Origin of the sequence: Methylobacillus draconifructus (assembly GCF_045984355.1) — a bacterium.
GTDB classification, from domain to species: Bacteria; Pseudomonadota; Gammaproteobacteria; order Burkholderiales; family Methylophilaceae; genus Methylobacillus; species Methylobacillus flagellatus_A.
In genome coordinates this window covers 281,939-396,627 of record NZ_JBJQII010000003.1, presented here as the reverse complement: position 1 = coordinate 396,627, position 114,689 = coordinate 281,939, and the positions used below count along the sequence as shown (strand labels likewise).

The following is a 114,689-nucleotide window of genomic DNA, read 5'->3' as shown; positions in this document are numbered from 1 at the left end:
GCGTGGCTTACGGCGCACGTACAGGGCGCCAATGCCTTTGGGGCCGTAGGTCTTGTGGGCGGAGAAGCTCATCAGGTCCACAGGCAGCTTTTGCAGGTCGATATGCACTTTCCCGGTCGCCTGCGCGGCATCCACGTGGAAAATCACGCCTTGCTCGCGGCAGATATTGCCGATCGCTTCGATATCCTGGATCACGCCGATTTCGTTGTTGACCAGCATGACCGACGCCAGCACGGTGTCCGGGCGCAAGGCCGCCTTGAATTTTTCCAGGTCGACCAGGCCGTTGGGCTCTGGGATCAGATAAGTCGCTTCATAGCCAAGTCGCTCAAGCTCACGCACCGTATCGATCACTGCCTTGTGCTCGGTTTGCACCGTGATGATATGTTTGCCCTTCGAGGGGCTGTAGAAATTGGCCGCGCCCTTGATCGCCAGGTTGTTGGATTCGGTCGCGCCCGAAGTCCAGACGATTTCGCGCGGGTCGGCGTTCACCAGCTTGGCTACTTCCTCGCGTGCGTTTTCCACGGCCTTTTCCGCTGTCCAGCCGAAGGCATGGCTGCGCGAGGCCGGATTGCCGAAGTGCTCGGTAAGGTAAGGGATCATCTTTTCCGCCACCCGTGGATCGATCGGGGTGGTGGCTGAATAATCCAGATAAATTGGCGTGCGTACTGTCATTTTCCGGTTTCCTAAACTGCGATAGCAGTTAACTTTCTCAATCTTGCGAGTTCGCGTTCCAGCGCTTGCAGGAAGGCGTTGACCTCATCTATGTCGTTATTCGTGCCCAGACTGACCCTGATCGCGCCACGGGCGGTATCCGGCTGGACGCCCATGGCCAGCAGGACATGGCTGGGCTCGGTATTGTCGCTGGAACAGGCCGAACCGCTCGCAACCGCAAACCCTTGCTTGTCCAATGCCATCACCAGGGTTTCGCCTTCAATGCCGTTAAAGGCAAAAAAGCTGGTATTGGGTAAACGCTCGGCTCCTGCGCCGAAAATAATCGCATCCAGCTTGCGGATGCCTTGCTCCAAATGCTCGCGCAGGAAGGCCAATTCGCTGCGGCGTTGCCGCGCTTCCACGGATGCCAGCTCGCAGGCGGCGCCAAAGCCCACGATCGCGGCGATGTTTTCGCTGCCGCTTCTCAAGCCTCTTTCCTGTCCGCCGCCGTAGAGTAGCGGCTGGATATCAATCCGCTTGTCCAGGATCAATGCGCCGGCGCCTTGCGGGCCATTGATCTTGTGTGACGACAGGCTCATGGCATGCACATTGAGGCTGCCGAAGTCCACGTCCATCTTGCCCAGTGCCTGCACTGCATCGGTATGCATGTAAGCCTTGTGCGCACGTGCAAGCTCGCCCAGGCCGGCAACATCCTGGACCACGCCAGTCTCGTTATTCGCCAGCATGACCGAGACCATGTCGGTCTTATTTTTCAATATGGATTCCAGCGAGGTTTTTTCAACCTGCCCATGCTGGTTGCTGGCAATCCGGTCAAGCTCCCAGCCTTGCCACCTCAGCGCTTCGGCCGGCCGGGATACCGCTGGGTGCTCCAGGCTGCTGACGGCAATCCTGCCTTTGCCCAAGGCATTGGCTACGCCCGTGATGGCAAGGTTGTCGGCCTCGGTGCCGCCGCTGGTGAAGATCACTTGTGAAGGGTGCGCGCCAACGGCATCCGCTACCTGTTCGCGTGCCTGGTCGATGGCATTGCGCGCCGAGCGGCCGTAGATGTGGCGGCTGGTGGCATTGCCTTGCTGTTCAGACAAATATGGCAACATGGCCTGCAACACCGAGGGGTGGAGGGCTGTGGTGCCATTGTTGTCAAAATAGACCGGGCGCATGTTGCAATCCTTGGCCTAGGCCGCGACCTGTACCTGCGAGCGCGAGGTTTCGCGGCGCACCGTGAAGCGGATTTCCTTGCCTTCACGCTGCGAAGCCACCAAGTCGGCAAGCGCAACGCCAGAGAGGTATTCCAGTATCTTGGCGTTCAAGCTGGACCAAAGGTCGTGCGTCATGCACGGCTTGCCTTCGTGGCAGTTTTCCTTGCCGCCGCACTGGGTGGCGTCGATCAGCTCATCCACGGCGGTGATGATGTCAGATACGGAAATGTCATGGTGGTTTTTGGCCAAGCGGTAACCGCCGCCTGGGCCGCGCACGCTCTTTACCAGGCCGTTGCGGCGGAGGCGGCTGAAAAGCTGTTCTAGGTAGGAAAGGGAAATGCCTTGGCGCTCGCTGATGCCAGCAAGAGTGACCGGCTTTTCCTCTTCGTTGAGGGCCAGATCCAGCATCGCAGTCACTGCAAAACGGCCTTTTGTGGTTAATCGCATGTTCAGTTCCTAAAGTTGTTCGGATGGCGCGCCATTACTGGGTTGGCGCGGCTTTTTCACGACGGATTTCTAGACTGGAATTCTAGAATACCTGAACACTTTAGTCAACTATTTTGTTGATGTAGTTCACATCGAAAGCGTGCCCGACTTCGGCATCCGTTTCGATGTCTGCACCGAGTTTTGCCAACTGCTGCTTGACCTCCTGCAGTTGATTGTCCTGGTAGGCGATATGTTCGATGAGGGCATGAATGGCCTTGTTCAATGGGTCGTTCATGTTTTCGCTGACGGCATAGGCGGCAAAGCCGATCTTTTCCGCCATGTTGTCCTGCTGGCGTGGCTGCTCCTGGTCGACGATGCGCGCGGGAATGCCGACCGCGGTGGCATTGTCCGGAATGTCCTTGACGACAACGGCATTGGAGCCGATCTTGGCTTTGGCGCCGATCGTGATCGGGCCGAGTACTTTCGCCCCCGCGCCGATCACGACGCCGTTCAGCAGCGTGGGATGGCGCTTGCCTTTGTTCCATGAGGTGCCGCCCAGGGTGACGCCGTGGTATAGGGTACAGTCGTCCCCGATCACGGCAGTCTCGCCGATGACCACCCCCATGCCGTGGTCGATGAAGACACGCCGGCCGATGACGGCGCCGGGATGGATTTCAATGCCGGTGAACCAGCGTGCGATATACGAGCTGAGCCTGGCCAGCCAGTAAAGGCGCAGCCGCCAGAGCCGGTGCGAGACCCGGTGTATGAGCAGGGCATGTACGCCCGGATAGGTGGTGAGGATTTCCCAGCGCGTGCGTGCAGCAGGGTCCCGCTCGAATACGACGCTGATATCTTCTTTGATTTTGCTGAACATCCTACTATTTTACTCTGAAATTGGATGCAAGCGTGATGTCTCAAGGGGATGGCGATCTTGGCGGATGGGGCGTCTGCGTGGCGCTGAGTATGCCCCGCAGGATGTTGACTTCCTCCTTTTCCAGCCCTGCGCGGCCATACATGCGGCGCAATCGCTGCATCAGGCGCTTGGGCTGGGCAGGGTTCAGAAAGCCGATCTCGACGAGCACCTGCTCCAGATGCGCGTAGAAACGCTCGACCTCGTCGCTGGTGGCCAATGGGGCGGATTCGGTGCTGGCTGGCTGCGGGTTGTCCAAGGCCGCCATGCGCAGTTCATAGCTGATGACCTGCACGGCAGCCGCAAGGTTGAGCGAGGAGTATTCCGGGTTGGCGGGAATCATGGCTAGTAATTGGCAATGGTCGAGTTCCGCATTGGAGAGCCCGCTCATTTCCGTGCCGAACACAATGGCGACAGGGGCGCCGTGGGCTGCGTCAATCGCGCGTTGCACGCCAGCATGCGCTGAGACCAGTGCATGTGAAAGTTCGCGTCTGCGTGCGCTCATGCCGATGGCAAGCGTCGTGCCGTGTAATGCCTCCGCCAAGGTTGCGCATACCTGGGCGCTATCGAGGACGTCCGTCGCGCCCGATGCCATGGCGGTCGCCTCGGCATGAGGGAACGATTTCGGATTGACCAGCACGAGCCGTGACAATCCCATGGTCTTCATGGCACGCGCAGCGGCCCCTATGTTGCCGGGGTGGCTTGTCTGGCAGAGCACGATACGGATTTGTTGCAGCAGGTTGGGTTTGGAGGTCATAGCAATAAAGCTTAAAATATCATTTTAACAGTTTAGGCCTTGTGCTCAAAAAAGCACATTTGCCACTTGTTCTTTAAAACCAGCCCGGCCTGCCGGGACATCGATAACGGAAAGAATCTATGCATTTGTTGAACAATGCGGTCAAGGCCGCCCGCCGTGCAGGCGATATTATCAATCGTGGCTCCCTGGATGTCGGGGCCCTGACGGTGCGCAGCAAGGATTACAACGATTTCGTCAGTGAAATCGACCATGCTGCCGAGGCGGCCATTATTGATGTGCTGAAGAACGCCTATCCTGACCATGGGTTTTTTGGCGAGGAAAGCGGCAAGCAGGACGAGGATGCGGAAAACGTCTGGATCATTGATCCGTTGGACGGCACGACCAATTTCCTGCATGGTTTCCAGCAATATTCCGTTTCGATCGCCTTGAGGCAAAAGGGTCAGATCACGCGTGCGGTCATCTACGATCCCAGCCGGAACGATCTGTTCACGGCCATTCGCGGCGGCGGCGCTTTCCTGAACAACAAGCGTATCCGCGTCACCAACCGTCCCAAGTTGCAGGATTCCCTGATCGGCACGGGTTTCCCGTTCCGCGATTTCACCCATTTCGAGACTTACCTCGGCATGTTCAAGGATATGGTGAAGAAAACCGCCGGCTTGCGCCGCCCCGGCTCTGCCGCGCTTGACCTGGCTTATGTCGCGGCCGGATGGTTCGACGGCTTCTGGGAAATCGGCCTCTCTACCTGGGATATTGCGGCTGGCGCTTTGCTGGTACACGAAGCAGGCGGCTTGGTCGGGGATTTCGAGGGGAACGAGGGTTTCCTGGAAAGCGGCAATATCGTGGCCGCCAACCCCAAGGTGTTCGCACAGATGCTGCAGGTCCTGGCGCCGCATTTGACCGAAGAGTTGAAGACCAAGAAAAAGTAATGTCCAGGGCAGCGGATGTTGCCCATTTCAAATCTACATATCCATAAAAGAAAAAAGCCAGCGTGAGTTTTCACGCTGGCATTACACTATGGAGAAGTTGCAAAGAACATGGAGTGAACTCTTAACTTCTGGGAGTCATTCTAGAGAGTGAGCAGGCCGGTGGCTGTAGGAATGTGTCACTTGGGCAGGGGGAAATGTTCATTCAAATTTCGTGCTGAATGGATAGGTGTCGGGACTTTTTCCCGTTTCTGTTTTCGGAGAACTGATTTAAATTGCGCAATCACCCGCAACCTCCTGCTCAATCAAGTTCGCCGATGAACCTAAAATTACGTCTCAACCTGATCATTACCCTGCTGTTGGCATCGGTGTTGTTGCTTGCTGCAATCATGATGGTCCATAACGCGCGGGATGACGTGCGTGCGGAAGTGCAATCCACCGCTACGCTGGCCATGCACCTGCTGGATGCGGAAATACTGCATTACACCTCCGACTTCGCCTGGCTGCGCGAGACTGATGGCCAAAACTCCAATTCCATGTTCCGGTTGCACAGCCTTGGAAACGTCCGGCACCTGCGCATCGAGTTTTTTGATGCGAACGGGCGCCTGCGGGACAGCAATATCGAAGGCGACAAGCAGGAGCCAACCTCCTGGCTGGTACGGACCATGGGATTCATTTCCCCGGCCATGCCTGAAATCCGCCGCAAGATTTTTGTCAGCGGCCGCATGATCGGCGAGTTGGTCGTCACCCCCGATCCCAGCTATGAAATCCAGGAAGTGTTGGGCGATATCATGGGGCTGCTGCTGCTGGTCGCGATCTTCTTTGTAGCCGTCAATGCGTTGGTGTATTGGGCGGTGGGACGCGCGATGCGGCCTGTCGACAGCGTGATGACGGCGTTGAATGAGCTGGAGCGTGGCAACCTCAAAGCTCGGCTGCCGGAGTTTGAGCTGCCGGAGCTGGCTGGCATCAGCCGGAAGTTCAATGCCATGGCCGAGACGCTTGAAACGAGCATTCACAACAATCATAAGCTCACACAGCAGATGATCCGCCTGCAGGAGGACGAACGCAAGAACCTGGCTCGCGACCTGCATGATGAAATCGGGCAATACCTCACGGCCGTGCATGTGGATGCTTCCGCTATCCTCAATGCCAAGAATATCGAAGGGGCCAAGGAAAGCGCCAAAGCCATCAGCGCAGTGGCGCGGCAGATGATGGATATCGTGCATGACATGCTGCAGAGGTTGCGTCCATCGGGCCTGGATGCGTTCGGGCTCAGCACTGCCGTGACAGACCTGGTGAATACCTGGAAGCAGCGTAACCAGCAGGTTGAAGTGCGTTTTGACATTCCCGAGCGTCTCGACGACGTCCAGGATGAGACGACGGCTATCGCGGTCTATCGCATCGTGCAGGAGTGCCTGACCAATGTGACCCGGCATGCCCATGCCAGCCAGGTGGATATACGGATCAGTATCGAGGGCGCTATGCTCAGGATTACGGTTGAGGATAACGGGCGAGGATTCAATACTGCCCAGTTGCCATCCGGTTTTGGGCTGGCGGGCATGCGGGAGCGCGTGGAAGGCCTGGGAGGGCGTTTCTCATTGGAAAGCGCTTTGGCTGCCGGCGCGCGCGTCGACGTCGAATTGCCATTACAAGAATCAGTAGGGGATAAACAATGAGTGTGAATATTCGCGTCATGTTGGTGGACGACCATGAGGTCGTCCGCTCCGGTCTGCGGCGCTTGCTTGAGCAAAATGACGGCGTGGAGGTCATTGCCGAGGCGGACAGCGGGGAGCAGGCGTACCAGTTCTATGGCGAGCATGTGCCCGACGTCGTCGTGATGGATATGTCCATGCCGGGTATGGGCGGGCTGGAGGCCTTGCGGCGCATCATTGCGCGTTATCCCCAGGCCCGTGTGATTATTTTCTCCATGCATGAGAATGCGGCGTTTGCATCACAGGCTTTAGGGGCGGGCGCCAGGGCTTATGTTGCCAAGTCCGGCGCGGCGGACGATCTGGTCCAGGCGGTGCGCGAAGTGGCACAGGGCAAGGGATACTTGAGCCCGGGCATTGCCCAGCAGATTGCGTTGCAAACGCTTTCAGGTAGTGACGATCCTACGCGCTTATTGTCCGCACGCGAGTTTGAAGTATTCCGCTTGCTGGCCGCGGGCAAGGGGATAGAGGAGATTTCCACTATCCTGAAGATCAGCCAGAAAACCGTAGCGAATTACCAGACGCTGCTGAAGCAGAAATTAGGCATCACCAGCCCAATCGAGCTGGTCCGGCTCGCTATCAAGCATGGCGTAATTGAAGGTTGAAGCATGATTCCCGGGTTTCTCGAAACACCTTCCCGAAAAGCGCAAGATTTTGTCATTGTCGGGAATAATTCCTGGTGTTTTTGGGGAATTAATGCGCTGGCTGATTCAACCGCTTGGGCATAGGATGCTACCTAACAGCTTGGATTTTTCAGCAAGACGTTTCCCCATCAAGCCTGTTGTTCAACTCCATACCACTAAGGATGTATCAAAACCAGGCTGACACCTGGTTTTTTTTTGCCTTGAATCAATTCAATCCCGCTGCTGGGTAATGCCGAAGCGTATCGCCATATGCACCAGTTGCCCCGTGGTTTGCACGTTGAGCTTCTGCCTTACCTGTGTCTGGATGTTGGCGGCGGTCTTATAGCCGATGTGCAATTGTTCCGCGATGCCGGTCAAGGAAACGCCTTCGGCAATCCGGCGGAACACTTCGAACTCCCGCGGGGAGAGTTTTTCCAATGGATTCTCGGTCGGCGTGAAGCGGTCCATGGCGAGGTGCTGTGCCAGTTCGTGGCCGATGTAGCGTCCGCCGCGCAACACTTGCTTCACCGCCTCCAGCAATACTTCCGGCGCGTCGGTCTTGACGACATAGCCCTTGGCGCCAGCCTGCATGGCGCGCGCTGCATAGATATTGTCGTTGTGCATGCTGAAGATGATGAGGCGGGCATTGCCATCGCGCGCAATGATGCGGTGCAGGGTTTCCAATCCGCCGATCCCGGGCATGTCCAAATCGAGAATCCCCAGGTCGGGGTGGTGTTCCTGCCAAAGCGTGCAAGCGCGCTCGCCGTTTTCCGCCTCGGCGGTCACCTGGTAGCCCGCGTTTTCCAATAAGGTGCGTAAACCGCTACGCACTACTGCGTGGTCGTCTGCCAACAGTATTTTCTGAGCCATGTTAATTAACTTTCCTGAATCGCCTTGGATGCTGTACTGAAGGGTAGCGTGGCCGAAATGACGACCCCTTTCTCCCTGCTGCGTACGTTAAACACGCCGCCTTCCGCTTCAACGCGCTCGCGCATGCCGGATAGGCCGAAACCGGCTCTGGGCAGGTGGGGGTTGAAGCCAACGCCGTCATCATGAACTTCTATCGTCAACGTGTCGGAAAGGATGCCGCGCGTGCGGATGAGCTTGATCGAGATATGGCTTGCATGCGCATGGCGCGCGATGTTGGTGAGCGATTCCTGCACGATGCGGTAGGCTACGATGCTGGTTTTTTCCGGCAGGCTCAGGCAACTCTTGTCCAGCGCCAATTGACACTCGATCGCTGGATGCTGCTTTTTCCACTCGCTGACCAATTGTTCAATCGCCTCCACAAGCCCATGGGCGTCCAATGCCGTAGGCCGCAGGCGGTGGATCAGTCCCCGCACCGCTTGTTGGATATGCTCGACATGCGAGTTGATGCGCGCGGCAAACTCTGCCAGCGGATGTTGCTTGTCCTTGGGCAGGCTGGCTAATTCCAGGCGGATTGCAGTGAGGTACTGTCCCATTTCGTCATGGACTTCACGCGCGATATTGCGGCGCTCTTCCTCTTGAACCTGCATGGCATGGCGTGCAAGCGCCTGGTTCTCCTTGAGCAGGACAGCCAGTTCACGCTCAGCCAAGTGTTGCTCCGTGATATCGGCAAAAAAACCGTAGATATTTTTTTCGGAGGTGTGCGGATTGTCCAGGGCGCGTGTCAGCCGGGCCGTCACGATCCATGGCGCATTATCGGGACGCGCAACCGTGAGTTCCGGAATATCGACCTTTTCTGCCGTTTGCAGCTTTTGGCAAAGCTCATCCCAATGCTTGCCAATTGCCTTCTTCAGGTTGAGCGTGGAGGCGCTGTTGCCAGACATGGTGCTGAATGCCTGGTTGCACAGCAAGATATTGCCTTTCATGTCAGCAATGAAATTGCCGCACAAGCCTTGATCGAACAGCGTTTTGAACATGCGCTGGCTTTCTTGCGATGCATGTTCGGCTTCTGCCCTGCGGTTGGCTTCAGAGATCATTTCGCGCATTCGGCGGCGTGAAAACCAGATGGCGACAAAAGCTGCGGCGAAAAGCACCAATGGAAACTCGTCCAGCTGCAGCGATTCATGAGCCAGCGCCCATGCAATGAATTTTTCCGAGAGGTCCAGCTTTGCCGAGAGCAGGAAGACGCTCATGATGACAATCAGGGAGATGACAAAATCACGGGCAGACTGAGAAATGCGTGTCCAGAATGTGATCATAGGAATGGAGTTTTGAGTGGTGCTCATTATCGCGACATTCTGATAGAGATCATTCATTCCATGGAAGTGATTTTTTCCTGAAATCGCTTGCTGGACGCGGGTTTGTGAGTTTTTCCCGTTTTTATGTGTGATTAATTTTTATTTACATTGAAATATTTTCAAAACATATTTGGGATTTATTCCCAATATAATTTGTGATTAATTCCCCTTCTTGGATTGAACCAATCCTTGGAAACTCTCACCTGTCGCTGGTTACAAATTTTTACAATTAAAGAAAACTGGTGATATTTATGGAGAAGTGCTGGAAAAACGATGCTATTCCAGCGTTCAAATAATACTGAGAGGGAATTCAAACGTGATTAAAAAACCAATGATGGGGATGGCAGCCTTGATCCTGACTATGCCAGCGTTCGCGGCAGAGCAGGCAGGTCAGCTGAATGCCGCTTCCGAGGCGAATGAGGAGAACATTGTTACAGACAAGGTCAAGGTGACCAGCATCTTGCCAGATCGCCTGGAGGCTGTGCCTGGCTCTTTCAATGTGGTGGATGAAAAGGAATTGAAGGCTCGGCAGCCATTCAGCGTGCGCGAAGCATTAAACCAAACACCTGGGATTAATATTGTTGGTGAGGATGCTTTTGCTCTTGCGCCTAATATTGGTATTCGGGGAATGAATCCACGACGCACCCAGCGTACTCTTTTGATGGAAGATGGCATGCCATTATTTATGGCGCCTTATGGCGATCCATCAGCTCATTACTCCACGCCATTGGATCGTGTAAACCGGATTGAGATTGTAAAAGGGTCTGGTCAAACATTGTATGGCCCACAAACTGTCGGCGGGATGATCAACTTTGTGACCAAGCCCGTGCCAAAAGAGTTTCAGGCCAGTGTGATGGCGATTATTGGCAACAACAACTTCAGCGGCGGCCATGTCAATATTGGTACAGGTGGTGACTGGGGCGGCATTATGTTGGATGCAGTCAACCGAAAAGGTGATGGTATCCGTAAAAATCATGACTTCGAGATTAACGAACTAACATTAAAAGGCCAGTTGAATCTTGATGATAGAAATACATTGATTGCTAAGTTGGGCTGGTATGAGGAGAAATCCAGTATTTCGGAAACCGGCTTGGGTGAGATGGAATGGAGAGAGGATAAATATCAGGCACCTACCGGTGATCAGGACCAATTCAATCAAACACGAAAAACTTTACAACTGAAGCACATATTTGAGATTAGCGAGAAAGCGAAGCTAAGTACACAGTTTTATTATGCAGAGACTTCACGGGCTTCTTTCCGTCAAATAAATAGTCCTGGTCGTTATGATTCTGACAGTCCTGGCAGTTCTACCGGCTACTCACGTCTCGATCGATGCCCAAGTGGAGCGATGCGGGATGACTTGAGTAATGCAGCTCAATGTGGTGGTCGCTGGCGTCCTCGTGATTATGAATACTATGGTATTGAGCCACGTTTGGACTTTAGCCATAACCTGTTTGGTATAGAAAGTGATGCGGTGATCGGGTTCCGCTGGCATCAAGAGGATATTAGACGTAACCAGTTCCGTGCTAACGGCCCCGAAGTGCAAAGCCAATCTTGGGCTGAAGCTTTGGGGGATCATCGTGAAGATGTGAGGATCGACGTCGAGGCGAAGTCTTATTACGCACAAAATACGTTCTATTTAGGGAATTGGGCTTTAACTCCAGGTATTCGAGTAGAAGATATTCGTATTAAAACCAATGTGGTGAGAGCTGAAGGGGTAACTCATGAAAATCCCGAATCTAGTTTGACTAATAATCAGACCAAAGTACTACCTGGTTTTGGGGTGGCATGGAATGGGATTGAGAATACAACGATTTTCGCTGGAGTGCATAAGGGATTTGCCCCACCGCGTCCTGACCGAGATATTGTAGCATCTGCCGCAAATACCGCCGTTGTTCACAAGACTAAGCCTGAAGAAAGTACCAATTGGGAGTTCGGTATCCGTTCTAATTACTTCCGCGGTGTTAGCTATGAAGCGACCTTGTTCCACACTAAGTTTGAAGAGATTGTAATCAATAGTGGGGCTGGCGCATTCATTAATGGTGGGGAGTCTCAGCACAGTGGTATTGAGTTGGGGGGGCGTATAGATTTTGGGCAGGTTTATAACACACCGCATAATTTTTATGTGACTGGTGCCTATACTAATTTATTCACGGCTAAATTTAAGAAAAATGGCCAAAGAGTTCAGGATGGTATTGTCAGTGGTGATAGGCTGCCATATGCACCACGCCATATTGCATCGGTTAACTTCGGATACTCTCACCCTGTAGGTCTGGATGCACGTATCGGAGTGGACTATGTAAGCCGCCAAGAAGTTGATACTTTTGCCAGGGTATTGGACCCAACTGATGCCGCATTGTCTGGTCTTGCTGGAGATATTCCATCTTATGCATTGGTAAATGCATCCGTGAGCTACCGTCCAATAGGCAGCAAGGCAACCTTCTTCGTCAGCGGGCATAACCTGGGTGACAAGGAGTATCTGGCAACCCGTGTCGATGGCATGCATGCCGGTCGTCAACGCCAAGTGTTCGGGGGTGTCCGTTACGATTTCTAATCCTTAACCGCATCCTTCCTCTGGCTTTTTGCTGGAGTAGTTGTACTTGCGCCCCGTTATCGGGGCGTTTTTTTTGCATGGTGAGCTTGATAGTGGCGGCGTTATAATCAAGGTTTGTAGTGATGTGCTGGCGTTGGCAGGCACGCTTGAACGGGCAATGAATTTGACTACCTCAGACAATACCTTGGAACAACATACGCCGATGATGCGCCAGTATCTCGGTATCAAGGCGCAATATCCCGATATGCTGGTGTTCTACCGCATGGGGGATTTCTACGAATTATTCCACGATGACGCGGAGAAGGCATCGCGCCTGCTCGGCATTACGCTCACCAAGCGCGGCAGTTCCAATGGAGAGCCTATCCGCATGGCGGGCGTGCCTTATCATGCGGCGGAGCAATACCTGGCAAAACTTGCCAAGCTAGGCGAGGCAGTCGCCATTTGTGAACAGGTAGGCGACCCTGCCAAGAGCAAGGGGCCGGTGGAACGCCAAGTCACGCGCATCCTGACACCGGGCACATTGACCGACGCTGCCTTGCTGGACGACACGCGCGACAATCTGTTGCTTGCCGTTTCCCGCGGTGAAGGCGTATTGGGGGTTGCCCGCATCAACCTGGCCTCGGGCCGTTTTGTCCTGAGCGAAATAGCGCCGGGGCTGCTGGCGCAGGAGCTAGAGCGCATCAGCCCGGCTGAAATTCTTTATCCCGATGATTTTTCCCATGTCGCGTTGGAGCAGGTGAAATGTTCCAAGAAGCGGCTGGCGCCTTGGCAGTTCGACCTGGATTCATCGGTCCAGACCCTGACCAAGCAGTTCAGCACCTACGACCTGGATGGCTTCGGCTGCGCCGATATGCAGGCGGCCATCATGGCGGCCGGCGCCTTGCTGGATTACGTCAAGCATACGCAGCGCACCAGCCTGCCGCATATCCAGGGGCTGACGGTAGAGCAGGGAGGCCAGTTCATCCAGCTGGATGCCGCGACGCGCCGCAATCTGGAAATCGACCAGACCTTGCGCGGGGAGCCGTCGCCGACATTGTATTCCTTGCTGAATACCACCGTGACGGCCATGGGCGCGCGCTTGCTGCGCAGCTGGCTGCATCATCCCCTGCAGCACCAGCCTGACATCCAGGCGCGCTTGCAGGCGGTGACGGGGTTGCAGACGCAATATGATGGCTTGCGTCCATTATTGCGCAATGTCGGGGATATCGAGCGCATGACGGCGCGCGTTGCCCTGAAAACGGCGCGTCCTCGCGATTTGTCCGGTTTGCGCGATAGTTTGCAACAACTGCCGTTGTTGCAGCGTGTATTGCGTCCTGAAAGTTCGTTGTTGCTGCAAGCCTTGCAGCAACAGTTGGATGTCCCGCAAGCCGCGTTGGCGATGTTGCTGGCGGCCGTCAAGGACGAGCCTGCCGCCGTATTGCGCGAAGGCGGCGTGATTGCCGATGGTTTTGATGCCGAGCTGGATGAGTTGCGCGGCATCCAGAGCAATTGCGGCGAGTTCCTGCTCAAGTTCGAAGCGCAGGAGCGCGAGCGCAGCGGCATCAGCAACCTCAAGGTGGAATACAACAGCGTACATGGCTTCTATATCGAAATCAGCCGTGCGCAATCCGAGAACGTGCCTGCCGAATACCGCCGTCGTCAGACGTTGAAGAATGTCGAGCGCTACATCACGCCTGAGTTGAAAACATTTGAAGACAAGGTGTTGTCCGCCAATGAGCGTGCCCTGGCGCGTGAAAAAGTGCTGTTCGATGCCTTGCTTGAAAACTTGCAGCCTGCGCTGACCGCGTTGCAACGCAATGCGGAAGCCGTGGCGCAATTGGATGTGTTGGCAACATTTGCCGAGCGTGCGGATGTGTTGAAATATGTCGCGCCCCAATTCAGCAATGAGGCCGGCCTGGATATCGTGGACGGCCGCCATCCGGTAGTGGAGCAGTTGGCGCAGCCGTTCATCGCCAATAGCGTTTCCTTGTCGCCTTACCGCCAGTTATTGTTGATTACCGGGCCCAACATGGGCGGTAAGTCGACTTACATGCGGCAAACCGCGTTGATCGTGCTGCTTGCGCATTGCGGCTGCTTCGTCCCGGCAAAATCGGCGAAGATAGGCCCGATAGACCGGATTTTCACCCGCATCGGCGCTTCGGACGACTTGGCCGGAGGCCGTTCCACCTTCATGGTGGAAATGACCGAGACCGCCAATATCCTGCACAATGCGACAGAGCAAAGCCTGGTGTTGCTGGATGAAATCGGGCGCGGCACTTCGACTTTTGATGGCTTGTCCCTGGCATGGGCAGTCGCTAGGCAGCTGTTGGAGAAGAACCGCAGCTATACCTTGTTTGCCACGCACTATTTCGAATTGACCAGGATCAGCGAAGAGTTCAAGCACGCAGCCAATGTGCACCTGGATGCGGTTGAACACGGCAACGGCATTGTGTTCCTGCATAACGTGGAGGAGGGGCCTGCAAGCCAGAGCTATGGCTTGCAGGTGGCGCAACTGGCGGGCATCCCGCGCTCGGTGGTGAATGCCGCGAAGCGGAAGCTGGTGCAGCTTGAACAAAGCCAGGTGATGCAGCAATCCTCTTCCGGGCAAGGAGATATGTTTGTCGCGGTGGATAGTGCGCCGGAACCCGCTATGCACCCGGCGGTTTCCGAGCTTGAAAGCATCGATCCCGATGGCTTGACGCCAAGGCAGGCGCTGGATGTTTTGTACAAATTGAAAAAATTAATATAAATATCAGCAATAATTCGACATAGTTTTGAAACAACTCCCTGCCACAATATGAACCGTAGTCCTTACCGGGACTGCGGTTTTGTCAATTTAGAGATCCCAAAAGGAAAATATGGTTGTCGAGTATTTCATCAAGATAGTGATTCCGGTGGTGTTTGCATCATTTGTTGCCATGATCGGTTGGTTTGCCGGTGAAAAGCAGGGTGCGATGGTTGCCGGTGGAGCTTCCCTTGCCCTGTCGATTGGCTGGACCAGTTACAGCTGGTCATTGTCCATGAGGCAGTCGCGTATCAATGCGCGGTTGGCCAGACGCAAGCAGGCGCGTGCCAAGAAGGCGGTACGCAGCGTGTCTTGCGCATGATGTAAGTCAAGCGGCTTTTCTTTAAGCCGCACTGGATATGAAAAAGGCAGCCTGATGGCTGCCTTTTCTATTGGGCGTACAGCCCAGGTTCAGCTCATCGACGCCAACTAAGCCTAGTGATGGTGCCCGCCTGCGCCATGCACGTGGCCGTGCTCTACTTCTTCCTTGCCTGCTTCGCGCACTGCGGTGACGGAAGCCTTGAACAGCACGCGTTCGCCAGCCCAGGGATGGTTGCCGTCGACGATGACCTTGCCGTCTTCAATATTGGTCACGGTATACAGCACCACGTCGCCGGTTTCGTCTTCGCCTTCAAATTGCATGCCGACCTTCAATTCTTCCGTAGGAAAAGCGGAAACAGGCTCTATTTGCACCAGCTCCTCATCATAGTCGCCGAACGCATCAGCGGGCTCCAGGGTCAGTTCGATGGAGTCGCCAACGGATTTGCCATGCAGTTCTTCTTCTACTCGCGGGAAAATATTGTCATATCCGCCGTGCAGGTAGCTGACGGGATCCTTGCTGGCCTCCAGAATATTCCCATCGCTATCGCGTAGTTCATAAGTGATGGTGACAACAGTGTTCATGGCGATCTGCATGAAAGATCCTTCTTTTAAAGTGATTTGATAAAGTTGAGTATTTCTGCGGCATGGCCTTTGGCCACCACCCCATATTGTGCCAAGCGTACCACTCCAGTCCGGTCGATGACAAATGTGGAGCGGACGATGCCCATTTTTTTGATGCCGTCCCTCTCCTTTTCCTGCCATACGCCATATTGGCTGCATACTTCGCCATCCTCATCGGACAGCAGTTGTACTGCCAGGCCATGCTTGTCGCGGAAGTTGGCGTGGCTTATGCAATCATCCCGGCTGATGCCGATCACGAAAGTGTCATGGCGCTTGAACTCTTCCTCCAAGTCGCTGAATTCAATGGCTTGCAATGTGCAACTGGGGGTGTTGTCCTTGGGATAGAAATAGAGCACCACATTGTGTCCGCGCAATGCGGAAAGGCTGATAGTCTCGATATCTGCATCTAGCAGGGAAAAGTCAGGGGCTGGCGTATTGGGCTGCAGCATGGCTTGCTTTGCAGTTGGGGATGACGGGAAAGATTCTAACCTAATTTCTTGGCAGCGTAAGCAATACGCTATCATGCGAACATGAAAAAAGAACAAATTTCACAAGAGATTCCGCTGATCTTGCTTGGCGGTTTGAGCGCAGAGCAATTCCTCGCCGAATACTGGCAGAAAAAACCTCTGTTGATCCGCCAGGCCATTCCTGGCTTCCATGGACTGCTGAGCCCGGATGAGTTGGCAGGATTGGCTTGCGAGGAGGATGTGCAGTCTCGCCTGATTTCATTCAAGGGCGGGCGCTGGAGCGTGGAGAGCGGACCGTTCGACGAAAAGCGCTTTGCCAAGCTGCCCGAGCGCGACTGGACCCTGCTGGTGCAAGGCGTCAACCATCATTTGCCGGAAGCGGCGGAATTGTTGCAGCAGTTCGCTTTCGTGCCTTACGCCAGGCTGGACGACCTCATGGTGAGCTTTGCGCCCGACCAGGGGGGCGTGGGGCCGCACTTCGATTCGTACGACGTGTTCCTGTTGCAGGGAGAAGGCGAGCGTTTATGGCGGATCAGTGAGCAGGAGGACTTGACCTTGGTGCAGGGCGCGCCGCTGCGTATCCTGCAAAATTTCAATACCGAGCAGGAATGGGTGTTAGAGCCAGGGGATATGCTGTATTTGCCGCCCCACGTCGCGCACTGGGGCATTGCAGCGGGCAATGCCATGACGTACTCCATCGGCTTCCGGGCGCCTTCGGCGCAGGAGCTCGCCAGTGAATTCCTCAATTACCTGCAGGACAAATTGCACGTGCCTGGGATGTATGCAGACCCGGAATTGCAGCTGCAGTCGCATCCGGCGGAGATTGGCACGCGGATGCTGGACAAGGTCAGCGCGATGCTGGAGCAGATCCGCTGGCAGCCCAATGATGTGTCCGATTTTCTCGGACGTTACCTTTCAGAGCCCAAGCCGCATATCGTGTTTGATGAAAATGAGGCGCTGGGATTGAAGCAGTTTGTGCAACAACTCCCAAAGCACGGCATTGCATTGTCTGGCAAGAGTCAGATGTTGTTCCATGGAAACCAGTTCTTCATGAATGGCGAGCAGCTGGCGGCAGCGGTGCAGCATCAGCCGGTTCTGACGGCATTGGCGGATGGTCGCCGGCTTGAGGCTGCTTACTTTGATTCCGCTATCCTGCAGGATGCTGCATTGATGCAGCAGCTATATGGCTGGTATCTGGCGGGTTATTTGCATTTCATGGAGTGATCGCGTAGCTTACGCAAAAGCAATATGCAAGGTGGAGTGATATCTCTCTACCGGAAGTGGCGTCACTGCCAGCCGTAAATTAGGAGTATGCATTGGCCAGGGATGAAATCATGCGTGCCTTGTTGATGACCATGTGTCTGGTTTGCTTTCCTGTCCAGGCGGCAGGGTTGGATTTTAAGATGATTACGCTGCAGCATCGTTTTCCGCAGGATATCCTGCCTGCGGTACAACAGCTAGTCGGCCCCGAAGGTTCGGTCACCGCGATAGACCATCACTTGGTCGTGCGCGCCACAGCCGACAAAATGGATGCGGTCGAGGCCTTGGTCGAAAGGTTGGATACCGTGCAACGCAATGTGCGGATCACGATCCGCCATGACGATTATGCCGCCCAGGATAATCGCTCAATGGGTGTTGACGGAAGCCTGCGGCACGGGGATGTCGAGATCGGCATCAATGATGATGCTTCCGGGCGCGATGGCTTGCGCTTCAACATGGATGACAGCCAGACCGCAAGCCGTCGCAGCGGGGAGCAGTTCCTGACGGTGCTGGATGGCGAGCGCGCTTTCATCCGGGTCGGGCAATCCGTGCCCTTTACTCAGCAGTGGGTATTGCTGACCGCGCAATATGCCAATGTACAGCAGACAACAGAATTCCATGACATCACGACTGGTTTTGCTGTCAGGCCCCGTTATATCGGCAATGAGGTCGAGGTGGAAATCACGCCGCGTATCGCGCGCCTCAATGCGATGGGTTTCATTGATTTCGAACAGTTGTCGACCACTGTCCGCGCCTCGCGGGGACAGTGGCTGGATATCGGCGGCGTCATGCAGGGGCGGGATGAGGTCAGCCGCGCCATTCTCTCGCAAAGCCAGTTTGCAGAAGGAAAAAACAGCCGCTTGCAAATCAAGGTTGATTGAGGGATTTGCCGCCTGTTTTTTTATTCGAAAAGTGGCAGAATATTGTGCTAAATAAGGCTGGTAGCCAAAAAACAGTGGTATTTTTTATCGGAAATGGTAGAATTTTTGGCACTCGGTTGGTTTAAAGGCTTACCGTAACTGGTTTTAAAATTTATTGTCTACACACATCTTTAAGGGATAAAAAATGACACGTTCCGCTCTGCTTGCCGCTCTGCTCGCACTTGCTTTGACTGCTTGTGGTCAAAAGGAAGAAGCACCTGCCGAAGCTCCTGCTGTTGAAGAAGCTGCTCCTGCTGTTGAAGAGGCGCCAGCCGAAGCTCCTGCAGAAGAAGCTGCTCCTGCTGTTGAAGAAGCTCCAGCTGAAGCTCCTGCAGAAGAAGCACCTGCTGAAGAAGCTAAGTAATTGACATGCTGGCTTCATGCCAGCTTCAATTATCTGGATCGAAAAGCCGGCAATGCCGGCTTTTTGTTTTTTTACTGCTCAGCTTTCCTTAAGTTCTTCTAAGATACTTGCTTCATTTGATTTGACGCCAGTCGAACCCTTCTTGCTGGCTGGCAATCCCGATCCAGTGTTCTTCACAGTTGAGAGTGCGGCTTAATGCATTATTGACCAAGGCTGGCTGGTTATTTTTTTCACTCAGGTGTGCAGCCACGATGTGCTGCAGCTTGCTGTTATCCAGTTTGCCCAGCAGGTTCGCTGCGCTTTCGTTGTCCAGGTGCCCCAGGCGTCCTCCCACGCGTTGTTTCAGGGAGCGCACGTAAGGGCCATTATGCAGCATGTCCAGGTCATGATTGCATTCGAGCACCAATGCGTCGCAGGCGTTGAGCGTGGCTTCGATATGCGGGGTCGATATGCCTGCATCGGTGAGCACGCCGAGCTTGTGTTTGCCGTCTTCAAAAGTGTATTGCACTGGCTCGCGTGCATCGTGCGGCACCGGGTAGGGCTGGACCTGCAAATCGCCGATGCCGAACGACTGGTGGCTGTCTATGATATGCAGGTCGAACCCGCGTTCCTTTGGCATAAGTCTCTGGCTCGTGACGTATGTGCCGTGGGTGAGCCACACCGGGATGCGATAGCGGTTGGCGAGCTTGAACACGCCGCTGGTGTGGTCGTCGTGCTCATGGGTGACGAGAATGCCGTCAATCTCATCGGGTTGCAGGCCCAGCTTGGCGATGCGTCGGATCGCATCGCGCAAGCCGAAGCCGCAATCCAGCAATAGGCGGGTGGCGCCTTGCTCGATGATCAGGCCGTTGCCTGCGCTGCCGCTGCCGAGTGAAGCGAATCGCATATCAGCAAGTGCTGGTCAAGGGCGGTTGCCGTTTTAATGCAAACAATTCGACAACCGTCCTGAATGGGTTATTTGAGTTGCTCGAACAGAAGGTTGATGATGCGGTTTGCCGTGCTGGTGCGTTCGCGCTGGCCGTCCTTGTCCGTGATGGTGATCAGGGAGTTGCTATCCCCCGAGCTTTCCACCCTGACTTGGTACTGGGTGTCGCCGGACTTGCGCTTTTTGTTGCCGTCCTTGTCGGTCTTGTCGTTGCCCCAGAATTTCAGGGTCTCGAGCAAGCCTTTCTTTTCCTTCGGCAGTTCGTCAATATCGTTGTCCGTGTAGCGGACATAGAAAATGCCGCTGGAGCGGTCGCGATCCTCGACGACGAAGCCAATGCGGTCCAGCGCCAGCCCTACGCGGCGCCATGCGCGGTCGAACGCGTCATTGGTGCTGAGGCTGAGCGTGCCGTCGCCTTCCTTGTTGATGTTGGCGCGTAATTCAGGAGAGGCATTGGCGATGATGGTGCGGGATTTCTTCTCCTCGACGCCCAGGCGTACCATGAGCCTGCGTAACAGTTCCGCATCGATGTCTTCCGCGATGGCGCGGGACTCTTCGGCGCCAGTGCGCTTGGTCTTGGTGGGAGCGTAGCCCATTTCCACCTCGCCGGCGATGGTGCGCACCTTGACCTTGCCGTCGTCGGGCACGTTGCTGACGGCGCGATGGCTCATGTAGATTTCAGTCGTGCCTTGCTCTGCGCCATGGTCGATGCGGGTGCGGAATTTCTGGCGGTTTTGCAGGCTGTTCAGCTTGTCCAGCCAGCCCTGGAATTTCTCCAGGTAGGTCTTGTCGCCAGTATCCAGCGAACTGGGGTCGACCCATTCCGTTTCCATGACGCCGGTTTGCGGGTTTTCCACCTGGACGGCAAACCCAAGGTCGGTCCAGAATTCACGGATGACGGGCCAGACTTTTTCCGGCGCGGCATTCACCACCAGCCAACGCTGCGCTCCCGCACGCTCCATGCGGACGCCGTCCGCATTCGGCAACACTTTATCCTGCTCGTTTTCTACCTGGCCGCTTTCATTCAACGATTGGCTGTAATCGGAGTAATTGGTCGCGGCGCCGGGAATGGCGTAAGCGTCGCTGGCCGAGATATTGGTGAGGTCGGGCGGAACTTCCAGGGGGCGTGAGCGGCCTGCCGCCTTATAGTCCGAGCTGGTATCAATGAACGGAATGGAGCAACCGCTGACGGTAAGCAATGTAGCCAGTAAAACAGGTTTGATTGTGAATCGATTCATGGTTTCTCTTGACTGAATAACGGTGGCATCAAATGGCAGCTTGCTTCATGGCGCTGCGCAATGTGTCATGGAATTGGGATGATAGTGGCACGAGCGGCAGGCGAATGCCACCCTGGATCAGGCCCATCTGCTGCAACACCCATTTCACCGGGATCGGGTTGGCCTCGACGAACAGTTTCTGATGCAATGCGAACAGCTTGGCGTTGGCGCTGCGGGCGGCCTTGGTGTCGCCTGCCAGGGCCGCCGCGCACATGTCGTGCATCAGCCTGGGGGCCGCATTCGCCGTCACCGAGATGACGCCGTGCCCGCCGAGTAACAACAGCGCCAGGCTGCTGGCGTCATCGCCGCTGTAGATCGCAAATCCTGCCGGTGCGCGCAGGATCAGGTCGGTGCCGCGCTCGATATTGCCCGTGGCGTCCTTGATGCCGACAATATTATTGATCGCGGCAAGGCGAAGCACGGTGTCGTTTTGCAGGTCGCAGCCTGTGCGGCCGGGGACGTTATACAAAATCTGCGGGATGTCCACTGCCGCGGCAATCGCCTGGAAGTGCTGATACAGGCCTTCCTGCGTTGGCTTGTTGTAATAGGGGGTGACCAGCAGGCATGCATCTGCGCCTAGCTCTTTCGCCTTGCGGGTGAGGGCGATGGCCTCGCTGGTGGAGTTCGCTCCTGTACCGGCAATGACCGGGATACGGCCAGCACTATGCTCGACCGTGGTCTTGATCAGCAGGGCGTGTTCATCAAAGTCGACAGTGGGGGATTCGCCTGTTGTGCCCACCACCACGATGCCATCGGATTTCTGCTCGATATGGTAATCGATGAGTGAGCGTAACGCCTGGATATCCAGGCTGCCATCGTCGAGCATGGGGGTGACGATGGCAACGAGACTGCCTTGCAGCATGGTTATACGACCTGATAATGATTAAACCTGCCCATTTTAACTGAAACTGGGAGGATAATAATATGATTTTATGCCCTTTCATGGCTGTAAATCATTGTGAGGAAAGTGATCCGGGGCGAGGCGGAAATGTTAAGGGAGCATTATTTTCTTATAATACCCGCCAATGTTTCCAGAAATGACGGATCGATGAAACCTGATGTAATGAACAAGCCGGCCATGGCTGCGGTGGCCGGCCTGTTTTCCATGTTGTCGCATGCCAATGACGCAGCGTTGAGCAGCGAGCAGCCTGCCATTCCCGAGCCCATGCTGTTTGATCTTGTGCGGCCCCTGGGTTCTCCCAAGGGTGAGCTGGAGGTGAACAATCTGGCGGAACACTCGCTACGTAATGGCGATATCCAGTGGGCGCCGGAAATTGAATATGCGTTTGCCGACGGTTACGCGCTCGAGATCGAGCTGCCGTTCGAGAATTCCTCGCTATCGACTTACAAGCTGGCGTTGCAGGGGACGCTGGATTCTCCCGCGAGCGAGCGGATGATTCATGGTTGGCAGGTGATTGCCAAGCGCAAGGCGCATGAGGACGTGTATTCTGCAGACGCTTTGTATTTGCATGGATACCGTATGAGTCCCAGGTGGAGCACGTTCAATATGCTGGGTGTGCGGCGCACCGAGCTGGGCAGCCGTGGCAGGAACGTGGTGCTTTCGAACAACAGCCTGTTTTACAGCTACTCCAGCCGGCTCGTGCTGGGGCTGGAAGTGAACAATGAGATCGACCACCGCATGAAATGGCGTTATCGCATCACTCCCCAGTTGCACTACAACTTCGACAAGCACCGTACTTTGCAGTTTGGTATCGGGCCTTCGCGGCTTAGCGACGACATGAAGACCGAGTGGCTGGCGTCATGGCGGCTGATTTATGCTTTTTGATGCTAATGACCGCCAGGTGGAAGCATATCCATCATGCTGGTCACGATGAGGTCGGTCCGGGCAAAGCGGTGATGGCCGCTGCCGGGCAGGATCAGCTTGGCCTTGCCGGAGAAATTGGCCACACTCTCCATGTAGGGAATCAATTCATCGCCTTGTTCGTGTAGTACGGTTACCCTGCCGGGCTTTCCGCTCAGGCGGTAAGCGGCATATTTTGCCAAATGGGCTTTGGTCAGCCAGCCTTGCTCCTGCGAGTAGAAATTTTCCACTTTGCCGACGTAGCGCTGCAAGCTCAACTCAGGGTGCATGCAAGGGTTGATCAACAGGCAGGGTTGGCGATAGCGGCATGCGAATTGGTAAGCCCAGAAACCGCCGAGCGATGAGCCCGTGAGCAAGACGCCTTGGGCCAGCAACGGCAGGATGGCCTGTTCGAGCTGAATGTAGGAAATATCAGGATCCCAGCTGTTGTACTCAGGAATGACGGCCTGGGGAAAGTGTTGCCGCAGCAGCGAGGATTTTTCACTTGCCGGGCTGGAGTTGAAGCCCGGCAAATAAAGAATGTTCAAGCGCATACTCTCCTGAATGGTGTCAGTCTTGCAATCCTAGCAGTGCAGGCAGGTCGGCGACAGAGTCTATCACCATGTCGGGCGCAACGGTTGCGGAGGCAAGGTACTCCTCGCGAAACTTGCCGGTGCGCACCAGCACTCCGCGAATGCCCGCTTTTTGTGCACCCCCGACATCCGAATCGACATCATCCCCGATCATCAACACTTCCGATGCCGGGAGCTTGAGGTCGGCGAGGGCGATCTGGAAAAACTCGGTAGCGGGCTTGCCGATAATCATGGCTTGCGTACCGGCGGCATATTCCAGCGCGGTGATGAAGCCGCCGATATCCATTTGCAGCCCAGCCTCGGTTTGCCAGAAGCGGTTCTTGTGGATCGCGATCAGCTTCGCGCCGTTCTTGAGGCAGTTGAACACCTCGTTCATGACGTCGTAAGTCCAGGCCTTGCCTATGTCGCCCACGACGATGTATTCCGCCGCGGTGTTGGATTGGCGAAAGTGCGAGAAGTCTTTCTTGACGTCGTCGGCCAACAGGAAGCGGCAAAGCGGGTTGCCGAGCTGTTCAAGATATTTCAATGCCGCTTCAGGCGCGCTGATGATTTCCTCCGGCGCGACATAGAACCCCATGCCGAGGATTTTCTGGTGCAAGGAATAGCGCGAAAGGGTGCTGGTGTTGGTGACAAAGCGGCAGCCAAGGCCCTTTGTACGCAGCAAGTCGACCGTCTCTATCGCGCCGGGAATCGGGCTGTTGCCTATATGTAGGACGCCATCCAGGTCGAACAGGACGGCGTTGACCGATGAAGTGTCCATATGCGTACCTCCTGGAATGTTCATTCATGGGCAAGCAAGGCTCGTGCCGGTACAAAAACAGCGGAGGCCGCCAAGCCTCCGTTATGCTGTAGCTAGCTGCCCGAAACAGCCATTAATTCTTCAAGTCTGCTTCCCAGGCGTTGCCATAGGTCTTGCCGTTGCGCGACAGGATCAGCATTTGGTACATGCTGGTCACCCACATGAACGTGGACGCAATGCTGTAGCCAATGCCGCCAATGATCGTGAGCCAGGCGAACCCAGGGTTCAGCTTGGTCAGCCACCATGACAATACGTCGAGGATCAGGAACGCGAACGGGAAGGCGATCGCCAGGATTTTCAGGATGCGCGGCACGTTCACGGCAAAGCTGAAGATGAACGCCATAAGAAAGAAAATGAAGCAAATGCCGAATAAGTGGATATGGGAAACCCGTGTCAGGCTCTGGATGGTGGCGCCTTCATTCACGGCGGACACTTGCTTCACGCCCTCATAGGTCCTGTAGTCGGGGATGCCGGGGATTACGCTGTGGCACATGACGCAGCGCTCCGCGAACACGCCTTTGAAGTGGTTTTCCCATTGATCCTCGGGCGCGCCGTTGCGTACCCACTTGATGATGTCGAGGCGCACCTCAGGGGGCGCATGCGGTTTCATCGAGCCGTTGAGTTTGCTTTCGAGCTTGCTGCCGCTCCGGTCGCCGTAATAGCTGTAGACGATATCATCCTTGGACAGGCCCAGCTTTCCATCCGCCATGCCGTGCGTGAGCATGATCTGCAGGCCGGCCATGCAAAGGCCGACGCCGATCACCAGAAGGTAGCCAATAAACAGGGTCTTGATCGAGGTGGGAAGGTTGGGGAGGTTGAGCCAAGGCAGGCTGGAGGGCGTTTCTTTCATGGCATTCTCGTCTAGCGTTAAAAATACAAGCAACGCAAGCATACCTCAAATTGAGATATAGCACCTAGTTTTAGTAGGGTTATTGCAAATGAAAAGCCTTACTGTCGAAGTAAGGCTTGCATCGGTGGAATAAGTCAGTGCGATGAGGCGTTTTCTCGCTCTTTGCGGGCGTTCAGTATGCAGAATCCAATCCAATAGCTGATGACGATAATGGTCAGGATGATGGTGCCGATCGATGCGATGCCCACCCACGAACCAAACAGTACTTTAAGCATGGCGATCTCCTTTTAGCGTTATCGCGGTGTAAAGATTAATAACCATAATATTTTTATGGGTATGCTACGCTTTTGCCGGAAAGAGTAAAGACCTTTATTTAAAAATGGTTAAATTTTATCCTGCTGCATCGGTGTTACCTTGTCTCGCTATCTGACATCAGCAATAATCTGACGGTTAAAAACATGAGCGGGCAAGCCATGGTTTGCCTGGGATAATAAGCGCAATTAAGAACAAGCCATCATGACAGACATCATTGAAAATCCGCCTGAAGCAGAAAACGACGGGCCGGAAAAGGTCGGGTTTGAAGAAATCAATCTGCAACCAGGAACCCGGCTGCAGTTACTGCGGCATCGAGGCCACACCCCCGTACAATATCTTTCCACCTTCATCGGCATGGAGCGCAATGAATACCTGCTGTTGCGTTTGCCCAAGGCGCAGGGCACTTTCCTGACTTTTTACGATGGTGAGAAAGTCACGGTGCGTGTTTTTTCCGGGATCATGATCAGCAGCTTTGACGCCAGCGTGATCCAGACGATTCAGCATCCCTTGAATTGCTTATGCATTTCCTTTCCTCATGCCATCCAGGTAAAGAAAATCCGCAGGGAAATGCGGATCAAGGCGGATATTGAAGGACAGCTGGGTTTGGAAGATCGTACAACCGTGCCGGTGAAGTTGACCAATATCAGCGCCACTGGATGCCAGGTGTTGGTTGATCGTGACATAGGCAAGATTGACGGCCAGCTGGTCTTGAATTTCAACCTGCCCCAATTGCATGAGGATGAGACGTCCGCCATTACTCTGCAAGCCAGGGTGCGCAACGTGGTGCCAGTAGCTCCGTCAGGCGGCGCAAGCTTTCTTGCCGGCCTTGAGTTTGTGGCACTGGAAAGCAACGTGCAATTGATCGTGCGCCATTACGTTTATGAATGCCTGGTCGATAGACGGCAAAACCTGGTCTAGGTACGCTCTGAACAAGGAAGCACAAGCCTGTTAAATCGCTATGGTAAGGAAAGCTGTTTTTTGCATACAATCGCGCTGGGATATAGCCCTAGGTTCTGCAGTCACTTTCAATGAAGTAACAACTTGCCAGGAGATCACGTGAAGAAAATTGCACTCGCGTTACTAGCATGCTGTACTCTGAATAACTCTGCCAATGCCGTGGACGGTATTGCGTTCACTGGCGGCTCCGGCCCTGATGCCAACATGGCCGCGGTTTCGCTGACGTGGGATTGGGACAAGCACTGGTTCACGGAAGGCGATTGGCATCTCGGAGGGTATTGGGAAGTGACCGGCACGGCCTGGAAAGGCGACGGACCTTCTCCCGAAAAAGAGCTGTATGCAATCGGCATAGCGCCGGTGTTCCGCTTGCAGCGCTCCGAACCTCCAGGGATATTCAATCCCTATGTCGAAGCCGGCGTAGGGGCCTATCAATTCTCGGGCCGCCGCGTGCATGGAAGCGTCAGCATGGGGACCCGTTTCGAATTCGGCAGCCATGTCGGCTTTGGGGTCACATTCGGCGACCAGCAGCAATATGACCTCGGCTACCGTTTTCAGCATTTCTCCAATGCGGGCATTACCAGTACCAATCCAGGCGTCAATTTCAATGAAATCCGCTTTGGCTATCATTTCTAATTTATTTTAATAGGCGGATTCATCTCGGGCGGCGGGTATAATTCTGTTATTCATTGATGGCACATAACGGAATGATCGAACTTGCAGATCGCATAGACGCCATATTGCCGCAGACGCAATGCACGCAATGCGGATATGCTGGCTGCCGCCCATATGCAGATGCACTCGCCCGGGGAGAGGCAGGCATCAATCAATGCCCTCCCGGCGGCGAGTCCGGGATCCACGCGCTGGCGCAGCTGCTCGGTCAGCCTTATGCGCCTTTAAGCCCGGTTCACGGCGTTGTTCGTCCCAAGATGCGGGCTGTCATCGACGAGGGGAGTTGCATAGGATGCACTTTGTGTATCAAGGCGTGTCCTGTAGATGCAATCCTGGGCACGCACAAGCAAATGCATACGGTGATTGCGGATGAATGTACCGGCTGCGAGTTGTGTGTGGCACCTTGTCCTGTAGAGTGTATCGATATGGAGCCTTTGGCAAACCAGGACTGGGATTACACCCTGCCGGCAAGCCCTGCGCGCCGGGTGGCCGATGCCGCCCGCAGGCGGCATCAGGCTCGCTTGCAGCGTCTTGACCGCAATTCTCCAAAACCATTAGCGGACGCCAGCTCTCGCGAGGCTGACGGCCAGGCTCCCAATACAATAGACGCCAAGAAAGCAGCCTTGGCCGCCGCCATGGCGCGTGTCCGTGCCCAGCGGAAAACAGATATCCCACAAAAAGCATGAACGCAGAAAAACGCCAGGAATTGTTCCGCCGGCTCAGCCTTGCCATTCCGGAACCGACGACCGAACTCGTGCATACGAGCACATTCGAACTGCTGATCGCGGTCATTCTCTCTGCCCAGGCCACCGACAAGGGCGTGAACATCGCGACGGCGAAGCTCTTCCCGGTAGCCAATACGCCCCAGGCAATCCTTGATCTTGGCATCGAGGGCCTGGAAAGCTACATCAAGACGATAGGCCTCTACCGCAGCAAGGCCAAGAACGTAATGGCCACCTGCCGCCTGTTGGTGGACCGATATAATGGCGAGGTTCCGGATACGCGCGAAGCATTGGAAAGCCTGCCGGGCGTGGGGCGCAAGACGGCCAACGTGATATTGAACACGGCATTCGGCCAACCCACCATTGCGGTGGATACGCATATTTTCCGCCTTGGCAACCGCATAGGCCTCGCGCCGGGCAAGACACCGCTCGAGGTGGAAAACAAGCTGATGAAGGTGGTGCCCAAGGAGTACTTGCACGATGCACACCACCTGCTGATCCTGCATGGACGCTACGTCTGCGTGGCGCGCAAGCCCAAGTGCGGCGAATGCGTGATTTACGATCTTTGCGAGTTCAAGGCCAAAACAACGCCGGCTTCTGCTGCGGTGGAGGCTGTTTGAAAGTTGGAACAGGACTGGCACAAGGGCGCCAGCCGCTGCCAGAGCTCGCTGCACAAGCCGTCAGGCAGGCCCTGGATCAAGCAGGGCTTGATATCGCCACTGGGGTGCTGCTGTTCCTGAGCGAGGATTTCGCACAAGACCCGCAACCGGCCTTACGTGCCGCCGCGACGGCGGCGAGCACCACCCAGGTCAGCGGTTGTTCCGCGCCCGGGATTTTTACCCAGGACGAGTGGGTGCTGGACGGTTCCGCTGCTGCAGCGCTGGTGCTGGGCGATGGCGCGGCTATCGCTATGGCGAGAGACCAGAAGGATGGCGTATTGTTGACGCTGACGGCGCCAAACGCATTCAACGCATCCTGGATGGAGTCGCCCGGAATACGCTTTGGCGGGGTGGCAGGGGATGCGACAGGCCAAGGGCAGTTCTCGCTATGGGGCAATGGCAAGGTCTTGACCGGGCATTGTGATCTGGCGCTGGAGGGAGCCGCGGGCGTGGTCGATGTGGCGCACCCCTTCAAGCCGGTTGGCGTGCCGCAGCGGATCGACCAGGCCAGCGGGCATGACTTGCTTGTATTATCCAATCAATCCGCCTCCCGCCAATCCGCATGGTCTAGCCTGGCCAATGCGCTAAGTGCGCAAGGTATTGAGCACCAAGCGGGCATACCCTGTCACCATATGATGCTGATGTTGGCCGAGAGCGAGGCAGCCTTATCCCGGGGAGATTGCCAATTAATTCCAATTGTGGGAGCCAACGCCGACACTCAATCCGTGACTCTGGCGAAGGAAGCCGTGCCGGGCGACTGGCTCGCCTGGGGGTTGTTGGACCGAGATGCCGCACAGCGGCATCTCGCCTCCAAAATTGCATCCATGGGCGCCAGGTTGCGCAATGAGCCCACTTTTGGTTTGATGTTCTCCTGCTTGGCGCGCGGCCCGCATTTTTATGACGGGGTGGATCATGATCTTGCCCTGTTGAAGCGCTATTATCCCGGCATGCCGGTGATCGGGTTTTACGGCAATGGCGAAATCGCCCCGGTCAATGGCCGCAATGCCTTGTGGCAGCACTCTGTCGTGCTGGGATTGTTTACTGCTGAAAGTTGAATGATGAATGTATCACCATTGTTGAATGCCGCTGCCACCAACCGCTATCCTCGCGTGCTTTCCATTGCGGGCTCGGATAGCAGCGGCGGCGCAGGCATACAGGCCGACCTCAAGACGTTTTCCGCACTGGGCTGCTACGGCATGACCGCCATTACGGCCCTGACCGCGCAGAATACCCAGGGCGTGCGCGCCATTCATAGCGTGCCGCCCCAAATGCTGCGCGACCAGATCGACGCCGTGGTGGAGGATATCGGCGTCGACGCGGTCAAGATCGGCATGCTGCATTCGCCTGAAGTGGTCATGACCGTGGCGGAAGCGCTGGATGCGCACGGTCTCAAGCAGGTCGTGCTGGACCCGGTCATGGTGGCGGCCAATGGTGCGAAGCTGATTTCGGACGAAGCCATCTCGGTGCTGGTCAACGAGCTTTTCCCCCGGGCGCTCGTCGTCACGCCCAACCTCGATGAGGCCGCATTGCTGTTGGGCCGACCGTTGACCGGGACCGACGAGCTGGAGCAGGCTGCGCAGGAACTGCTCGGGCAGCGCGCCCATGCCGTCCTGCTCAAGGGCGGCCACCTGCCCGGGCATGACGTCCTGGACATACTGGTGCAAGCCAATGCGGCAGGTCAGGTGACCGAACTGCACAAGCTGCATTCGCTGCGCATTTCCACCCACAACCTGCACGGCACGGGGTGCACCCTGTCATCGGCGGTTGCGGCATACCTCGCATTGGGCTTCAACTTGCCGGATGCGGTGCAGGCGGCCAGGATTTACGTGCGCTCTGCCTTGTATGCCGGCTCGAACGTCAGGACCGGCGCAGGAGTCGGGCCGCTGAACCATGGCTTTGCCCCGCAGGCCATGAAGGTGTGGGAAGCCTGATGGCCCTGTTCAGCCCCAGCCGCGACCAGGTGCGCCAGTTTTTCTTCGATGCCTGGGCCAAGTTTCAGCGGCAGCAAGTGTTGACCGACCTCGAGACCATGGCTGTCGGCATCGTGCAGGCCCATCCTGAATACCATCACGTGCTGGATGCGCCAGAGCGTTATTTGGATCAATCCTATTTTCCCGAAATGGGGGAAACCAACCCCTTCCTGCATATGAGCTTGCATCTTTCCGTACTCGAGCAGGTTTCCATAGACCAGCCGCCAGGCATCAATGCTGCCTACCACGCCTTATGGCGCAAGCATGGCGACGCGGTCGAGGCGCAGCATGTGCTGATGGACTGCCTGGCAGAGGCCATCTGGCAAGCCCAGCGCACTGGTGCCGGCCTGGATGCGCAGGCTTATGCCGCTTGTATCGAGGCCAAGGCGCGAGGGTAGCGCAATGAGCTGCGCCGGATATCCAGCGACAGCTCGGCCTCAGTGATGCTCATGCCCGTGATGGCTGTCCAGCAAACTATAGTAGTTGGACGGTTCCAGCACGGTAGGCACGGCTTCGTCGGCAAGGAAGGGATAGTCCTTGCTATAGTGCAGGCCGCGGCTTTCCTTGCGTTCCATCGCGCTCTTCACGATGAGTTCCGCAACCTGCAACAGATTGCGCAATTCGATCAGGTTGTTGCTGATGCGGAAATTGCTGTAGAACTCGTGCACTTCGTCGCGCAGCAAATGGATGCGGTGCAATGCGCGAGTCAGGCGCTTGTTGGTACGGACGATGCCGACATAATTCCACATGGTGCGCCGCAGTTCGCTCCAGTTGTGGGTGATGATGATCTCCTCATCGGCATCGGTAACGCGGCTTTCATCCCAATAGGGCAGGGCAACCACCGGCATCGGCGGCTGAGCAAGGATGTCATGGGCCACCGCTTGGCCGAACACCAGGCATTCCAACAGCGAATTGCTGGCGAGGCGGTTGGCGCCGTGCAGTCCGGTACAGGCCGTCTCTCCGATTGCATACAGCCTGGGAATGTCGGTGCGGCCGATATGGTCGGTCATGATGCCGCCGCAACTGTAATGCGCTGCGGGCACGACGGGAATGGGTTCGCGCGTGATGTCGATGCCCAGCTCGAAGCAGCGGCGGTAAATCGTGGGGAAGTGCGAGAGGATGAAGTCGGCCGGCTTGTGCGATATGTCGAGGTATACACAGTCCAGGCCGCGCTTTTTCATTTCAAAATCAATCGCACGGGCCACGATGTCGCGAGGCGCCAATTCGGCGCGCTCGTCATGCCAAGGCATGAAGCGCGCGCCGTCAGGCAGCTTGAGTATGCCGCCTTCGCCCCTCACGGCTTCCGTGATCAGGAACGACTTTGCCTCCGGGTGATAGAGGCAGGTGGGATGGAACTGGATGAATTCCATGTTGGCGATACGGCAGCCCGCGCGCCAGGCCATGGCGACGCCGTCGCCTGAGGCTACGTCGGGGTTGGTTGTGTAGAGATAGACCTTGCCCGTCCCGCCTGTGGCCAATACCGTGTGCTGCGCCCCGACGGTGAGCACTTTTCCCGTCGTATTGTCCAGCACGTAGGCGCCCAGGCAGGCGCTGCCTTCCATGTTCACCTTGCCCGCAGTGATGAGGTCCACCGCGATATGCTCTTCCAATACCGTGATATTCGGGTGCTGGCGCACTTTCTCGGCCAGGGTTTTCTGGACGGCGTGTCCCGTGGCGTCGGCAGCGTGAATGATCCGCCTATGGCTGTGCCCGCCTTCACGCGTAAGGTGGAAGCCGCTATTGTCGTCCTCGCGCGTGAAGGGAACTCCTTCTGCAATCAGCCATTCCACGGTTTCCCTGCCGTGCTCGGCCACCAGGCGGGTGACGGCGGCATCGCATAAACCCGCGCCGGCGATAAGGGTATCTTGAATATGTGCTTCCGTTGAGTCATCATCTGCTAGCACGGCGGCAATCCCGCCCTGCGCCCAGTTGCTGGAACCGTCATTGATGCCGCGCTTGCTGATCAGGCAGACTTTTTTATCCGCCCCTACCTTGAGCGCGAGCGTGAGGCCAGCCAAACCGCTGCCGATGATGAGGACGTCGTATTGCTGCATAAGAACCTAGAAATGGATGAACTTTAGCGAGTGTAGCGCTGTCTGTAGCACTAAGCTAGTCATGAAAATACAAAGGGAAGGTCATGATCAAGACAAATAATTTCGAGGAATTTTCGCGCATGGGCTTCGTCGATACGGGAGTGCGCGGGTATACTCCGTCTGTCAAGAAAACACAGACAGGGAGCATGGCTGCGATGGCAGTAACCCCGCCGGCGGGCAATCGGGAGTTGGACCAGCAGCTAGTTGAGCGCGCGCAAAGCGGCGACAAGCGCGCGTTTGGCTTGCTGGTGGACAAGTACCAGCGCAAGCTGGGGCGTTTGCTCTCGCGCTTGATCAGGGACCCTGCCGAGGTCGAGGACGTCGTCCAGGAATCCTTCATCAAGGCTTACCGGGCTCTACCCAGTTTTCGTGGCGATAGCGCGTTTTATACTTGGCTTTACCGCATTGGCATCAACACCGCGAAGAATTACCTTGTCGCAATGGGGCGCAGGCCCCAAGCCACAGGCGATATCGAAATCGAGGATGCTGAGAATTTCGACGATGGTGACGAATTGCGCACCATGGATACGCCTGAAACCGAATTGATGGGCAAGGAAATTGCCCAGACTGTGAACGATACGGTAGCCTCGTTGCCGGAAGAGTTGCGTACGGCGATCACCTTGCGCGAGATAGAAGGCTTGAGCTACGAAGAGATTGCCACGATGATGGATTGCCCGATAGGGACGGTACGTTCGCGAATTTTCCGTGCCCGTGAAACGATTGCCCAGAAGTTGCGTCCTTTGCTGGACACCCCCGAAAACAGGAGATGGTAATGAAAAGTCAAATTTCGGCGCTGATGGATGGCGATATAGCGCTTGAGGATGCAGAGTACCTGTATACGACTTTGAAGTCTGGAGGCGAATCCGCCCAGGCGTGGTCTGATTATCATTTGATTGGCGATACCATGCGCGGCAACCCTGTTTTCAAGCCCGACTTTACCGAACGGCTGTTAGCCAGCCTCGAGGACGAGCCTGTGCTGCTGGTGCCCGCCGTCAAGCGCAAGCAGGCCATGCTCAAGAGCAGCAAGCTCTGGTCTGTGGCTGCATCCGTCTCCGCCGTGGCGTTTGTCGGCTGGGTGGTATTGCAGCAGCAAGTGCAAAGCGGGCTCGAGGATGACGCGACACCGATGGAAATCGCACAAAGCCTGCCTTCCGACTACTGGTTGGCGCACCAATCCCAGGCTTCCAACAATTCCGCCTACTATATCCAGCCAGCCAATTACGCGGAGTAGTCGGTAGATGAAGCGTTTCCTGCTGGCGTGTTTGCTGGCAACTCCGTTTGTGGTTGTGCATGCCGAACCTGAAGACCCCTGGCTTGTCCTGCAAAAAGCTGCCCGCGCAGCGCATGACCTGAGCTATAAAGGGGTCTTCATCTATCAGTCGGGCGACAATATCAAATCGGTCCAGATCACCCATACCAACTCCGGCCAGGGCGAATATGCCCGCATGGTGGTGCTGGACGGTACGCCGCGCGAAATGCTCAGTCAGGGCGGGGACGTGGTTATTTTCAGCTCCAAGAATGAAAAAGTCATCATGGAAAAACGCCGGGCGCACAATCTGTTCCCGGCAGTCCTGCCTGACGACATGGAGCTCCTCAAGGCCAGCTACCAAGCCAGGATAGGCGGTACGGAACGCATTGCCGGCCGCGATGGCCGCGTTGTCTTCCTCGATCCACGCGATAGCTTGCGCTATGCCTACAAGTTCTGGGCGGACCGTGAGTATGGCTTGCTGCTCAAGTCCTTGATGCTGAACGATCAAAAGCAGATGCTCGAGCAGATGGCTTTCAGCCAGGTCAATATGATGGAAGACCAGGGCATGGACTGGTTCCACCCGAATGTCGATCACAACAAGCACTATATTCTCGAGGAAGCTCATGCCCAGCCGGCACAGGAAGCAGTGTCAAGCTGGACGGTAGGCGCTTTGCCCGCAGGCTACCGCAAGGTCGAGCAGGTCACCCGCCTCGTGCCGGGCAAGAGCGCTCCTGTCACGCAAGTCATTTTCACTGACGGACTGGCTTCCGTTTCCCTCTTCATTGAACCTTTGTCCAAAGGTATTCGTCCTAAAATCGGCCAGACATCGAAAGGGGCTACCCATTTCTATGCCAATGTCAGCAAGGGTTATCAGATACTGGTGGTAGGCGAGGTCCCCGCTGCGACGGTGGCACAGATAGGCAGCGCGGTCAGTTTCAAATAGCTGTTCGAGGTCTAAAGCGCGGTTTCGTTGTATCCGAATGCCCGCCTTGCAGCATATAAGCTATGCGGTCTGAGTATCGTGTGAATTCGTGAATGGTGTGTGAGTTTGCCGCCGGTTGCCTAGGCGGCGTGTGAGTGTGACGTGTTAACGAGGTGAATCAATGTTCAAGAAACTAATTGCCGTGTCAGCAATTTGTTTATCTGTTGGCCTGGCTGCGGCAACACCGGTATTAGCCAAGGAGTTGCCCGATTTTACGGAGTTGGCGGAAAAGCAAGGGGCTGCGGTTGTCAATATCAGCGTGACCCAGGTGATGCAGTCAGGTCCTGGCGGATCTCCTTTCCAGGGGTTGCCCGAGGACGAGGCGTTGAACGAGTTTTTCCGGCGTTTTGGCATCCCCGGCTTCCCTGGAGTGCCGCGCGGGCAGAGCGGCCCGCAGCAGCCTGAATACAAGTCCCAGTCCTTGGGGTCGGGTTTCATCATCAGCAACGACGGTTACATCCTGACTAACGCCCATGTGGTTCGCGAAGCTGACGAAGTAATCGTCAAGCTCAATGACAAGCGCGAGTTCAAGGCCAAGATCGTGGGAGCGGACCGCCGTACCGATGTGGCGTTGCTCAAGATCGAGGCGACCGGCCTGCCCAAGGTGACGATCGGCAATCCGGAGCAGTTGAAGGTAGGCGAATGGGTGGTGGCGATCGGGTCGCCATTCGGGCTTGAAAGTACTTTGACCGCCGGCGTGGTGAGCGCCAAGGGCCGCGCTTTGCCCCAGGAAAACTTTGTGCCTTTCATCCAGACCGATGTGGCGATCAATCCGGGCAATTCCGGCGGGCCGCTGTTCAACCTCAAGGGCGAGGTGGTCGGCGTCAATTCCCAGATTTACAGCCGTACCGGCGGTTACATGGGCTTGTCGTTTGCCATCCCGATTGACGTGGCGATCGATGTTTCCAACCAGCTCAAGGCTTCCGGCCGCGTGGCACGCGGCTGGCTTGGCATCGGCATCCAGGAAATCACCAAGGACCTGGCCGAGTCGTTCGGCATGAAGAATACCAATGGTGCGCTGGTGGCAGGCGTGGAGAAGGGCAGCCCTGCTGAAAAGGGCGGCCTGGAAGCGGGTGACGTCGTCGTCAAGTTCGACGGCAAGGCGGTCAATGTTTCCTCCGACCTGCCACGCATCGTCGGCGCCACCAAGCCGGGCAAGCAAGTGCCGGTGGAAGTACTGCGCAAGGGCGCCAGCAAGACGCTGAGCATTACCTTGGGCGAAATGCCGGCCGACAAGGACGAGGTCGTGCCCGCTTCGCAGCCCAATGCCAAGCCTGAGTCCAACCGCCTGGGCTTGACCTTGCGCGAGCTGACGCCGCAGCAGCGCCGCAACCTGAACGGCCGCAACGCTCTGGTAGTGGTGGATGCGCAGGGCGCTGCGGCGCAGGCAGGCATCCGCCGTGGCGACCTGGTGCTGGCATTGAACAACACCGAGGTGCAAAGCCTGGAGCAATTCACCAAGCAGGTGAACGCCGTGCAGGCGGGCAAGACGGTCGCGTTGCTGGTGCAGCGGGAAAACAATACCCTGTACGTGCCGGTCAAGATCGGCAAGTAAGGCATGCCAAGTAAATATGCTGAGAGCCGGTATTTGCTGTAAAATCCGACTCTAATTAGTGTGTTGTAAAAGGGCGCTTCGGCGCCCTTCTTTACTTGGCTTAATCTAGAATAACTACATGAAGAATATCCGCAATTTTTCTATCATCGCTCATATCGACCACGGCAAGTCCACGCTGGCGGACCGCATCATCCAGTTGTGCGGCGGACTCTCAGACCGTGAAATGGAGGCCCAGGTGCTGGACTCCATGGATATCGAACGCGAGCGCGGCATTACCATCAAGGCGCAAACTGCCGCGTTGGAGTACAAGGCGCTGGATGGGCAGGTCTACAACCTCAACCTGATCGATACGCCGGGCCACGTCGACTTTTCCTACGAAGTCAGCCGTTCCCTCGCTGCCTGCGAGGGCGCTTTGCTGGTGGTGGACGCTTCGCAAGGGGTGGAAGCGCAAAGCGTGGCGAACTGTTATACCGCGATCGACCAGGGCGTCGAAGTGGTGCCTGTCCTCAATAAGATCGACCTGCCTGCCGCCGACCCAGAACGCGTGATGCAGGAAATCGAGGACGTGATCGGCGTGGATGCTTCCGAGGCCGTGCGCTGTTCCGCCAAGACCGGCGCCGGCGTGCAGGACGTGCTGGAAAACATGATTGCCAAGATCCCGCCGCCTGTGGGCGATCCGGAAAAACCCTTGAAGGCCTTGATCATCGATTCATGGTTCGACAACTATGTCGGCGTGATCATGCTGGTGCGCGTGGTGGACGGGGTGCTCAAGCCCAAGGACAAGATTCGCATGATGGCGACCAAGACGACCTATCTTTGCGAGCAGGTCGGCGTATTCACGCCCAAGTCGCGTCAGCGCGCTTCGTTGTCCGCAGGCGAGGTGGGTTTCATCATCGCCGGCATCAAGGAGCTCACCAGCGCCAAGGTCGGCGATACCATCACTTTGGCCGACAAGCCCGCGAGCGAGGCCTTGCCCGGCTTCAAGGAAGTGCAGCCGCAGGTGTTCGCCGGGCTCTATCCGGTCGAATCCAACCAATTCGAAGCCTTGCGCGAGGCGCTGGAAAAGCTGCGCCTTAACGACGCTTCGCTGCAGTTCGAGCCGGAAAACTCCAGCGCATTGGGCTTTGGCTTCCGTTGCGGCTTCCTCGGCCTGCTGCACATGGAAATCGTGCAGGAGCGCCTGGAGCGCGAGTACGACATGGACCTCATCACGACGGCGCCGACGGTGGTGTATGAGTTATTGCTCAAGAGCGGCGAAGTGGTGCAGATCGAGAACCCTTCGCGCCTGCCCGAGCCATCTCGCATTGACGAGATCCGAGAGCCCATCATTACCATCAACCTGCTGATGCCGCAGGATTACGTCGGCCCGGTGATGACCTTGTGCAACAACAAGCGCGGCGTGCAGCGCAACATGCAGTATATGGGGCGCCAGGTGATGCTGAGCTATGAAATGCCGCTCAATGAAGTGGTGCTGGATTTCTTCGATCGGTTGAAGTCCGTATCTCGCGGCTACGCTTCCATGGATTATGAGTTCCTCGAGTTCCGCGCGGCCGACCTGGTCAAGCTCGACATCATGGTCAACGGCGAACGCGTCGATGCGTTGTCGTTGATTGTGCACCGTTCAAACAGCGTCTACAGAGGCCGCGAATTGGTATCCAAGATGCGCGAGCTGATTCCGCGCCAGATGTTCGATATCGCCGTACAAGCCTCCATTGGCGCCAACATCATCGCGCGCGAAACCGTGAAGGCCATGCGTAAGAACGTGCTGGCCAAGTGTTACGGCGGCGATATCACGCGTAAGAAGAAGCTCCTCGAAAAGCAGAAAGAGGGCAAGAAGCGCATGAAGCAGGTAGGTAACGTTGAAATTCCACAGGAAGCATTCCTGGCTATTTTGAGGGTTGAAGACAAATGATGTTTGCATTGTTCATGTTGGCGGTGCTGGTGATCACCGGGGTGATCTGGTTGCTGGATAGCCTGTTCTGGCGCAAGAAGCGAGCTGCGGATGCGGCAGACCCCGTGATCGTGGAGTACTCCAAGAGCTTCTTCCCCGTGATCCTGGCCGTGTTCCTGATCCGGTCTTTCATTGTCGAGCCGTTCAAGATTCCATCCGGCTCCATGATGCCGACGCTGCTGGCCGGCGATTTCATCCTGGTGAACAAGTTTTCCTACGGCTTGCGCGTGCCCATCCTCAACAAGACCTTCTTCGAGGTCGATCATCCGCAACGCGGGGACGTTTTCGTCTTCCACTACCCGCCTGATCCATCGATCGATTACATCAAGCGCGTCATCGGCGTGCCGGGCGACCGCATTGCCTACCGCAACAAGCGCCTGTACGTGAACGGCCAGGCAGTGCAGACCGATTATGTCGATGATTACAAATATGTCGGCTCCGGCCTCAACATGATCGCGACCAAGCGCTATCAGGAGCAGCTTGGCGAGGTCAGGCACGATATCCTCATCGAGGAAAACGGCATGGCGTTCGATGGCGAAGTGGAAGTGCCGGCAGGCCATTACTTCGCGATGGGCGACAACCGCGACAACAGCAAGGACAGCCGCGTCTGGGGCTTTGTGCCCGAGGACAACCTGGTCGGCAAGGCATTCTTCATCTGGTGGAATTTCGACGACTTTGGCAGAATTGGCACCAAGATCAAATAAATATCCAATCAACTCGAAGGGAGAGCCAGCATGAAAAGACAGCAGGGCATGACATTCCTGAGCCTGATGGTCGTTATTGCAGTGGGCGTGTTTTTTGCAGTGCTGGCGATGAAGCTCACGCCTGCCTACATCGAGTATTTTGCCGTCAAGAAAGCGATCAGCCGCATTGCCCATGATCCGGCGTTTTCCAGCATGAGCAAGGCCGACATGATTACCGCTTTCCAGAAGAGCGCGACCATAGACGATATCCGCAGCGTCGAAGCCCGGGACCTGACCTTCCTGCGCGATGAGAACGGTAAGACGGCGCTTTCGGTCGATTACCAGGTCGTGGTGCCCTTGTTTTCCAATATCAGTGTCTTGCTGGACTTCGAGACATCTACCGACAATGCCCGTTGATCGTCAATCTTGCCCTGGCCGTGTGGCTTGCATGGCTTTTTCAATGCTGCATGTATCTCGTGGCGGGCTGCCGTTTTGAGCCAGAACAGCCTGGTACGCCAGCTTGCGTACGAATTCAAGGATAAAAGCCTGCTGACGCTGGCGTTGACGCACCGCAGCTATTCCGGAAACAATAATGAGCGCCTGGAATTCCTTGGTGACGGCGTGCTGAATTTCCTGGTGGCGCATCAGTTGTTCCAGCGTTTCCCCAAACTGTCCGAGGGCGACCTCAGCCGTTTGCGCGCCCAGCTGGTCAAGGAGCAAACCCTGAGCGAGATTGCCACTGGCCTGGATGTCGGCGAATTCCTCCGCCTGGGCGAGGGCGAGCTCAAAAGCGGCGGCTGGCGCCGCCCCTCCGTGCTGGCCGACGCCATGGAAGCCATCATCGGCGCGGTTTTCCTGGACGGGGGCTACCCGGCTGCCGAGGCGCTGGTGAAGCGCTTGTTCCTGCCGCGCATGGAAAGCATAGATCCCAAGGCGATCGGCAAGGATGCCAAGTCCTTGCTGCAGGAATTCCTGCAAGGGCGCAAAATAGACCTGCCCGAATACAACGTCTTGGCAACCGAGGGCGAAGCGCATTGCCAGACATTCCGGGTGAGCTGCCATATCACCAAGTTCCAGATTACCACCGAGGGCAAAGGCTCCAGCCGACGTGCGGCTGAGCAGCAGGCCGCCCAGCTGGCTTACGAGCAATTGCTCGAAAAAGGAAAGAAATGACATCATCCAACGCTTTTCGTTGTGGCACCGTCGCCATCGTCGGCCGTCCCAACGTGGGCAAGTCCACATTGCTCAACCATATCCTCGGCCTCAAGCTGAGCATTACGTCACGCAAGGCGCAAACCACGCGGCACCGCCTGCTGGGCATACATACCACGGAAGATACGCAATTCCTGTTCGTGGATACGCCAGGTTTCCAGCAAAAGCATATCAATGCGCTCAACCGCAACCTGAACCGCACCGTCACCCAGGTGCTGAGCGAGGTGGATGTGGTGTTGTTTGTGATCGAGCCCATGCACCTGGGAGATGCGGACCGCAAGGTGCTGGAGCTGCTGCCGAAGAATCAGCCAGTATTCCTGGTCGTCAACAAGGCTGACCTGATGGGCGACAAGGGGAACCTGTTGCCGTTGATTCAGGATTTCGACCTGGAGTTTCCATTCACCGGCATTATTCCCGTAAGCGCCAAGAAAAATCTGTATCTGGATGAGCTGCTGGCTGCCGTACGTGAACACCTGCCTGAACAACCGGCGATTTATGGCGAGGATGAGCTGACGGACCGTAACGAGCGCTTCCTGGCGGCAGAAATGCTGCGTGAAAAGATATTCCGTTTGCTGGGAGACGAAGTGCCGTATTCCGTAGCGGTGGAGATCGAGAAGTTCGAGCAGGAAGGCAATTTGCGCCGTATCCATGCCGCCATCATTGTCGACAAGGATAGCCAGAAGCCGATGCTGATCGGCAGGGGCGGCGAAAAGCTCAAGCGCATTTCCACCGAGGCGCGCCAAGATATGGAAAAGCTGTTCGGCGGCAAGATCTGGCTCGAGACCTGGGTGAAGGTCAAGGGCGGCTGGGCGGACGACGAACGCGCCTTGAAATCCCTGGGCTACTGAGAGCCTGTTCACAATTTTTTCATAGGGTACGCATGGCTCCAAAACGTGTCTGGTCAAGGCCCAGTGTGCAGGTAATGCTGCAACGCGGCGGACGTGTTTTAGGGGCATGCCCTCCGGGTTGCTCCGGCAGCGCAGCCGCTGCTGCGTTGCAAATCCTCGCCGGGCAATGAGCCCGTCTGTGGTTTGCGCCTTGCTTCGACTACACTGCCGGAGCAACGTACCTCATGAAAAAATTGTGAGCAGGCTCTAAAAGCCGACCCTGGACCAGAAGAACAGGATATTGCCGTTGCCCCGGCCGCCCGGCACATAGCTGGTGTTTACCGAGTATTGCCTGTAGTTGAACGACGCAATCGGCAGTACGCCAGGGATGGGGATGTTCTTGTAGATATCGGCACGCGAAGTGAGGAATGCCGTGTAGCCGACGCCGGCATGCAGTCCCGACCGAGGTCCCATCATCCATTGGTGTCCATAGCCCAGCATAGGTTGCACATTGCTGTGCGAGTCCGAGAATGCCATCATGTAAACGCCCTCCCAATTGCCTGCGGCATTGTAGCGGCTGCGTCCGTATCCCAGGCCCCAGGTGAATTCACGGAACGAGTCGATCTTGTCGTTATCGTAGGCAAAGCGCAAGTGGTGGGTCCAAAGCGGGATGTAGAGGTCATGATCGCCGTTTTTCCAGGTATCCGAGATGCGCTCGCATGACTTGTCTATCCATGAGTAGTCCGTGTTGCACGCGGCCTCTGCCGCCAGTGGGACGAGCATGGTGCTGCTCATCGCGATGATGCCGTGCCTGATATTCATAAGCCTATACCTTAACCATCTGCTAAAGCTGACAGCAGAGCATGAGGAAAGGTTTCTCCACTGCGCTGATATGGGCGAGGAAACCTGAGATAAAATGCGTGCTGGTTCTTAATCTAACATAAAGTTTGCATGGCACTCAGTAACATCCACCGCCAAGACAATCAGCCTGTTTATGTGCTGCATACCTATCCGTTCAAGGAAACCAGCCTGGTGGTCGAGTTGTTCAGCCGCGAGTTCGGCCGGGTGGCGGCCGTCGCCAAGGGCGCGAGGCGTCCGCGTTCGGCCATGCGCGGCATGCTGCAGGCGTTCCAGCCATTGCAGGCGACCTGGTCGGGCAAGGCCGAGCTCAAGAACCTGCACAGCATGGAATGGGGGGCGGGCTTGCTCCTGTTGCGCGGCGAGGCATTGATGTGCGGCTTCTACCTCAACGAGTTGCTGTTGCGCTTGCTTCCTCGCGAGGATGGGCATGACGCCCTGTTCGACTATTACTGTCAGACCTTGCGTATCCTCACGCAAGACCAGGTGCCGCCCGCGACCACTTTGCGCCGCTTCGAGCTCAAGATGCTGCAGGAGCTGGGCTATGCCGTGCCGCTGGAGTACGATAACGCGGGCAATGCCATCGAGGCCGACTACGTGTATTCCTACGTGGCTGAGCAGGGAGCGGCCCGCACGAGCCAGCATGCGGCGCCGGCAAATGGCGTACAATTATCCGGCAGGACATTGCTCGCCATGGCGCAGGATGACTACAGCGATGCCTTGACCCAGCAGCAAAGCAAGCAGTTGATGCGTACCTTGCTGGCGCATTACCTGGGCGAGAAGCCCTTACATACCCGACAATTACTCATGGATTTGCAGGCATTATGAAACTAGGCGTCAATATCGATCATGTAGCCACCTTGCGCCAGGCGCGCGGCACCCAATATCCCAGCGTCGTGCAGGCCGCCTTGCGCGCCGAGGAGGCCGGGGCGGACAGCATCACCATCCACTTGCGGGAGGACAGGCGCCATATCCAGGATGCGGATGTGTTTGCCTTGCGTCCGTTGTTGCAGACCAAGATGAACCTGGAAATGGCCGTGACCGACGAAATGGTCGGCATCGCGCTCCAGGTCAAACCGCAGGACGTTTGCCTGGTGCCTGAGCGCCGCGAGGAGCGGACGACCGAGGGCGGCCTGGACGTGACCGGCAACCTGGGCACCATCAAGGCCGCCTGCAAGACGCTAGGGGATGCGGGTATCCGCGTTTCCTTGTTCATCGGCCCTGACCTAGAGCAGGTCGAGGCGGCCAGGGCCGCCGGCGCGCCCGTGATCGAGATTCATACCGGCGCATTCGCCGATGCCAAGACCAACACCGAGAAACATGCCGAACTGCAGCGCATCCGCATGGCGGTGGACCATGGGTTGGCGCTGGGCCTGACCGTCAATGCCGGGCACGGCCTCAATATCCACAACGTGCATGAGATCGTCGGCATCCCCGGCATCGAAGAGCTCAATATCGGCCATGCGATCGTGGCCCATGCCTTGTTCGTCGGCTGGGAATACGCGGTGCGCGAAATGAAGGCGCTGATCGTGCAGAAGGCGAACTAGGCGGTTCGGCCAACATCCAGCATGATTTACGGGATAGGTACCGATATTGTCGAGGTGGTGCGCATAGAGGAATCGCTCAGCCGCTTCGGCGACGCATTCGCCCAGCGCATCCTCAATGCCGCCGAATGGCAGGAATACGAGGCGAGCCGGGTCAAGGCCAGGTTCCTGGCCAAGCGCTTTGCCGCCAAGGAGGCATTTGCCAAGGCGCTGGGCACCGGCATACGCGGCGCTGCCAGTTTCGAGAATATCGGCATCGGGCATGATGACCTGGGCAAGCCGGAATTCCGGCTTGCCCCCTTGTTGCAGGCGTGGCTGGCGGAAAAGGGAGTGGGCGGCCTGCATCTATCCATCAGCGATGAAAAAGCGCTTGCCGCTGCCTTCGTGGTATTGGAAAAAGCCTGAACGATGCGTAGCCTGTGGTTTGCCTGCCTGCTATTTGCAGGCGCTGCGACGAGTGCAGAGCAATGGGAGCTGGCGGGGGAGAGCAGCGTCGGCAAGCACTATGTCGACCAGGCCAGCGTGGTGCGCAATACCGCGGAGCAGAAGTTTACCGTGCAGACCAAGGTGGAGCAGGCCGATGGCATCTGGGTGACCACCATGCAGGTGGATTGCAGGGCCAAGCGCTTCAGCTACCTCAAGGGGTTCCAACTCAAGGACGGCAAGCAGGTGGTCAGGTTCGACGCCCCGCGTGCGGAAGAGCCGATCAGCCCAGGCTCGCTGCCGGACCAGCTGGAGCAGCGGTATTGCGCCGCTCCCGTTGCGATGCCTTCGTCATCGGTACCCAGATGGGAAGTGGTCAGCAACAGCAATGCGGGCGAGGTGGCGCTGGACCGCGCTTCACTGCAAACACTGCCCGGCCAAGTATTCAGGGTCAATACCCGCGTTAAGCTGTTCAACAAGAATGAACAAACCCTGAGCGCGCTGCAATTCAATTGCGGCGAAGGCACCTTCAGGATATTGCAGGCGCAAAGGCTGCGCGACGGCAAGGCCGAGCCCCTGTTCGACAAGCCTCAACCCTTTGCGCCTGTGGACAAGTCGGCCACGGCGCAGCATCTTGCCAAGACGATTTGCAGCCCGGCAGCCAAGCCCGCGCGCAACCCGTTCCAGGAGGATGCCTGCAAGGCGACATTGAGCGACTTGCAAGCGCTGGAAGCGCGCGTGCAGGCCGATGTCGACGCCCATGCCCTGTATTGCGACACCATGCAGAAATACCTCGATCAACTCGCGCGCATTGCCGATGACGCGGAGAAAAACCATTGCGCCATCCATGGCCTGGACCAATACCAGCGCGAGATCCGTGCCGTCGGGTGCGAGGAGCCGCCAAGTGGGCGATAGCCGGGATATCGATTGGGAGCGTAGGTTCGGCGGCGTGCGCAGACTGTATGGCGAGGCCGCGCTGCAACGCTTCCGCCATGCGCATGTCGCCGTGATCGGCATGGGAGGCGTGGGCTCATGGGCGGTCGAAGCACTGGCGCGCAGCGCGGTAGGCAAGCTGACTTTGGTTGACCTAGACAATATTGCCGAATCCAACGTTAATCGCCAACTGCATGCTGTCGAGGGCAATTTCGGCCTCGCCAAGGTCGCCGCCATGGCGCAGCGCGTGCATGCGATCAACCCGCTGGCCGAGGTGCGCGAGATCGAGGATTTCATTACGCCGGACAACCTCGACGCGCTACTGGGTACGCGTTTCGATGCCGTGCTGGATGCGATCGACGATGCGCGGGCCAAGGTGGCGTTGGCCGCCTGGTGCCGCAAGCTCGGGATTCCATTGGTGATGGCAGGCGGGGCGGGGGGACGTGTCGACCCTACACGCATCCGGGTGGCGGACTTGGCAGAAGTGCACGGCGACAGGCTATTGGCAAAGGTACGCAACCAGTTGCGGCGCGATCACGGTTTTCCGAAAGGCCTGGATGGCAACAAGCCAGGCAGTAAAAAGAAATTACAGAAATTCGGCATTGCCTGTATTTATTCCGACGAACCCATACAGCAGCCGGATGCCAGTTGCAGCGCGGACGCACGCGGCATAACGGGTCTCAATTGCGCCGGGTATGGCTCCTCGGTCGCCGTCACCGCCCCGTGCGGCATGGCTGCGGCGGCGGAAGTGCTCAAGCTATTATTGGCGGGATAGCTTGGATTGTTATCGGGATATGGTGCGCTCGTATTCCGGAAAATAGCGCGAAATCACGGAGAGGTCGAAGCTGCGCAAAATGCTGGTGTTGGATTCGCGCTCCAGCAGAAACTCGAAAGAGCGCCGGATCAATTCCTCATTGTCAAAGCGTCCCAAGCTGAGTTTTGTCGCGTAGTCTGGCGCCACTGTCACCCGGTGCGTAGTCGCCGAGCTTGCCTCAACGGCTACTTCGAAAGCATGTTCATCCAGTTTGTTGACGGTGATCTTCGCCATCGCAATCCCCTTTGATGAGTAGGGCATAGTGTAGCGTGAAATATGGCTATCTACATAAAAAATCAGCCACCTGCTGCGTAAGCCAGGTGGCTGGTCCCCTTTAAGTATTTTGCCGAGTTAGAAGTCGTAGCGCAGGCTTGCTCCAACGGTGCGTGGTTGTCCGGCAGATCCAGCGTAGAAATTGCTGCCCGAGTTTACAAGCCCGAGAAAATAGTGCTTGTCAAAAAGGTTCTTGGCCCAGATCGAGAGATCCCACTGGTTCTTGCCGTGAGGAATGCGGAAGCCAGTACTTAGATTGAAAATGCCGTAGCTCGGAATCCTGGAATAAATCGAGTTGTTGACGTCGGCGTAGGTTTCCGAGCGCCAGCCATAGTTGGCAGCAGTGTAGTGCTCGACGGTATCGGTGATGTTCCAGCGATGCTGTATACCTGCATTGGCTGTCCAGCGCGGGGCGCCATTGACGCGATTGCCTGCGATGGTGCGATATCCGACACCGCCTTCTTCAAACGGGGTAGGGGCAGTGCCTTTATCAAAAGTGGCGTCGGTGTATGCAGCATTGAATGTAGCAGCCACATGCTTGTTTGGTTCAATCTTGATATCGAGTTCCAAGCCCTTGCTGGTTAAGTCTCCCACATTGGTAAGCAGGCCGACATAAGCTCCATTGTACTCGGTCGTCGTAATCGCCTGATAATCGGAGAGTTTGGTCAGGAACGCATTTAAATTGATATTCAAGCGATTATCTAACCAAGTCGTTTTAATTCCGACCTCGAGATTTCGTGCTTTTTCAGGATCAATATCCAGAGATTGATTGCCAAGGATTGCAGCAGGGGTTGCCACACTGTTGACATTGAATCCCCCTGATTTTTCACCAGTGGAATAAGTGACAAAACCTAAAATATCATCAGTGAATCGGTAACTGGCGGTCAGCAAGCCTGCAATGCTCTCGTCACGCCGGTTAAGCGTGCCTGTGTCATAAGCTCTAAATAATGGAGATAATCCGGCATAGATTGCAGGGTTAATCGTCTGCTGGTTAACGCGGCCTTCTTTCTTTTCTACGGTATAGCGCAGGCCGCCTGTTAAATCAAACGCCTGGCTGATATGCCAGGTAGTTTGTCCAAACAGGGCATAACTGTCAGTTTTTGCCGTTCCTTTGCCAGCCAGGCTGGCATTGGGAGGGTACGCGGCAGTTAAGGCCAGCGCGCTTGCGCCTGTTTCATAAGCATTGTTGCTATCGATATTCTGGTGGTAATAGTACGCACCAACCACGTAGTCATACACTTCTCCCAATGGCGAGGCCAAACGTACTTCCTGTGAGTACTGTTCTTCATTGACTTTGAAGCCGCCAGTGAGGCCAGGCAGGCGGGTAAAGTCCAGGTCGTTTTCCGGACTGAATTTCCAGTCACGCCAGGCAGTGATCGAGGTGAGCTTGTAGCCATTGATATCCCAGTTTGCCTCTGCCGAAAGCGCATCCTGGTTGACTTTTGACCGCTGTCTTGCATCGAAATCAACCTTGTAATCATAGGGGCTGCGCGCAATGTTGACCGCTCCCAGTGCGGCTGCGTTCTGGGCATAAGTAGTATTTCTCCATGGCCCGAAGCTATACGGGATCAATGTCCCGGTGCTGGAATCCTCTTCATTGTGCTCGGCAATGATGCGCAAATTGAAGGTTTCGCTGGGCTTGATCAATATCTGTCCGCGTACGCCCTGGCGGTTGATCTCGTTCAAGTCCTTGCCGTTGTAGGTGTTCTTGATCCAGCCGTCGTCGTGGGTATCGTAGGCGGAAACACGCACGGCCACGGTTTCGCTCAATGGCTGGTTGATCATGGCCTTGAGCTGGCGGTAGCCTCGCTCGCCGCCTGAGACTTCAATGGTCCGTTCTTCCTTGAACACGGGCTGTCTTGAGGTGATGTTGAGCACGCCCGCAGTGGTGTTCTTGCCGAACAATGTGCCTTGCGGGCCGCGAAGCAGGTCGATCTGCTCGATGTCCAGCAGGTCGAATACGGCCTGGCCCGGACGGCCGAGGTAGACGTTGTCGAGATAAATGCCGACGCTGCCCTCCAGGCCTTCGTTGGCAGTGTTGTTGCCGATGCCGCGCACCGCGACGCTGGACTGGCGCGCGTGGATGAATTGCGAGGTAAAGTTGGGCAGCAGTTGTTGCAGGTCTTGCACCTGGTATATCTTGGTGGCTTCCAGCTGCTCGCCCTTGATCACGGTGATCGGGGCGGGTACGTCCTGCTCTTTCTCCGTACGCCGGCGGGCGGTAACGGTAATGCTGCCCAATTGGTTCTCTGCTTGTGCTTCAGATTCTTTTCCAACGCTGACTGCCGGATCGTTTTCCTCGGCATAAGCCGGGTTGAACGCAGCATGTATTGCCAATGCAATACTGCTGATGACGAATGGCTTGCTCAACTTCATGGTGTCTTCCCCTAAATTAATATCGAATGGCGTGCGACGAGCGGCCCGGATGGATACATCGCTGCTTATGGTTGTTATGCATGTTTATCCAGCCTCCAGCCTGTAACTCCCGGCCTTGCCCAGGTCATGCGGGTAATGGCGCGATGCAAATGCCAGCAGGATGACCGCCAGGGTGCCGCTGATCACGGGCAGGATGAACAGGGCCTGCCCCAGCCCGTAATGATCGGACAACAGCCCGGCCAAGTACGGGCCGGGCACCGACCCGAGCAGGTGCAGGGTCATGACGGACGTGGTGCCCGACAGCGCGCGGCCAGACGGGTGAGCCAGCTCTTGGGTCATGCTCAATGGGCCGGATGCGCTGACGGCAGCCGAGAAACTGGCCAGGATGATGAGCAGGTACTGCGTCTGTGCGTCATGCGCAATACCGAAGGCGATGCCATAAAGCACGGCAGACAAGGCAAATGCGATGGTGGAGAAATATATCTTGGCATGACGGTGGCGACGCGTCAGTGTATCCATGATCCAGCCTCCCAGCGGAATGGCCACGACGCCGATCATCAACAGCCCGCTGGTCATGAGCGATGCCTGTTGCAGGGGGATGCCATGGATGCGGTTGAGATAAGTGGGCAGGAAAAAGACCACCGGCACCCACTGCAAGGTTGCCATAGCGCTGCTGAGATACGCGAGCAATAGCGACGGCGTGCGCACGATGCGAGACCAGTTATGGCGAATCACTTGCCAGTGCCCCGGCTTTTGCTGGTCTGCCGAAGATGTTTCAGGCTGGATATTGCGGTAATCGCGGCAGCGGTAGAGCGCAATGGCAACCAGTATGCCCGGAATCGCCATCAGCCCCAGGGCATGGCGCCAGCCGTAGTGCGCCGCAATGAAGCCTCCGAGGGCAATGCCCAGCGCCATGCCGATAGGCTGGCTGGCAGAAAATACGCCCAGCGCAAGCTGCAAGCGGCGGCGCGGAAATGCCGCGCTGATCCAGGCGTAGGAGGCCGGTGCGTAAGCCGCTTCGCCTGCGCCTACCAAGGCGCGGCTGGCAGCCAGTTGCCCGAAATTCTGCGCAAAGGCGCCGCTGGCAGAAGCCACGCCCCAGAATACGCCCATGAGGCTGGCGGTCTTGATCCGGCTCCAGCGGTCAAGCGCAATGGATACCGGGAAAGCGAACAACACCATGCCCAGGGTCAGCAGCGAACTGAGCAGGCCTGACTGCGCGTCGCTCAATCCCCATTCTGCCTTGATATAAGGGAGCAAGCCGGCAATGATCAGGCGGTCGGCAAAGTCGAAAACCATCAACAGGCAAAGTAGGGAGAACACCCACAGGGTGCCTTGCTTACCGAAGAGGTAGCGGTCGTCCTCAACGGTGGGGGGGGCGATGCCGGCTTGGGTTTCCAGCGGGGCGGTGGCGCGGCTCATTGATATTGGCTCCTGGGGCGTGGCAATTCGAGGTGTTCACGCAACGTGCTGCCCTCATATTCTGTACGGAACAATCCGCGACGCTGCAGTTCGGGGATCACCTGTTCCACGAACTCGGTAAGGCCGTGGGGGAAAGTGGCGGGAAGGATATTGAAGCCATCAGCGGCGCCCTGCGTGAACCAAAGCTCCAACTGATCGGCAATACTGTTTGCCGTGCCGGTAATGATGCGGTGGCCGCGTGCGCCGGCCACCTTCTGGTAAAGCTGGCGAATGGTCAGGTTTTCGCGGCGCGCCAGGTCCACCAGCAGCTGCTGGCGGCTTTGCCAGCCTTCCGTATTGGGGAATTCGGGAACCGGGCCATCAATCGAGTATTTGCTGAGGTCGATATTGCCGAGGAAGGCTGACAATAGTGCGATCCCTACGGCAGGGTCGATGAGCGACTGCAGCTGCTCATATTTTTCCAGCGCTTCTTCTTCTGTACGGCCAATGATGGGCATGACGCCCGGCATGATGCGCAGGCTGTCGGGCGAGCGCCCGTGTTGCGCCAGCCTATCCTTCAAGCCCTTGTAGAACGCCTGGGCTTCCTCCAGTGATTGCTGTGCGGTGAAGACGATCTCCGCGGTGGCGGCCGCGAGGTTCTGCCCATCCTCCGACGATCCGGCCTGGACAATGACAGGATAACCCTGCACAGGCCTGGCTGACTGCAGCGGGCCGGATACGGAGAAGTATGCGCCCTTGTGGTTGAGGAAATGCAGTTTGTCCGGGTCGAAGAAATTGCCCGATGCCTTGTCGAATAAATAAGGCTCGTCGTCCCAACTATCCCACAGGCCCTTCACCACATCGACATATTCCCGGGCGCGTTCATAGCGCTCGGTATGGGGAATCTGCGTGCTCAGGCTGAAATTGTTCGCCTCGAAATCGGTGCCGGACGTTACCAGGTTCCAACCCGCGCGGCCCTGGCTGATGTGGTCGAGCGAGGCAAACAGGCGGGCCAGGTGGTACGGTTGCAGGTAGCTGGTGGAGACGGTGCTGATCAGGCCGATTTTCTCTGTGCTGCCAGCGATTGCTGACAATACGGTCAGGGGCTCCCAGAAATAGGTGATCGCTCCCTTGGCAAGCAGGCGCTTGTCTATTTGCGGCAAGCCCAATGCGTCGGCAAAAAAGATGGCATCGAATTTCCCCCGTTCCGCAATCTTTGCCAGGTTCTTGAGGTGGGCGAGGCTGGTAGCGTCGGCCGGGTTGACGTCCGGGTGCCGCCAGGCGGCCAGGTGATGCCCTACGCTCTGTAGGAATGCGCCCAGCTTTATTTGTCTTTTTTGGGTTGCCATATTGTCCTTGTGTACTTCCAGGCTACTGCTGGCGCGAAATGCGTCGCGCCAGCAGTAGCCATAAAAAGGTTGCAATTAAGTGAACGGTAACGTTTACTTAATGGAAGCAATCTACCCGATCTTTTTTAGAATGAAAAATACTTATTTTAAATATTGATATTCTTTTTTAGAATAAATGCAGGCAGCAGGCAAAAAGCAGGGGGTGATGCAAGAATGGCATAATGCATGCCTTGCCAATTGCAAACTCATTTGAATGGAGCAGGATGAATAGCAAAACCATCGTTGGCAGACCTACCAAGGAAGTTTCAGAACAGCTTGCCCAGCATATCCTCGACGTGGCGGCCGAGTCTTTTCGGGAGAAAGGCCTGCAAGGCGCCAGCATCGAGGGCATTGCAAAGGCGGCGGGTGTCTCGAAGCTGACAATCTATCGCCAATTCTCCAACAAAAATACCCTGTTCATGGCGGTGATCAACAAGTATGTCGTGCAGTACATAGCCGCGTTGACTGCGGCCATCAATACCAGCAGGCCGCCCAGGCAGGCGCTGTTCGACATAGGCTGTGTCATGGCTGAGCAATGGTTTAACCGCGACAACATGAAGTTCAGCCGCATGGTGGTGGCGGAAGTCGACCGTGTGGAAGGATTGTCCAGCCTGGTGGACCAGGTGACGAACCAGGCGCGCATGCCGATAGAGCGCTATCTCGAGCAGCTCAGGCAGAAAGGGCTGGTGCGCTTTTCCGACGTCAGGGCGGTGACCATCCAGTTCGTGCAGCTATGCGTTCATGGCCATTATTACCTGCTGCGCGATGAGGCGACCTTGCCGGGGCCGGAGGCAAGGGTTGAGTTGGTCAGGTCTGCGGTCGATCTCTTCGTTCATGGTTATTTTCTGCCCGAAGTTGCCGTATAGTCGAAGCAGCCCAGTGCGGTCACCACCGCTCAAGTGGCGCAAGGCACTCAACCAGAAGAGCATTGCCAGTCACGCTAAGAGCCGCTAATAAATTCCAGCCAAGCGATTCTGACTAGGCGCTCTGCCGCAGACAACACAAGCGGCACGATAAGACAGAGCAATAACGTCAGCAGGAGTTTTGACAGCGGTTTTAAAAGTCATAGCGCAGGCTGGCGCCAATGGTGCGCGGCTGGCCGGCAGAGCCGACATAGAGGTTGCTGCCCGCATTGGTGACGCCGAGGAAATAGCGCTTGTCCAATAAATTCTTGGCCCACAGCGACAAATCCCAACGGTGCTTGCCGCTGGTTACCCGCAAGCCGGTGCTGAAGTTGAGGATGCCGTATCCGGCAATCTTTGAGTATTCGGAGTTGTTGACGTCGCCATAGTTTTCGGAGCGCCAGCTGTATTGCGCATTTGTGTAGTGCTCAAGGTTGTCGCCCGGGTTCCAGCGGAGGTGGGCGGCGGTGCTGAATGCCCAGCGTGATGCGCCGTTCACCCGGTTGCCCGCGATGCTGCGCGTGCCTTTGCCGTAACCGCTGTCGCTGGTGCCGCCAGGGCCGTTGAATTCCTCGGCCGGGGTGGGGGCGGTGCCGCGGTCAAAGCTGGCATCAGTGTAGGCGCCGCTCAAGCTCAGGCTGAGGTGCTGGTTGACCCGGGCGCGCAAATCCAGCTCGGCCCCCTTGCTGGTCAGGTCGCCTACATTGGTGAGCAGGCCGGTATAGGTGCCGTTGATGGATGTGCCGGTGATGGTCTGGTAATCCTTGACCTTGGTCAGGAATATGCTGGCATTGGCGACGAGACGCTGGTCTAGCCAGCTCGACTTGATGCCGAATTCGAGATTTTTGGCTTTTTCCGGGTCTATGTTCAAGGCATCCGTGCCCAGTACCGCGCCAGGCGAAGCCACACCGTTGGTGTTGAAGCCGCCGGATTTCTCGCTGGATGAGTAGGTGGCGTAGCCAAGCACGCGGTCATTCAGCCAATAGCTCGCTGTCAGCAGGCTGGAAAGGCTTTCATCCTTCTGGCGTTGCACGCCGGTATCGTAGTGATCGAGCAATGGAGAGAGGATCGGCGGCAGCGGGGTAATCTGGTTTTGCACCACCCTCGCTTCCTTTTTCTCCACCGTGGCGCGCAGGCCTGCGGTCAGGTCCAGCTTTTCCGTCAGGTGCCAGGTGCCTTGGCCGAAAAGCGCGTAGCTGTGGGTCTTGGCATAGCCGGACCCGGAAAACGCCGAATTGTCGGGGTATATCGTGGTCAGCGCGAAAGCGTCCGGCCCGGTGATGTACTGCTCGTGGTTGGAAATGTCCTGATAGTAGTAATAAGCGCCCGCCACATAGTCGAATACGTCGCTCAGGGGCGAGGCCAGGCGTATTTCCTGCGAGTATTGCTTGTGGCGGGCATCGACGCCGCCGTTGACCGCAAACAGGTTGGTGCGGTCGAGGTCGTTGTCCGGCTTGAATTGCCATTGTCGCCAGGCAGTGATCGAGGTGAGGGTGTAGCCGTTGAAATGCCAGTTGGCTTCCGCGGATAGGGCATCCTGGCTGGTGCGGGTGCGCTGTCTGCCGTCCAACGTGACCTTGTAGTCCTTGGGGTCGTAGGGGCGATTGGATGCGCCCTGGCCGTTGGCGTAGGTGATGGCGTCGGTGGCGTTGGAGCCAGGCGTGCCATCGGGAGTGCTATGGGAATAATCTGGACGAAAGATTGGTTGTAACGTGTTTGGATCAACACCGACGAAAGTGAAAGAGGTGGGATTGGGCGTCCACGGCCCACGGCTATAAGGCACCAGCGTGCCGGTGCTGGAATCTTCCTCGTTGTGCTCGGCAATCAGGCGCAGGTCGAACGACTCGCTGGGTTGCAGCAGCAATTGGCCGCGTGCGCCGGTGCGGTTGATCTCGTTGAGGTTCTTGCCGTCGTAGGTGTTCTTCACCCAGCCGTCGTCATGGGTTTTGTAGGCGGCAATGCGAAAGGCTGCGATCTCGTTGATCGGTTGGTTGAGCATGACCTTGTATTGCTCGAAGTCGCGCGACCCATAACTCGCTTCCGCCGAATATTCCGGCTTGAAAACAGGCTTGCGGGTGGTGATGTTGAGCACGCCGGCGGTGGTGTTCTTGCCGAACAATGTGCCTTGCGGGCCGCGCAGCAGTTCGGCCTGCTCGATATCCAGCAGGTCGAACACGGCCAGGCCGGGTCGGCCGAGAAATACGTTGTCGAGATAAATGCCGGCGCTGCCTTCCAGCCCCTCGTTGGCCGGGTTGTTGCCTATGCCGCGGATGGCGATGCTGGACTGGCGCGGATGCAGGAATTGCGCCGTGAGGCTGGGCATGAGCTGCGGCAAATCCTGCAATTGGTAGATCCTGCTGGCTTCCAGCTGTTCGCCCTTGACCACGGACACGGTCGCGGGGACGTCCTGCTCCTTCTCCAGACGCCGCCTGGCAGTCACCCTGGTGGCTTCGAGTTCCTGGATTTGCTCGGTTTCGGCTGAAGGCGGTTCATCATGGGCATGGCTGGGGCTGGACGTGGCGATGACGGCGAGCATGCTGCCGCCCATGATGCAGTACTTCAAGACTGGAACTCCCTTGTGAGGTTGGCAGGACCGCCATCTCGTTAATGACAACTGTATGACTTATTTTGATGATTTTTTACGTATTTTATATCTAAATGGCGGCATTTGATGCCAGGCGCTTGAAATTTGTTAAGCCGTCCTTATATATGGAGCATTGTCATTCAACTGCATAACGGGAGTTAGCAAGATGTCCACAGAGACACTACAAAAGGAAACACTGGGTTTCCAGGCCGAAGTCAAACAGCTGTTGCAATTGATGATCCATTCGCTCTACAGCAACAAGGAAATCGTATTGCGCGAGCTGATTTCCAACGCCAGCGACGCCGCGGACAAGCTGCGGTTCGAGGCGCTGGCGGATAACAGCCTGTACGGCAATGACAGCGACCTCAAGATCCGCGTCAGCTTTGACAGGGAGGCGCGTACCGTCACCATTTCCGACAACGGGATCGGCATGAGCCGCGAGGAAGTGATCCGCAATATCGGCACCATTGCCAAGTCCGGCACCAAGGAATTCTTCCAGTCCCTCACCGGCGACCAGGCCAAGGACGCCAACCTGATCGGCCAGTTCGGCGTCGGCTTCTATTCCGCGTTCATCATTGCGAGCAAAGTGACCCTGACCACCCGCCGTGCCGGCAGCAACGAGGCCGTGCGCTGGGAGTCGAGCGGCGAGGGCGACTACACGCTGGAGCCTGCCGACAAGGAAAGCCGCGGCACCGACATCGTCCTGCACCTGCGCGAGGGCGAAGACGAGTTCCTCAATGACTGGAAGCTCAAGTCCATCATCCGCAAGTATTCCGACCACATCACCCTGCCCATCGTCATGAAGAAGTCCGAGTGGAAGGACGGCGAGCAAGTGGCCACCGATGAGGACGAAACCGTGAACAAGGCTTCCGCCTTGTGGGCGCGCAGCAAAGGCGATATTTCCGAAGAGGAGTACCAGGAGTTCTACAAACATGTCTCGCACGATTTCGAGAATCCGTTGACCTGGAGCCACAACCGCGTGGAAGGCAAGCAGGAGTATATTTCCCTGCTCTACATTCCGTCCAAGGCGCCGTTCGACCTCTATGACCGCGAGCGCCAGCACGGCATCAAGCTCTACGTGAAGCGCGTGTTCATCATGGACGATGCCGAGCAGCTGATGCCGCAATACCTGCGCTTTGTGCGCGGCGTGATCGACAGCGCCGACCTGCCGCTCAACGTCTCGCGCGAAATCCTGCAGCATTCCAAGGACATCGATGCGATCAAGACCGGTTCCGTGAAACGCGTACTCGGCCTGCTGGAAGACCTGGCGGAGAACAAGCCGGAAGAATATGCCAAATTCTGGAACGAATTCGGCCGCGTGCTGAAAGAAGGCCCGGGCGAGGATTTCGCCAACAAGGAAAGGATCGCCGGCCTGCTGCGCTTTGCCAGCACCCATGCCGATACCGACGCGCAGGTGGTTTCCTTCAAGGACTACATCGGCCGCATGAAGGAGGGCCAGGAAGCTATCTACTACATTACCGCAGATAGTTTTGCCGCGGCCCAGCATAGCCCGCACCTGGAAATCTTCCGCAAGAAAGGCATTGAGGTGTTGCTGTTGTCCGACCGGGTGGACGAATGGCTGCTGGGCAGCCTCACCGAGTTCGACGGCAGGAAGCTGCAATCCGTGGCCAAGGGCGACCTGGACCTTGGCAAGCTGGAAGACGAAGCCGAGAAGGAGCAGCAGAAGAAGGTCGAGGACGAATACAAGTCCCTGGTCGAGCATATCCAGTCCACATTGGGCGACAGCGTGAAGGAGGTCCGCGTCACGCACCGCCTCACCGATTCCCCTGCCTGCCTGGTGGCGGGAGAGAACGACCTATCGGGCAATCTCGAGCGCCTGCTCAAGGCCGCAGGCCAGAAGACGCCGGGCAGCAAGCCTATCCTGGAGATCAACCCGGATCACGGCATCGTGCAGCGCCTGAAGGCGGTGACGGACGACGCCAAATTTGCAGACTGGGCTCATCTCCTGTTTGACCAGGCTTTGCTGGCGGAAGGCGGCCAACTGGAAGACCCGGCCGCCTTCGTGCGTCGCGTGAACGCCATGCTGGCCTGAGCGCGGCCACGTTGCTGCCTTGCCGCGCCTGGCTAAAGCGGCAGGCACTCGAAAAACCGCCATTGACGCTTGGTCAATGGCGGTTTTTTATTGTATAATCCGCGGCTTCGTGTAAAGCCACAGGCTTACGCGGAGTTTGTAGTGTGCAGGTATGCCATGCCTTGCAGGCATGGTGATAGCGTCGAGCTATCCATCCCGAACATGATTGCCGGGGTGCAGGAAGCTATTTGTCAGGTCAGCCTGATCAATCCAACTATTGAAGGAGTTTTGAAGAATGTCTAGATTCACCGGCCCACGCCTTAAAGTAATGCGCGCACTTGGTATTGATCTGCCTGGCTTGTCCCGCAAGACCATCGAGGCGCGCCCAACCCCTCCTGGCCAGCATGGCGCCAAGAATACACGCCGCAAGAAGTCCGATTTCGGCGTCAAGCTGCAAGAAAAGCAAAAGCTGCGCTTCAACTACGGCCTGTCCGAAAAGCAACTGCGCCGCCTGGTGGTAGATGCGCGTAAGGGCAAGTCCCCTACCGGCGAAACACTGCTGCAACTGCTGGAGCGCCGCCTCGACAACGTCGTGTTCCGCGCTGGCTTCGCACCGACGATTGCCGCTGCACGCCAATTGGTTTCCCACCGTCACGTATTGCTGAATGGCAAGTCCGTGAACATCCCGTCCATCCGCTTGCGCGTGGGTGACGAGATTTCCCTGAAGGCCAGCAGCACCAAGCTGCCTATCGTGGTGGAAACATTGGCCAACCCGCCTTTGATCCGTCCAGAGTGGATCACCTGGGCAGAGCAAGCACAGCAAGCCAAGGTTGCCCACTTGCCAGCAGCGGAAGATGTTCCGTTCCCTGTTGACGTTCAGCAAGTTGTTGAATACTACGCCAACCGTCTGTAATTTCTTGACGGAATCGAAAAGGCCGCTATCAGCGGCCTTTTTTGTTTTGTGCGGCAATTTGACGCAGTGCGTATGCATATTATATGCAAGAAATAATAAGAATCGTGCTTAATTAGCTGCTAGAATGCGTATTATTCTTGACTGCATATATGAGAATAGTTATCATTTTTCGCTCTTGTTGCAAGGGTAGCCTTGCATCATTGACTGCAACCCCAAACAACGAGCGGGATAACGATGAAGACAGCGAACAATTGTAGGCGTGTAGTGCTTGCTGGAGCTGAAGGATGCAGGGTGTTGTACTGTGAGGAATGTAATGTCATGGAAATTGAAGTCGGTGCGTTGAGTTTGCGCCTGGAAGACCACGCGTTCAACTCGCTTGCTGAAATGATTCAGGAAGCGGCGACCCGGCTGGCAATATATAGTGCCAACAAATCTCATAGTCAATTCACTGCCAGCATCAAAAATGTCCATTGAGTCTTCACTTGCACGCCTTTCAAAAGAGCAATATGTTGAGGGGCAATTGAGTCAAAAACCAACGCGCAATTTAGTTCCAAAACGGGTTTTCCGAGAACAAGACACACAGGATTTTTCTGCCAAGGCGCTGATCGCCACCGTGGCGATCCATGCCGCCGTGTTTGCCGCCCTGATCGCCGTTTCCACCAGGGAGCCCCACAAGGAAGAGGCCGCGCCGCCTATCATGGTGAGCCTGGTGAAAAGTCCGGAGCCTATTCCCGAGGTGGCGATCACCGAGCCGGAGCCCCAACCCCAGCCGAAACCGCCTGAGCCCAAGCCAAAACCGAAGCCCAAGCCGAAGGTGGTGGATAAACCTGTCCCAATCGAGGCTCCCCAGCCTGTCGAGCAGGTGGAGGAGGTCAAGGAGGAAGTGTCCGAACCGCAGCCCCAGGAAGTCAAGCAGGCGCCTTCGCAAGCGCCCGTCCAGGACAAGCCCGTGGTTGCCGAGAAGGTGGAGCCGGTCAAGCCGCCTGAGCCCAAGGACCAGCCTATCCCGGAAGTGGCGATCAGCGGGGTTTCATATTCGCATCAGGAAATTCCCGTTTATCCCGCCATGTCCAGAAGGCTGGGAGAGCAGGGCGTCGTGATGTTGCGGATACTGATCTCTGAAGCAGGGGTGCCCGAGACCATCCAGATCGAGACCAGCAGTGGTTCCGAGCGGCTGGACAAGGCCGCGCTGGAGGCGACCAAGAAGTCCAGGTTCAACCCGTACAAGCGTAACAACAAGCCGATGAAGGTGTCCGTGATTGCCCCGGTCCGGTTCTCCATCTCGGATTAAGCAAGTTCAACCAGGTTAGTCATACTTTAAAACATATAGGATTAATGCAATATGGAAAATGCATACGAATTTAGCAGCTTGGATTTCATTCTGGACGGCGGTCCGGTTTCCATTCTGGTTGCAGTCGTGCTTGTCTTCATGTCAGTGGCAAGCTGGTATCTCATGGTCGTCAAGTTCTATCAGGCACTGACCATCCGCAGTGCCAACCGCGAGTACAGCAATAACTTCTGGCAGGCGCCCTCGGTCGAGTCGGCACTGCGCCACAAGAGCGGCGAAACCATCGTTTCCCGCGTTGCAAACCAGGCCGTTGACGCTGCCGAGCATCATCAGGCACATGTCGCCAGCAATGTCGAAGAGGCTTGCAACAAGGACGAATTCATCGCCCGCGCCATGCGCCGTCAGATTTCCACTGAAAGCGAGCGCATGGATTACGGCCTGACCATGCTGGCATCGGTAGGAAGCGTGGCGCCTTTCGTCGGCCTGTTCGGTACGGTATGGGGTATTTACCATGCCTTGGCGAGCATCAGCCAAAGCGGCCAGGCGACACTGGACAAGGTGGCCGGGCCGGTGGGCGAAGCCTTGATCATGACCGCGCTCGGCCTGGCTGTGGCGATTCCTGCGGTATTGGCATACAACGCGCTGGTACGCCGCAACCGCCTCATCCTGGGCGAAGTGGAGGGGTTTGCCAATGATCTGCATATCCTGCTGACCACCGGCGCTCCATTGAACCCTAGCAGCAAGACTACCCCAGGCGCCGCCGCTGTCCGTACCGGCGCCACATTGAAAGAGGTGACGGCATGATGGCAGGCGGCGGAATCGGCGGCGGGGAGGGCAACAGCCGTCCCATGTCCGAGATCAACACCACGCCGCTCGTGGACGTGATGTTGGTGTTGCTGGTGATCTTCATCATCACCGCCCCCTTGCTGACGCATGCGGTGAAGATCGATCTGCCGCAAGCGACGAGCCAGCCTTCCCCGGAGAAGCCGGATATCATCGATGTCGCCATCGATAGCGCAGGCGCCATGTACTGGAACGACCAGACCCTCACGCTCGAAGAGCTGAACGTGAAGCTGCACGAGGTTGCCGACAAGGACCCGCAGCCGGAACTGCATATCCGCGCCGACAAGGAGACGCGTTACCAGGTGCTCGCCGAGGTCATGGCGTATGCGCAGAATGCAGGCGTGCAGAAGCTCGGGTTCGTGAGCGATCCTACGCCCAAATAACCTGCGGGACTGAAATGCAAAAAGCCGGGCATGCCCGGCTTTTTTGTTTTGCTTTGGCCATGTCGCTTCCCTGAGCCAGTAGGGAAGATGCGAAGATGTTTTCGCAATCGCTGTTCAACTTTTTCCCACTATTGTAGTCTTGTAAAAGAGTTCACCTGTTGTGGGCGTGATGGATTGTCCTGCGCGTAATCCTGCTCCTAGAGTGGCCTGATTTTTGCTGGTTGAAAATTAGTGCATCAAGTTCGCAAGAATTTCATGTTGGCCATTCAATATGAGCTTCTGAACTCAAGCCAACGGGTGGCATTTTGTAAACTCACACGGAAAGACGCCAATGACCGCTGAAAAAGAACCCAAAAAGCCCAAAGCCTCCACGCCTGTGATTACCACCGAGAAAACCCCGATTGCCCAGGCACTGCAGAACCACCTGATCTTTTCCGCATTCAAGACCAGCGAGGCTTCGACGCCGCGCGACTGGTATGTGGCGACCGGATACACCATACGCGACCATGTGGTTGAGCGCTGGGTCAAGACCGCTGAAGCATATAGCGAGCAAGATCCGAAACGGGTGTACTACTTCTCGCTGGAGTTCCTGCTTGGGCGCATGATGCAGAATGCCGCACTGAATCTGGGCATCGAGGGCGAGGTGCAGGAGGGTTTGAAAACATTGGGGCACAAGCTGGAGGACGTGGTCGAGCTGGAAAACGACGCCGCGCTGGGCAATGGCGGCCTGGGGCGTTTGGCGGCGTGTTTCCTCGATTCGATGGCCAGCATGGACATCCCGGGCACGGGTTATGGCATCCGTTACGAATACGGCATGTTCCGCCAGTCGATCAGCCAGGGCCAGCAGGTGGAAAACCCCGACAACTGGCTGCGTTACGGCAACCTCTGGGAGTTCCAGCGGCCGGAAAGCCAGTACCCGGTGAGGTTCTATGGCAAGGTGGTGGAGTTCCCGGCTGCCAAGGGTACGGAATACCATTGGGTGGATGCAGAAAGCGTGCTGGCCATTGCCTACGACATGCCGGTGCCCGGCTACGACACGGAAACCGTGAATACCTTGCGCTTGTGGTCTGCCAAGGCGGCGCGTGAGTTCGACCTTGCGCACTTCAATGAAGGCAATTACGAGAAAGCTGTCGAGGAGCGCAATGCCTACGAGAATATTTCGAAGGTGCTGTACCCCAACGATACTTCCGTGCTGGGCAAGGAGCTGCGCCTGAAGCAGCAGTATTTCTTCGTCTCCGCTTCGATCCAGGACATCCTGCGCCGCTTCCTGGCTAAGCATGACGACTGGAGCGTGTTGCCGGACAAGGTGGCGATCCAGCTCAATGACACCCATCCTGCGATTGCGGTGGCCGAGCTGATGTACCAATTGGTGGACGTGCACCACCTCGACTGGAACAAGGCCTGGAAAATCAGCGAAAAGGTATTTGCCTACACCAACCATACCTTGATGCCGGAGGCGCTAGAGACCTGGCCGGTGGAGATGTTCGGCAGGCTGCTGCCGCGGCACCTGGGCATCATCTACCGCATCAACCATGAGTTCCTGCAGATCGTGAACCACAAGTTCCCGGGCGAGACCGATCTGCTGACGCGCGTTTCCATTATTGACGAAGAGCACGGTCGCCGCGTGCGCATGGCGCACCTGGCCGTGGTCGGCAGCCACACCGTGAACGGAGTGGCGGCATTGCACAGCGAATTGCTGCGATCTACCTTGTTTGCCGATTTCAACCGCATCTTCCCGGGCCGCTTCATCAACGTCACCAACGGCATCACGCCCCGGCGCTGGCTCAACCAGTGCAATCCCGGCTTGACCAGCCTGCTGGAAAGCGTCATCGGCAAGGACTTCCACCATGATCTCGACAAGCTGCGCGCATTGGAGCCATTGGCTGACGATGCCGATTTCCGCAAGGCTTTCCTCGCGGTCAAGCATGCCAACAAGCAGCGGCTTGCCAAGCGGATTGAACAGGTGACAGGAGTCAAGCTGAACCCTGCCGCCTTGTTCGACGTGCAAATCAAGCGCATCCACGAATACAAGCGCCAGCTGCTGAATGTGTTGCACATCGTGACCCTGTATAACCGCATCCGCAGCGGGCAAGCCAAGGATGTGACGCCGCGCGCCGTGATTTTTGGCGGCAAGGCGGCGCCGGGCTACTGGCTGGCCAAGCTGATCATCCGCCTGATCAACGACGTAGCCTCCATCGTCAACGAGGATCCTGCCGTAGGAGACAAGCTCAAAGTGGTGTTCTACCCGAATTACGAGGTGTCGGCGGCGGAGCTTTTGTTCCCGGGCAGCGACCTTTCCGAGCAGATATCCACCGCCGGCACCGAGGCATCGGGCACCGGCAACATGAAGATGGCGCTGAACGGCGCTCTCACCATCGGCACGCTGGATGGTGCCAATGTGGAAATCCGCGAGGAAGTGGGGGAAGACAATATCTTCATTTTCGGCCTGACGACGGAACAGGTGGCCGAGGTGAAAGCCAACCATTACAACCCATGGGACTATTACCACGGCAACTCCGAGCTGAAGCAGGCGCTGGACATGATCACCAACGGTTTCTTCTCCGTGGACGAGCCCGATCGCTACCATGCGATCGGCGACGCCTTGTTGAACAACGGGGATCAATACCTGCTGCTGGCTGATTACGCGAGTTATATCGAGACCCAGGATGCCGTGGGCAAGCTCTACAAGGACAAGGATGAGTGGAACCGCCGCGCAATCCTTAATGTGGCGCGCATCGGCAAGTTCTCCAGCGACCGTACCATCGGCGAATACGTTGAGAAAATCTGGCGCGTCAAACCGGTGCAACATTAAACGGTAATACTGTACGCATGCTTCGCCGATGAGGTTAAAATGCGGTGAGAACCTCAATTCATCATCTAGGAGGAGCCATGCGCCATCTTGTGACTGCATTATCATTCGTTGTTTTTTCCAGCCATGCCGCTGCGCTGGACCTGGGCAGCATCAGCAATGCCGATGCCAGCCAGGGCCTCAAACAGGCGCTGGTGCAAGGCGCCGAGCGTGCGGTCAGCCAGCTAGGGCAGGCAGGGGGCTTCCTCAATAACCCGCAGGTCAAGATTCCCCTGCCTGAATCCATGCAGAAGGCCGAGAAGGCCATGCGCATGTTCGGCATGGGCAAGCAGGCGGACGAATTGGTGCTGAAGATGAACCAGGCGGCGGAAGCCGCGGTGCCTGAGGCCAAGACCTTGCTCGTGAATTCGGTCAAGCAGATGAGCGTGCAGGACGCCAAGGATATCCTGACCGGCGGGCAGGACTCCGCCACGCAATATTTCCGCAAGACCACCTCTGCGCCGATGGCGGAGAAATTCCTGCCCATCGTGAAAAAGGCGACGCAAAACGTCGACCTGGCGCAGCAATACAACAAGTTTGCCGAAATGGGCAGCAAATACGGGCTGGTCAACAAGGACCAGGCGAACATTGAACAATATGTGACCCAGAAGACATTGGACGGGGTCTATCTCATGATGGCCGAAGAGGAAAAAGCCATCCGCCAGGACCCGATGGGCCAAGCCAGCAGCTTGCTCAAGAAAGTGTTCGGCGCTGTCAAATAACCTGGTTTTTACCGTCGTGCGGGGCTTGAGGGAGAACTAAAGCCCAGAAAGTGTTCTAACCACATATTGCCGTGTGGGGAGGAACATGCAAGCAGGGACTGTCTATATCATCCATGGCTACCAGGCTTCGCCGGAAAGCCACTGGTTCCCATGGATCAAGAACGCATTGGAGCAGCAGGGGTTCAAGGTCACGGTGCCGGCGTTGCCTGCATCCGACCATCCTGACATCGAGCGATGGCTTGATTGCCTGCGCACCCATATTATCCAGCCGGACCAGCATACCTTTTTTATCGGGCACAGCCTGGGTTGCATCACCTTGCTGCGTTATCTAGAGCAGCAGGAGCGGCCCATAGGCGGCATGGCATTGGTCTCGGGATTTGCCGAGCCGTTGAGCTTCCTGCCGGCGCTGGACGCATTCACCGCCGCGCCGCTGGATGTGGCAAAGCTGATCAGGCTGGTTCCCAGGCGCATCGTGCTGGCTGCCCAGGATGACCATATCGTGCCTTATCCCTATTCGTTGCGCCTAGCGGAAAAGCTCGATGCGGCATGGGAGTTGTTTGAACGGGGAGGCCACTTCATGGCGCAAGACGGCTTCACCGAGTTTCCAGCGCTATATGACGCCATTGTCAGCATGCGTGAATAATAGCGACTAACAAATACTCCTGGCGTTGTTGCCCTGCCTTTGTCGTACTGTTTGTACTGCCTGCGGCAGAGCGCCTGGCCGGGAATGTTGCGCTGAGTTTTTTCAGCCGTACTAAGCCACACTGCAAGAAGGAGGGAGCAATGAAAAAAATCACCCAGCCTGTCGTTCCGGCGGTACGCGTCGCATCGTATGCATTGAGCAAGCCGTACTATGAGAAACTGGGGTTCCGCGAATTGTGGACGCACCAGTTCGAGCCCGGATTCCCCTTTTTTGCCGCCATTGCCCGTGGCGACATGCAGATATTCCTCACGGAGCATACCGGCGATTGCGCCTTCGGCGCGCTGGTGCATTTTTATGTGGACGACGTCGATGCGGTTCATGCGGAATTCGTAGCGCAAGGCTTGCACATCACTGAGCCGCCCGGCAATGACCTGGGCCCGACGGTGCGCAATATGCTCATGGTCGACCCGGATGGCAACCGGCTGAGCTTTGTCACCGTGACGGCACTGTAATAGATGCAGCACTGGGAGCTGCCTGGGGATTGCCATCCTGGCCGAGATGATTGCAATATCGGCGCTCAAGGCCAGTGAGGACTTTAGGCAATGGCTAACCTGCCTGCCATGGTCGGCATAACGTTGATCATAGCGGGCGTGGTGTTCATGCACTTGTTTTCCAGGATAGGGACATTGAGGATATTTGCAGCTTGATCGATAACGGAGGCATTACCCTAGTGAATGAAAGGAATGGATTGTGGCCGCACCATGGCTGACTGTATTGAAGGTGGTTCCCTGGATCGAGGTGATCCGCAAGGCGCCCGAGATTGCCGAGGGCGCCAGGAAGTTCTGGCAGGCCGTATCCGGCAAGCAGCATCAGCGCGAGCCCCAGGTGTATGACGTGCCTTATAGCGAACTGGGGAGCGATGACGACAAAGAGGCCCGCATCCAGTCGCTGGAAATGCGGATCGCCCAATTGCAAACGCAGATGGTGGAATCCTCGAAACTGCTCAAGACCCTGGCGGACCAGAATGAGCAGTTAGTCGCCAAGCTGGAGGACGGTCGCCGCCGCATTGCAAGACTATCGAGAGTCGTGGTGGTGCTGGTGATCGCCATGCTCGCGGTTGCAGCATGGATTTGGCACCTGCCGCTCTTCGTTGCTTAGCCGCTCCTTGCTGCCAGCCTTTGTGTTGGAATTACAAGGCCAGGCTTCAAGCCGCTTGCGCCGCCGTGATGCGGTTGCGGCCATGGTGCTTGGATTGGTAGAGCGCCGAGTCGGCTTGTTCCATGAGCTTGTGCAGCGAGCTGCCAAGCTGTTCGCTGGCCGTGACTGCGATGCCGATGCTCAAGGTCACGGCCAGGCCGTCATGCTTCAATTTGTCAGTCGCTTGGGCAAACGCCTTCTGCAGCCGTTCGGCGACATCCCTGGCTTCCTTTTCGCCGCTCGAGGGCAGGATGATGACGAACTCGTCGCCGCCATGGCGCGCAAACAGGTCGGAACTGCGCAATTGGTGATGCACGATATCCGCGAAGCTGCGTAGCAGTTTATCGCCGAATGCGTGCCCCAGCTGGTCATTGACCTGCTTGAAGTGGTCGATGTCCACCAATAGCAAAGCCGTGAACGGATGGTCGTCGGAATGGCGGCGCATGGTATTGTTTTCCACGGCGGCCCTGAGCCCTTCGCGATTGAGCGCGGCTGTGAGCGGGTCCCGCAACGCGCGGCCGATCCAGTTGCGGTTGATGCGCTCCATGATCATGAGCAGCATCGACATGTTCCATAGCGGGCCGATGCCCGCAGCGAGCAGGATCACCCACATATTGACGCCGCCAGGGGAAAATATCGAATCCCCGCCCAGATGGTGGGTCAGGCCAGCCAATATCCGCAAGCCGAAAATCAGGGCTGCCAGCGTGAATATCCCGGAAACCAGGTAGGCCGAGACGATATCCTCCTCGCGCGCGATGCGTTGCGTGATCTTGGCGACACGCAAGGCATAGTACCCGCAGGCGATCGAACTGAGCGCGGTCCTCTCGGCATAGTAGTTGTCCGCATCCTGCATCAGCAGGAACAACCCGGTCATTAAGCCCAGGAACAGCAAATGCGGCCGCCACGGCATATGACGGTAGTACAGGCGTTGCGCCGTGGCCATCAACAGGAAATAGCCGGCAATGGCGAGCATATTGGCCACTACGATACTGTAAAAATCGGGGACGATATCGCGGAAAGTCAGCAGCAGGATGCCGGAACCCGTGCACAGGTTGCTGATTCCCCAGTATTTCAGCCAGCGGTCGAAACGCCCTGTCATGGTGAGGATGGACAGCACTACACCGGTGGTCGTGGCGAATAAGCCGACTAGGAAATAAATGGTTTTGACATCGAGCTGCAGCATCTCTGCGGGCAATAAGCCTATTGGGAGCAGGTGATTATAGCGGCTTATCCCTGGAAAATCTTAGCGTTCGTCGCGATTGTGCTGTTCTGCTTAATGCAATAGCTGACAATATGGTTCTTTAGTTGGCTGAAAATGCCACAAGATTCACTCTGCAAACAAGGCGTCATCCAGCTGCTGTATCAGGAGCATCAGGCATGGGTTACGTGCTTGGATCAACAAATCGTGCAGATTTTGGCTCAGGAAAAACAGCTGGCTATGCGGTATACCTCCTACAAGCTGGCACCGGAATGGACATGGGGTTTGCAAGTCAATAACTTGTTTGATAAGCAATGCGCCAGTGCCGGGCGTCTTGGACTCAATGTTTTCTCTCCCAATTCGCGGCGCGATTGGTGCAAGCGGCTTCAACTACAACAGCGCGGATTGGCAAGGCGAGCACCAAGGGCGGGCTTGGGTCAGCTTGACGTATGAATTCGATCCCAGGAAATAAACATATGGCCATGCCGCAACTACTGAAAAAACCTTATGGTGCCCAAACGCTGGCTACAGCGTATTTTGGCGCACCAAAGCTGGTTGGTGATATCCTGCCTGGGATGTTTTTCCTGCTCCTGGTTTGGGAGTTGAGCATGTTGCTGCTAGTGTCAGCGGAAGGCTGATTTTCCTTAATCCTCAAAGCAGTAAGGCGAGGCATAATCTGGTAAAATCCCGCTTTTGCCATCACTTCGAATTTCTTCATGTCCAGCCCAATGATCAGTCTTCGTGGCAGTGCCGCTTTATCCCCGTTCCGTATCGAGAAAATCCTGGCTGCGCTCAAGGGCGCGGCGCCGCGCATCACGCACTTGTACGCCGAGTTCTGGCATTTCGCCTGGTCTGATCAGCCTTTGAGCGATACGCAGCAGGCGGTGCTGAAGCAGATTCTCACCTATGGGCCGCGCATGAGCGAGGAAGCGCCGGCAGGGGAGTTGTTCCTAGTGGTGCCGCGTCCAGGGACGATTTCGCCCTGGGCTTCGCGCGCTACGGACATTGCGCGCCATTGCGGCATCGAGGCCATCCAGCGCCTGGAGCGCGGCATTGCGTTTTACGCTGCCACGGCGGATGGCAGCCCGCTCACGGATGCGGAAAAGGCCGCATTGCGCCCCTTGATCCATGACCGCATGACAGAGGCGGTGTTCGCAGCCCTGGAAGACGCGCAAAAGCTGTATCACACCGCCGAGCCTGCACCCTTGTCCACGGTGGATATCCTCTCGGGCGGCAAGGCCGCGTTGGAGGCCGCCAATGCCGATATGGGCCTTGCCCTGTCGCCTGATGAAGTGGATTACCTGGTGGAGAATTTCCAGCGCATGGGTCGCAATCCGACGGATGTCGAGTTGATGATGTTCGCGCAGGCCAATTCCGAGCACTGTAGGCACAAGATTTTCAATGCGGATTGGGTGATCGACGGCGTCGCCCAGGCGCAGTCGCTGTTCGGCATGATCCGCAACACGCACAAGCTCAACCCCGGCAAGACCGTGGTGGCCTATGCCGACAACGCCTCCATCGTCGAGGGCGGCAAGACCAAGCGTTTCTACCCGCAGGCTGACGGTCAATACGGATTTGTGGAAGAGGACATGCATTTCCTCATGAAGGTAGAAACGCATAACCACCCGACCGCGATCTCGCCGTTCGCGGGTGCTGCGACCGGCGCGGGCGGCGAAATCCGCGACGAGGGCGCGACCGGTTCCGGTTCCAAGCCCAAGGCCGGCCTGACCGGCTTCTCGGTTTCCAACCTGCATATTCCCGGCTTCAAGCAGCCGTGGGAGCAGAACAACGGCAAGCCCGGCCGTATTGCCTCTGCTTTGCAGATCATGGTGGACGGCCCGCTGGGCGGCGCGGCGTACAATAACGAATTCGGCCGCCCGAACATCGCCGGTTATTTCCGCACGCTGGAAATTGAGGCGGCAGGTGAAATCCGCGGCTATCACAAGCCCATCATGCTCGCGGGCGGCGTGGGGAATATCTCGGCCAAGCATTCCAAGAAAAACCCGATTCCCCCGGGCGCGGCGCTGATCCAGCTCGGCGGCCCGGCGATGCTGATCGGGCTGGGCGGCGGCGCGGCATCGAGCATGGATACCGGCGCGAATACCGAGAACCTGGATTTCGACTCCGTGCAGCGCGGCAACCCCGAGCTGGAGCGCCGCGCGCAGGAAGTCATCGACCGCTGCTGGCAGTTGGGCGATAAGAACCCGATCCTGAGCATTCACGACGTGGGCGCGGGCGGTATTTCCAATGCCTTCCCTGAACTGGTGAACGACGCGGGCGTGGGCGCGAGGTTCCAGCTGCGAGACGTGCACAACGAAGAGCCCGGCATGTCGCCGCGCGAAATCTGGAGCAACGAGGCGCAGGAGCGCTACGTGATGGCGGTGCGCAAGGAAGATTTGCCGCTGTTCGCCGAAATCTGCGAGCGCGAGCGCTGCCCGTTCGCCGTGGTGGGCGAGGCGACCGAGGAAAAGCGCCTGACCGTGGCCGACCGCCATTTCGGCAACAACCCTGTGGACATGGATTTGTCCGTGCTGCTGGGCAAGCCGCCCAAGATGACGCGCGACGTCAAGCATGTGGCGCGTGAGCTGCCAGTTTTCGATCATTCGCGTGTTGACTTGAAGGAGGCAGCTCAGCGCGTGCTGCGCCTGCCTGGCGTGGCGGACAAGACTTTCCTCATCACCATCGGCGACCGTACCGTGACGGGGCTGATCGCACGCGACCAGATGGTCGGCCCGTGGCAAGTGCCGGTGGCGGATGTGGCGGTGACGCTGGCAGGTTATGAAACCTATAGCGGCGAGTCATTCGCCATCGGCGAGAAGGCACCGCTGGCGCTGATCGACGCTCCCGCTTCGGGACGCATGGCGATTGGCGAGGCGATCACCAATATCGCCGCCAGCCTGATCGACGATATTGCCGAACTCAAGCTCTCCGCCAACTGGATGGCCCCGGCTGGGCATCCAGGCGAGGATGCCGCCCTGTTCGACACCGTCAAGGCCGTCGGCATGGAACTGTGTCCGCAGCTGGGCATCAGCATCCCGGTCGGCAAGGATTCCATGTCCATGAAGACCGTGTGGGAAGAGCGCAATGAAAAGAAGGCGGTGACCGCGCCTATCTCGCTGGTGGTGACGGCATTCGCGCCTACGCCAGACGCGCGCAAGACCCTGACTCCGCAACTGCGCACCGACCTCGGCGACACCCGCCTGGTCCTGGTTGACCTCGGCGCGGGCAAGAACCGCCTGGGCGGCTCCGCCCTGGCGCAAGTGTACGGCAGCGTAGGCAATGCGGCGCCTGACCTCGAGGATGCGGATAGCCTCAAGCATTTGTTCAATGCGGTGCAGAAGCTTAACCGCGAAGGCCGTCTGCTGGCCTACCATGACCGTTCCGATGGCGGGTTGTTTGCCGCCGTGGTCGAAATGGCGTTTGCCGGACGTACCGGTCTGGAGCTCGACATTACCGGCTTGGGCCATGACGCTGTCGCTGCGCTTTATAACGAGGAGCTGGGCGCGGTATTGCAGGTGCATGCTGCCGATGCGGCCGTCATCGTCGCAGAGTTGGAACAGACCCTGGCAGGCAGGGTGCATGTGATCGGCGCGCCAGCCAGCCATGGCGATATCCTGATCCACCAGGCAGGCAAGCTGGTGTTTGCCGAGAGCCGCGTGGCATTGCACCGTGCTTGGTCTGAGACCACCTACCAGATGCAGAAGCTGCGCGACAACCCGCAATGCGCGCAGCAGGAATACGATCGCCTGCTGGATGAGCGGGATATCGGCCTGCATGCCAAGCTCAGCTTCGACCCCAGCGAGAATATTGCCGCGCCCTATATCGCGACGGGCGCACGTCCCAAGATGGCGATCCTGCGCGAGCAGGGCGTCAACGGGCAGGTGGAGATGGCGGCCGCATTCGACCGTGCAGGCTTCAATGCCTTCGACGTGCACATGAGCGACATCATCAGCGGGCGCGTCAGCCTCAAGGACTTTGCCGGTTTTGTCGCCTGCGGCGGCTTCTCTTACGGAGACGTGCTCGGTGCCGGCGAAGGCTGGGCCAAGTCCATCCTGTTCAACCCGCGTGCGCGCGACGAGTTTTCAGCGTTCTTCAACCGTACGGACTCGTTTGCGCTAGGCGTGTGCAACGGCTGCCAGATGATGAGCAACCTGCACAGCATCATTCCCGGCGCCGAACAGTGGCCGCATTTCGTGCGCAACCGTTCCGAGCAGTTCGAGGCGCGTGTCGCCATGGTGGAGGTGCTGGAGTCGCCGTCGCTGTTCTTCAGCGGCATGGCCGGCAGCCGCATGCCGATTGCCGTGGCGCATGGCGAGGGCTATGCCGAGTTCGCCGATGCAGCGGCGCAACAGCGTGTGCAGGCGGAGCAATTGGTGACGCTGCGCTATGTCGATAACAACGGCGTCCCGACCGAGGTGTATCCGTTCAACCCGAACGGCTCGCCCAAGGGGATTACCGGCCTGACTACCGCCGATGGCCGTTTCAGTATTATGATGCCTCATCCTGAGCGGGTTTTCCGCACCGTGCAGCACTCATGGCATCCCGATGGCTGGGGTGAGGATGGGCCGTGGATTCGTATGTTCCGCAATGCCAGGAGGTTCATCGGCTAGCGGTCAACAACGGGTACGAGATGTGCGTTAGGCTATGGGGTGCAGAAGCGATGTCTTCGCGCCTCGCAGCCTCAACAATAATAAGCACACTTAATTAAATGATGATTACTATGGAGAAGTCGCATGAAGAAGATGTTGAAAGTTATCCTGGCAACGTTGGTGCTTGGCTGGGCCGTGATGGCGCATGCCGAGGATCCTCAGGTGGAATATACCGACGCCATTGGCAAGGGGGACATGAAGGTTGTGAAGAAGTACTTCAACAACCCGTATAAGGTCGATGAATTGTTCTTTGCCTGGACCGCTCTTGAAATCGCAGCCAACAAGGGCCAGTTGAATGCAGTGAAGTTCTTCGTCGAGAACGGTGCCGATGTGAACTACAAGCACCCGATCACCAAGATGACAGCATTGCACCTGGCTGCCTATCAAGGCAACAAGGAGGTCGTCAAATACCTGATCGACCATGGTGCGGACGTCAATGCCAAGCTGCGCGGCAATGTCTCCATCATCCGCGCCCTGAAGGACGAGGGCCGTACTGACATGGTGGAGTTCCTGACCGCTGCCGGCGCCAAGAACGACGGCTGCCAGGAAGAAAAGTGCCATTGAGTTGACAATGATGCTGGTTGCAAACGCCATGTCAGGCATGGCCTTGCCTGCCGCATAATGGGTGCCGGACTTGTTCCGGCATTTTCATTTCTTGAAGAACCCGTTCACAGGGGAACCTAAGCCTGATCCCGGGCTCGTAATCTCTGACGATCAACTTGATTGAGCATACATAGATAGGGGGAGCGCGATGAAGAAACTTTCGATGAGTGTATTGCCTGCGCTGGCCGCCAGTGCAGCCCTCATGGCATGCACCACCGTAGCCGCGGTGAGCAAGGTGCCGGACGACGTTGCGGGCAGCCTGACATTGCCGCCGGGTTTCAAGATCAGCACCTTTGCCAAGCTCAACCCGGCCAAGGGCGATTATTTCCGCGGTCCGCGCTTCATGGCGTTCGGGCCGGACGGCAATCTGTACCTTGCCAGCAGCGTGGACAATACGGTGTATATGCTGCCGGACCGCAACCATGACGGCGTGGCCGATGACGTGGTGCCCGTGGTGGAAGGGCTGAACGCGCCCAATAGCCTGGTTTTTGCCGGCAACACCATGCTGGTGGCGAACCAGGACGGGGTGGTGCGTGTCGAGCAGGCGCAGGATAAAAAGCGCCCGGCCGCCAAGCTGGTGCCCTTGATCAGCAATCTTCCCAGCGGCGGGCATACGCTCAAGACGGTCAAGCTGGGACCGGACAACCACCTTTACCTGAACGTAGGCTCCAGTTGCAACGTCTGCGTGGAGAACGACCCGCTCAGGGCCACCATTTTGCGCTATACCCTCGACGGCAAGCCCGCCGGGGCGCCGGACGGCAGCGTGAGCGGCGCCAGGAGCGCGGTCTGGGCGAGCGGGCTGCGCAATTCGCAAGGATTGGCCTGGCAGCCTGGTACGGGCGATCTCTATGCCACCAACAACGGCGCGGATATGCGTTCCGAAACCAAGGGCGGCGCCATGAACGACGAACTGCCGCCGGAGCATCTCAACAAGATCGAGCCGGGCAAGCATTACGGCTGGCCGCATTGCTGGGGCAACAGGGTGACGGACCCCAATTTCCCCGGCAAGCCCGGTTTCTGCGAGAATACCCAGCCGCCTGCCATCACCTTGCGCGCTCATTCCACGCCGATAGGCATCACCTTTCTCGATAAGGCTAATTTCCCCGGCGAATACAAGCAGGATGCGATCGTGGCCCTGCACGGCTCCTGGAACCGCGTGCAGCCATACGGCTACAAGCTGGTGCGCATCCGCTTCCAGGACAATAAGCCGGTGGCCGTGGAGGATTTCGTCACCGGCTGGCAAACCAAGAACAGCGCCTGGGGGCGCCCCGTTGATGTGATTACCGGGCCTGATGGCGCGTTGTACGTCTCGGATGACCGGGCTGGTTTGGTGTATCGTATTACTTACAACAAGAAATAACCCGTGTGAGGAGCAATGCAATGAAAAAATGCGTGATGGGATTGGCAGCCTTGCTGTTGGCGTCAAGCCTGGCCCATGCCGAAGAGCCGCAGCCGACCAGCAAGGTGGCGGTGTACATCAGCCCGTACGAATACACCAACGAGATCAAGCTCTGGCACTTCATGAAGGATTACTGGTTTGCCCAAGGCCCCTTGATCGAGCCGGTGCTGACCAGGACGCTCAGCGCCAAGCTGGGTGAAACCGTGATGTGCGATGCGGGCGTTACCGCCAATGTGCTGCTGTGGGTCAAGCCCAAGATGTTCTACAACCCGCACATGCGCAATTTCTACGGCACGATCAATGCCACCGTCTACACCGGCAGCGGCAAGGCGATTGCCAGTTATACCGGGGAATCGCGCTTGAGCGGCGATCTCGACATCCTGCCTGCCAACACGGTGCAGGCCACTTACGACCTCGCAATCCAGCAGGTGGCGGACAAGATACAGGCCGATCCGGCCATCAAGAAGCTGATCGACGACGGCCTTTCCGACAAGGAGTCATATACGCCCTGTGCCATGATCGCGGTATTGCCCGGACTGAAAAAGCCATAAGCGGTGCGACCTTGCGTAGCGCTTGATCCGCGCTACGCAAGATAACGTATGGTGCACGGCGCTGCCGCCATACTATATTGCTGCTCATCCTGATCGTGTATGAGAGCATCCGTCCATGGCGACATCCCTTGAGGCTGCGACCTTGCCGCAGCATTCCTCCCGGCCTGTTTCAAAAGTTCCTGTCGGTTTTGCCATCGCGGCGATCATCCTGGTCGCAATCGCATTGCGTCCCGGCATTGTCTCGATGGGGCCCTTGCTTCCCGCCATCATTGACGAGTTCCAGCTTTCCCACAGCACAGCGTCGCTGCTCACCACCATCCCGGATTTATTGATGGGCCTGCTTGCCTTGCCCACCCCTTGGCTGGCCCGCCGCTACGGGCGTGATCCCGTCTTGCTGCTGGCATTGCTGTTGCTCTGCGTGGCGATTGCGGCGCGGGCGTTTTCCCGCAGCGTGGACATGCTGCTGCTGAGCACGGCCGGTGTCGGCGCCGGGATCGCCATCGCGGGTGCGTTGATCGCCGGGTACATCAAGGGCAATTTCCCGCACAAGGCGGCGATGGTTATGGGCATCTACGCCACTGCGCTCTCTTTCGGCAGCACCTTGTCCGCCGCCGTCTCTGGCCCCGTCGCCATGCACTCCGAAGCAGGGTGGCGCATGGGCGCCGGCATGTGGAGTCTGTTTGCCGCCCTTGGCTTGCTTTGCTGGTTCTGGGTCGCAAGGCTGGAGCGGGGTTATGTGCAGCAGGCAGGCCATCCGGCCCGCTTGCCTTGGGGCAACCGCACGGCGTGGCTGGTGGCATTGTTCTTCGCTGCCGACAATTTCCTGTTCTATGCCGTGCTGTCATGGACGGCGCCCATGTATATCGAATACGGCATCGCACCTTCGGTGGCTGGCTTCATCCTCGCGACGTTCACCACGGTATTCATGATATCCAACCCCATACTGGGCGCCATCAGCAAATCGATAGACCGGCGGGGCCTGCTTGCGGCTTGTGCGGCCCTGGCCGTCCTCGGCTTGTTGCTGATCGCGCTCGCGCCTGCCTGGTCGCCGTTCCTCAGCATTGCCATTTGCGCTTTCGGCCTTGGCGGTGCGTTCACCCTGGGCATGACCTTGCCATTGGATAACACGCATAGCGTGGATGAAGCCAACGCCTGGAACGCTTTCGTCTTGACTGTAGGATATTTGATTGCGGCCGCCGGGCCGTTGTCGGTGGGGTTCCTGCGCGACCTGACGCAGGATTTCCATCTGGCGAGCTGGCTGCTGGTGTTGGTGGCAGTGCTCATGCTGCTGGTGACGCCATTGTTGAAGCCCCATCATAGCCAATAGGGCGCATAACTGCGTGCCAGGTTGAGTTCGCCTGCGTTCGACCGCATAATCCCAGGCATGGAATGATGCCAGGACAATAATGTAGATGAACGCAGGAGGAGTAGATGGTTAAAACCGTGGTGGCTGCCTTGCTCGGCAGTGCGTTGATGTTTTCCGGCGTGGCCTCAGGACACGAGTTGAAGGTGGTCAAGGGTTTCAAGAACCCGGAATCCGTGCTTGCGGACAAGGCGGGCAGGGTGTTTGTCTCCGAGATCGGCGAGTTCGACAAGGACGGCGACGGGCAGATCAGCGTGATCGAGCCGGACGGCAAGCGCAGCGTGTTTGCCAAGGGCATGAACGACCCCAAGGGGCTGGCCTTGGTCGGGAGCGAGCTCTATGTCGCGGACAAGGATCGCATCCTCAAGGTGGACAAGGATGGCGAATGGGTGGTGCTGGCCGATAAAAGCGCTTTTCCTGTGCCTCCAAGCTTCCTCAATGACCTGGAGCCTGATTACGAAGGCAAGTACCTGTACGTGAGCGACAGCGGCGACATTGCCAACCAGGGCGGCGCCAGCGGCGCGATCTACAGGATTACCCTCGCCACAAGCAAGGTCGATACCGTCATTCACCACCAGCATGATGCCAGGATCAAGGCGCCCAACGGACTGTGGATGGACGATACCGGCGAAGTATTGATCTATGTTGATTTTGCCAGCGGCGTGTTGTACAAGCTCGATTTGCTCAACCGCCACCTGATCGAGCTTGCCAAGGGGTTCGGCGGCGGTGACGGGCTGGCGCTCGGGGCGAACCGCAAGCTTTACATCAGCGATTACATAAACGGCAAGGTATTCAGCCTCAGTATCGACGATGAAGTCACGCTTGAGCACGAGGGGTTCCAGAGCGCAGCCGACATCGGCATTACGCCAGACGGCAAGGCGTTGCTGGTGCCCGACATGAAAGCGGGCACGGTGACCTGGCTGCATTTGCATTGATGAGAAGCGGCTGACATTCTGGATTAAGTTTGCCGGTCTTATCAGCCGTTCTTGCTCTTAGCCTGTCTCGTATTGTCGTGCGTGGCAGGCCATCAGTGATGGTAAACAGCGCAGGCACGATGCACTGTTTTTACCTACTAATTGACTCTTTTGAGCAGGTGCTTGCTCAACGACTTCGTCGCTTCAATCACGTATTTCCGGTCTTTTTCCTCCAGGTTCTGCAAGATCGCGACCAGTCCCTCTATGTCGGGGTCGACGGATACGGGGCTCGATGCTTCAAAAAATTCCTGTATCGGGCTGGATAATTCATGTGCAATCTTGTTGAGGGTCTTGAGCGACGGTGCGGTGACGCCACGCTCGATTCTCGACACAGTTTCGATCTCAACCCCCAGCCGCTGGGCGACGAATTCTTGCGTCAATCCCAGGTTCTTCCTGCGGGTTGCGATGGACAGGCCCAATTTCTTTCTGAGTGAATCCTTCATAGACTTGATCCTATATGTCTACATTTTAATAGACATATAGGATCGCTATTGACCTTGCTGTTTATAAGGAACTAATATGTCTATTAGAAAATAGACATTAAATATCTATATTTTGTGCGATTTATTTAATGACCTGATTTGAAATGAAAAATAAGGTGGTGGCGTGCTGCTGACCAAGGCAGGGGAGAAATCATATGTATCGGCACTGGACTGAACGTAGCGGTCAATATGGCGGTAGTGCATGCTAATACATAAGTATGTCAAAACGTTGAGACAGGTTGAGCAACTGAAGGACGAGATATTCAGGCAAAGACAGGAATTTGAGCGCCAGATCCATCTCCAGCTGGTGCATATCACGGATTTGCGCGACGAATACCAGACGGAGCTGGAAAGCAAGGACGTTGCTTACCGTACGGCATTGCGCAAAATACATGAAGAGGCCTTTCATGCAGGGGCGCTCAGCGAACGGAACGCCATGCGCAGCAAACCGGAGCTGATGCTGCGGATTTCCCCTTGCATCCAGCTGGTGCAGCAAGCCGGCTGGATGCGTGTAAAGCGCTCTTGTGAGTTCTGCCTGCATTATCAAGTGATGTTGCGAGGCACGCCATGGCTGGAACCGCATGTCCAGCTCCTGGAAAGCCAAGTCGTGGTTGATGCCGAGCATGAGTGGGATATCCTGCTGAAGAAGGCGAGGGAGATGACCGAGGCCGTTATCCAGGACAGCCTGGACGGAGCCGGCTACCTGGTCGAGCTTTCCGAAAGCACCGTGATCAACAAGTTATCAGCCGACCGCACGCTGCTTGAGTCGATCAGCCTGGAATCATCCAATACCGCCAGAGCAGCCCTTGACGAGACCTTGCCGCAGTTGCCCTGAGCCGCTGTATCCAAACCATTAAATATTGGCAGGCTGCCATTTCCAATCCCGGATTTCCGGCATGTCCTCGCCGTGCTGCCAGATGTATTGCTTGTGCTGCGCGAGCTTCTCATCCATGAGCGCATCCAGCACCGCGGCGTTCTCGATATGGGGCAGCCAGCGCAAGGTGTTCTTGACCAGGCTGTAGCGGTCCAGGCGGTTGAGCACGGTCATGTCGAACGGGGTGGTGGTCGTGCCTTCCTCCAGGAAGCCGTGCACGTGGAAGTTAGCATGGTTGTGCCGCTTGTAGGCGAGGCGGTGGATCAGCCCGGGGTAGCCGTGGAAGGCGAAGATCACCGGCTTGTCCTGCGTGAACAGTTCGTCGAAGGCCTCATCGGTGAGGCCGTGCGGATGCACTTCGTGAGGCACCAGGGCCATGAGGTCGACCACGTTGACGTAGCGTATCTTGAGTTCGGGCACGTGCTCGCGCAACAGCATGACGGCAGCGAGCGACTCCATCACTGGCACGTCGCCCGCGCTGGCGATCACCAGGTCGGGCTCCTCGTCTGCCGCGCAGTTGCCGGCCCAATCCCAGATGCTGGCGCCGCGGCGCGCATGTTCGATCGCGGCGGGCATGTCCAGCCATTGCCCTTGCGGCTGCTTGCCAGCGACGATGACGTTGATGAGGTTGCGGCTTTGCAGGCAATGGTCGGTGACTGCGATCAGGGTGTTGGCGTCGGCGGGCAGGTAGATGCGGATGATGTCGGGCTTCTTGTTGGCGGCATGGTCGATGAAGCCCGGGTCCTGGTGCGAGAAGCCGTTGTGGTCCTGACGCCAGACATGGGAGCTCAGCAGGATGTTGAGCGAGGCGATCGGCTTGCGCCAGGGGATGTGCCCGCATTCCTTGAGCCACTTGGCATGCTGGTTGAACATCGAGTCGATGATATGGATGAATGCCTCATAGCAGGAGAAGAAGCCATGGCGGCCGGTGAGCAGGTAGCCTTCCAGCCAGCCTTCGCAGCTATGTTCGGAGAGTATCTCCATCACGCCGCCATGCGGCGCGAGGTTCTCGTCGCCTTCTAGACGCTCCGCCATCCATTGCCGATTGGTGACCTCGAACAATGCCTGCAGGCGGTTGGAGTTGTTTTCATCCGGGCTGAATACGCGGAAGTTGTGCTGATTCAGCCGCCATACCTCGGCCAGGTACTTGCCGAGTTCGCCCGTGGTGCTCGCCTGGCGTTCGCCCGGCTGGGTCACGGCGTAAGCGAACTTGCGGAAATCCGGCAGCTCCAGCGGCTTGAGCAGCAGGCCGCCGTTGGCGTGCGGGTTGGCGCCCATGCGGCGTTCGCCCTTGGGGGCCAGCGCGCGCAGTTCTTCCTTGAGCCTGCCTTGCCCGTCGAACAATTCGTGCGGCGCGTAGGATTGCATCCAGTCTTGCAACAGCTGGATATGCTCGGGCTTGTCCAACTCGCCGAAAGGCACCTGGTGCGCATGGAAGGTGCCGGTATTCGGCTTGCCGTCCACCTCCGCAGGCCCGGTCCAGCCCTTGGGTGAGCGCAGGATGATCATGGGCCAGCGCGGACGGCTGACTTCGCGTTTCAGGCCGGCTTCGCGCTTGATCTGCTGAATTTCCCCGATGGCCTGGTCCATGACGCTTGCCATGCGCTGGTGCATGAAGTCCGGGTCGCTGCCCTCGACGAAGTAAGGTTTGTAGCCGTAGCCTTCAAACAGTTTCTGCAGTTCTTCATCGCCGATGCGCGACAGGATGGTGGGGTTGGCGATCTTGTAGCCGTTGAGGTGCAGGATGGGCAATACCACGCCGTCGGTCTTGGGGTTGAGGAATTTGTTGCCGTGCCATGAGGTGGCCAGCGGGCCGGTTTCCGCCTCGCCGTCGCCGACCACGCAGCAGGCGATCAGGTCGGGGTTGTCGAATACCGCGCCGAACGCATGCAGCAGGCAATAACCCAGCTCTCCGCCCTCGTTGATAGACCCCGGCGTCTGCGCCGAGGCATGGCTGGGAATGCCGCCCGGGAAGGAGAACTGCTTGAACAGCTTCAGCATGCCGGCCTCGTCCTCGGTGATTTCCGGGTAAAGCTCGGTATAGCTGCCTTCCAGGTAGGTGTTGGCGACGACGGCCGGGCCGCCGTGTCCAGGCCCGGTAATGTAGATCATGTTGAGGTCGTGCTCGCGGATGACGCGGTTGGCGTGTACGTAGACGAAATTGAGCCCCGGCGTCGTTCCCCAATGGCCCAGCAAGCGCGGCTTGATGTGCTCCGGCAGCAATGGCGTCTTGAGCAGCGGGTTGGCGTAAAGGTAGATCTGGCCGACCGAGAGATAGTTGGCGGCGCGCCAGTAGGCATGCAATTGCGCCAATTCTTGTTCATCCAGGGCGTGGTCCGCGGCTTGGGGCTGCATTTACATTCTCCTTGGGAGGGACGTTGTTTCATGATAACAGCAGGGACGGGTATGGCAACCTTGAAACCGTGAAGTTTCATTGCTGGCGGCTGAGGCAGGCTGGTTCTATACTTTGCAGCATGAACGTACAGACCTTGATGCAATTGCTGCAGGAAATCGAAAGCGAGGACCCGGTCGATTTCTCCGGATTGCCGTTTGATGCCGATGATTTGCGTCAACTCGCCTGCATCAATGTAGCGGAGATCATGGAAAGGTTCCGTGAGGACAATCCTGCCGAGGACCGGGAAATGGTGATGGCGGCGACCGTGACGCGCCTGATCCTGGAAAACATGGTGCTGCAGGCGAGGCTGGCCATCCTGTTGCAGGAAGAGGGCTGATTGCCCTAGCCGATCAATACGTAGATAGCGCCAGGCGGCATGACGTAGCCGCCTCTTCCGGTAGGGTCGCCTATGCGGGCCGCGGGCAAGCCATTGATCAGGACGGTCGGCGATCCCTCCACGATGACATCGGCGCCGGCGCCATGCCCCACGCAGGCTGCAGGCATGCCGCCGATCAATACCGTGGGGCAGCCATTCATGATGCGGCTGATGCGGGGCATCATCATTCGGTCAAGGGTCAGAAGGTTGTCTCCCGCGCGTGCAGCTGGTTTCATCGGGTTTCCCTGCAGTTAGTTGATGCTGACCAGGCTGCCCTTGAGCTTCAGGTTGCCAGAGGTGCTTATTTCCATACTGGTTCCGCTCTTCAGGCGCAAGGAGTGTTTGGCTTCCACGTCCACATTGAGCCCCTTGAGCTTGAGATTGTCGCTTTCCAGGAAGAGTTGGTGGCTCTGCAGGTGCATCCCGTCACTGGTAAAGCGGATTTTATTCTGTTGCTGGTCCTCAAGCAGGAAGGTTTCCGCGGCATCCTGGCTCAGGTATAACTTGGTGCCGTCCCTGGCGCTGATCACGATTCGTTGTTTCTCGTCGTCAAAAGCCAGCTTGAGTTGGCCGGGGCTTTGGAATCCGTGCAAATCGGCATTTTCCCAGGGCGCAGGGGTGACACTGCTGTGGCATGCGCCCAATACCACAATGTCGTCCGGATTCGCGCCGAAGCATCCCAATATCACCTCGCTGCCCACGATCGGGCGGAACACGGTGCCTGAATTCATGCCGGCTTGCAGGGTGGCGAGCCTGGCCCAGGTGCCTGCTCCGTGCGGGTCGATCAAGGGGGCGGTGACCTTGATCCTGCCGGCGGCTTGAGGGTCGTTGTCGGTTGCGAGCACTTTCCCGATCAGCAGGCCTGAAAACCCCTGGGTTGTTTCTTGGATATCCGTGGGCAGCGGCAAGCCAATATCAAAGTGCGTTACCGGTGCGGCGCCGGGGGATAGCGCATATGTGATACCGGCAATGAAATATTGCCCGGAAAGGTGGCTGCCGCATTGCTCAAGGAGCAGCGCCTGGCCTGGAGAGGCGGTATGCAACCCATTGGCTGTCACCTTGCCTTGGATCATGGCGAGTCGCGATTGCGCAAGCTGCGCATTGGCCAGGGTCTGTAGTTCCTGCTGCGAGTATTCGCCAGTGAGGCGTTTGCTATAAATGTTTTGTTCCAGCAAGGGGATGGCCGCCGCCAGGCGGTCGTTGGCTGGGAAATCGACAGCCTCAGCCTCCACTTGCATAAGCTCCTGGTCGTGAGGGTTCCAGGCGGAAAGCGTGAGCTTGGCAACTTGCCGGCTGGCGTCCACGGCAATATCCGCACTGATAAGGTCTTGCGCTGGAAGGGAAAAACCACGTTTTGTATCCAATGCCGGTGTCGCTGCGATCACGGCGTGGTCACTGCAATAGGCCACCAGCCCATTAGCCGCCAGGCGCTGCAATACGAAGTCCCAGTCGCTGAGATTGTGCTGGATCACGCTATCGAGATGGAGGGTAGGCGCGTTGATTTCGGCGCTGATGCCATGTTCAGCCAGCACATCCTCGATAATCCTGCCGTCGGCAATGTCGGTGAAATATCGGCTGCGCGGCTGTGTTGCCAATGCAAAGGCGGGATGGGCGCACTCGAGGACCAGCAGGCATTCTGCTTTTGAATAGTGGATGCTGTGTTTTGCAATTTTCCCAGTGAACAGGGTTTGCTCGCCGTGGCGAAACTCGATCGGTTGGCCCGGCAGCAGGCCGCTGCCAGCCTGATCAAGCTCGTCCATGGAACTGAACGCCAGCTGCGCTGAGGCGCGGGGCAGGGTGTTCAGGCGATGCTCGATGGATAGCGCATCGAGATTGCGGAATACCTTGTCCTGGACGACGACGTTTAGTTGCTGGGCCGGCATCAGGATGGTTCCAGCGATGGCGGCTTGGCTTGTGTGGCGGCAATGTTCTTGATCGCGACATTGAGCGGGCTGGTTTTCGCGCGAACCCTGGTTTTCTTGGGCAAAGGCGTTGTTTTGCGCGATGCCGGCGTCGTACGTTTGCGGTCTGCCGCGACGGCGTGCTGGATTCTCAAGGCCATGAATTCGGCAGGGCGGACGAATGCCAGGCCAATGTCGATGATGAGGCGTCCGGCAGCTATATCGTCGCTGGTCATGGTTTCATTCAGGCCGGACTTCACATAAAAAGCCTGTTCAGGCTTGTTGCCGGCCAAGCCGCCTGCGCGCCAGAATGTAAGCAGGAATTGATTGAAGCTTTCGCGGACGGCTGTCCAGGTCGCGGCGTCATTCGCTTTGAAATGCTGTGCAGCCAGATAACGGTGCAGCGATGCATTGATAAAACCATGGGTGCGCGCCACGGAGATATAGCGCCATTCGGCGTCATTGCCCGCCAGCGTGCGCCCTCCCCACAGCAGAATTCCCTTGCCGGTGAAGCGGCGGATGACATTGATGGACTTTCCTTCATCCTTATCTATATTCAAGGACGCTTGCCGCTCATCGTTGATCGCTGCAGCGAGGGATTGTACCTCTTTGATCTGCACATGGCTGGGGAGCTTCCATACGCCACGTTGCAGGTCATTTGCATGAAAAAGTCCGATGACGGTGGCGCTGGGAGGAATCATCCTGCTGACGGCCATATCGGGAGATTCCAGCATGCGTTTGCGCAGCAGCGTGGATTGGAGCTTGGTTGCCTTGTGGTATTGGCTCCAGGCATTGGCTACGCCAGGAGTGTACTTGATCTCCAGGTGGGCAAACTGGTGAGCGCTGGGTATCGCCACCGCCAGCCACGGCAGGAAGGCGGCTCCATGGCGCAGGCCCTGCTGGCCCAGATGGTGGCGGAATTGGGCAACGGTAGTGTTCAGGGATATGTCGTTGCAGTAGGGGACGTCCAGCACCGCCAGGCAATGGTGCTGTTGTTCACAATATTGCAACAACTGCTGCTGCAATTGTGGAAGCTCTTCCAGCGAAACGGCATCCGGGATGGCGACCATGGTGAACGAGGGATTGGCCGGCAGCTGGGCGATCGCCGATGCAAAGGTTTTTGCATGCGGGGCTTCCGGGAACGGCCCGAGCGAAAGGATTTCGCAAACGCCGCCGCCATTGGCAAAATATTGCCGCATGCTGGCGTGCAGATAAAACGGGCTGTAGCTTTGCTTGGTGACAATCCGGCCATGCACATCGAGCATGACCCGAAGGATTTCCGGCGCCCCTTGGCCAAAGCACCGTTCATATTCTGTAAACGAGGTGATGGCGCACCGTTCGCCGCGAGCCAGTAAGCGCCCATCCTGGTCGATTGCCTTTTCGGTATAGCCGATGAACAAGGGCAGGCAGGTCACTGTGGATTGCACGATACTGGTGGTGTGCGGTATTTCTTCCACATAAACCCCAGGAACTTCATACCCTCCCATGATTCGCTCCCTAGTTTATTTTAAATATATCCATATTACTGCAAATTCTGCTTTGTATTTCAGCTTGATGTAAATTTTTGTAAGCCAAGCTTGCCGTTGGTGAACGGGATGCGTGCGGTTAGAATGCGCGCATGACATTGCAAGCAGAAACAGGCCCGTTCCAGGGTGGCGGTCAAGAATTGCGCCATGCGGCATTGGCGCTGCTTTGCATGCGCTCGCCCGAAGACAAGGCGGAAGCCGTCAAAACCTTGCGAGAATCCTGGCTCGCGGGCGAGCTCAGCGTCGATCCGCAGGCGGGTCTGGAAGCGGCGGGGCCCATCCCCGGCCGTCCCGACAAGCCGGAGCTGGTATCGCCGCTGCTGCTGGAGCGGCGCTCGATGAGGACCGCCGAGGGCAGGGCGGCGCTGATCCATGCCCTGGCCCATATCGAGTTCAATGCGATCAACCTCGCGCTGGATGCGGTCTGGCGCTTTGCCGGCATGCCGCCGCAATACTACGCGGACTGGCTCAAGATCGCGGCGGAGGAGGCGCTGCACTTCACCATGCTGCACACGCACCTGCAAAGCCTGGGCTATCGCTACGGCGATTTCACCGGGCACGACAGTTTATGGGAGATGGTGGCGAAAACCAGTGACGACGTGCTGGCGCGCATGGCATTGGTGCCTCGGACCCTGGAGGCACGCGGGCTGGATGCTTCGCCGCCGCTGCGGGCCAAGCTGGCGCAGGCGGGCGACCTCGGGGCGGCTGCGATCCTCGATATCCTGCTGCGGGATGAAATCGGCCATGTGGCGATCGGCAACCGCTGGTATGGCTGGCTATGTGAGCAGCGCGGGCTGGAGCCCGTCTCCACTTATGCCAGGCTTACCGCGCAATACCAGGCTCCCAAGCTGCGCGGCCCGTTCAATTTCCCGGCACGCAGGGCGGCAGGCTTCAGCGAAGCCGAGCTGGCGCTGATGGCCGACCGTCACGAATAGCAAGCCGCATTACATTCAGAGCGGCTAACTTTTGCTTGGTGTTCTAAAGCGCTGTTTACACCAGGTTCATTGCGCGCATGCGCCGGTACAGCGTATTGCGGCTGATGCCGAGCTGCCGCGCCACCGCCGAGACATTGCCGGCATGCGCCTGCATGGCGGCCTTGATGGCTTCCGCCGTCAGGCTGGTCAATGAAGGGGCCGCGTCGTCCTCGGCGGCGTTTTCCATGTCGTCGAGGAAATCCTGCGTCAGGTGCATCATGGAGATAGGCGCGGTCCCGGACAGCGCCAGCGCCGTGCGCAGCACATTATGCAATTGGCGGATGTTGCCCGGCCATGGATGCGCCTTGAACAAGGCTGCGACGTCCTGGTCGATCGCTTTTCCTGCGGCGTTCTCGGTTTGCAGGATGGTCTCCACCAATGCAGGCAAGTCCTGGCGCTGTCGCAAGGCGGGCAGGGTGACGGTGAGGCCGTTCAGGCGGTAGTAGAGGTCGCGGCGGAACTCGCCGCTCTCGACCTTCTCGCGCAGTTTCTGGTTGGTGGCGCTCAACAGCGCGAAATTGACGGGTTTGGATTTTGTGCTGCCCAAGGGGGTGACGCTGCGCTCCTGCAATACCCGCAACAGGCGCGCCTGCAAGGCCAATGGCATGTCGCCGATTTCATCCAGGAACAGGGTGCCGCCGTCGGCTTGCTCCAGTTTGCCTGGGCTGCCCTTGCGGCGCGCGCCGGTAAACGCGCCTTCCTCATAGCCGAACAGTTCCGCCTCGATCAGGCCCTCGGGCAATGCCGCGCAGTTGACGGCGACCCACGGGCCCCGGCTGCGGTCGCTGGCTTCGTGGATGGCCCGCGCGAACAATTCCTTGCCTGCGCCGGTTTCACCCTCGATCAGGATGGGAATGTCCTGGTTGACGACAAGCTCTACCTGGCTGATGACGCGGGCAACGCGCGGGTCGCCGGTATTCAGCATCTGCAGGCTGGCAGGGCAGTGGCGTTTGCTGGCCGAGGTGCTGCTTGCGCGCGCATTGCGGGCGGCAAGCGGCTGGCGAAGTTCGATCCGCGCATACAGCCTGGCTTCTCGGGCGGTGTAAAGCGGCGTAATCAGGGCATTTGCCTGCGATGCCTGCATCAGGGTTTCCGGCCTGCTGGCGAATAATTCGCTGAACAGCGAGTCTTCCATTTCCTCATGCGTCATGCCGAGCTGGAACTGGCCGCTGCGGTTCAATGCCACCAGGCGATGCCGGTCGTCGAAGATGGCGATGCCTTCCCACAAGGTGCCGATGAATTCAGGGCGTGCATGGAAATGCAGCGAGTAAGCCCCTTCATGGCTGGCGGTGAACAGCCGGTTCTCGATCATCTGCGCCGACATGCGCACCAATGCCAGGGTATGCTGCTGCGGCATGCTGGCGTCTGTCGACACGTCCAGCGTGCCCATCACCTGGTTGCGGGCGCTCAATATAGGCACTGCCGAGCAGGCCAGCACATGGTTGCGTTCGAGGAAGTGCTCGGCTCCCTGCACCGTCATGGCGGAACGCTCCACCAACGCCGTGCCGATGGCATTGGTGCCGCGCAGGCTTTCCTGCCAGGAAGAGCCGGGAATCAAGGCGACGCGCTGGGCATCGTCGAGGAATTCGCTATTGCCCTGGCTGTGCAGGATGAAGCCCTGCGGGTCGGTCAGCACGATGACGCTGCGGGTGTGGCTGATCTGCTCGTTGAGGCTTTCCATTTCCGGCCGGGCCTGGGAGAGCAATAGTTGGTTGGCTTCCTGCTTTACCAGCAGTTCCTGACGGGTCAGTATTTCGGTACGCACCTGGGCGCCGGCTTCCATGCCGTTTTCCACGCACCTGCGCCAGGAGCGCTCGATCTCCTTGGAGACGCCGCCGCTTTCCACGACGCCGTGCGCAAGGAATTCGCTTCTTGCATTCAAAAGCAGGGTTTCGTCAAGGGCAGGATTTTGCATGGGTTAAGTACCTGATTGTAAGGGATTGAACTAGTGTGCCAGCCAATGTAGCACCTGTTCATTCATGACACAACTATCCCTTGTTTTTCTCTGTCGCCGTATAGGCGGGAGGGCATTGGCGGTCCTTTGTAATCCCTTGTCCAGCCTGGGTCTTGGCGGTTATTTCTACAGTTTTCAGCAGGCTGGCACAGGCCTTGCCATAGTCAATTGCCGGGAAAAACTCCCGGGTCAGTATACGACATAAGAAAATAATTCGTGAACGATAGACTATGGAGAATGGCATGAAGGCTAGAACGATAGCGATGGCGGTTGGAGCCGGTTTGCTGGGGCTTGCAGCAATCCCCGCATTGGCGACCGACCTGGAAAACCTGATGAAGGACGACGGCCAGTGGGCGCATCCGCGCAAGGATTACGCCAACACCGGCTATAGCGGCCTGTCGCAGATCAACAAGAGCAATGTGAAGAACCTGAAGTACGCCTGGACCTTTGCGACAGGCGTGAACCGCGGACATGAAGGCGCGCCGCTCGTGGTCAACGGCGTGATGTATATCCACACCGCGTTCCCCAACAATGTGTATGCGCTCGACCTCAACAACAACCAGAAAATCCTCTGGTCGTATTTCCCCAAGCAGGACCCTGCCGTGCAGGCACTGCTGTGCTGCGACAATGTCAACCGCGGCCTGGGGTTCGGCGACGGCAAGATATTCCTGCAGCAGAACGACGGCATTCTGGTCGCGCTGGACGCCAAGACCGGCAAGAAGCTCTGGGATGTGAAGGTGGTCGATACCAAGGAGGGCGCTTCCACCACCAACGCGCCGCACGTGATCAAGGACAAGGTCGTGACCGGCTGTTCGGGCGGCGAGTATGGCGTGCGTTGCTATATCTCGGCCTACAACATCAAGGACGGCAGTCTGGTATGGCGTGCCTACAGCACGGGTTCGGACGCGGACGCATTGATCGGCAAGGATTTCAACAAGGACAACCCGCATTACAGCGCCTTGTCGCTTTATGAGGACGTGAACGGCGGCAACAAGGAGGGCGGTTCCTTCAAGCCCCTGCCCAAGGAAAAGCTCAAGTTCCCGGAAAAGGACCTGGGCATCAAGACCTGGCTCAAGCCGCAGGCTGTCAAGAACGGCTGGGAGCATGGCGGCGGCCCGACCTGGGGCTGGTACTCCTATGATCCTTCCCTCAACCTGATGTATTACGGCACGGGTAACCCCGGCACCTGGAACCCGGACGTGCGTCCCGGCGACAACAAGTGGTCCATGACCATTTTCGCGCGCGACGTGGATACCGGTGAGGCGCGTTGGGGCTACCAGATGACGCCGCACGACGAATGGGATTACGACGGTATGAACGAAAGCATCCTTTGGGAAGCCGACGGCAAGAAGCTCGCCACCCATTTCGACCGCAACGGTTTCGGCTATACGTTCGATCGTACCAACGGCACATTGCTGGTGGCCGAGAAAATGCATCCGTTCGTCAACTGGGCGAAGTCGATCGACCTCAAGACCGGCATCCCGAACAAGGACCCTAAGTATTCCACCCATCAGGACTACAATGCGCAGGGCATCTGCCCGTCCGCTCTGGGCGTGAAGGACGAGCAACCGGCTGCATTCTCGCCGCGCACCAAGATGTTCTATGTGCCGCTGAACCATGTGTGCATGACCTACGAGCCGACCGAGTCCAAGTACATCGCGGGCCAGCCTTGGGTAGGGGCGACCTTGACCATGTTCGCGGGGCCTGACGGCGTGATGGGCGGCTTCATGGCCTGGGACGGCCTCAAGGGCAAGGCGGCCTGGTACAACAAGGAGAAGTTCTCGGCCTGGGGCGGCGCATTGGCAACCGGCTCTGACCTTGTGTTCTACGGCACGCTGGACCGCTGGTTCAAGGCGCTGGATGCCAAGACCGGCAAGGAGCTATGGAAGATGCAGGTCGGCTCCGGCGTGGTCGGCAACGCGATCACCTATACCCACAAGGGCAAGCAATATGTTGGCGTACTGTCCGGTATCGGCGGCTGGGCCGGCGTAGCCATGAACCTGGGCCTGGAAGAGGAAACTGCGGGCCTGGGCGCTGCTGGCGGCTACAAGGAACTGAAGGAATGGAACGCGGCTCCTGGCGGCGGTGCCATGAACGTGTTCAGCCTGTAAGGACGGTTTTATTGATGTACTGACGCATCATCTCCTCGACTCATTCTGGCTCATCTCCACTGAGTAATGTCTGAGTCCTTTTGCCCGGCCCCTTCCTGCCGGGCTTTTTTTTGTCAATGAACGAATGACTTAGAGCTTTATAAAGGTTTAGCGCGACTTCAAGTAGATACGAAAATTTTCGCTAGGCGGGACAGATGCAGTGGCATGAGGTCCGTGCAGTGATTCGCCAGGCTTCGCGTTCCTGGTCTGGCGAAGACCGCCTGCGTTACTAGTCCCCCATTCATGCTGAGGTCATCGCCGGCGGAGAGACTCGCTCCATTCATTTTTGCTCATGTTGATTAGGGGAGTTGTTATGAAGCTGAAGTCTATCGCTCGAAATCGTTTTGTCGCCGCTGCCTGGATCGGGATCGCGCTCGGCGGGCAGCCGCTGCTTGCCGTATCTGCCGCCGGCACACTTCCTGCCCAGTGGTCCTTCGGTCTCCTTACCGATACCCAGGGGGCCGGCGACCCGCGTGGCGTATCCGTCAGGCTGATGCAGCCGGTGGTGGACCGCTTTGTGAACAACCATAACATCGACCTGCTCATTTCCATCGGCGACCTCACCGAGAACGGCACGGCGGCTGAATTCGATACATGGAAACAGGCTGCGAAGCCGCTGGCCGACGCCGGCATTCCTCTCTACCTGACGCGCGGCAATCACGACGTGCGCGCCGAGAGCGCCATCGGGGGCATCGACCCCTTGCTCGGGCCTTCGGCTTACCGGGGCACCGACATTTGGTCTACGGCCTTTCCCAGCTTGAGCGGGCCGACGGTCACGACGGGGCCGGGAGCGTCCTACTCCTTCGCCTACAATAACACGCTCTTCGTCTCGCTCGACTTATATGGCGCGATGCCCAGCGAGCTGATCGGCTGGGTAGGCAGCCAGCAGAAGGGCAGCTACGACCACATGTTCGTCTACGCCCACGAGCCATTCTTCGGCCGTGCTCGCGAGGGCGTGCTTGGCGACAGCCCGCTGCGGATGCAGGTGCTCACCCAGTTGAGCGAAAATGGCGTCGATGCCTACTTCAGCGGCCATGACCACCAGTACAGCCGCTCGGCGGCGGTCGACGGTCAGGACGTGCTGCTGCATCACATCGTCGCGGGTTCCAACGCCGAGAAAAACTATCGCTTCGAAAATGAGTTCAACGTGGGTGAAGAAGTCGGCGCCGCGCTGGTCAATAACGAGGTCGGCTACAGCGTCGTCGATATCAACGGGCCGTTCGTCACCTTCACACACTATTCGGCGACCCCGCCGGCCTCATCGGACTTCTCCGAGGCCTGGGAGCCCGAGTGGCGCGTGGCCGATCGCACCACGTTCTCGACCAACGGCAAATCGTATGCCGTCAACGTTGGTGAATCCTATGCCGGCCTCAATAGCGCGATTGTGGAGGGCAATGGCTTCGTTGGCACCAAAGCCGAGATCCTGGCTGGCCAAAACCTTGATGGGCGCTCCGTGACCACCGAGCCTGATTCGGGCGCAGGCATCACCCAGCAGCTTGGCAACATCGTCAACTTCGGCTGGGTGGCGAGAACGGACGGACTGTACAGCGACATCCTCTACCTGGGCGGCATGGACAACCTGCTGGATGGCGTGGCCGACCCCTTCGTGCTCACCCTGAGCTACGGCGAGGATATTGCAATCGACGAAGCGTTGCTGCGCCTGGTGTATCAGCTCGACGGCCAATGGGTGCTCGCAGTGGACGCCAATACCGATGGCACGCCGAGCTTCGTCATTGGCGCTTGGCAGTCCTCGTATGGCTTGGGCACTTACGGCGTGGATACGGCCGCCAACCAGGTCTGGGCGGTGATCGACCGCAATGGCCAATTTGCCGTGGCTGCCGTGCCGGAGCCTTCCGCGCTGGCGCTCATGCTGTGCGGGTTCGGTGTGCTATTGGCATTGCGCCGTCGCCATGCCTGAGTGCCGTATCTCGGCCTGCGCCACATAATTTAGGGAGACAGGACTGCTGCGGCAGTCCTTTTCTTTTTGCAGACTATAATTGCCGGGCCGGCAATCAACCGCCGGGCTGCTAGCTGTGAAGCTGGCTTTGCCTGCCAGGGTCATTTTGCAAAGTAGCTTGCCGTCAGGTTCTCTGCCGCATCGGGCTGCGTTTGCGGCGTGACGCTGACAATGAAGCTGGGGATGCTGGCGGCCACTGCCGGCGTCAGAGATACGCTGAAACTGCTGGCGTACGACTTGCCTGCGGGAATTGTGATTTCCTCGCGTCCCTTGAAGCTACCTGCCGGAAGCCCATGCGCCTGGATGGCATAGGTTTCCGCATTGCCGGATTTGTTGCTGATGCGCAATTCATAGCGGTTGCGCAGGCTGCCGTCCGCAAGCTGGGTGACCAGCGGCTGCCTTTGCTGTTGCACGATGGCGGTGAAGGGGGTGAGCGTGCTGATGGAATGCCAGGTGAAGGCGATGCTGGCGATCAATACGCAGAGGTAGCCGAGCCGCTTTGCCTTGGACCACCGTTGCATGCGTACGTCGGGCTCCTGGATGTTCTCGTCACGGTCGAAGCGGATCAAGCCGTGCGGCAGCTTCAGGCTGTCCATGATGTTGTTGCAGGCATCCACGCACAAGCCGCACGAGATGCAGCCGATCTGGAATCCCTTGCGGATATCGACGCCTGTCGGGCAGACGTTCACGCAGTAGCTGCAGTCTATGCAGTCGCCGAAGCCCTGGCTGCGGCGGATTTCCGCCGTCTTGAGCTTGGCTGTGGGCGCCTGGCGGCCATGCAGGCCTTCGCCGCGTGCCTTGTCGTAGATCACCGTCACGGTAGAAGGGTCCTGCATCACGCCCTGGAATTTGCCGTAAGGACAGGCGACGAAGCATACGTCCTCGCGCGCGAAGCCTGCGGCGACATACGTAGTGGCGGTAAGCACGGAAATAGTGACATAGGCAGCAATCGCCGCTTCTCCGGCGAACACCTGCCTTAGGAGCGTGCCCGACTCGGCAAAATACAGGGTGAAAGTGACGGCCGTGGCAAATGACAACACCAGCCAGAGCGCATGGGTGCTGCCGATCAGTGCGGCTTTGCGCAGGCTCCAGGGTGCTTGCTGCAAGCGCTTCCTGGCCTGGGCTTCACCCTGTATCCATTTTTCGATAAAGCGGAAGGCATCCGTCCACAAGGTCTGGAAGCAGAAAAAACCGCAGAATATCCGCCCGAACATGGCTGCGGAGACGAAAAGCAGGCTGGCGGCTACCACCATGATGCCCACGAGCACCATCAAGTCCTGCGGGTAGAGCACCAGGTTGAAGATATGGAAGCACGAATTGCCGATATCAAACAACAATGCCTGCCCGACCTTGTTGGGCCAGGGCAGCCAGGGCAGGAGGAAATACACGCCGAAAGCGGCATTGAGGATGATGGATTTCAGGTTGCGGTAACGCCCCTTGACCGAATAAGGCACGATGGGAATGACTTTACGTGCCGCGGTCGGTCGGGCGATGGTGGCTTCTGCTTGCATGGCAATTCCTGAGTGAGTGATGCTATGCGGAATTGTGCGGAAGCGGGCAGTTTTGTAACAGATTCAGATATGGATTAATTTATAGTATCAGATTGTTGCAATGCATTGCTGCGCCTGTGCTTGTTCAGACAATCAAGGCTGCCGCCACCTGGCGGCTTTCCGCCATCAGGATGTTGTAGGTGCGGCAGGCGGCTTCCGTGGTCATGCATTCCACGCTGATGCCGGCGGCGATGAGGTCGCGGACTATGGAAGGATGCAGGAAGCGGTGCCGATTGCCTGTGCCGAGCAGGATCAGTTCAGGCTTGAGCGCCAGCAGCTCCTGGAAGTTCGCTGCCTGCAGATGGTCGAAACTCTCGACCGGCCACGCAGGCAGCAGGCTGCCCGGCAATACGATCAGGCTATGTTCGTGGCGCTGGTGGTTGACTTCGACCCAACCGTCGCCGTAACCGGTAATCAGGTGGCTGCCCGCAGCCTGGGTAAGGTGTAATTTCATGAGAGATATATCGAATAATCTAATGAGGTCTTTTGAGGCGTCATGCTTCAATTGCATGCCAACTCAATGTAAGATAGCACATTTTCCCCAACCGGAATCTGCAGGCCGCCATGCAAGAAATCTCCAAGTCCAGCAAGCTCAGCAACGTATGCTACGACATCCGTGGCCCAGTGCTGGACCGAGCGCGCCAGATGGAGGAGGACGGGCACCGCATCATCAAGCTCAATATCGGCAATCCTGCGCCTTTTGGCTTTGCCGCCCCCGAGGAAATCCTGCAGGACGTGATCCGCAACATGGATTCCGCCTCCGGCTATACGGATTCCAAGGGCCTGTTCGCCGCGCGCAAGGCGATCATGCATTACACCCAGCAGAAGAACATCCAGGGCGTGACCATAGACGACATCATTATCGGCAACGGCGTTTCCGAGCTGATCGTCATGGCCATGCAGGCCTTGCTCAACAATGGCGACCAGGTGCTGGTGCCGATGCCGGATTATCCGTTGTGGACCGCGGCCGTGAACCTGGCGGGCGGCACTGCGCGTCATTACGTCTGCGACGAGCAGACCGGCTGGCTGCCCGATCTCAAGGATATTGAGAACAAGATCACGGCGAATACGCGCGGTATCGTCATCATCAACCCGAATAACCCGACCGGTGCTTTGTACCCGCGTGAAACGCTGGAAGGCATCATCGAGATCGCGCGCCACCACGGCCTGGTGATTTTCGCTGACGAAATCTATGACAAGGTGCTGTTCGACGGCAATACCCATACCTCGATCGCCTCATTGGCCGATGACGTGCTGTTCGTGACTTTCAACGGCTTGTCCAAGAACTACCGCACCTGCGGCTACCGCGCCGGCTGGCTGGTGATCTCGGGCGAGAAGCGCCATGCCAAGGATTATATCGAGGGCCTCAATATGCTGGCCTCGATGCGCCTCTGTGCCAACGTGCCCGGGCAACTGGCGATCCAGACCGCGCTGGGCGGCTACCAGAGCATAGACGACCTCGTGGCGCCTAGCGGCCGCTTGTGCAAGCAGCGCGACCTTGCCTACAAGATGCTGACCGACATTCCCGGCGTGAGCTGCGTCAAGCCCAAGGCCGGCCTGTACCTGTTCCCGCGCCTCGATCCCAAGATATATCCCATTGAGGACGACCAGCAATTCATCCTCGACCTGTTGCTGGAGGAAAAGGTCTTGCTGGTGCAGGGTACGGGCTTCAACTGGCGCGCGCCGGACCATTTCCGCGTCGTATTCCTGCCGAACGTGGATGACCTCACCGAAGCCTTTACCCGCATCGCCCGCTTCCTGGAAAACTACCGCAAGCAGCACAGCACCCTCACCGTGGTGGACGGCAAAGCCTCGAAAGACACGCAAGCAAGACCGCAGAACGCGACGGCATGACCGCGCGGATCTTGATACAAGATTGAAAAGCAAGATAACTGGAAACTGAATGAAACCCATCAATGTTGGCCTGCTCGGCATCGGTACTGTCGGTGGCGGCACCTATACCGTTCTTACACGCAACCAGGAAGAAATCGCACGCCGTGCCGGCCGCCCAATTGCCATAACGCGCGTCGCCGACCGCAACCTGGAATTGGCCCGCAAGGTAACAGGAGGCCAGATTGACGTCACCGACGATGCATTCGCCGTGGTGGCAGATCCGGACATCGACATCGTGGTCGAACTGATCGGCGGTTACACCATTGCGCGCGAACTGGTGATGAAGGCGATCGAGAACGGCAAGCACGTGGTCACCGCCAACAAGGCGCTGATCGCGCTGCATGGCAACGAGATTTTCGCCGCTGCGCAGCAGAAGGGCGTGATTGTCGCATTCGAGGCGGCCGTGGCGGGCGGTATCCCCATCATCAAGGCCGTGCGCGAAGGGCTGGCCGCCAACCGCATCGAGTGGATCGCGGGCATCATCAACGGCACCACCAATTTCATCCTCTCGGAAATGCGCGAAAAGGGCCTGGCCTTTGCCGACGTGCTCAAGGAGGCGCAGCGCCTGGGCTATGCCGAGGCCGACCCGACCTTCGACGTCGAGGGCGTGGACGCCGCGCACAAGCTCATGATCCTGGCCGCGATCGGCTTCGGCATCCCGATGCAGTTCGACAAGGCCTATGTCGAAGGCATCACCAAGCTGGACTCCATCGACATTCGCTATGCGGAGGAGCTGGGCTACCGCGTCAAGCTGCTCGGCATCACCAAGCGCACCAGCAAGGGCGTGGAATTGCGCGTGCATCCGACCTTGATTCCCGAGAAGCGCCTGATCGCCAATGTCAACGGCGCCATGAATGCCGTGCTGGTGAAGGGCGATGCAGTCGGTCCCACCTTGTATTACGGCGCGGGAGCGGGTGCCGAGCCCACCGCGAGCGCCGTGGTTGCGGACATCGTCGACGTGACGCGCACGCATACCACCGACGTGCACCAGCGCGTGCCGCACCTGGCTTTCCAGCCCGACCAGCTCGTGGACCTGCCGATCCTCGCTATCGGCGAGGTGAGCAGCGCCTATTACCTGCGCCTGCGCGCGGTGGACAAGCCGGGCGTGCTGGCCGATGTGACCCGCATCCTGGGCGACCGCCAGATTTCGATCGATGCGATGATCCAGAAGGAACCGCAAGAGGGCGAGGACCAGGCCGACATCATCATCCTGACCCATGTCACGGTCGAGAAGAACATGGATGACGCGATTGCCGCCATCGAGGCATTGCCTGCCATTTCCGGCAGCGTGACCCGCTTGCGCATGGAAGAGCTAAGCCGATAACTTGAGGAAAGGGTTGCAGGCAGGCATAGCAGCCTGCTGCATCAGTTGTGCCATGAAATACGTTTCCACCCGCGGGCAGTCGCCCGCACAGTCGTTTACCGAAATCCTGCTTGGCGGCCTGGCGCCCGACGGCGGCCTCTACCTGCCCGAGCAATATCCGCAATTCAGCCAGGACGAACTGAATGCGATGCGCGGCATGAATTACCGCGACCTGGCGTTCGCCATCCTCTCGCGCCTGATCGACGACATCCCCGCTGACGACCTGCGCGCCATCGTCGACAAGACCTATCGCGCGGATGTGTATGCCTATGCGCGCCCGGGCCAGAATGCCGAGGACATTACGCCTACCTACAAGCTGGAGGACGGCCTGTACCTGCTGTCGCTGTCCAACGGCCCGACCCTGGCGTTCAAGGACATGGCGATGCAGTTGCTGGGCAACCTGTTCGAATACGTGCTGGCGCAAAAAGGCGAGACTACCAACATCCTCGGCGCGACCTCCGGCGACACCGGCTCCGCGGCGGAATACGCCATGCGCGGCAAGCGGGGCGTCAAGGTGTTCATGCTTTCGCCGCACCAGAAGATGAGCCGTTTCCAGACCGCGCAGATGTTCAGCCTGCAGGACGACAATATCTTCAATATCGCGGTCAAGGGCGTGTTCGACGACTGCCAGGACATCGTCAAGGCAGTGTCCAACGACCATGCCTTCAAGGCAAAGAACAAGATCGGCGCGGTGAACTCCATCAACTGGGCGCGCGTGGCGGCCCAGGTGGTGTATTACTTCAAGGGCTATTTCGCCGTGACCGCGGACAATGCGCAGCAAGTCAGCTTCGCCGTGCCTTCCGGCAACTTCGGCAATGTCTGCGCCGGGCATATCGCCCGCATGATGGGCTTGCCGATTGCCAAGCTGGTTGTGGCGACCAACGAGAACGACGTGCTGGACGAGTTTTTCAAGACCGGCGTCTACCGTCCGCGCGGCTCAGCCAACACCTACCATACTTCCAGTCCCTCGATGGATATTTCCAAGGCGTCCAATTTCGAACGCTTCGTTTTCGACCTGGTAGGCCGCGACGCTGACAAGGTACGCGAGCTCTGGGGCAAGGTGGATGCGGGAGGCAGCTTCGACCTCAATGAAGGCGGCTGGTTCGCCAAGGTGGCTGATTACGGCTTCGTTTCCGGCAGCAGCAACCACGCCAACCGCATGCAGACCATCAAGGCGACGCATGAGCGCTACCAGGTGACTATCGACACCCATACCGCGGACGGCCTCAAGGTGGCGCTGGAGCACCGCGAGGCAGGCATCCCGATGCTGGTGCTGGAAACCGCATTGCCGGCCAAGTTCGAGGATGCGATCGTCGAGGCATTGGGACAGAAGCCAGAGCGCCCACAGAGCCTCGAAGGGCTGGAAGCCCTGCCGCAGCGCTTTGAAGTGATGGAGGCCGATGCCGCCGCCATCAAGCAGTTCATTGTTGAGCATATTTGATCGGGAGATGTCATGAAGGTCTATCACGACTTGATGCGCCAAGTACTGGAGCACGGCCACAAGAAGGAAGACCGTACCGGCACCGGCACCTTCTCGGTGTTCGGTTACCAGATGCGCTTCGACCTGGCCGAGGGCTTTCCGCTGCTTACCACCAAGAAAGTGCACCTGAAGTCCATCATCCATGAGTTGCTCTGGTTCCTGCAGGGCAGCACCAATATCGCTTATCTCAAGGAAAACGGCGTCAGCATCTGGGATGAATGGGCGGACGAGCAGGGCAACCTGGGCCCGGTCTATGGCTACCAATGGCGTAGCTGGCCGACGCCGGATGGCGGCCATATCGACCAGATCAGCCAGGTGGTCGAGGCGATCAAGCGCAACCCAGACTCGCGCCGCCTGATCGTGTCGGCATGGAACGTGGCCGATGTCGACAAGATGAAGCTGCCGCCTTGCCATGCGTTCTTCCAGTTCTATGTGGCGGACGGCAAGCTCTCTTGCCAGCTGTATCAGCGCAGCGCCGATATCTTCCTCGGCGTGCCGTTCAATATTGCCTCCTATGCCTTGCTCACCATGATGGTGGCGCAGGTGTGCGGACTCAAGCTTGGCGATTTCGTGCATACCCTGGGCGATGCGCATATCTACCTCAACCACCTCGAGCAAGTGAAAGAGCAATTATCGCGCGAGCCTTATCCTCTGCCTGTGATGAGGATCAATCCCGAAGTGAAGGATATTTTTGGTTTCCGCTTCGAGGATTTCTCGCTGGAAAATTATCAGTCTCACCCTGCCATCAAGGCGCCTGTCGCAGTGTAATTCCCTGGTTTGACTCTATGTTGTTCTCCCTTCATGCTGTTGCGATGCGGGCGCCGATGGTTGCGCGTTTATTTTCCGTATCAATCTGTCAGCGTTATCGATTCATGGTCGTAGTGTTTCATGGTTAATTCCGCACATCATCAACCTGTGCCGCCCAAACTGCGTGTGGCGCACATCCTGGCGGTCGGCCTGGCACTGTTGATTGCCACCGTGACACTCATCAGCATGGAATATGCTTCGCTCAGGCACAATATGGCCGTCACCATGCAGATCCAGATGCGCATCATGGCGGGCAATATTGCACAGGCGCTGGTGCGCGGGGAGCGGGAAGTGGCCTCTGAAGTGCTCGCCAGCCTGGCCGAAGCGCCGGAGATAGATACGGCGATGCTATATGACATGCAGCAAAATCGTTTTGCCGAATATGTGCGGCCTGGCAGCCTGTTGCGCCCGTTCGACATGATGGTCGTGGCCCAGGCCCAGCGCCAGGCGGATTTACAGAAGATCGAAATATGGCAGCCCGTGATATCTGACGACATGCAGATTGGCGTGCTGTATATGCGATCCAACATGAAGGGGCTGTATCGCCAGCTGCTTTGGTACATCGGCACCACAGTGACGGTGATGCTGGTCACCTTGTTTGCTGCCGCCTTGTTGTTGAGCCGACTGCAGCGTGCAATGCTGAAGGCCGAGGAGCGTGCCGGCTTTCTCGCCAATTACGATACGGTGACCGACCTTCCTAACCGTCATGCTTTCAACCGGCGATTCCATGCATTGTTGGACGAAGCGCGCCATCGTCATGGCGTATTGGCATTGCTGGTGTTCGATCTGGATGATTTCAAGGTCATCAACGATACCCTCGGCCATGATGTCGGCGACAGATTATTGCATCTGGTCGCGCAGCGCTTGGTGTCTGCTGCGGGCAAGAAAGACACGGTCTACCGTGTAGGAGGGGATGAGTTTGCCATGATCCTCAACCAGCCGGCCGATGTCGAGAACGTGGAGGCCGTCGCCAACCGCTTCATCCGGGCGCTGACACAGCCTATCGTAATGAATGAGCGGAACTTCTATATCGGCGTCAGCATCGGCGCGAGCATCTATCCATACGACGGGGATGACGCCGCCCATCTGCTGCGTGATGCCGATGCAGCCATGTATTACGCCAAGAGCCGCGGCAAGAACAACTTCCAGATGTTCTCGGCAGAAATGCATCATAAAAGCTCGACACGCTTGATCCTCGAGACGGAAATGCGCGTTGCGTTGGAAGAAAGGCAGTTCGAACTCTACTACCAGCCGCAGTTCAGCCTGCCGGGCCGCAAGCTGGTCGGCGTAGAAGCCTTGATACGCTGGCATCATCCGCAACGCGGCATCTTGTATCCAAGCAGTTTTATTCCGATCGCAGAAGAAACCGGCCTGATCGTGCGCATTGGTGAGTGGGTGTTGCGAGAGGCCTGCAAGCAGGCCATGGAATGGAAAGAGATGGGAGTGGCGCTGCGCATGAGCGTCAACCTCTCGGGCCGTCAGTTCCGCCAGGAGAACTTGGTGCAGGCCGTGACCAAGATCATTGAGCAAACTGGCATGGATAGCAGTTTGCTGGAGCTGGAAATTACTGAAACCGTGCTGATGGAAGATGCGGAAGTAACGACTGCCCGTCTGATGGACCTGAAGGCCATGGGCATGCACCTGGCAATCGATGATTTTGGCACAGGCTATTCCTCAATGGCGTATCTCAAGCGTTTTCCGGTCAGCCGCCTCAAGATCGATCGCAGTTTTATCCGGGATATTCCATACGATGCCGATGATGTTGCGATTACGACGGCCACCATCCAAATGGCGCACAGCCTGAAGCTCGAAGTGGTGGCAGAAGGGGTGGAGACTAAGGCTCAGCTGCAATTCCTGCTGGAGCAGGGGAGCGACATGGTGCAAGGCTATTTGTTCAGCCACCCGATGGATGCAACCCATATGACGGAAATCGCCCTGGCAAGCAAGGCACGGCAAATTTAATTGTGATTTAATCCTAAATAAATAGGGAGTTTCTCCCAGCTCTTGCTTCTTCATTTATAATTGCAACATTAGATAATGACTACATGGAGCTTAATTATGGGAAAAACCGTCGTTGCGATTAGCGCGCTGGCCTTGGCCGTATCCAGCAGCCTGGCGTTTGCCGACCATCACTTTCCTAAGGGCAAGGTAAGCCTGGAAACCTGTCTGGAAGCCGCGCTCAAGACCAAGCAGGGTACCGTGGTGAAGGTGGAGTACAAGCTCGAAGGCAAGACGCCAGTCTATGAATTTGATATTGAGTCTAGCGATGGTAGCGCTTGGGATGTAGAATGCGATGCTAACACCGGCAAGATCGTGGAAGTGGAGCAGGAAGTCGATTCTGCAGACCATCCCCTTTTCAAGGCCAAGCAAAAGGTAAGCGAAGCTGACGCACGCAAGACAGCGCTGGCTGCACATCCTGGCGAAATTATCGAGGTTGAGTATGAGATCGAGGAGAATGGCGCTGCCTCCTACGAATTCGATATCAAGACCAAGGATGGCAAGGAATTCAAGGTTGAAGTAGACGCAACTAGCGGCAAGATCGTGGAATCCCACCAAGAGTTCTACCAGATCGGCAAGGAATAATGGGTTTTTGACTGGACGGACAGTCGACAACGCTCCTTCGGGGGCGTTTTTTTTGCCTGTTATTAATGGAATGGAAACCAGAAAGTTGGCAGGCAAGGCTTAACTTCCGCTCTGGGGAGCCGTTAATCAATATATCGAAGTTATTGATGGGAACCACAATGGATGTCAATGCAATTGCCAGTGTCGCCACCGACCTTGCGGCTACGCGCTTGCAGCAGGAAGTCGGGACGACGGTATTGAAAAAGGCCTTGGATATTAGCTCGGCCAATGCCTTGGCTTTGCTGGAGGCATTGCCTTCACCTCCTGCCGCCAATTTGCCAGCGCACCTGGGACAAAACGTGAATACGACGGCTTGACAATTTAAGCCAAGACAAAAATAAAGCCCTGCTTTTGCAGGGCTTTATTTTTTGAAGAAAAAAAGCAGACCTTCTCGGGGAGGATAAAGGCCTGCTATGAGGAGCTTGGAGATTCAATACATGCTATGCACTCACTAACCGGCCACTCTTGAGCTTGACATTGTCTCCCACGGAGTAGCGCGGCGTACTGTACTGGGTAATGGTATGAAAGTGTCCATCACCCATCTTGACCTTGATAAGATAAGTTGCGCCAGCAACTTTTTCATTCATCTTGTAACTGTCTGCCATATTGTTCTCGAAAGAACGGATCGACACAATAATGCCGCAGTCCGTGCAGGTGGAGCGGACTGGCTCGCTCTCGCGGGAATTTTCCATCCCCTGGTTGAGCGTGTTGCTGATCACCATGGCTGCATTGGGATCGGTAATCAATTCCTGCGCCAGGTCAGGACGATAGGTATGCGCGACAGGAATCAGACCGGTAATCGCGGCGCTTCCAACCAGGCTGAATATCGTCATGGCCGTTGCAGCGACCAGAACCATAGGGTGCGTTTTCTTGATATTGGATCCCATACTTTACATCTCCGACTATTGATTTTGCTTGGTGTATGCAGCCGAAATATTTAATGACTATATAGCGAAGAGTGTGCCAACTTAATTAAACTTTTAATAATCAAATAGATAAGGGTTTATTGGGAGTATTCTCTCATAAGGATTTTGTCTCAAAAGTGAGACAAAATCCTTATTGTTTGATTAACTTATTGAAAATAAAAGAATAGCTACGTCTCCTGAAAGAGACATCAGTTGGGGGTGTTGTCGTTTTTGAACAACGCCGGCGTAAGTTGGTGGCGCTGTAACAATTTATAGAACTCGGTACGGTTTCGTTGGGCCAGGCGTGCCGCTTGCGTCACGCCGCCATTGGTGGCCTTGAGCAGCTTGACCAGGTAGTCGCGCTCAAAGTTCTTGCGGGCGACTTCGAACGGCACGATGCCGCCGATGTCTTCTTGCAGCGCTTTTTGTACCAAGGTGGCCGGGATCAAGGGCGTGGTACAGAGCACTACCGTTTGCTCGACGATGTTCTGCAATTGGCGGACATTGCCCGGCCATGGCGCGGCAATCAGCAGTTCCAAGGCTTCAGGGGCAAAGCCGTTGAGTTTTTTGCGGTATTTGCTGGTCAGTTCATTGAGGAAGTTATTGGCCAATAGGGAGATGTCCTCGCGCCGCGCAGCCAGGGCCGGGATTTCAAGGCCGACTACGTTGATGCGATAGTACAAGTCCTCGCGAAACCTTCCCGACTTCATTTCCTCCGCAAGGTTGCGGTGGGTCGCCGAAATCACCCGCACATCGATATTGATGCTGGCATTGGCGCCTACAGGCCGGATGGCGCGCTCCTGCAAGGCGCGGAGCAGTTTTACCTGCAAGGGGAGCGGCATGTCTCCAATTTCATCCAGGAACAGGGTGCCGCCATCGGCGGTCTGGAACAGCCCCTTGTGGTCGCGAAGGGCGCCGGTAAATGCTCCCTTGCTATGGCCGAAGAGTTCTGATTCCAGCAATGCTTCAGGGATGGCGCCGCAATTGATGGCGACAAAAGGCTTGTCCCGGCGCGGGCTGGCGTGGTGGATGGCGCGTGCAAGCAGCTCCTTGCCGGTGCCGCTCTCCCCCTGGATAAACACGCTGGCATCGGAAATCGCCATGAGCTTGGCTTGCCCGAGCAGGTTTTCCATCTGCGGACTGCGGGTGATGATGCTCTTGCGCCATTCGTTGTCCTCATTCTGCGCGTTGTGCTGCAGCGACCCCGTGCCGATGCGCAATGCAGCCTCTACCTGCTGCAGCAACGACTTGCTGTCGAACGGCTTGGTGAGAAAGCCGAATACGCCACGCTGCGTGGCGTCCACAGCCTCGGGGATCGAGCCGTGGGCCGTGACCATGATCACGGGCAAGGAGGGATCGGATTGATGGATGACATCGAACAAGGCCAGGCCGTCCATGCCCGGCATGCGTAAATCCGTGATGACAAGGCTAGGCCGGCTGATGGCAATTTGCGACAGTGCTTCCTCCGCGTTGGTTGCCGTTATGACCTGATAACCGGCTGCCTGCAGCCGCATGCCCATGAGCTTGAGGATATCGGGGTCATCATCAACGGTGAGGATTTTCTTTGCTGCTTCAGTCATTTACTGCTGCTCCGGTTCGGATCTTTCAGCGATTTCTGCATCATGGTCCTCTCAATTTTCTTTAATTCGTCCAGCTTTTGCTGCAGGCCATTGGCTTTTTGCTGGTTTTCTTCAGCGCGCCGCAGTTCCTCGCGCAGGCGCTGGTTGAGCTTGGCGGTTTCTGCCGCATTTTCCCGGAGGATGGACACAATGGCGCCTTCTTCCTTGCTCAGCCGTTTTTCGCGCGCCAACTCATCAAGCAAGGGTTGTGCCTTGAGCGGGTCGCGCAGCTTGCTGGTCGGGATGGCATAGATGATTGCGAGCCGCGTTTTCTGATGTAAGTCGTTATTGTTGCTGCTGATTTTCTGCAAGGCTTCTGCCAGTTCCTTTTTCTGGGACTCCAATGGCAGCTCGGAAAAATTGCTGACGAATTCCAGCAAGTCGGGGGCAGGATGGTGTCCTTTGTTGACGGCAGGCTGAGCGGCCTGGCTTGACAGGGCTTCCTGGCTGCCGGGGGCGGCAGTTGGCTTAGCCTGGTGTGCGCATGCGTTGAGCAGCATGCCTGTCATTGCAATCGGGAGCAGGTATTTCGGGTTCATTTGGTCGCAGCTTTCAAGGGGAGGGAGACGCGGAAATGAGCACCGCGTTCTGAAGGTAATAAAATGATTTCACCGCCATGGGCGTCAACGTATTCCTTGGCTATTGACAGTCCGAGGCCGCTGCCGCTGACCAGGCTTTCATAGACGCTGTCGCCACGGTAGAACGGATCAAACAGCTTGGCCTTGTCGGCAGACATGACCCCTGGTCCGCCGTCATGCACTTCGATGATGGCCTGGTCAGCCTGGTGCGTGATGCTGATGCGGATGCTACTGGATGACGATGTGTATTTGATGGCATTGGAAACGAGGTTGTCCAGCACGGAATGAATTTTCTCGCGGTCTGCCTGGATTTCGGTAGGGAAGAAATCCCGTTGGATGTCGATATTCTTGCTGCTGATGGTCAAGGAGTAATCTGCCAGGATTTCCTCTGCGAGCTTGGTCAGGGCGACGGGCTCCAACTTGAGCTGCGGCGCATGAAATTGCACGGCGGTGTAACTCAGCAGGTTTTCTATCATTTTTTGCAGCCTTAAGCTGCTTTCACGCAGGATTCCGGCAATTTCGCGCTGCTGAGGCGTTAGGGTGCCGCCGACTTCGTCGCTGAGCAGTTCGCTGCCTTCCCGGATTGCAGTGAGCGGGGTTTTCAGCTCATGGGAGACATTGCGCAGGAAGCGTTGCTTTTGCTGGTCGAGCTCGTTCAGTTGCGCCCGCAGCCAGTCCAGGCGCTCGCCCAGGTTGCGCAGGTCGCCGGGCCCGTCAATGCTGATGGGTTCGGTATAGTCGCCTTCGCCTAGCTTGCGGATGGCGGCATCCATGCGCCGGATCGGCTGCGCCAGCAGGAAGGTGATCATGAGTGCGACCAGCAATGCGACCGGGATCAAGGTGAGTGTCTGCCAGAGCATGATTTGCTGGGTGCGCTCGGCAGTTTCGGCGAGGATGGCGGATTCCCGGTCTATCTGCCGGTTATTTTCATCCAGGATATCTTGGGCTTGGGCTGTCAGGTCCGCAAAGCGGCCAACGATTTCTTCGATCGGCGCGGATTCGCTAGGATATTGTACGACGCTTTGGAAAAGCGATTGCTCCTCGGCAGAGAGCCTGACCAGGGCAAGCTTCTGCTTGCTGGTCATGGGAAGCTGGTCCAGGTCCTGCCATGAATCGACAAATTTCTCATGCGCTTTTTCATAGTTTTCTAGCAACGATTCATCTTCCAGCACGAAATACTGCCGCGCGCTGCGTTCCATGAAAGTGATCTGCTCGACGAGGGCACGGCTTGCGCGCGTGGCCTGCACTGCCTGCGTCACTGCATCGCGGCTCTGGGTGGCGAGCCGGTCTAGGTAGAGGGCGGCGTTGCCAAACGCGAACAGCAGCGGCAGCATGGCTAGCGCAAAGCCGATCAAGAGCAGCTTGAGAAAGGATTTTGGGTAGGCAATCTGCAAAACTTGTGTTCCGTTTCTTTATCGTTAGCGATGCTTGAATGATGGAGGAGGAAACCGGCCTTAATCTTAAACTATCTCATTTAGAACGGGCATACGCTTGTCCTACAAAACCTTGGCAAGCAACTCCAAGTATAATGATGCCATGGCTAATCTATCCCTTATCGTCGCTGTTGCCCAGAACCGTGTCATCGGCCTGAACAACACCTTGCCCTGGCATCTGCCGGAAGACCTCAAGCGTTTCCGCGCCTTGACCACGGGGCATCATATCATCATGGGCCGCAAGACTTACGAGTCGCTCAATCGCTTGCTGCCGGACCGTACCACTGTCATTGTGACGCGCAACCAGGATTACCAGGTGCCAGGCGCCGTGATTGCCAATAGCTTGGAGCAGGCGATTGACCTGGCTGCGGATGACGACGAGGCATTCCTGATCGGCGGGGCGGAGCTATACCAGGCGGGATTGAAGCTGGCCGACCGCCTCTACATCACTGAGATTGACGCCGAGTTTGCGGGCGATGCCTTCCTGCCGGAGTTCGATTTGCAAGACTGGCGGGAAGTGTCAAACGAAGCAGCGGTCAGCGCCAAAGGCGTGCCGTTCCGCTACCTGACCTACGAACGCAAGAAATAGCCTGGAAAATATAACTGAGCCCGCGGCATGTCCTGCAGGCTCAGCTTAAGTTTCAATTGGCAACGCAATCCACAAAGTAGCGCGCCTTGCCATCCACGACCTCCTTCACCAGTCCGTGTACGTCGGTCTCGAAGCCAGGAAAGCGCTCGTTGAAGTCGCGCGCGAAACGCAGGTAGTTGATGATGACCTTGTTGAAGCGCTCGCCGGGAATCAGCAGCGGAATGCCAGGCGGGTAGGGCGTCAGCAACACCGCGGTAATGCGGCCTTCCAGTTCGTCGATCAGGACGCGGTCGATCTTGCGGTGGGCCACCTTGGCGAACGCATCGGTAGGCTTCATGGCAGGGATCATGTTGGACAGATACATTTCCGTGGTCAGGCGCGCCACGTCATTGGCTTTGTATATTTCGTGGATCTGGGTGCACAATTCGCGCAGGCCGATGCGCTCGTAGCGCGGATGTTTGGCGACGAACTCCGGCAACACCTTCCACAGCGGCTGGTTCTTGTCGTAGTCGTCCTTGAACTGCTGCAAGGCCGTCACCATGGTATTCCAGCGGCCCTTGGTGATGCCGATGGTGAACATGATGAAGAAAGAGTAGAGGCCGGTTTTTTCCACAATCACGCCATGTTCGGCCAGGTACTTGGTGACGATGGCGGCGGGAATGCCGATCTCGTCGGAGAACGCGCCATCCACATCCAGTCCCGGCGTGATGATGGTGGCCTTGATCGGATCCAGCATGTTGAAGCCTTCGGCCAGGTTGCCGAAGCCGTGCCAGCGCTCGCCGGCCTTCAGCATCCAGGCGGCGCGCTCCTCTATGCCTTCCTCGGAGAGGTCGTCCGGCCCCCAGACCTTGAACCACCAGTCGCTGCCCCATTCCTCGTCCACCTTGCGCATGGCGCGGCGGAAATCCAGGGCTTCCATGATGGACTCCTCCACCAGGGCGGTGCCGCCCGGCGCCTCCATCATGGCCGCGGCGACATCGCAGCTGGCAATGATGGAGTATTGCGGGCTGGTCGACGTGTGCATGAGATAGGCCTCGTTGAAGAGGTCGCGATCAAGCTGGATATCCTGCGCGTCCTGCACCAGGATTTGCGATGCCTGGCTCAGGCCGGCGAGCAATTTGTGGGTGGATTGGGTGGAAAATACCATGGATTCCTTGCAACGTGGGCGATCCGCGCCGATGGCGTGGTAATCGCCGTAGAAATCATGGAAAGTGGCGTGCGGCAGCCAGGCTTCGTCGAAATGCAATGTGTCGATCTTGCCGTCGAGCATTTCCTTGATCTCCTCGACGTTGTAGAGCACGCCGTCGTAGGTGGACTGGGTGATGGTCAGCACGCGCGGCTTGACAGTCTTGTCGCCGATGAAAGGATTCGCTTCCAGCTTTTTTTGGATGTTTTCCCAGGAGAATTCTTCTTTCGGGATAGGGCCGATGATGCCGAAATGGTTGCGGGTCGGCATCAGGAAGATCGGGATCGCGCCGGTCATGATGATGGAGTGCAGTACCGACTTGTGGCAATTGCGGTCCACGATCACCACGTCGCCTGGCGCCACGGTGGAATTCCAGACGATCTTGTTGGAGGTGGAGGTGCCGTTGGTGACGAAATAGAGGTGGTCGCAATTGAAGATGCGCGCTGCATTGCGCTCGGAAGCCGCCACCGGCCCGGTGTGGTCGAGCAGTTGCCCCAGTTCGTCCACTGCATTGCAGACGTCGGCGCGCAGCATGTTTTCGCCGAAGAACTGGTGGAACATCTGGCCGACCGGCGACTTGAGGAAGGCGACGCCGCCGGAGTGACCGGGACAGTGCCAGGAGTATGAGCCGTCTGCCGCGTAATGGGTGAGGGCGCGGAAGAAGGGCGGCGGCAGGCTGTCCAGGTAGGTGCGGGCTTCACGCACGATGTAGCGCGCGACGAATTCGGGCGTATCTTCGAACATATGGATGAAGCCATTCAGTTCGCGCAGGATTTCATTGGGTATATGGCGCGAAGTACGGGTTTCGCCATGCAGGAAGATGGGGATTTCCTCGTTGCGGAAGCGGATTTCATCCACGAAATTACGCAGGTTTTCCAGCGCTTCCGGCGATTCCTCGATGAACTCCTCGTCATCTATCGACAGGATGAAGGCAGAGGCGCGGCTTTGCTGCTGGGCGAACGAAGTCAGGTCGCCGTAGCTGGTGACGCCCAGCACCTCGAATCCTTCATCTTCGATCGCCTTGGCAAGTACGCGGATGCCGAGACCGGAAGAGTTTTCTGAGCGGAAGTCCTCGTCAATGATGACGACGGGGAAACGGAATTTCATGAAGCCTCCTAAAGGCATACAGGGTCTGTTGCCAGGCTGTTCACGGACAACCTGGCAACAGACCCCTCATTAAAAAAGCGCAATATAGCACAATCACTCGCGATTAATATGACCGCGGGCGATGTGTTGCGGTCAGATTTTTGGCAGGGTGACTCCCACCTGACCCTGATACTTGCCGCCCCTGTCCTTGTAGGAAGTCTCGCATTCTTCATCAGATTCGAGGAACAACACCTGGGCACAACCTTCGCCGGCATAGATCTTGGCCGGCAGCGGGGTGGTATTGCTGAACTCCAATGTAACGTAGCCTTCCCATTCCGGTTCGAAAGGGGTGACGTTGACAATAATGCCGCAACGCGCGTAGGTGGACTTGCCCAAACATACGGTCAATACGCTGCGCGGGATGCGGAAATACTCGACCGTGCGTGCCAAGGCAAATGAGTTAGGCGGAATAATGCAGAAATCGTTCTTGAATTCGACAAATGAATTGGGATCGAAATTCTTGGGATCGACAATCGTGCTGTTGATATTGGTGAAGACCTTGAATTCATCAGCGCAACGAATATCGTAGCCATAGCTCGAAGTGCCGTAGGAGACGATCTTCTGACCGTTGACCTCACGGATCAGGTTGGGCTCGAATGGCTCGATCATGCCATGCTGTTCTGCCATGCGGCGTATCCATTTGTCGGATTTGATGCTCATTATGTTCTTCCGTCAGAAAGACAAAAAAGCGAAGTGTACGGATAACCAGCTTTTCTCGCCAGTCATCCGGATCACTACGCTTTGATCAGTTTGTCAAAAATTCAAAAAGGCTTAGAGTGGTTACAAAACTGAGCGAAGCGCTCCTGGCTAGGTGCTTTGCCGCAAGCAGTAAAGTCGTACGACAAGGCAAAGCAACAACGCCAGGAGAGTTTTGCAGCCGCTCTTAATGCTTGTCGCCGCCCAGCTTGATGCTGTAGCGCCAGAACTGGTCTTCGTGCTCGAAAATCACCTTGGAGGCTTCCGGGTCGCTGCTGCCGGCAGGGTATTGATACACAGGCTTGCGGTCCTTGGCCCAGGCCTCGATGACCGGGTCGACCAGGCGCCACTGGGCTTCCACCTCGCTGATGTGCAGGTAGAGCGAGTTGTCGCCTTCCATCAGGTTCAATAGCAAGGCCTCGTAGGCGTCGATGGTTTCATCGCCTTCCTGGCGGTTGGCGCCATCGAGCTCGATCGTGCGGGTGGCGATATCCAGGCCGGGAATCTTGGACTGGATTTCCAGCTTGATGCACTCACGCGGTTGGATGCCGATGATGAGCCAGTTCTGGTCTTGCCCGTTGCCCAGTTGCAGCGGCGCTTTCTTGAAGCGGATCGCGATGCGGGTGTCTGCCTCGTGCAGGCGCTTGGCAGTGCGGATATAGAAAGGTACGCCTTCCCAGCGCGGGTTGTCGATGAACAGCTTGAGCGCGGCATAGGTTTCCACCACGCTGCTATTGTCGCCGAGTTCTTCCAGGTAGCCAGGCACTTTTTCGCCCTTGACTTCGCCTGCGGAGTATTGCGCACGGAATGCGTTCTTTTCCAGTTCGTTGACTGGAATCGGGCGAATGGCTTCCAGCACCTTGATCTTCTCGGCGCGGATGTCATCCGGGCTCAGGGACGCGGGCTGTTCCATGGCGGTCAGCGCCAGGGTTTGCAGTACGTGGCTCTGGATCATGTCGCGCAAGGCGCCCGTGGCATCGTAGAACTGGGTGCGCTCGCCGACGCCGAGCTGTTCGGTGTTGGTGATCTGCACGTGGTCGATGTAGTTCTTGTTCCACAAGGGCTCGAGGATGGCATTGGCAAAACGTTGCAGCATGATGTTCTGCAGGGCGGATTTGCCGAGGTAATGGTCGATGCGGTAGATCTGGCTTTCCTTGAGGTGCTTGGTGATCGAGGATTGCAGCTCCTGCGCGGTCTTCAAGTCAGTGCCGAACGGCTTTTCCACGACGACGCGACGCCAGTATTTGTCTTCCTGGGTCAGCCCGACGCCAGCCAGCTGGTCGACGATGGTCGCGAAGTCGGAAGGGCGCACGGAGAGGAAATAAGCCAGGTTCTGCGGGAAAACGGCCTCGTTCGACAAGGTCTCCTTCAGGCGGGTGAAGGAGGTGGCATCATCGGGCGGATTGGCATGGTAGTGGTGGCGCTCGATGAAGCGCTTGAACACTGCCTGGTCATAGCCCTTGGGAAACTTGGCATCCAGCATGCCCTTGATGTCGGCCAACCAGGCTTCGCGGGCAACCTGGCCCCGTCCGACAGAAAGGATGGCCATTTTTTCCGGCAAGCGGCCTGCCTGGTCAAGACGGAACAGGCCAGGCATGAGCTTGATGCGGGAGAGGTTGCCGCTCGCACCAAACAGGACAAGGGTACAGGGGTCTATGACTTTCATTCAGTATTCTCTAAATAGGATGGATATCATAAAAGGCCATGCCTGGGCATGGCCTGGGCGTATTACTTGGTCTTGACTGCGTGGCCGCCAAACGCGTTGCGCATCAGGGACAGCAGCTTGTAGCTATAGCCTTTGGAGTCCTGGCTTCTGAAACGCGCTTGCAATGCCACGGTCAATACTGGAGCCGCCACGCCTTGATCCACGGCTTCCACCACGGTCCAACGGCCTTCGCCGGAGTCTGCGACGTACGGGGCGATCGTGGAGAGTTCCTGATCATGCGCCAATGCTTCGGCGGTCAGGTCCAGCAGCCAGCTGCGGACGACGGAGCCATGACGCCAGAGTTCGGTGATCTGGGCAAGATCGAGGTTGAATTCTTCCTTGCCCTTGAGCAGGTCCAGGCCTTCGGCAAACGCCTGCATCATGCCGTACTCGATGCCGTTGTGGATCATCTTGGTGAAGTGGCCGGAACCAATCGGGCCGACATGAGCCCAGCCACGATCTTCGTGAGTCAGCGCCTTGGCAATTGGCTCAATGGTATCGGCCGCTTCCTTGGTGCCGCCGTACATCAGGCAGTAGCCGTTCTCCAGACCCCAGATACCGCCGGAAGTCCCACAGTCAATGAAATCAATGCCATGCTCGGCCAGCCATGCGCCACGGCGTTGGCTATGCTTGTAGTTTGAGTTGCCGCCATCGACGATGATGTCGCCCTTGCCCAGCAGTGGCACCAGGTCCTTGATCTGGTTTTCGGTGATCTCGCCGCTAGGAAGCATGATCCAGACGATTTTCTTGGGTTCGCCCGACAGCTTGGACACCGCATCTGCGACGGAGGTGGCGGGAACCATGCCGTGGGTCAGGGAAATCTGGTTCACTGCATCCTGGTTGAAGTCGAAGCCGACGACTTCGATACCGTGTTTCAGGAGGCGGCGCGCCATGTTGCCGCCCATTTTTCCTAGACCGATGATTGCGAGTTTCATTGAGTTTTTTCCTTGATGAGGATCATGCCATCGTCACTTTGAGGCGCTTCCTTTTGGGCAAGACCGTTTTAGGTGAGATGGGCCTGGGTTGATAATGTTAAAATTCTCAAGATAGAGCTCGGTAATTATAACGTGAAGGTTTTATATCATGCAAAATACAACACAGTCCCTGGTGATTAATAATCAGGTGAGCCGATGGCAGGTGTACAGCGCGCAGGAGGCGCTATACAGCAGCGCCGTCGAGCATATCGAAGAGGCTGCGCGCAATGCGATCGCCGGCCATGGCAAGTTCAGCATCGTGCTCGCCGGCGGTAGTACCCCCAAGAGCATCTACCAGTTGCTGCCCAGGATCGACACTGACTGGAGCAAATGGCATGTATTCTACGGTGATGACCGTTGCCTGCCACCTGAGCATGAGGAGCGCAACAGCCTGATGGCGCATGAAGCCTGGCTCAAGCATGTGGCGATTCCCTCATCCCAGATTCACGACATTCCAGCGGAGCGCGGCCCGGTGGAAGCGGCACAGGCGTACAACCAGACCTTGGCAGCCGTGGGCGACTTCGATCTCGTGTTGCTGGGCTTGGGTGAGGATGGCCATACCGCCAGCCTGTTCCCCGGCCATAGCTGGGATGACGCACAGTCCGCAGTGCCGGTGTTCGACGCGCCGAAGCCGCCGCCAGAGCGGGTTTCCATCAGCGCCGCGCGCCTGAGCCAGGCACGGGAAGTCATCTTCTTCGTCACCGGCGCGGGCAAGCAGGAAGCCGTGGACAACTGGCGCCGCGGCGAGCATATCCCGGCTAGCCTGATCAAGCCCAAGAACGGCGTGGACGTCTACATTTTTGGCGTGAATTTATAAAACTGACATATCAATCCATCAAGGCCCGGCGAGGGCCTTGATGGTTTCGGGGGGCCTGAAGTCTCTGCCTCAGGTTTTCTGGATCACGATATTGGGGAACTTGCTGCTGTAATCCTGGCTCAGGTCTGCCAGCTTGACCGCGGCACGGCGGGCAATCGATTTGTAGATGCCGGCAATCTCGCCTGCCGGGTCGGCGACGACGGTGGGCTTGCCGCCGTCAGTCTCTTCGCGGATGCGGATATCCAGCGGCAGGCTGCCCAATAGTTCCGTATCGTAGTCGGCGCACATCCTGGCGGCGCCCCCGGCGCCGAATATGTGCTCTTCATGCCCGCATTGCGAACAGATATGCGTGCTCATGTTCTCGACGATGCCGAGAATGGGAATGCCGACCTTCTCGAACATTTTGAGCCCCTTGCGTGCATCCAGCAGGGCAATGTCCTGCGGGGTGGTCACGATGATGGCGCCGGTGACCGGCACTTTCTGCGCCAGGGTGAGCTGGATGTCCCCTGTGCCCGGGGGCAGGTCGACCACCAGGTAGTCCAGGTCCTTCCAGCGCGTGTCGCGCAGCAATTGCTCCAATGCGCCCACGACCATCGGGCCGCGCCAGACCATGGGCGTGTCGACATCGACCAGGAAGCCGATGGACATGGCCTGGACTCCGTAGTGTTCCAACGGCTCCATGCTCTTGCCGTCAGTGCTTTCTGGTTTGCCGCTCAGGCCCAGCATCTGCGGCTGCGAGGGGCCATAGATGTCTGCATCAAGAATACCGACGCGCGCGCCTTCCGCGGCCAGGGCCAGGGCCAGGTTGACTGCCGTGGTGGATTTGCCGACGCCGCCTTTGCCAGAAGCGACGGCGATGATGTTCTTGACGTTGGGGATGAGCTGTACGCCGCGTTGCACCTTGTGCGAGACAATGCGGCTGGTGACGCCCACCGTGACGGTATCTACGTCGGGCAACGACTTGACCGCTTGCGTCACCAAGTCCCTGATGTCTCCCAGAACGCTGCGTGCCGGGTAATCGAGCACGATATCGACCGAGACATGGCTGCCGGCAATGGCAATCTGGCGTGCAGACTTGCTGCCGACGAAGTCTTTGCCGGTGTTGGGGTCAATCACGGCGCGAAGGGCATCCTGCACCTGGGATTCGGTAAGCGGCATGTGGTTTTCCTGCAGATTCGTTGGATGGGACATTCTAGCGCATGCGGATTGCTTATGTGAAACCGTGTCAGTTTGCTAGAATGCGAGATTCTCTTTTGTCGCTTGTGATTGATGATCATGTCCGGAAACACGCCTGCTAACACCGCGTCACGCAAATTACTGGTTACCTCTGCTTTGCCTTATGCCAATGGCAGCATTCATCTTGGCCACATGGTGGAGTACGTCCAGAGCGACGTCTGGGTGCGTTTCCAGAAGATGCAGGGGCATACCGTGCATTACGTCTGCGCCGACGACACCCATGGCACGCCCATCATGCTGCGGGCGGAAAAAGAGGGCATCACGCCGGAGGAGCTGATCGGCCGCGTACACACCGAGCACTATGCGGACTTCAGCGATTTCCTCGTGGCGTTCGATAACTATTATTCCACCAACTCCGAGGAAAATCGCGAGTTGTCCGGCAGGATTTACCGCGAGCTCAAAGCGAACGACAAGATCGCCACGCGCACGATTGAGCAGTATTACGACCCGGTCAAGAACATGTTCCTGCCCGACCGCTTCATCAAGGGCGAATGTCCCAAGTGCCATGCCAAGGACCAGTATGGAGATTCCTGCGAATCCTGCGGCACGACGTATAGTCCGACCGAATTGATCGCGCCTTATTCCGCTGTGTCGGGCGCAACGCCGGTGCGCAAGGAAACCGAGCATTATTTCTTCAAGCTGAGCGAGTGCGAGGATTTCCTCAAGCAATGGACGCGCTCCGGCACCTTGCAGCCGGAAGCCGCCAACAAGATGGGGGAATGGTTTGCCTCTGGCCTGTCGGACTGGGATATCTCCCGCGATGCGCCGTACTTCGGTTTCGAGATTCCCGATGCGCCGGGCAAGTATTTCTATGTCTGGCTGGATGCGCCTATCGGCTACATGGCGAGTTTCAAGAACTTGGCAACGCGCGAAGGGCTGGATTTCGACGAGTACTGGAAGCAAGACAGCCAGGCCGAGCTATACCACTTCATCGGCAAGGATATCCTGTATTTCCATGCCCTGTTCTGGCCCGCTACATTGAAATTCTCCGGTTACCGCCAGCCCACGCGGATATTCGCCCACGGCTTCCTGACTGTGAACGGCGAGAAAATGTCCAAGTCGCGCGGCACCTTCATCACGGCGCGCAGCTATCTCGACCATGTGAAGAATCCCGAGTATCTGCGTTACTACTATGCGGCCAAGCTCAACGGCACCATGGAGGATATCGACCTCAACCTGGAGGATTTCGTCGCGCGCGTGAACAGCGACCTGGTCGGCAAGTACATCAACATTGCCAGCCGTACTGCCGGGTTTATTGCCAAACGCTTCGACAGCAAGCTGGGTGCCGTGAGCGAGAACGCGGTGATTGCCGAGTTGCGCGCCGCCGCGGACAGCATACGCGACAGTTTCGACAACCGCGATACCGCACGCGCGCTGCGCGACATCATGGCGCTGGCCGACAAGGCCAATGCCTATGTAGCGGAACACGCGCCATGGGAGTTGGCGAAGCAGCCTGAGCAAACGGCAGCGCTGCATGAAGTCTGCTCTGCCGCCCTGGAAATCTTCCGCCTGCTCACCTTGTACCTCAAGCCGGTATTGCCGGGATTGGCGCAAGCTATCGAGACATTCCTCAATATCGATCCGTTGACCTGGGCGGA

General features: G+C 57.4%; 107 protein-coding genes (2 of these 107 running past the window's edge). 66 read left to right on the top strand and 41 right to left on the bottom strand.

The window, feature by feature from the left end; translation table 11 throughout:
• From ACJSDX_RS08365 to ACJSDX_RS08345, 5 genes are all read right to left on the bottom strand, one after another.
• Positions 1–672, bottom strand: partial view of an IscS subfamily cysteine desulfurase gene (locus tag ACJSDX_RS08365; protein ID WP_407994310.1) — the 5' portion only. 546 nt of this gene lie to the left of the window's left edge; only the first 672 of its 1,218 coding nucleotides appear in the window; it begins with the start codon at positions 670–672; its stop codon lies beyond the left edge, outside the window.
• A gap of 11 nt (positions 673–683) precedes the next feature.
• Entirely contained in the window at positions 684–1,829 is a 1,146-nt protein-coding gene (locus tag ACJSDX_RS08360) for a cysteine desulfurase family protein (RefSeq protein WP_407994309.1), read from the bottom strand.
• A gap of 15 nt (positions 1,830–1,844) precedes the next feature.
• Positions 1,845–2,315, bottom strand: coding sequence for a Fe-S cluster assembly transcriptional regulator IscR (iscR, locus tag ACJSDX_RS08355; RefSeq protein WP_309564756.1), 471 nt, complete (start codon positions 2,313–2,315; stop codon positions 1,845–1,847).
• A 100-nt stretch (positions 2,316–2,415) separates the two neighbouring features.
• Positions 2,416–3,168 carry a serine O-acetyltransferase gene (cysE, locus tag ACJSDX_RS08350; RefSeq protein WP_407994308.1) on the bottom strand — a complete coding sequence of 251 codons (753 nt, stop codon included), beginning with the start codon at positions 3,166–3,168 and terminating at the stop codon, positions 2,416–2,418.
• Positions 3,169–3,208: 40 nt separating this feature from the next.
• On the bottom strand, positions 3,209–3,961 hold the full coding sequence (locus ACJSDX_RS08345) for an RNA methyltransferase (protein WP_407994307.1): 753 nt from the start codon (positions 3,959–3,961) through the stop codon (positions 3,209–3,211).
• A gap of 119 nt (positions 3,962–4,080) precedes the next feature.
• Here ACJSDX_RS08345 and ACJSDX_RS08340 point away from each other — a divergent pair, with 119 nt between their 5' ends.
• The 3 genes from ACJSDX_RS08340 to ACJSDX_RS08330 all read left to right on the top strand — a co-directional run bounded on the left by ACJSDX_RS08340 (position 4,081) and on the right by ACJSDX_RS08330 (position 7,198).
• Complete coding sequence (locus ACJSDX_RS08340) at positions 4,081–4,887, top strand: inositol monophosphatase family protein (RefSeq protein WP_309564759.1); 807 nt, start codon at positions 4,081–4,083, stop codon at positions 4,885–4,887.
• 314 nt (positions 4,888–5,201) lie between these two features.
• A complete protein-coding gene (locus ACJSDX_RS08335; RefSeq protein ID WP_407994306.1) occupies positions 5,202–6,560 on the top strand; it encodes an ATP-binding protein in 1,359 nt (452 codons plus the stop codon).
• Positions 6,557–7,198, top strand: a complete 642-nt coding sequence (locus tag ACJSDX_RS08330; RefSeq protein ID WP_309564761.1) for a response regulator — start codon at positions 6,557–6,559, stop codon at positions 7,196–7,198. The genes ACJSDX_RS08335 and ACJSDX_RS08330 overlap by 4 nt, the downstream gene beginning before the upstream one ends.
• A 249-nt stretch (positions 7,199–7,447) precedes the next feature.
• On the opposite strand, the gene ACJSDX_RS08325 is transcribed toward ACJSDX_RS08330, so the two are convergent.
• Entirely contained in the window at positions 7,448–8,086 is a 639-nt protein-coding gene (locus ACJSDX_RS08325; RefSeq protein WP_309564762.1) for a response regulator, read from the bottom strand.
• Between the two features lie 5 nt (positions 8,087–8,091).
• A complete protein-coding gene (locus tag ACJSDX_RS08320) occupies positions 8,092–9,429 on the bottom strand; it encodes a histidine kinase (protein WP_309564763.1) in 1,338 nt (445 codons plus the stop codon).
• A gap of 328 nt (positions 9,430–9,757) precedes the next feature.
• Here ACJSDX_RS08320 and ACJSDX_RS08315 point away from each other — a divergent pair, with 328 nt between their 5' ends.
• The 3 genes from ACJSDX_RS08315 to ACJSDX_RS08305 all read left to right on the top strand — a co-directional run bounded on the left by ACJSDX_RS08315 (position 9,758) and on the right by ACJSDX_RS08305 (position 15,081).
• Positions 9,758–11,995 (top strand): TonB-dependent receptor family protein, encoded by a 2,238-nt coding sequence (locus ACJSDX_RS08315; RefSeq protein WP_407994305.1) that lies wholly within the window; start codon positions 9,758–9,760, stop codon positions 11,993–11,995.
• A 157-nt stretch (positions 11,996–12,152) separates the two neighbouring features.
• The gene (mutS, locus tag ACJSDX_RS08310; protein WP_407994304.1) at positions 12,153–14,723 is read left to right on the top strand and encodes a DNA mismatch repair protein MutS; all 2,571 of its coding nucleotides are present in this window, start codon (positions 12,153–12,155) and stop codon (positions 14,721–14,723) included.
• A 109-nt stretch (positions 14,724–14,832) separates the two neighbouring features.
• Entirely contained in the window at positions 14,833–15,081 is a 249-nt protein-coding gene (locus tag ACJSDX_RS08305; RefSeq protein ID WP_309564765.1) for a hypothetical protein, read from the top strand.
• A gap of 113 nt (positions 15,082–15,194) precedes the next feature.
• Here the strand turns inward: ACJSDX_RS08305 and ACJSDX_RS08300 are convergent, their stop codons facing one another.
• Both ACJSDX_RS08300 and ACJSDX_RS08295 read right to left on the bottom strand, forming a co-directional pair.
• A complete protein-coding gene (locus ACJSDX_RS08300; RefSeq protein WP_309564766.1) occupies positions 15,195–15,674 on the bottom strand; it encodes an FKBP-type peptidyl-prolyl cis-trans isomerase in 480 nt (159 codons plus the stop codon).
• A 14-nt stretch (positions 15,675–15,688) separates the two neighbouring features.
• The gene (locus tag ACJSDX_RS08295; protein ID WP_407994303.1) at positions 15,689–16,150 is read right to left on the bottom strand and encodes a peroxiredoxin; all 462 of its coding nucleotides are present in this window, start codon (positions 16,148–16,150) and stop codon (positions 15,689–15,691) included.
• A gap of 81 nt (positions 16,151–16,231) precedes the next feature.
• Here ACJSDX_RS08295 and ACJSDX_RS08290 point away from each other — a divergent pair, with 81 nt between their 5' ends.
• The 3 genes from ACJSDX_RS08290 to ACJSDX_RS08280 all read left to right on the top strand — a co-directional run bounded on the left by ACJSDX_RS08290 (position 16,232) and on the right by ACJSDX_RS08280 (position 18,712).
• Positions 16,232–17,392, top strand: a complete 1,161-nt coding sequence (locus ACJSDX_RS08290) for a JmjC domain-containing protein (protein ID WP_407994302.1) — start codon at positions 16,232–16,234, stop codon at positions 17,390–17,392.
• A 110-nt stretch (positions 17,393–17,502) separates the two neighbouring features.
• Positions 17,503–18,309 carry a secretin GspD/PilQ domain-containing protein gene (locus ACJSDX_RS08285; protein ID WP_407994301.1) on the top strand — a complete coding sequence of 269 codons (807 nt, stop codon included), beginning with the start codon at positions 17,503–17,505 and terminating at the stop codon, positions 18,307–18,309.
• 184 nt (positions 18,310–18,493) lie between these two features.
• Complete coding sequence (locus ACJSDX_RS08280; RefSeq protein ID WP_407994300.1) at positions 18,494–18,712, top strand: hypothetical protein; 219 nt, start codon at positions 18,494–18,496, stop codon at positions 18,710–18,712.
• A 112-nt stretch (positions 18,713–18,824) separates the two neighbouring features.
• Here the strand turns inward: ACJSDX_RS08280 and ACJSDX_RS08275 are convergent, their stop codons facing one another.
• The 3 genes from ACJSDX_RS08275 to dapA form a co-directional block, all read right to left on the bottom strand.
• Positions 18,825–19,598, bottom strand: coding sequence for an MBL fold metallo-hydrolase (locus tag ACJSDX_RS08275; protein ID WP_407994299.1), 774 nt, complete (start codon positions 19,596–19,598; stop codon positions 18,825–18,827).
• 68 nt (positions 19,599–19,666) lie between these two features.
• Entirely contained in the window at positions 19,667–20,875 is a 1,209-nt protein-coding gene (gene bamC, locus ACJSDX_RS08270; protein WP_407994298.1) for an NlpB/DapX family lipoprotein, read from the bottom strand.
• Positions 20,876–20,903: 28 nt separating this feature from the next.
• Entirely contained in the window at positions 20,904–21,776 is an 873-nt protein-coding gene (dapA, locus tag ACJSDX_RS08265; protein WP_407994297.1) for a 4-hydroxy-tetrahydrodipicolinate synthase, read from the bottom strand.
• Between the two features lie 186 nt (positions 21,777–21,962).
• On the opposite strand from dapA, the gene ACJSDX_RS08260 reads away from it, so the two are divergent.
• A complete protein-coding gene (locus ACJSDX_RS08260) occupies positions 21,963–22,700 on the top strand; it encodes a hypothetical protein (protein WP_407994296.1) in 738 nt (245 codons plus the stop codon).
• Between the two features lie 2 nt (positions 22,701–22,702).
• Here ACJSDX_RS08260 and ACJSDX_RS08255 read toward each other — a convergent pair whose 3' ends face one another.
• The 4 genes from ACJSDX_RS08255 to ACJSDX_RS08240 all read right to left on the bottom strand — a co-directional run bounded on the left by ACJSDX_RS08255 (position 22,703) and on the right by ACJSDX_RS08240 (position 25,232).
• Positions 22,703–23,263 carry a YqiA/YcfP family alpha/beta fold hydrolase gene (locus ACJSDX_RS08255; protein ID WP_407994295.1) on the bottom strand — a complete coding sequence of 187 codons (561 nt, stop codon included), beginning with the start codon at positions 23,261–23,263 and terminating at the stop codon, positions 22,703–22,705.
• A gap of 22 nt (positions 23,264–23,285) precedes the next feature.
• Positions 23,286–24,068: a TIGR01458 family HAD-type hydrolase gene (locus ACJSDX_RS08250; RefSeq protein ID WP_407994294.1), complete on the bottom strand. Its 783-nt coding sequence runs from the start codon at positions 24,066–24,068 to the stop codon at positions 23,286–23,288.
• A gap of 112 nt (positions 24,069–24,180) precedes the next feature.
• The gene (locus ACJSDX_RS08245; protein ID WP_309564777.1) at positions 24,181–24,957 is read right to left on the bottom strand and encodes an Aq_1264-related membrane protein; all 777 of its coding nucleotides are present in this window, start codon (positions 24,955–24,957) and stop codon (positions 24,181–24,183) included.
• Between the two features lie 134 nt (positions 24,958–25,091).
• Positions 25,092–25,232, bottom strand: a complete 141-nt coding sequence (locus ACJSDX_RS08240) for a DUF3149 domain-containing protein (RefSeq protein ID WP_309564778.1) — start codon at positions 25,230–25,232, stop codon at positions 25,092–25,094.
• A 241-nt stretch (positions 25,233–25,473) separates the two neighbouring features.
• Here ACJSDX_RS08240 and ACJSDX_RS08235 point away from each other — a divergent pair, with 241 nt between their 5' ends.
• The 7 genes from ACJSDX_RS08235 (at position 25,474) to ACJSDX_RS08205 (ending at position 30,647) form a co-directional block, all read left to right on the top strand.
• Positions 25,474–26,190, top strand: coding sequence for a flagellar brake protein (locus ACJSDX_RS08235; RefSeq protein WP_407994293.1), 717 nt, complete (start codon positions 25,474–25,476; stop codon positions 26,188–26,190).
• Positions 26,191–26,328: 138 nt separating this feature from the next.
• Positions 26,329–26,862: an acyloxyacyl hydrolase gene (locus tag ACJSDX_RS08230; protein WP_407994292.1), complete on the top strand. Its 534-nt coding sequence runs from the start codon at positions 26,329–26,331 to the stop codon at positions 26,860–26,862.
• Between the two features lie 71 nt (positions 26,863–26,933).
• The gene (rsxB, locus tag ACJSDX_RS08225; RefSeq protein WP_407994291.1) at positions 26,934–27,584 is read left to right on the top strand and encodes an electron transport complex subunit RsxB; all 651 of its coding nucleotides are present in this window, start codon (positions 26,934–26,936) and stop codon (positions 27,582–27,584) included.
• Positions 27,581–28,240, top strand: a complete 660-nt coding sequence (nth, locus tag ACJSDX_RS08220; RefSeq protein ID WP_407994290.1) for an endonuclease III — start codon at positions 27,581–27,583, stop codon at positions 28,238–28,240. The genes rsxB and nth overlap by 4 nt, the downstream gene beginning before the upstream one ends.
• On the top strand, positions 28,237–29,334 hold the full coding sequence (locus ACJSDX_RS08215; RefSeq protein ID WP_407994289.1) for an FIST N-terminal domain-containing protein: 1,098 nt from the start codon (positions 28,237–28,239) through the stop codon (positions 29,332–29,334). The genes nth and ACJSDX_RS08215 overlap by 4 nt, the downstream gene beginning before the upstream one ends.
• Complete coding sequence (thiD, locus tag ACJSDX_RS08210; RefSeq protein WP_309564783.1) at positions 29,335–30,210, top strand: bifunctional hydroxymethylpyrimidine kinase/phosphomethylpyrimidine kinase; 876 nt, start codon at positions 29,335–29,337, stop codon at positions 30,208–30,210.
• Positions 30,210–30,647 (top strand): DUF1841 family protein, encoded by a 438-nt coding sequence (locus tag ACJSDX_RS08205; protein WP_407994288.1) that lies wholly within the window; start codon positions 30,210–30,212, stop codon positions 30,645–30,647. Before thiD ends, ACJSDX_RS08205 begins: the two co-directional genes overlap by 1 nt.
• A gap of 39 nt (positions 30,648–30,686) precedes the next feature.
• On the opposite strand, the gene nadB is transcribed toward ACJSDX_RS08205, so the two are convergent.
• The gene (nadB, locus tag ACJSDX_RS08200) at positions 30,687–32,303 is read right to left on the bottom strand and encodes an L-aspartate oxidase (RefSeq protein ID WP_407994287.1); all 1,617 of its coding nucleotides are present in this window, start codon (positions 32,301–32,303) and stop codon (positions 30,687–30,689) included.
• Between the two features lie 194 nt (positions 32,304–32,497).
• Between nadB and rpoE the strand changes: the two genes are divergently transcribed.
• From rpoE to era, 9 genes are all read left to right on the top strand, one after another.
• Positions 32,498–33,115, top strand: coding sequence for an RNA polymerase sigma factor RpoE (rpoE, locus tag ACJSDX_RS08195; protein WP_405029496.1), 618 nt, complete (start codon positions 32,498–32,500; stop codon positions 33,113–33,115).
• Complete coding sequence (locus tag ACJSDX_RS08190; protein WP_407994286.1) at positions 33,115–33,573, top strand: sigma-E factor negative regulatory protein; 459 nt, start codon at positions 33,115–33,117, stop codon at positions 33,571–33,573. The genes rpoE and ACJSDX_RS08190 overlap by 1 nt, the downstream gene beginning before the upstream one ends.
• A 7-nt stretch (positions 33,574–33,580) precedes the next feature.
• Positions 33,581–34,534, top strand: a complete 954-nt coding sequence (locus tag ACJSDX_RS08185; RefSeq protein ID WP_407994285.1) for a MucB/RseB family sigma factor regulatory protein — start codon at positions 33,581–33,583, stop codon at positions 34,532–34,534.
• A 160-nt stretch (positions 34,535–34,694) separates the two neighbouring features.
• Positions 34,695–36,128, top strand: a complete 1,434-nt coding sequence (locus ACJSDX_RS08180; protein WP_407994284.1) for a DegQ family serine endoprotease — start codon at positions 34,695–34,697, stop codon at positions 36,126–36,128.
• A gap of 118 nt (positions 36,129–36,246) precedes the next feature.
• Positions 36,247–38,040, top strand: coding sequence for a translation elongation factor 4 (lepA, locus tag ACJSDX_RS08175; RefSeq protein WP_407994283.1), 1,794 nt, complete (start codon positions 36,247–36,249; stop codon positions 38,038–38,040).
• A complete protein-coding gene (lepB, locus tag ACJSDX_RS08170) occupies positions 38,037–38,783 on the top strand; it encodes a signal peptidase I (RefSeq protein ID WP_407994282.1) in 747 nt (248 codons plus the stop codon). Before lepA ends, lepB begins: the two co-directional genes overlap by 4 nt.
• Positions 38,784–38,813: 30 nt before the next feature.
• Positions 38,814–39,179 (top strand): DUF4845 domain-containing protein, encoded by a 366-nt coding sequence (locus ACJSDX_RS08165; RefSeq protein ID WP_407994281.1) that lies wholly within the window; start codon positions 38,814–38,816, stop codon positions 39,177–39,179.
• A gap of 75 nt (positions 39,180–39,254) precedes the next feature.
• A complete protein-coding gene (gene rnc, locus ACJSDX_RS08160) occupies positions 39,255–39,935 on the top strand; it encodes a ribonuclease III (RefSeq protein WP_407994280.1) in 681 nt (226 codons plus the stop codon).
• Entirely contained in the window at positions 39,932–40,822 is an 891-nt protein-coding gene (gene era, locus ACJSDX_RS08155) for a GTPase Era (RefSeq protein WP_407994279.1), read from the top strand. Before rnc ends, era begins: the two co-directional genes overlap by 4 nt.
• Before the next feature lie 246 nt (positions 40,823–41,068).
• On the opposite strand, the gene pagP is transcribed toward era, so the two are convergent.
• The gene (gene pagP / locus ACJSDX_RS08150) at positions 41,069–41,623 is read right to left on the bottom strand and encodes a lipid IV(A) palmitoyltransferase PagP (RefSeq protein WP_407994278.1); all 555 of its coding nucleotides are present in this window, start codon (positions 41,621–41,623) and stop codon (positions 41,069–41,071) included.
• A gap of 129 nt (positions 41,624–41,752) precedes the next feature.
• Between pagP and recO the strand changes: the two genes are divergently transcribed.
• Genes recO through ACJSDX_RS08125 form a run of 5 tightly spaced genes read left to right on the top strand, consistent with a single transcriptional unit; the run spans position 41,753 to position 45,334 of the window.
• Entirely contained in the window at positions 41,753–42,487 is a 735-nt protein-coding gene (gene recO / locus ACJSDX_RS08145; RefSeq protein WP_407994277.1) for a DNA repair protein RecO, read from the top strand.
• Complete coding sequence (gene pdxJ, locus ACJSDX_RS08140) at positions 42,481–43,206, top strand: pyridoxine 5'-phosphate synthase (protein ID WP_407994386.1); 726 nt, start codon at positions 42,481–42,483, stop codon at positions 43,204–43,206. Before recO ends, pdxJ begins: the two co-directional genes overlap by 7 nt.
• 21 nt (positions 43,207–43,227) lie before the next feature.
• Positions 43,228–43,608, top strand: coding sequence for a holo-ACP synthase (gene acpS / locus ACJSDX_RS08135; protein WP_407994276.1), 381 nt, complete (start codon positions 43,228–43,230; stop codon positions 43,606–43,608).
• 3 nt (positions 43,609–43,611) lie between these two features.
• Positions 43,612–44,541: a surface-adhesin E family protein gene (locus ACJSDX_RS08130; protein WP_407994275.1), complete on the top strand. Its 930-nt coding sequence runs from the start codon at positions 43,612–43,614 to the stop codon at positions 44,539–44,541.
• Positions 44,531–45,334 carry a tRNA threonylcarbamoyladenosine dehydratase gene (locus ACJSDX_RS08125; RefSeq protein WP_407994274.1) on the top strand — a complete coding sequence of 268 codons (804 nt, stop codon included), beginning with the start codon at positions 44,531–44,533 and terminating at the stop codon, positions 45,332–45,334. The genes ACJSDX_RS08130 and ACJSDX_RS08125 overlap by 11 nt, the downstream gene beginning before the upstream one ends.
• Positions 45,335–45,343: 9 nt before the next feature.
• On the opposite strand, the gene ACJSDX_RS08120 is transcribed toward ACJSDX_RS08125, so the two are convergent.
• From ACJSDX_RS08120 to ACJSDX_RS08105, 4 genes are all read right to left on the bottom strand, one after another.
• Entirely contained in the window at positions 45,344–45,607 is a 264-nt protein-coding gene (locus ACJSDX_RS08120) for a hypothetical protein (RefSeq protein ID WP_309564798.1), read from the bottom strand.
• A gap of 117 nt (positions 45,608–45,724) precedes the next feature.
• Complete coding sequence (locus ACJSDX_RS08115) at positions 45,725–48,022, bottom strand: TonB-dependent receptor (RefSeq protein ID WP_407994273.1); 2,298 nt, start codon at positions 48,020–48,022, stop codon at positions 45,725–45,727.
• Positions 48,023–48,106: 84 nt separating this feature from the next.
• Entirely contained in the window at positions 48,107–49,444 is a 1,338-nt protein-coding gene (locus ACJSDX_RS08110) for an MFS transporter (protein ID WP_407994272.1), read from the bottom strand.
• Positions 49,441–50,772 (bottom strand): LLM class flavin-dependent oxidoreductase, encoded by a 1,332-nt coding sequence (locus ACJSDX_RS08105; RefSeq protein WP_407994271.1) that lies wholly within the window; start codon positions 50,770–50,772, stop codon positions 49,441–49,443. Before ACJSDX_RS08105 ends, ACJSDX_RS08110 begins: the two co-directional genes overlap by 4 nt.
• 263 nt (positions 50,773–51,035) lie before the next feature.
• Here ACJSDX_RS08105 and ACJSDX_RS08100 point away from each other — a divergent pair, with 263 nt between their 5' ends.
• Positions 51,036–51,677, top strand: a complete 642-nt coding sequence (locus ACJSDX_RS08100; protein ID WP_407994270.1) for a TetR/AcrR family transcriptional regulator — start codon at positions 51,036–51,038, stop codon at positions 51,675–51,677.
• 190 nt (positions 51,678–51,867) lie between these two features.
• Here the strand turns inward: ACJSDX_RS08100 and ACJSDX_RS08095 are convergent, their stop codons facing one another.
• A complete protein-coding gene (locus ACJSDX_RS08095; RefSeq protein WP_407994269.1) occupies positions 51,868–54,276 on the bottom strand; it encodes a TonB-dependent receptor in 2,409 nt (802 codons plus the stop codon).
• 187 nt (positions 54,277–54,463) lie between these two features.
• On the opposite strand from ACJSDX_RS08095, the gene htpG reads away from it, so the two are divergent.
• The 11 genes from htpG to ACJSDX_RS08040 all read left to right on the top strand — a co-directional run bounded on the left by htpG (position 54,464) and on the right by ACJSDX_RS08040 (position 65,127).
• A complete protein-coding gene (gene htpG, locus ACJSDX_RS08090; protein ID WP_407994268.1) occupies positions 54,464–56,350 on the top strand; it encodes a molecular chaperone HtpG in 1,887 nt (628 codons plus the stop codon).
• Positions 56,351–56,624: 274 nt separating this feature from the next.
• Positions 56,625–57,242, top strand: a complete 618-nt coding sequence (rpsD, locus tag ACJSDX_RS08085) for a 30S ribosomal protein S4 (protein ID WP_309564805.1) — start codon at positions 56,625–56,627, stop codon at positions 57,240–57,242.
• Between the two features lie 318 nt (positions 57,243–57,560).
• Positions 57,561–57,716, top strand: a complete 156-nt coding sequence (locus ACJSDX_RS08080; RefSeq protein ID WP_309564806.1) for a hypothetical protein — start codon at positions 57,561–57,563, stop codon at positions 57,714–57,716.
• 46 nt (positions 57,717–57,762) lie between these two features.
• Positions 57,763–58,533 carry an energy transducer TonB gene (locus tag ACJSDX_RS08075; protein ID WP_309564807.1) on the top strand — a complete coding sequence of 257 codons (771 nt, stop codon included), beginning with the start codon at positions 57,763–57,765 and terminating at the stop codon, positions 58,531–58,533.
• A gap of 51 nt (positions 58,534–58,584) precedes the next feature.
• On the top strand, positions 58,585–59,334 hold the full coding sequence (locus ACJSDX_RS08070) for a MotA/TolQ/ExbB proton channel family protein (protein ID WP_407994267.1): 750 nt from the start codon (positions 58,585–58,587) through the stop codon (positions 59,332–59,334).
• Positions 59,331–59,756, top strand: a complete 426-nt coding sequence (locus ACJSDX_RS08065) for an ExbD/TolR family protein (RefSeq protein WP_407994266.1) — start codon at positions 59,331–59,333, stop codon at positions 59,754–59,756. The genes ACJSDX_RS08070 and ACJSDX_RS08065 overlap by 4 nt, the downstream gene beginning before the upstream one ends.
• A gap of 331 nt (positions 59,757–60,087) precedes the next feature.
• Positions 60,088–62,568 carry a glycogen/starch/alpha-glucan phosphorylase gene (locus ACJSDX_RS08060; protein ID WP_407994265.1) on the top strand — a complete coding sequence of 827 codons (2,481 nt, stop codon included), beginning with the start codon at positions 60,088–60,090 and terminating at the stop codon, positions 62,566–62,568.
• A gap of 77 nt (positions 62,569–62,645) precedes the next feature.
• The gene (locus ACJSDX_RS08055; protein WP_407994264.1) at positions 62,646–63,326 is read left to right on the top strand and encodes a DUF4197 domain-containing protein; all 681 of its coding nucleotides are present in this window, start codon (positions 62,646–62,648) and stop codon (positions 63,324–63,326) included.
• 85 nt (positions 63,327–63,411) lie between these two features.
• Complete coding sequence (locus tag ACJSDX_RS08050) at positions 63,412–63,969, top strand: RBBP9/YdeN family alpha/beta hydrolase (RefSeq protein ID WP_407994263.1); 558 nt, start codon at positions 63,412–63,414, stop codon at positions 63,967–63,969.
• 140 nt (positions 63,970–64,109) lie between these two features.
• A complete protein-coding gene (locus ACJSDX_RS08045; protein ID WP_407994262.1) occupies positions 64,110–64,481 on the top strand; it encodes a glyoxalase superfamily protein in 372 nt (123 codons plus the stop codon).
• A 238-nt stretch (positions 64,482–64,719) separates the two neighbouring features.
• Positions 64,720–65,127, top strand: coding sequence for a hypothetical protein (locus ACJSDX_RS08040; RefSeq protein WP_407994261.1), 408 nt, complete (start codon positions 64,720–64,722; stop codon positions 65,125–65,127).
• Between the two features lie 46 nt (positions 65,128–65,173).
• Here the strand turns inward: ACJSDX_RS08040 and ACJSDX_RS08035 are convergent, their stop codons facing one another.
• The gene (locus tag ACJSDX_RS08035) at positions 65,174–66,349 is read right to left on the bottom strand and encodes a GGDEF domain-containing protein (RefSeq protein ID WP_407994260.1); all 1,176 of its coding nucleotides are present in this window, start codon (positions 66,347–66,349) and stop codon (positions 65,174–65,176) included.
• Positions 66,350–66,707: 358 nt separating this feature from the next.
• Here ACJSDX_RS08035 and ACJSDX_RS08030 point away from each other — a divergent pair, with 358 nt between their 5' ends.
• The 8 genes from ACJSDX_RS08030 (at position 66,708) to ACJSDX_RS07995 (ending at position 75,864) form a co-directional block, all read left to right on the top strand.
• On the top strand, positions 66,708–66,836 hold the full coding sequence (locus ACJSDX_RS08030) for a hypothetical protein (RefSeq protein WP_407994259.1): 129 nt from the start codon (positions 66,708–66,710) through the stop codon (positions 66,834–66,836).
• A 4-nt stretch (positions 66,837–66,840) separates the two neighbouring features.
• Positions 66,841–67,002 carry a hypothetical protein gene (locus ACJSDX_RS08025; RefSeq protein ID WP_407994258.1) on the top strand — a complete coding sequence of 54 codons (162 nt, stop codon included), beginning with the start codon at positions 66,841–66,843 and terminating at the stop codon, positions 67,000–67,002.
• A 78-nt stretch (positions 67,003–67,080) separates the two neighbouring features.
• Entirely contained in the window at positions 67,081–70,974 is a 3,894-nt protein-coding gene (gene purL, locus ACJSDX_RS08020) for a phosphoribosylformylglycinamidine synthase (RefSeq protein WP_407994257.1), read from the top strand.
• A 123-nt stretch (positions 70,975–71,097) separates the two neighbouring features.
• Positions 71,098–71,577 (top strand): ankyrin repeat domain-containing protein, encoded by a 480-nt coding sequence (locus ACJSDX_RS08015; protein ID WP_309564817.1) that lies wholly within the window; start codon positions 71,098–71,100, stop codon positions 71,575–71,577.
• A 187-nt stretch (positions 71,578–71,764) separates the two neighbouring features.
• Positions 71,765–72,976 (top strand): PQQ-dependent sugar dehydrogenase, encoded by a 1,212-nt coding sequence (locus ACJSDX_RS08010; RefSeq protein ID WP_407994256.1) that lies wholly within the window; start codon positions 71,765–71,767, stop codon positions 72,974–72,976.
• Between the two features lie 20 nt (positions 72,977–72,996).
• Positions 72,997–73,566, top strand: coding sequence for a hypothetical protein (locus ACJSDX_RS08005; protein ID WP_407994255.1), 570 nt, complete (start codon positions 72,997–72,999; stop codon positions 73,564–73,566).
• A gap of 115 nt (positions 73,567–73,681) precedes the next feature.
• Entirely contained in the window at positions 73,682–74,893 is a 1,212-nt protein-coding gene (locus ACJSDX_RS08000; RefSeq protein WP_407994254.1) for an MFS transporter, read from the top strand.
• A 104-nt stretch (positions 74,894–74,997) separates the two neighbouring features.
• Positions 74,998–75,864, top strand: a complete 867-nt coding sequence (locus tag ACJSDX_RS07995; protein WP_407994253.1) for an SMP-30/gluconolactonase/LRE family protein — start codon at positions 74,998–75,000, stop codon at positions 75,862–75,864.
• 137 nt (positions 75,865–76,001) lie between these two features.
• Here the strand turns inward: ACJSDX_RS07995 and ACJSDX_RS07990 are convergent, their stop codons facing one another.
• Entirely contained in the window at positions 76,002–76,346 is a 345-nt protein-coding gene (locus ACJSDX_RS07990; RefSeq protein ID WP_309564822.1) for a helix-turn-helix domain-containing protein, read from the bottom strand.
• 241 nt (positions 76,347–76,587) lie between these two features.
• Here ACJSDX_RS07990 and ACJSDX_RS07985 point away from each other — a divergent pair, with 241 nt between their 5' ends.
• Positions 76,588–77,220 carry a hypothetical protein gene (locus ACJSDX_RS07985; protein ID WP_407994252.1) on the top strand — a complete coding sequence of 211 codons (633 nt, stop codon included), beginning with the start codon at positions 76,588–76,590 and terminating at the stop codon, positions 77,218–77,220.
• A gap of 18 nt (positions 77,221–77,238) precedes the next feature.
• Here ACJSDX_RS07985 and ACJSDX_RS07980 read toward each other — a convergent pair whose 3' ends face one another.
• Positions 77,239–79,614 carry a phosphoketolase family protein gene (locus ACJSDX_RS07980; protein WP_407994251.1) on the bottom strand — a complete coding sequence of 792 codons (2,376 nt, stop codon included), beginning with the start codon at positions 79,612–79,614 and terminating at the stop codon, positions 77,239–77,241.
• 119 nt (positions 79,615–79,733) lie between these two features.
• Here ACJSDX_RS07980 and ACJSDX_RS07975 point away from each other — a divergent pair, with 119 nt between their 5' ends.
• A complete protein-coding gene (locus tag ACJSDX_RS07975) occupies positions 79,734–79,991 on the top strand; it encodes a Rossmann-fold NAD(P)-binding domain-containing protein (RefSeq protein WP_407994250.1) in 258 nt (85 codons plus the stop codon).
• 5 nt (positions 79,992–79,996) lie between these two features.
• Here the strand turns inward: ACJSDX_RS07975 and ACJSDX_RS07970 are convergent, their stop codons facing one another.
• Genes ACJSDX_RS07970 through ACJSDX_RS07960 form a run of 3 tightly spaced genes read right to left on the bottom strand, consistent with a single transcriptional unit; the run spans position 79,997 to position 83,418 of the window.
• Entirely contained in the window at positions 79,997–80,266 is a 270-nt protein-coding gene (locus ACJSDX_RS07970; RefSeq protein WP_309564827.1) for a PAAR domain-containing protein, read from the bottom strand.
• Between the two features lie 15 nt (positions 80,267–80,281).
• Positions 80,282–81,913 (bottom strand): phage baseplate assembly protein V, encoded by a 1,632-nt coding sequence (locus ACJSDX_RS07965; RefSeq protein ID WP_407994249.1) that lies wholly within the window; start codon positions 81,911–81,913, stop codon positions 80,282–80,284.
• Entirely contained in the window at positions 81,913–83,418 is a 1,506-nt protein-coding gene (locus ACJSDX_RS07960; RefSeq protein WP_407994248.1) for a phage tail sheath family protein, read from the bottom strand. Before ACJSDX_RS07960 ends, ACJSDX_RS07965 begins: the two co-directional genes overlap by 1 nt.
• Before the next feature lie 131 nt (positions 83,419–83,549).
• Between ACJSDX_RS07960 and ACJSDX_RS07955 the strand changes: the two genes are divergently transcribed.
• Complete coding sequence (locus ACJSDX_RS07955; protein ID WP_407994247.1) at positions 83,550–84,392, top strand: ferritin-like domain-containing protein; 843 nt, start codon at positions 83,550–83,552, stop codon at positions 84,390–84,392.
• Between the two features lie 55 nt (positions 84,393–84,447).
• Here the strand turns inward: ACJSDX_RS07955 and ACJSDX_RS07950 are convergent, their stop codons facing one another.
• On the bottom strand, positions 84,448–86,346 hold the full coding sequence (locus ACJSDX_RS07950; RefSeq protein WP_407994246.1) for a sigma-54-dependent Fis family transcriptional regulator: 1,899 nt from the start codon (positions 86,344–86,346) through the stop codon (positions 84,448–84,450).
• Positions 86,347–86,648: 302 nt separating this feature from the next.
• Here ACJSDX_RS07950 and ACJSDX_RS07945 point away from each other — a divergent pair, with 302 nt between their 5' ends.
• Together ACJSDX_RS07945 and ACJSDX_RS07940 are read left to right on the top strand one after the other, a co-directional pair.
• Positions 86,649–88,496, top strand: a complete 1,848-nt coding sequence (locus ACJSDX_RS07945; RefSeq protein ID WP_407994385.1) for a methanol/ethanol family PQQ-dependent dehydrogenase — start codon at positions 86,649–86,651, stop codon at positions 88,494–88,496.
• A 352-nt stretch (positions 88,497–88,848) separates the two neighbouring features.
• A complete protein-coding gene (locus ACJSDX_RS07940) occupies positions 88,849–90,453 on the top strand; it encodes a metallophosphoesterase (protein WP_407994245.1) in 1,605 nt (534 codons plus the stop codon).
• Between the two features lie 140 nt (positions 90,454–90,593).
• Here the strand turns inward: ACJSDX_RS07940 and ccoG are convergent, their stop codons facing one another.
• Positions 90,594–92,003: a cytochrome c oxidase accessory protein CcoG gene (ccoG, locus tag ACJSDX_RS07935; protein ID WP_407994244.1), complete on the bottom strand. Its 1,410-nt coding sequence runs from the start codon at positions 92,001–92,003 to the stop codon at positions 90,594–90,596.
• A gap of 124 nt (positions 92,004–92,127) precedes the next feature.
• Entirely contained in the window at positions 92,128–92,496 is a 369-nt protein-coding gene (locus ACJSDX_RS07930; protein ID WP_407994243.1) for an Mth938-like domain-containing protein, read from the bottom strand.
• Between the two features lie 110 nt (positions 92,497–92,606).
• Between ACJSDX_RS07930 and ACJSDX_RS07925 the strand changes: the two genes are divergently transcribed.
• The 7 genes from ACJSDX_RS07925 (at position 92,607) to ACJSDX_RS07895 (ending at position 100,524) form a co-directional block, all read left to right on the top strand.
• Positions 92,607–93,896: a pyridoxal phosphate-dependent aminotransferase gene (locus tag ACJSDX_RS07925; protein WP_407994242.1), complete on the top strand. Its 1,290-nt coding sequence runs from the start codon at positions 92,607–92,609 to the stop codon at positions 93,894–93,896.
• A gap of 49 nt (positions 93,897–93,945) precedes the next feature.
• Positions 93,946–95,259: a homoserine dehydrogenase gene (locus tag ACJSDX_RS07920; RefSeq protein ID WP_407994241.1), complete on the top strand. Its 1,314-nt coding sequence runs from the start codon at positions 93,946–93,948 to the stop codon at positions 95,257–95,259.
• A 52-nt stretch (positions 95,260–95,311) separates the two neighbouring features.
• Positions 95,312–96,739, top strand: coding sequence for a threonine synthase (thrC, locus tag ACJSDX_RS07915; protein WP_407994240.1), 1,428 nt, complete (start codon positions 95,312–95,314; stop codon positions 96,737–96,739).
• Between the two features lie 12 nt (positions 96,740–96,751).
• Positions 96,752–97,546, top strand: coding sequence for a thymidylate synthase (locus tag ACJSDX_RS07910; RefSeq protein WP_407994239.1), 795 nt, complete (start codon positions 96,752–96,754; stop codon positions 97,544–97,546).
• Positions 97,547–97,666: 120 nt separating this feature from the next.
• Complete coding sequence (locus tag ACJSDX_RS07905) at positions 97,667–99,547, top strand: putative bifunctional diguanylate cyclase/phosphodiesterase (protein ID WP_407994238.1); 1,881 nt, start codon at positions 97,667–97,669, stop codon at positions 99,545–99,547.
• 96 nt (positions 99,548–99,643) lie between these two features.
• A complete protein-coding gene (locus tag ACJSDX_RS07900) occupies positions 99,644–100,168 on the top strand; it encodes a PepSY domain-containing protein (RefSeq protein WP_407994237.1) in 525 nt (174 codons plus the stop codon).
• Between the two features lie 158 nt (positions 100,169–100,326).
• On the top strand, positions 100,327–100,524 hold the full coding sequence (locus ACJSDX_RS07895; RefSeq protein ID WP_309564848.1) for a YjfB family protein: 198 nt from the start codon (positions 100,327–100,329) through the stop codon (positions 100,522–100,524).
• Positions 100,525–100,647: 123 nt separating this feature from the next.
• Here the strand turns inward: ACJSDX_RS07895 and ACJSDX_RS07890 are convergent, their stop codons facing one another.
• The 4 genes from ACJSDX_RS07890 to ACJSDX_RS07875 form a co-directional block, all read right to left on the bottom strand.
• The gene (locus ACJSDX_RS07890; RefSeq protein WP_309564849.1) at positions 100,648–101,040 is read right to left on the bottom strand and encodes a hypothetical protein; all 393 of its coding nucleotides are present in this window, start codon (positions 101,038–101,040) and stop codon (positions 100,648–100,650) included.
• Positions 101,041–101,321: 281 nt separating this feature from the next.
• Positions 101,322–102,692 carry a sigma 54-interacting transcriptional regulator gene (locus ACJSDX_RS07885; protein WP_407994236.1) on the bottom strand — a complete coding sequence of 457 codons (1,371 nt, stop codon included), beginning with the start codon at positions 102,690–102,692 and terminating at the stop codon, positions 101,322–101,324.
• Positions 102,689–103,270, bottom strand: coding sequence for a hypothetical protein (locus tag ACJSDX_RS07880; RefSeq protein WP_407994235.1), 582 nt, complete (start codon positions 103,268–103,270; stop codon positions 102,689–102,691). The genes ACJSDX_RS07885 and ACJSDX_RS07880 overlap by 4 nt, the downstream gene beginning before the upstream one ends.
• Positions 103,267–104,703, bottom strand: a complete 1,437-nt coding sequence (locus ACJSDX_RS07875) for a HAMP domain-containing sensor histidine kinase (RefSeq protein ID WP_407994234.1) — start codon at positions 104,701–104,703, stop codon at positions 103,267–103,269. The genes ACJSDX_RS07880 and ACJSDX_RS07875 overlap by 4 nt, the downstream gene beginning before the upstream one ends.
• A gap of 142 nt (positions 104,704–104,845) precedes the next feature.
• Here ACJSDX_RS07875 and ACJSDX_RS07870 point away from each other — a divergent pair, with 142 nt between their 5' ends.
• The gene (locus tag ACJSDX_RS07870; protein ID WP_407994233.1) at positions 104,846–105,331 is read left to right on the top strand and encodes a dihydrofolate reductase; all 486 of its coding nucleotides are present in this window, start codon (positions 104,846–104,848) and stop codon (positions 105,329–105,331) included.
• Between the two features lie 52 nt (positions 105,332–105,383).
• On the opposite strand, the gene ACJSDX_RS07865 is transcribed toward ACJSDX_RS07870, so the two are convergent.
• The 4 genes from ACJSDX_RS07865 to gnd all read right to left on the bottom strand — a co-directional run bounded on the left by ACJSDX_RS07865 (position 105,384) and on the right by gnd (position 110,999).
• Positions 105,384–107,624, bottom strand: coding sequence for an Orn/Lys/Arg family decarboxylase (locus ACJSDX_RS07865; protein WP_309564854.1), 2,241 nt, complete (start codon positions 107,622–107,624; stop codon positions 105,384–105,386).
• A gap of 132 nt (positions 107,625–107,756) precedes the next feature.
• Positions 107,757–108,323, bottom strand: a complete 567-nt coding sequence (dcd, locus tag ACJSDX_RS07860; protein ID WP_309564855.1) for a dCTP deaminase — start codon at positions 108,321–108,323, stop codon at positions 107,757–107,759.
• Between the two features lie 223 nt (positions 108,324–108,546).
• Positions 108,547–110,025 carry a glucose-6-phosphate dehydrogenase gene (zwf, locus tag ACJSDX_RS07855; protein ID WP_407994232.1) on the bottom strand — a complete coding sequence of 493 codons (1,479 nt, stop codon included), beginning with the start codon at positions 110,023–110,025 and terminating at the stop codon, positions 108,547–108,549.
• A 62-nt stretch (positions 110,026–110,087) separates the two neighbouring features.
• Positions 110,088–110,999, bottom strand: a complete 912-nt coding sequence (gene gnd, locus ACJSDX_RS07850) for a phosphogluconate dehydrogenase (NAD(+)-dependent, decarboxylating) (RefSeq protein WP_309564857.1) — start codon at positions 110,997–110,999, stop codon at positions 110,088–110,090.
• A gap of 148 nt (positions 111,000–111,147) precedes the next feature.
• Between gnd and pgl the strand changes: the two genes are divergently transcribed.
• A complete protein-coding gene (gene pgl, locus ACJSDX_RS07845; protein ID WP_407994231.1) occupies positions 111,148–111,855 on the top strand; it encodes a 6-phosphogluconolactonase in 708 nt (235 codons plus the stop codon).
• A gap of 69 nt (positions 111,856–111,924) precedes the next feature.
• Here pgl and apbC read toward each other — a convergent pair whose 3' ends face one another.
• Complete coding sequence (gene apbC / locus ACJSDX_RS07840) at positions 111,925–113,013, bottom strand: iron-sulfur cluster carrier protein ApbC (protein WP_407994230.1); 1,089 nt, start codon at positions 113,011–113,013, stop codon at positions 111,925–111,927.
• 117 nt (positions 113,014–113,130) lie between these two features.
• Here apbC and metG point away from each other — a divergent pair, with 117 nt between their 5' ends.
• Positions 113,131–114,689 carry the 5' portion of a methionine--tRNA ligase gene (metG, locus tag ACJSDX_RS07835; RefSeq protein WP_407994229.1) on the top strand. 505 nt of this gene lie beyond the right edge of the window, so only the first 1,559 of its 2,064 coding nucleotides appear in the window; it begins with the start codon at positions 113,131–113,133; its stop codon lies beyond the right edge, outside the window.

Coding starts and splice junctions, on each gene's coding strand:
- ACJSDX_RS08360 (WP_407994309.1), bottom strand. CDS start 1,829: ATGCGCCCGGTCTATTTTGACAACAATGGCACCACAGCCCTCCACCCC.
- iscR (WP_309564756.1), bottom strand. CDS start 2,315: ATGCGATTAACCACAAAAGGCCGTTTTGCAGTGACTGCGATGCTGGAT.
- cysE (WP_407994308.1), bottom strand. CDS start 3,168: ATGTTCAGCAAAATCAAAGAAGATATCAGCGTCGTATTCGAGCGGGAC.
- ACJSDX_RS08345 (WP_407994307.1), bottom strand. CDS start 3,961: ATGACCTCCAAACCCAACCTGCTGCAACAAATCCGTATCGTGCTCTGC.
- ACJSDX_RS08340 (WP_309564759.1), top strand. CDS start 4,081: ATGCATTTGTTGAACAATGCGGTCAAGGCCGCCCGCCGTGCAGGCGAT.
- ACJSDX_RS08335 (WP_407994306.1), top strand. CDS start 5,202: ATGAACCTAAAATTACGTCTCAACCTGATCATTACCCTGCTGTTGGCA.
- ACJSDX_RS08330 (WP_309564761.1), top strand. CDS start 6,557: ATGAGTGTGAATATTCGCGTCATGTTGGTGGACGACCATGAGGTCGTC.
- ACJSDX_RS08325 (WP_309564762.1), bottom strand. CDS start 8,086: ATGGCTCAGAAAATACTGTTGGCAGACGACCACGCAGTAGTGCGTAGC.
- ACJSDX_RS08320 (WP_309564763.1), bottom strand. CDS start 9,429: ATGAGCACCACTCAAAACTCCATTCCTATGATCACATTCTGGACACGC.
- mutS (WP_407994304.1), top strand. CDS start 12,153: ATGAATTTGACTACCTCAGACAATACCTTGGAACAACATACGCCGATG.
- ACJSDX_RS08305 (WP_309564765.1), top strand. CDS start 14,833: ATGGTTGTCGAGTATTTCATCAAGATAGTGATTCCGGTGGTGTTTGCA.
- ACJSDX_RS08300 (WP_309564766.1), bottom strand. CDS start 15,674: ATGCAGATCGCCATGAACACTGTTGTCACCATCACTTATGAACTACGC.
- ACJSDX_RS08295 (WP_407994303.1), bottom strand. CDS start 16,150: ATGCTGCAGCCCAATACGCCAGCCCCTGACTTTTCCCTGCTAGATGCA.
- ACJSDX_RS08290 (WP_407994302.1), top strand. CDS start 16,232: ATGAAAAAAGAACAAATTTCACAAGAGATTCCGCTGATCTTGCTTGGC.
- ACJSDX_RS08285 (WP_407994301.1), top strand. CDS start 17,503: ATGCGTGCCTTGTTGATGACCATGTGTCTGGTTTGCTTTCCTGTCCAG.
- ACJSDX_RS08280 (WP_407994300.1), top strand. CDS start 18,494: ATGACACGTTCCGCTCTGCTTGCCGCTCTGCTCGCACTTGCTTTGACT.
- ACJSDX_RS08275 (WP_407994299.1), bottom strand. CDS start 19,598: ATGCGATTCGCTTCACTCGGCAGCGGCAGCGCAGGCAACGGCCTGATC.
- bamC (WP_407994298.1), bottom strand. CDS start 20,875: ATGAATCGATTCACAATCAAACCTGTTTTACTGGCTACATTGCTTACC.
- dapA (WP_407994297.1), bottom strand. CDS start 21,776: ATGCTGCAAGGCAGTCTCGTTGCCATCGTCACCCCCATGCTCGACGAT.
- ACJSDX_RS08260 (WP_407994296.1), top strand. CDS start 21,963: ATGAAACCTGATGTAATGAACAAGCCGGCCATGGCTGCGGTGGCCGGC.
- ACJSDX_RS08250 (WP_407994294.1), bottom strand. CDS start 24,068: ATGGACACTTCATCGGTCAACGCCGTCCTGTTCGACCTGGATGGCGTC.
- ACJSDX_RS08245 (WP_309564777.1), bottom strand. CDS start 24,957: ATGAAAGAAACGCCCTCCAGCCTGCCTTGGCTCAACCTCCCCAACCTT.
- ACJSDX_RS08240 (WP_309564778.1), bottom strand. CDS start 25,232: ATGCTTAAAGTACTGTTTGGTTCGTGGGTGGGCATCGCATCGATCGGC.
- ACJSDX_RS08235 (WP_407994293.1), top strand. CDS start 25,474: ATGACAGACATCATTGAAAATCCGCCTGAAGCAGAAAACGACGGGCCG.
- rsxB (WP_407994291.1), top strand. CDS start 26,934: ATGATCGAACTTGCAGATCGCATAGACGCCATATTGCCGCAGACGCAA.
- nth (WP_407994290.1), top strand. CDS start 27,581: ATGAACGCAGAAAAACGCCAGGAATTGTTCCGCCGGCTCAGCCTTGCC.
- thiD (WP_309564783.1), top strand. CDS start 29,335: ATGATGAATGTATCACCATTGTTGAATGCCGCTGCCACCAACCGCTAT.
- ACJSDX_RS08205 (WP_407994288.1), top strand. CDS start 30,210: ATGGCCCTGTTCAGCCCCAGCCGCGACCAGGTGCGCCAGTTTTTCTTC.
- nadB (WP_407994287.1), bottom strand. CDS start 32,303: ATGCAGCAATACGACGTCCTCATCATCGGCAGCGGTTTGGCTGGCCTC.
- rpoE (WP_405029496.1), top strand. CDS start 32,498: ATGGCAGTAACCCCGCCGGCGGGCAATCGGGAGTTGGACCAGCAGCTA.
- ACJSDX_RS08190 (WP_407994286.1), top strand. CDS start 33,115: ATGAAAAGTCAAATTTCGGCGCTGATGGATGGCGATATAGCGCTTGAG.
- ACJSDX_RS08185 (WP_407994285.1), top strand. CDS start 33,581: ATGAAGCGTTTCCTGCTGGCGTGTTTGCTGGCAACTCCGTTTGTGGTT.
- ACJSDX_RS08180 (WP_407994284.1), top strand. CDS start 34,695: ATGTTCAAGAAACTAATTGCCGTGTCAGCAATTTGTTTATCTGTTGGC.
- lepA (WP_407994283.1), top strand. CDS start 36,247: ATGAAGAATATCCGCAATTTTTCTATCATCGCTCATATCGACCACGGC.
- lepB (WP_407994282.1), top strand. CDS start 38,037: ATGATGTTTGCATTGTTCATGTTGGCGGTGCTGGTGATCACCGGGGTG.
- ACJSDX_RS08165 (WP_407994281.1), top strand. CDS start 38,814: ATGAAAAGACAGCAGGGCATGACATTCCTGAGCCTGATGGTCGTTATT.
- era (WP_407994279.1), top strand. CDS start 39,932: ATGACATCATCCAACGCTTTTCGTTGTGGCACCGTCGCCATCGTCGGC.
- pagP (WP_407994278.1), bottom strand. CDS start 41,623: ATGAATATCAGGCACGGCATCATCGCGATGAGCAGCACCATGCTCGTC.
- recO (WP_407994277.1), top strand. CDS start 41,753: ATGGCACTCAGTAACATCCACCGCCAAGACAATCAGCCTGTTTATGTG.
- acpS (WP_407994276.1), top strand. CDS start 43,228: ATGATTTACGGGATAGGTACCGATATTGTCGAGGTGGTGCGCATAGAG.
- ACJSDX_RS08130 (WP_407994275.1), top strand. CDS start 43,612: ATGCGTAGCCTGTGGTTTGCCTGCCTGCTATTTGCAGGCGCTGCGACG.
- ACJSDX_RS08120 (WP_309564798.1), bottom strand. CDS start 45,607: ATGGCGAAGATCACCGTCAACAAACTGGATGAACATGCTTTCGAAGTA.
- ACJSDX_RS08115 (WP_407994273.1), bottom strand. CDS start 48,022: ATGAAGTTGAGCAAGCCATTCGTCATCAGCAGTATTGCATTGGCAATA.
- ACJSDX_RS08110 (WP_407994272.1), bottom strand. CDS start 49,444: ATGAGCCGCGCCACCGCCCCGCTGGAAACCCAAGCCGGCATCGCCCCC.
- ACJSDX_RS08105 (WP_407994271.1), bottom strand. CDS start 50,772: ATGGCAACCCAAAAAAGACAAATAAAGCTGGGCGCATTCCTACAGAGC.
- ACJSDX_RS08100 (WP_407994270.1), top strand. CDS start 51,036: ATGAATAGCAAAACCATCGTTGGCAGACCTACCAAGGAAGTTTCAGAA.
- htpG (WP_407994268.1), top strand. CDS start 54,464: ATGTCCACAGAGACACTACAAAAGGAAACACTGGGTTTCCAGGCCGAA.
- rpsD (WP_309564805.1), top strand. CDS start 56,625: ATGTCTAGATTCACCGGCCCACGCCTTAAAGTAATGCGCGCACTTGGT.
- ACJSDX_RS08080 (WP_309564806.1), top strand. CDS start 57,561: ATGGAAATTGAAGTCGGTGCGTTGAGTTTGCGCCTGGAAGACCACGCG.
- ACJSDX_RS08070 (WP_407994267.1), top strand. CDS start 58,585: ATGGAAAATGCATACGAATTTAGCAGCTTGGATTTCATTCTGGACGGC.
- ACJSDX_RS08065 (WP_407994266.1), top strand. CDS start 59,331: ATGATGGCAGGCGGCGGAATCGGCGGCGGGGAGGGCAACAGCCGTCCC.
- ACJSDX_RS08060 (WP_407994265.1), top strand. CDS start 60,088: ATGACCGCTGAAAAAGAACCCAAAAAGCCCAAAGCCTCCACGCCTGTG.
- ACJSDX_RS08055 (WP_407994264.1), top strand. CDS start 62,646: ATGCGCCATCTTGTGACTGCATTATCATTCGTTGTTTTTTCCAGCCAT.
- ACJSDX_RS08050 (WP_407994263.1), top strand. CDS start 63,412: ATGCAAGCAGGGACTGTCTATATCATCCATGGCTACCAGGCTTCGCCG.
- ACJSDX_RS08045 (WP_407994262.1), top strand. CDS start 64,110: ATGAAAAAAATCACCCAGCCTGTCGTTCCGGCGGTACGCGTCGCATCG.
- ACJSDX_RS08035 (WP_407994260.1), bottom strand. CDS start 66,349: ATGCTGCAGCTCGATGTCAAAACCATTTATTTCCTAGTCGGCTTATTC.
- ACJSDX_RS08030 (WP_407994259.1), top strand. CDS start 66,708: ATGTTTTCTCTCCCAATTCGCGGCGCGATTGGTGCAAGCGGCTTCAAC.
- ACJSDX_RS08025 (WP_407994258.1), top strand. CDS start 66,841: ATGGCCATGCCGCAACTACTGAAAAAACCTTATGGTGCCCAAACGCTG.
- purL (WP_407994257.1), top strand. CDS start 67,081: ATGTCCAGCCCAATGATCAGTCTTCGTGGCAGTGCCGCTTTATCCCCG.
- ACJSDX_RS08015 (WP_309564817.1), top strand. CDS start 71,098: ATGAAGAAGATGTTGAAAGTTATCCTGGCAACGTTGGTGCTTGGCTGG.
- ACJSDX_RS08010 (WP_407994256.1), top strand. CDS start 71,765: ATGAAGAAACTTTCGATGAGTGTATTGCCTGCGCTGGCCGCCAGTGCA.
- ACJSDX_RS08005 (WP_407994255.1), top strand. CDS start 72,997: ATGAAAAAATGCGTGATGGGATTGGCAGCCTTGCTGTTGGCGTCAAGC.
- ACJSDX_RS08000 (WP_407994254.1), top strand. CDS start 73,682: ATGGCGACATCCCTTGAGGCTGCGACCTTGCCGCAGCATTCCTCCCGG.
- ACJSDX_RS07995 (WP_407994253.1), top strand. CDS start 74,998: ATGGTTAAAACCGTGGTGGCTGCCTTGCTCGGCAGTGCGTTGATGTTT.
- ACJSDX_RS07990 (WP_309564822.1), bottom strand. CDS start 76,346: ATGAAGGATTCACTCAGAAAGAAATTGGGCCTGTCCATCGCAACCCGC.
- ACJSDX_RS07985 (WP_407994252.1), top strand. CDS start 76,588: ATGCTAATACATAAGTATGTCAAAACGTTGAGACAGGTTGAGCAACTG.
- ACJSDX_RS07980 (WP_407994251.1), bottom strand. CDS start 79,614: ATGCAGCCCCAAGCCGCGGACCACGCCCTGGATGAACAAGAATTGGCG.
- ACJSDX_RS07975 (WP_407994250.1), top strand. CDS start 79,734: ATGAACGTACAGACCTTGATGCAATTGCTGCAGGAAATCGAAAGCGAG.
- ACJSDX_RS07970 (WP_309564827.1), bottom strand. CDS start 80,266: ATGAAACCAGCTGCACGCGCGGGAGACAACCTTCTGACCCTTGACCGA.
- ACJSDX_RS07965 (WP_407994249.1), bottom strand. CDS start 81,913: ATGCCGGCCCAGCAACTAAACGTCGTCGTCCAGGACAAGGTATTCCGC.
- ACJSDX_RS07960 (WP_407994248.1), bottom strand. CDS start 83,418: ATGGGAGGGTATGAAGTTCCTGGGGTTTATGTGGAAGAAATACCGCAC.
- ACJSDX_RS07955 (WP_407994247.1), top strand. CDS start 83,550: ATGACATTGCAAGCAGAAACAGGCCCGTTCCAGGGTGGCGGTCAAGAA.
- ACJSDX_RS07950 (WP_407994246.1), bottom strand. CDS start 86,346: ATGCAAAATCCTGCCCTTGACGAAACCCTGCTTTTGAATGCAAGAAGC.
- ACJSDX_RS07945 (WP_407994385.1), top strand. CDS start 86,649: ATGGCGGTTGGAGCCGGTTTGCTGGGGCTTGCAGCAATCCCCGCATTG.
- ACJSDX_RS07940 (WP_407994245.1), top strand. CDS start 88,849: ATGAAGCTGAAGTCTATCGCTCGAAATCGTTTTGTCGCCGCTGCCTGG.
- ccoG (WP_407994244.1), bottom strand. CDS start 92,003: ATGCAAGCAGAAGCCACCATCGCCCGACCGACCGCGGCACGTAAAGTC.
- ACJSDX_RS07930 (WP_407994243.1), bottom strand. CDS start 92,496: ATGAAATTACACCTTACCCAGGCTGCGGGCAGCCACCTGATTACCGGT.
- ACJSDX_RS07925 (WP_407994242.1), top strand. CDS start 92,607: ATGCAAGAAATCTCCAAGTCCAGCAAGCTCAGCAACGTATGCTACGAC.
- ACJSDX_RS07920 (WP_407994241.1), top strand. CDS start 93,946: ATGAAACCCATCAATGTTGGCCTGCTCGGCATCGGTACTGTCGGTGGC.
- thrC (WP_407994240.1), top strand. CDS start 95,312: ATGAAATACGTTTCCACCCGCGGGCAGTCGCCCGCACAGTCGTTTACC.
- ACJSDX_RS07910 (WP_407994239.1), top strand. CDS start 96,752: ATGAAGGTCTATCACGACTTGATGCGCCAAGTACTGGAGCACGGCCAC.
- ACJSDX_RS07905 (WP_407994238.1), top strand. CDS start 97,667: ATGGTTAATTCCGCACATCATCAACCTGTGCCGCCCAAACTGCGTGTG.
- ACJSDX_RS07900 (WP_407994237.1), top strand. CDS start 99,644: ATGGGAAAAACCGTCGTTGCGATTAGCGCGCTGGCCTTGGCCGTATCC.
- ACJSDX_RS07895 (WP_309564848.1), top strand. CDS start 100,327: ATGGATGTCAATGCAATTGCCAGTGTCGCCACCGACCTTGCGGCTACG.
- ACJSDX_RS07890 (WP_309564849.1), bottom strand. CDS start 101,040: ATGACGATATTCAGCCTGGTTGGAAGCGCCGCGATTACCGGTCTGATT.
- ACJSDX_RS07885 (WP_407994236.1), bottom strand. CDS start 102,692: ATGACTGAAGCAGCAAAGAAAATCCTCACCGTTGATGATGACCCCGAT.
- ACJSDX_RS07880 (WP_407994235.1), bottom strand. CDS start 103,270: ATGAACCCGAAATACCTGCTCCCGATTGCAATGACAGGCATGCTGCTC.
- ACJSDX_RS07870 (WP_407994233.1), top strand. CDS start 104,846: ATGGCTAATCTATCCCTTATCGTCGCTGTTGCCCAGAACCGTGTCATC.
- ACJSDX_RS07865 (WP_309564854.1), bottom strand. CDS start 107,624: ATGAAATTCCGTTTCCCCGTCGTCATCATTGACGAGGACTTCCGCTCA.
- dcd (WP_309564855.1), bottom strand. CDS start 108,323: ATGAGCATCAAATCCGACAAATGGATACGCCGCATGGCAGAACAGCAT.
- zwf (WP_407994232.1), bottom strand. CDS start 110,025: ATGAAAGTCATAGACCCCTGTACCCTTGTCCTGTTTGGTGCGAGCGGC.
- gnd (WP_309564857.1), bottom strand. CDS start 110,999: ATGAAACTCGCAATCATCGGTCTAGGAAAAATGGGCGGCAACATGGCG.
- pgl (WP_407994231.1), top strand. CDS start 111,148: ATGCAAAATACAACACAGTCCCTGGTGATTAATAATCAGGTGAGCCGA.
- apbC (WP_407994230.1), bottom strand. CDS start 113,013: ATGCCGCTTACCGAATCCCAGGTGCAGGATGCCCTTCGCGCCGTGATT.